The organism is Pseudomonas sp. J452 (assembly GCF_024666525.1).
Lineage (GTDB): Bacteria > Pseudomonadota > Gammaproteobacteria > Pseudomonadales > Pseudomonadaceae > Aquipseudomonas.
On sequence record NZ_CP088294.1, the window covers coordinates 3,119,275 to 3,230,826 of the forward strand.

Here is a 111,552-nt window from a genome sequence, read left to right on the forward strand (position 1 = left end):
GTCCGATTACGCGGCTTTCATGCAGGACGCCGCCGATGATCTGGGCCTGCAGTTGCACGTGCTGTATGGCGCGCGGGATACGCAAACCATCCTGGCCAATGCCCATGCGGTGCTGCAAGGCAAGGAGAAGCCTGACTACCTGGTCTTCGTCAACGAACAGTATGTGGGCCCGGAAATCCTCCGCCTGTATGCCGACAGCGGGATCAAACTGTTCGCCCTGCACAGCACCCTGACACCCGAGCAGCGAGCGCGTCTGGGTGGGCCGCGGGAAAAGTACCGCAACTGGATCGGCAGCCTGGTCACCAACGACGAGGAAGCCGGCTATCTGATGGCCAAGGCGCTGATCGAGCTGGATCCTCAGGGCGAGATGGTGGCTTTCTCCGGGGTCAAACAGACGCCGTCGGCAACCTTGCGTGAGGAGGGCTTGAAGCGGGCGCTGGCCGAGCATCCGCAGGTACGTCTGCGCCAGTTGCTGTATGGCGAATGGAAGGAACAGCGTGCCTATGAACAGGCCACGGCTCTATTGCCACGCTACCCGGATCTCCATCTGGTGTGGGCGGCCAATGACGAGATGGCCTTCGGGGTGATGCGAGCGGCTCGGGAGCAGGAGCGCAAGCTGCATTACAGCGCCCTGAATACCTCTGAACGGGTGTTGCAAGCACGGATGGATGGACGCATCGAGGTGCTGGCCGGCGGGCACACCATCCTTGGTGGCTGTGCCATGGTGCTGTTGCACGACCATGCGCACGGCCTGGATTTCGCCGAGCGCGGCGGCAAGGATCAGCAGGCAAGACTCTTGCGCCTGTTGGATCAGCACGAGGCGCAGAACCTGCTGGCGTATATGCGCAAGCCTGGTGAAGGGCTGGACTTCAAGAATTTCAGTGCCGAGGGTAATCCGCAGATGCGGCAGTACGCCTGCGCCATCGATGCCTTGCTGCGCTGAGTTCAGACTCCGGCGAAGTGCAGCACCAACTGCACCACACTGAAGATCACCAGCACGAAGATTGCGGTGAACAGCACGCCGAGGATCACGAAGTGGCTCGGCTTGCCGCGACTGAAGTCGCGGGCGCGGTGCTTGCCGCTCTGCACGCCAAAGGCTGCGGCCAGCACGCTTTGCAGCATCTGGCCGAAGGTCAGGGGTTTGTCGTTTTGCTCGTCGCTCATGGGCACCTCCTTTGCCACAGCGTAGCTGCAAGCCAGGTGGATGGCTCGGGGCTCAACTACAGATCGGCATCTAGCGCCTGCACGCGTTTGCGTTCCAGCTCGTCAAAACGGCTGGCCTGCAGTTCGCTCAGGGCGTTGTGCAGATCGGTCTGGCTGAGTCCGGCGGCACGCAGGCGGTCACGTTCGCTGGCGTAGTCGCTGAGGCGCTGCTGCCACTCGGCCTGTTGCTGATCCAGCTCGGCCAGGCGTTGAGCTGCTTCACTGCCCAGTGTCTGTTCGCGCAGCAGGCGGATTTCTTCGGCGCTGGCACCTTCGGCTTGCATGGCCTGGGTGGCGGCGTAGAGGTCGCCGTAGCGGGTGCTTTCGCTGCGTGCCAGGCGCACGTCTTCGGGTAATTGTGCCTCGAGTTCGCTCAGCGCCTGTTGCTGTTGGTTGTCGTTCAGTCCTTGCTGCTGGCTGAGTGCCAGGCGCTGCAGCATGTATTCGTCTTCGGCATTGTCGTTGGCGAAAAATACCGCGTACTCCTCGACCGAAAAGTATTGCTGGCGAAAGGCCTTGAGGGCGTCGAGGCGCTGGCGCAGGCTCTCGGGGTTCAGGTCGCCATTGCTCTGCGGTAAGTCTTTGAGGGCAATGCGGTAATCCACGTAGCGGCGCAAGAGATTACGTGCCTGCTCCAGGGCCGCTCCCTGGAGCTGCCCGGCCAGCTCGCGGTGGACGCGGATCAGTACCTTGTCGACGCCTTCTTCTTCCAGGCCGGCGAGATAGAACTCGAACAGATGCAGTAGGCTGGCTTCGATCTTCAGGTTGCCCTGTTCATCCAGCTGCAGCCGCACATCGTGATGGCTGCCCTGCAGGGAGGCGGGCAGGGGGCCGGGATCGCGCAGTTGGGCCAGGGGGGGCCTGTTGCAGTTGCTGATTGAGGGTGCTGGCCTGCTGGCTGCGCGCGTCAGTAGGGGTCGCGTTGCTGGGCGTGCTCTGGGCTTGAGCCGTAGGCGGTGTTGTCTCGCTGAGGAGCAGCGTGGTGCAAATGCCGAGTGCGCTGAAACCGGCGACGGCCAAGGCACTCAGGAGAAATCTGGTGGACATTGAGAGCTCCTGACAGCGGGCATGCACGGAGGGGAGCCGGCATGCCCGCCTACAACTTACAGGCCGAGATTTTTCAGGCGATTGGCCTGGTTCACGTAGAGGGTTTTCGGGTTGGTATCGAACAGCGACACCAGGCCATTGATGTGGTTGTTCGCGTCCAGGTGATTCATTATGTAGTTGTCCTTGATCACCTTGCCGAAGTGGCTGGAACAGCGTCCGGTCACCCCGTCGTTGGATTCGCTGATGGCCAGCGCAGTGGTGTTGAACAACGGGTCGGAGATGTCCAGCACGTTGGTCAGCTGCCAGGTACCGCTCCAGGAGTACATGCGCACGCTGTTGCCGGCAATGCTGGCGGTTTCCGGGCCTTCACCGCAGGAGGTGGTGGGGATACCGACCGGGAACTTGCTGTTGTTGGCAGCTGCGCCGGTCTTGTTGAACTCGGCGAGCATGGCGCGGATATCCGCCTGACTCTTCTTGTTGTTCGACAGCAGGTTGACCAAGTCGCCCACGGCGTTGGCGAACACATCGAAGGCCACACCCCGCAGGGTGCCGGCTGGCGCGATGCCGGTAGCCACGTCGGCCAGCGGCGAGCCCTTGTGTGGTGTGTGCAGAGTGGTGACCGAGGCCACCATGTCTGGCCGCGTGTTCATCACATAGCGCGCGGTGATGCCGCCCTGGCTGTGGCCGATCAGGTTGAACTTCTTCACGGTACCGCCGGAGGCTGCGCGGATCTGCTCAAGCTGGGCGATCAGGGCTTCGCCGCGCTTGGCCGAGCTGTCGAAGGCGTTGATTTTCGGCACATGGACCTTGGCACCTTCGGCCTGCAGGGCGCTGGGAATCTTGTACCAGTAGTCGATGCCGGCAATGGTGTCGAAGGCGAAGATGCCGGGCACCAGGACGATGGGGTTTTTGGTTTGTGCTGTAGTACCGGCGGTGGCGGTGAGGGTGGTGCAAAGGCTGGCGGCAGCCAGCGTCGAGACGAGCAGCTTTTTCATCGAGAGTACCTGTGTGGATCTGTTTTTGTTTTTGTTGTAGCCCCGCACACAGCAGCGGAGGTGGCGGTTATCAGACCACCGCAACGTCGGTACGGCTTGTAAGAACTGATGAAAGCCTGTGCATGGCGATAAAATAAATGTGATGCACGTCACGCTGGGGCGGCATCGGCTAGCCGAAAAATTCATCCCTGTGATAACCCTGCGCCGACAAAAACAACAGGAGCAGCGGCGATCAGCCGACTGCCAGGCGGGAATCTTCATGCTGCCAATCAACGCGCCGGTCCTGCTTTATCTGTGGGACAAACGCACCTTCCATCTCAGTCAGTTCCACCAGCCGCTGCAGCTTTCACAGGCTGCGGCAATGCTGCTATTCGGCCTGGATGGCCCGCTCTATCTGGAGTCCCAGGGTTGCTCGGTGGTGTGTCATAGCGCGCTGTTGCCGGCCGGCCTGGATTTGAGTGTGGATAGCCGCAGCTCGCGTGTGGCGATCTGTTATCTCGACGTTTTCGGCGAAGATTTCGCGCTGTTGGCGCCGCGCATGGCTTTCTGCCAGGCCAGTGTGTTGCATGGCCTGGATAGCGAGGCTGCCTGTATCCAGCGCTTCGACGAGCTGCACCGCAGCAGCGCATCGCCAGAGTTGCTCTACGCCTGGATGGACGAACTGATCAATCCGCAGCAGCAGGTGCCCGGCGGCTTCTCCCTCGATGCGCGCATCGTGCGTACCATCGAGCTGATCAAGGCCGATGTGTCGTGCAACCAGTCCATCGACTACCTGGCCGAGCAGGTTGGCCTGTCGGTGCCGCGCCTGACGCAATTGTTCCGCCAGAAGATCGGCATCCCGATTCGGCGCTACCGCCAGTGGCATCGCCTGTTCGTCACCTCGGTCGGCGTAGCGCGTGGCATGAGCCTGACCGAAGCAGCGGTGGCCGCCGGCTTCACCGATTCGGCGCACTTCAGCCACACCTTCCGCAGCATCATAGGGATGACTCCGTCTGCCGTGCTGGCGCATCCACAAGGTGTGCGTCTATTCGCCGGTTAATTCGGGATTGAGCGGCTGCCGGTGCTAGGGCAAGCTGCCAGCATTCATTGCACCGAGTCCGGCATGTTTGACAGTGACTTCCCCGATGACGCGCAGCAGAGCGAACGCACCCGCGAAATCATCCTGCGCTACCACCTGAGCTGGAAGCATCGCGACCTCGAAGCGGTGCTGGCGCTGTATCACCCGGACATCGAGTACAACGACTTCTTTCAGCAGCGCTGCATGCGCCTGGCCGAGCTGCGCGAGTACGTGCAGCACAACCTGCCGCGCCAGCCCGGCGAGGCGCTGGAGCATAGCGACCGTATCCGCATCGACGGCCACACCGCGTTCATCCAGTACCGCCTGTGCCTGCAGGGCAGCGATGGCCTGGTGTCATTTCGCAGCAGCGAGGCGATCACCGTGCGCGACGGGTTGATCTGGCTGATCAATGAGTACGCGACCTTGCTGCGCGAAGAGCGGGCTACCAGTGCGGGTAGTTCGGCACGCCCGGCGATCAGCCGCCTGGGGCTGTCGGCGCGCCAGCTTGGCCAGCTCGCACAGGATCTGCAGGAGTACTTCCAGCAGCACCGGCCGTTCCTCGACCCCGAGCTCAACCTGCAGCAGGTCGCCGCGGCCACCGGCTACAGCCGCAACCAGATTTCTCACCTGCTCAACCAGGTGCTCGGGCAGAGCTTCTACCGCTACGTCAACCAGGCGCGCCTGCAGCACCTGCTCGATGGCCTGGCGGCCGGCGGCGATTCGCGCCCGGTGGATGAACTGGCGTTCGCCGCCGGCTTCAATTCTCTGTCGGCTTTCTACAGCTGTTTTCGCCGGCATACCGGCCAGTCGCCCAAGGCCTACCTCAAGCAGATTTCCTTGCGGGCCCGCACGCACGACAAGCCCTGAGGCGACTGACTAGGCTCTGCGCATTCCCCCTTTGTGGAGCATGCAATGAGCGACTGGCGCACCCTCAGCCTGTGGATGGATCAGCTCGACGAGCCCCTCGAGCCACGGCCCGCGCTGGGCGCCGAACTGCAGGCCGACGTGGCGATCATCGGTGCCGGCTACACCGGGCTGTGGACCGCCTACTACCTCAAGCGCCAGGCGCCGCAGCTGCGCATCGTCATTCTCGAAGCCGAGACTGCTGGTTTCGGCGCCTCCGGGCGCAACGGCGGCTGGCTGATGGGCAACCTGCTCGGCGAAGATCGCCTGCTTGGCGACTTGCCGGCTGCGCAGCGCAAAGCCGCGTTCGACCTGCTGCATGGCATTCCCGATGAGGTCGGCGCGGTACTGCAGCGCGAAGGCATCGCCTGCGACTACCGCAAGAGCGGCGTGCTGTATTGCGCGGCGCGCTATCCGGAGCAGCAGGCCAGCCTGCGTGAGCAGCTGCAGAGCCTGCGCGCGCTGGGCCTGGGCGAGGAAGACTACCGCTGGCTGGAACCCGCCGAGCTGGCCACGCAACTGCGCATGGCCAACCCCTACGGCGCGCTGTTTACCCCGCACTGCGCGACCCTCCAGCCGGCCAAACTGGTGCGGGGCCTGGCCCGCTGCGTCGAGTCCCTGGGGGTGGAAATCTACGAGCAGAGCCGCGTGCTCGACTGGCAGCCGGGCCGGGTACGCAGCGAGCACGGCAGCGTGCGCGCCGACTGGATCGTGCCGGCGGTGGAAGGCTACGCCGCCAGCCTGCCACCGCTGGGGCGTTACCAACTGCCGGTGCAGAGCCTGCTGGTGGCCACCGAGCCGTTGTCGGCCGAAACCTGGGCGCAGATCGGCCTGGAGCGTGGTCAGGCCTTCAGCGAGGCCAGTCGCCAGGTCACCTACGGCCAGCGCACGGCCGATGATCGTCTGGTCTTCGGTGCCCGCGGTGGTTACCGCTTTGGCGGCCAGTTGCGCACGGATTTCAACCTGACCACGGACGAGCGTGAGCTGCGCCGCTACCTGTTTGGCGAACTGTTCCCGCAGTTGCGCGAGGTGCGCCTGAGCCATGCCTGGGGCGGCAACCTGGGCATGGCCCGCCGTTTTCATCCGCACATGCTGGCCGACCGGCGCAGCGGTATCGCCCTGTCCGGCGGCTACGGTGGCGAAGGGGTAGGGGCGAGCAATCTCGGTGGCCGCACCCTGGCCGCGCTGATTCTTGGCCAGGACAGCGAGCTAATCCGCCAGCCCTGGGTCATCAGCGATGGCCACCTGAGCCAGCTGTGCAGTTGGGAGCCGGAGCCGTGCCGCTGGCTGGGCTACAACGCCATCATCCAGAGCTTCGTGCATGAAGACCGGGTGCTGGCTGACCCACATAGCGCGCCCTGGCGCCGCCGCCTGGCGCAAAGCGTGGCGGGCTTCATGGAAAGTTTCATGCGTTAACGCAAAACCTTCGGAGAAAGTCATGAGCATCAGTCACTTCAAGAACACCGCCAGCCTGGCGCTGGAGGACTCCAACCCGGTAGCCGTGCCGCTCAGCGAGCCGATCGCAGTCACCTCGGTGACCAGCGTCGAGCGCAGCGACGGCGTGGAAACCGGCGTGTGGGAGTGCACACCGGGGCGTTGGCGCCGGCAGATCGTGCAGCAGGAGTTTTGCCACTTCATCGCCGGGCGCTGCACCTTCATCCCCGACGTTGGCGAGCCGATCGCGATCCAGGCCGGCGACGCCATCCTCTTTCCCGCCAATACCACCGGTATCTGGGATATCCAGGAAACCCTGCGCAAGAGCTATGTGCTGATTTTCTGAGCCCGCTGCCCATCCATCCTTGCCAACAAAAACAACTACCGAGGTAATTCCATGTTGAAGAAAATCCTCCCGCTGATGCTACTGGCATCGGTCAGCCAGGCCGCGGAGAGCGTGCGCATCTACAACTGGGCCGAATACATCGCCCCGGATACGCTGAAAAGTTTTGAGGCGGCCAGCGGCATCGCCACCCACTACGACGTCTACGACGGCAACGAAACCCTGGATGCCAAGCTGATGGCCGGGCGCTCCGGGTATGACGTGGTGTTCCCCTCGGACCACTTCATGGCCCGGCAGATCCAGGGCGGTGCGCTGAAGAAACTGGACAAGAGCCAGCTGCCCAACTGGCAGAACCTCAACCCGGTATTGCTGCAGGCGCTGCAGGTCAACGACCCGGGCAACCAGCATGGCTTTCCCTACCTGTGGGGCAGTACCGGCATCGGCTACAACGTCGACAAGGTCAAGGCGGTGCTCGGTGACGGCGTGGCGCTGGACTCCTGGGATCTGCTGTTCAAGCCGGAGAACATGGCCAAGCTCAGCCAATGCGGCGTGGCGGTACTCGACAACGGCCCGGAGCTGCTGCCGATCGCCCTGCATTACCTGGGGCTGCCGCACCACAGCCAGAATCTCGACGACTACAAGAAAGCCGAGAAACTGTTGCTGGAGATGCGCCAGAACGTGCGCTATTTCCACTCCTCCAAGTACATCAGCGAGCTGGCCAACGGCGATATCTGCCTGGTGGTGGGGTTCTCCGGCGATGTCATGCAGGCCGGCAGCCGCGCCAGCGAGGCCGGCAACGGGGTGAAGATCGAGTACGTGATTCCCAAGGAAGGCGCGCCCATGTGGTTTGACATGGTAGCCATGCCGGCCGACTCGCCAAACGAGGCAGCTGGTTACGCGTTCATGAACTACCTGCTGCAGCCTGAGGTGATGGCCGGCATCAGCAACCATGTGCACTATGCCAACGGCAATGCCAAGGCCGACGGCCTGGTCGACCCGGCGCTCAAGGCCGACAACAAGGTTTATCCCCCGGAAGCGGTGCTGAGCAAGCTGTACACCCTGCAGGCCATGCCGCTGAAGATCGACCGGGTGCGCACGCGCATCTGGAGCAAGGTCAAGAGCGGGACCTGAGGCGTCCAGGCGGCCGCTTCTGGGCCCATGAGCTTCTGGGCAGGCAGCAAAGCAAAAGGCCGGGGTAACCCGGCCTTTTGCTGGACGTTAAACCCTTACTGGCGGTCGATGCGGTACAGCGTGGTACTGCCACTGACCTCGTTGCCCACCACCAGCAGCGGTACGCCAGCCAGCGGGCTGCGCTCGGCGGGGATGACCATGACCCCTTCCGGGCCGAGGTCGCCGGCTTCGGCGGCAGGCGGCTTGGCGGTGGCATCGCGGTTGCTGACCAGCTCGACGAAACGCGGCGCCTTGGGGTTGCTCAGGTCGTAGACCATCACCGCGCTGATGCGCTCCAGGCCGATAAAGGCATAGGGCTTGCCCCACAGGGTGCTGACGGTCACGCCTTCCGGCTCCGGGCCTTTGTCGTCGCTGCGCCCGTCCGGGGTGTTTTCCTTGTGGTTGCTGTTGAACAGGGCGGGCAGGCGCTCGGCGCTGATCCGCTCGAAGTCCGCGCCACTGTCATACACGCGCGTGCCCTCGCTGCTCCAGATCGAGAAGGAGCGGGCGCCGAAGGCGTAGATGGCGTTGTAGGTGCCGGTCTGCGGGTCCAGGCCACTGGCCTTGCTCACGGTCAGGCGGCCGAGGTTGGCGTTTTGCTTGAGCGTGCCGGCGTCGGGGAAGACGGCCGGGTCGAGCAAGTAGGCGGTGCTGCCGACACGGACTTCCTCGCTGTAGCCACCATAGGCGCGGGCATCGCCCTCGTTAGCGGTGACCAGGTAGGTCTGCCCGCGCTGGCTGAAGCTGCTGATGGCGTCCGGCTGGTAGAGGCCGCGGATCGGCCAGTTGCGGATATTCACCGCAGAGTCCTTGTCGCTGGCGTCCAACTCGTTGCCGGCCAACTGGTGATCCTTGTAACCCAGGCCGTGTACCGCCTTGACCTGGGCGCGGCGCACGTCGATTTCGGCGATGGCATTGTTCTCCTGCAGGGTCACCCAGGCGCGCTTGCCGTCCTTGCTGATGGTGATGTATTCCGGCTCGAAGTCCTGGGCCACGCTGGCGTTGGGGCCGAACACGCGGATCGACGGGTCCAGCTGCTCGCGGCTGAACGCGCGGAAGTCGGCGGTGCGCACGTTGGCCTGGCTCAGGCGGCTGAGGCGCTTGGGCAGGTCGATGATGCTCACCGAGCCTTCCGGATCGACCAGGTAGTCGTCGCTCGGCTCGCCTTCGTTGGCCACCAGCACACGCTGGCCGTCGTGGCTGAAGGTCAGCATGTCGGGCAGGGCGCCGACCTGGACCCGGCCGCGGATCTGGCCATCGGCATCGAGGAACACCACCTGACCCGGTTCGGTCTTCACGCTGTTTTCCACGGCGGCGGCCACCAGGCCCTTGTGCACGGCCACGCTGTTGATCGAGCTGCCATAGGCCGACAGGTCGATATTGAACAGCAGCTTGGGCTGGGCCGGGTCGCGGATATCCAGGACATCGAGCTTGCCGCTGGCGGCGTTGACCACGAACAGGCGTTGGCTGCGCGCATCATGGGCGACGATTTCCGCCGCGCCCTGTTCGAACAGGCCGCTCTGGTAAGTGCCCAGCGGGCTGATCTTGAGTGTGTGCGGCGTGTTGCCAGCGATGGCCGGGGTGGCCAGCAGCGAGGCGAGGGTGAGGGCCGAGGCAAGGCGGGTAAGGCGCATGGGGCAGTCCTGGAGGCGAAAAGGGCTGCTCAGCATGTTGGCTGCAGATGTCGGCACAGTTAACGCCAGAAGAACCTTTTCTGACAGTTTTGTCGTCGTAACCGATTGCCTGTGGGCGGCAGCTTTTTCAGGGCCATCCCACTCGCCTGCCTTGCCAGGGTGTTGCCTCATTTACAGTGCGCCGTGTGCACCCATGACCCTGGGGGGTTAGAGGGCCTGCAGCGTCGCGTGGATCTCATCGAAGGCGGGGCGCTGCGCCGGCTGCTCGCTCAGGCAGCGGTCGCGCAGCTGGCTGAGGGCCGCCGGCAGCGCGGCGTCCCTGCAGCGCTCCAGCAGTTCTTCAAGCAGGCAGCCGAAGGCGCGCGCCTCCAGGCGTTGCAGTGCCTGAGCCTGGGTCCCCTGGAGGGGGAAGAACGAGGCCGCGCCAAAGTCGCTGAGCAGGCACTGGCCCTGTGAATCTGCCAGCAGATTGTGCGCGTACAGGTCGCCATGCAGGATGCCCTGGGCATGCAGGTGGGCCACGGCCGCGGCGGCGCCGCGAGCAATGCGCAGGGCTTCGGCGAGGCTGAAACGGCGCTCGGCCGGGTACTGGTCGCGGGTGCAGCTGGCCAGCGAGGGCGGGCCGGCCAGCACCTGATAACTCGGTTCGATCAGCTCCAGCAGCAGGCCCGCCGGTGCGCCAGGCTGCTCGGCCAGCGGGCCGGCCACGCGGATCAGGTTGGGGTGTGCGCCGGCAGCCAGGCAGGCGGCCATTTCGCTGTGGGGCAGGCCGTCGCTGGTCAGCGCGCCCTTGAACAGCTTGGCCGCCATCGCCTGGGGCGGCTGGCCGGGGCGCGACCACTGGGCGCGGTGGATCATGCCGCTGGCGCCCTGGCCGAGCAGTTCGCCGATATCCAGCTGCGCGCGCGCTATTGGCGGGTGCGGGTGGCGAGCCAGGGCCAGCGCCTCCTCGCGGTCGCTGAACGGGTTGCCGGCAAAGGCCAGCCAGCTCAGGCGCGGCAGCTGCAGCAGCCAGTCGGGCAGGCCGTCGAGGCGGTTGGCGGCGATGCGCAGCAGTTCCAGGTTATGGCAGGCGGCCAGGCTGTCCGGCAGGTCGGTGAGCTGGTTGCCGGCCAGCATCAGCTTTTGCAGGCGCGCGCAGTCGCCCAGCTCTTGCGGCAGCTGGCTGAGCTGGTTGTCGGTCAGGATCAGCCAGCGCAGGGCTTTGGGCAGTGCGGCGGCCGGCAGGTGACGCAGGCGGTTGGCCTTGAAGCCGACCATCTCCAGCTGCGGGCAGTCGCCGAGGACTTCTGGCAGCTCGCTGAAGGGGTTGTCCGAGCAGAATACGACCTTGAGCTTGTGCAGCCGTGGCAGGTCGGCGGGCAGGCTGGTGAGCTGGTTGGCGGAGAGGTTGAGCACTTCCAGGCTCTCGGCCAGGTCGAAGATTTCCCGGGGGAATTCGCGCAGCCCGGCGCACAGATCCAGGCGGGTGATGCCGGCCAGTTTGCCGCGGCGGAGTTGTTCGAGGGTGTGCATGCAGATCGGCAGATACGGCTGAAAAAGGCTGCAGAGGGTAGCATTTTGCCGAGTGTCAGGCAGCGCGGGCGCAGGACGGTGTCAGGCACTTTGGTGGACTTTGACCACCATGGGTAGACCACTGCGAGTAAGCCCCTGACCGCGGATGAGTTCGCTGTCACGAACACAGCCGGTAGCCCGGACTTCAGTCCGGGGCACGTCAGCCAGCTCCCGGACTGAAGTCCGGGCTACAGTGTGACGGCATGAAGCAGGTTCTCAGAGCCAGCGCCGCACGCGGCTGCGGTACTGCGCGTAGGGCTCGCCGAACTTGGCGTCCAGCGCGCGCTCTTCCGGGCCGATCTGCATGCGGTTGAGGTAGGCGACGAACAGCGGCAGGCCGAGCAGGCTCAGCGGGTTGCCAAGAAACAGCGCCCAGCTGCCCAGGCACAGGAGCATGCCCAGGTACATGGGGTTGCGGGTGAAGCGGTACACGCCGTTGCTGACGATGCTGCTGGTGGTGCTCGGACGGGTCGGGTTGATGGTGGTGCTGGCCTGATGAAAGGCCAGGACGCCGGCGCCCGCTACGCCCAGGCCGCCGGCTGCCAGCAGGGTGGACAGCAGCAGGCGCCCCGGCAGATTGAAACCCAGACTCGGCAGCAGATATGCCAGCAGCCACATGAGCAGGCCGCAGACAAACAGCACCAGCGGTGGCGGGATCTTCAGTTCGAGGGCGGACATGGGCACGGCTCCTGACGGGATGTGCGCCGATTGGTGCACGGCGTTGCCGCCGCTGGCAAGCCCAGGCGCCTTTTCAGTCCGCAGAATGGCGCTGTTGGCGTTTGCGCTCGACCAGTTCGGCAGCCCGCGCGCGCAACTGGCCGCAACCGCCGTCGATATCCTGGCCGGCGCTGTTGCGCACCTTGGTCAGCACGCCGCGGCTGTGCAGGTAGCGCACGATCTGCACAATGCGATCGCCGTCCGGGCGCTGGAATTCGTCGGCTTCCAGGCTGTTGTAGGGAATCAGGTTGAGCACCGCGTACTTGCCCTTGAACAGGCGCAGGATCTCGTCCATCTCCTCCTGGCTGTCGTTGATGCCTTTGAGCAGCGTCCACTGGTACTGGATCGGGTAGTCGACGGCGCGGGCGTAGGCCTCGCCCAGCTCCATCAGCTCCTCGGGGTCGATGCGCGGTGCGCGCGGCAGCAGTTGCTGGCGCAGTTCGGCATCGGTGGTGTGCAGCGACAGGGCCAGGGCCGGTTTGATCCGCTGTTGCGGCAGGCGCTCGAACACCCGCGGGTCGCCGACGGTGGAGAACACCAGGTTCTTGTGGCCGATGCCGCCTTCGCTGCCGAGCAGGTCGATGGCTTCCAGCACGTTGTCGAGGTTGTGCGCCGGCTCGCCCATGCCCATGAACACCACCTTCTTCACCGGGCGGAAGCGCCGCGCCAGGGCCACCTGGGCGACGATCTCGGCGCTGCCCACCTGGCGCAGCAGGCCGCTCTTGCCGGTCTGGCAGAACACGCAGCCGACCGCGCAACCGACCTGGCTGGATACGCACAGGCCGCCACGCGGCAGCAGCACGCTCTCGATCATCTGCCCGTCGCTGAGCTCCACCAGCAGGCGTGCCGAACCGTCGGCGCCGGGGTGTTCGGAGCGCAGGCGCACCAGGCTGTCGAGGTCATCGCCGAGCTGTGGCAGGCCGGCGCGCACCGAGAGCGGCAGGAAGTTCTCACTCTGCTGGCGGCGGGTGCCGGTGTTCAGCGGCTTGCCCTGCAGCCAGGCACGCACCACCCGGCCGCTATGGGCAGGCAGGGCACCGAGATCGGCGAGGCGTTGGTATATGTCGGGGATACGCATGGGGCGCGCATGCTACCACCGCGCGCGGTAGCGGCGAAGCGTGGCCGGCTCGGCGGGCGATGCCCGCCGAGCGCAGTCGCTTACTGGGGTTCGACGCTGATGGCCAGTGCCGAACTCAGGCGAATCACCACCTGGCGGTTCAGGTACTCGTCTTTGAGCTGCACGTCCGGGCGCACCTGCACGGTCTTGCGCGTGCCATCGGCGAATTCCAGGGTGGCGGTGCGCTGTTTGCTGTCGATGACCTTGACCACTGCAGTGACCTCGACGGTATCGGCCACCAGCATGCCCGGTTTGGAACCAGCCGGCGGCGCGGCAACCAGCCCGGCGGCGCCATCTTCACTGACGGCGCCCGGCTCACGCAGGAATACCACCTGTTCCACGGCGACGGTGGCATTGACCTTGTCGCCGACCTTCAACTGCGGAAAGTTGATCATCTCCGGCGGGGCCGTGAAGCTGCGCTGATGGCCCTGGGCATCCTCCAGGGTAAAGCTGCGCTGCTCATAATCGATGGCGCTGACCAGGGCGCTGATTTTCTCGACCTGAGTGCTCACGCCGCCGGGCACACCCTCGATGGTGACCTGGCTGGTGTCCACGTCGCGGGTCAGCGGCTCATCTTGTGCCTGGCTGGTGCAGGCGCTGAGCAGCGCAGCGCTGAGCAGCAAAAAACCAAGATTATTGATGGTGGGCATGGACATTCTCCTGATGGATCTTAGGGTTTGGTGTGGCGAATCTCGTAGAGGGCTTCTTCGCTGCGCATCGGTGTCAGGTGAATCGAGTAGCTTGGCGCAGGCTGGCCGATGACCATTTCATTCAGGTTGTACTGCACATTCAGCTTCAGGAATTTGATCTGTGCCGGGCTTAGGGTGACCTTCTGCTCGATATCGCGAGCCGGCCATTTGGCTGCCGGGCTCAGGCCGGTAATCCGCACACTGTGGGTTCCGGGCGCGAGTTCGAGATGCCGATACTGGTTGAACTTCAACGCACCGATGCTCTGGCCGTCGATGAACACTTCCGGGTAGTCGAAGCGCAGGGGTTGCATCAGCCCCGGATTGCTTGCTTCGGGACGATACAGGTAGAGCACGGCATTATCCGGATTGGAAGGGTGTACGGCCTGGAAGTAGGCGGGGCTGCTGCAGGCAGTGAGCAGCAAGGGCAGAAGCAGTATTAGCCGACGATGCATGCAGGGCATCCTTGTCCGGTGGCGAGTGCGTGACGATTGCCGACCGCAGGCGGCCGACCGGCTAAGGTTAGCTGACGATCCATCTGCGTGCCGGTAGCGCCTGTGCTATGGTGCGCGCCGGAAAAAGTGTGGGGACACACCGATGAAATACATACACCAGCGCGAACATCTCAACGAAGACGATATCGTCGTCATCGAGTGCTCGCAGCCCTGCAATATCCGCCTGATGAGCGATGCGAACTTTCGCAGCTTCAAGAATGGCGGGCGCCATGCCTACCACGGCGGCGCGTTCGACAAGTTCCCGGCGAAGATCACCGTGCCTAACAGTGGCTTCTGGAACATCACCATCGACACGGTAACCCGCCGCGCGATCAGCGTGACGCGCAAGCCGGCGCTGAAACACTCGATCAAGATCATCCGCCGCTCCAGCTCCAGCCTGAGCTGATTCGCCAACGTTAGTCGACGCTGGCGCGCTGCTGACCGTCGTTGCCCAGGCGATACTGGTTTTCGCCGCTGCGCTTGGCCTCGTACATCGCCAGGTCGGCGACATGGATGAGCCGGTCCATGCTCGGCGCGTGATCCGGGAATACCGCGATACCCAGGCTGGCGTCGATGCGCTGCGGCTGGTCGCCGTCGCCGAGCGGTAGCGCCAGCGCGCCGAAGATCTTCTCGCCGATGCTGCGGGCTTCTTCTTCGAGGGCGCGGCCGAGCGCCAGCCCTTCGAGGATGACGACGAACTCGTCGCCGCCAATCCGCGCCACGCTATCTGATTCACGCAGGGCGGTTTTCAGTCGTCGCGCCGTGCTGACCAGCACCTGGTCGCCAGCGGCATGGCCGTGGGCATCGTTGATCGCCTTGAAGTCGTTTAGGTCGATGAACACCAGAGCCACCCGAGTCGCATTGCGCCGCGCACGTTCCAGGGCATTGCTCAGGCGGTCCTCGAAGGCCAGGCGGTTGGGCAGGCCGGTCAGCGCATCGTGGTGTGCCAACTGGTGCATTTGGCTGGCCCAGGCCTTCTCCTCGGTGATGTCGCGGACCACGCCCATCATCTTTACCGCCACGCCCTGTTCGTTCTGCACCACGTTGCCGGTCTCGCGCAGCCAGTGCACGCTGCCGTCCGGCCAGACCACCCGGTATTCCTCGTCGTGGTTCTCGCCGGTCTCGATGCAACGCAGCTCGCCGGCACGCACCCGCTCACGATCATCCGGATGCAGACTGGCGCAGAACAGCTCGTAACTGGGCGTCACGGCGCCGACCGCATGGCCGAACATGGCGTAGATGGCTTCGGACCAGTACAGGCGATTGGTATCGACATCCCAGTCCCAGGTGCCGATACGGGCGAAGTACTGGCTGCGCTTGAAACGCTCGATATCTTCCATGGAACGTTCCGCTTCGCTGGCCGGCTGTAGCAGTACGAGGCTCTCTGCGGCCTCGCCGAGGCGGCAGACTTCCAGCGCGAGGCGGCTACCCGTGGCGCTGACTATCTGCAGGCGTTGCCCGGCGGCCAGGGGTTCGGTTTGCGCCAGCTGCGGCACCGCGTCCGTCAGGGGTAAGCCGAGCAACTCGCTGCCGGCCTTGCCCAGCAGGCCGGCGGCGGCCTGGTTGTGTTGACGGATATTCCCGTCGCGGCCGATCAGCAGTACGCCGTCGCTGAGTTTGTCGAATAACTGGTCGTGCAGTTCCAGCCGCTGCCGGGCCTGGCGTTCACGCTGCAGCAGGCGGATCAGCAGGGCTAGAGCGAGCAGGGCGGCGGCGAGGGCAAGAATGATCAAGGGCATTTGCTGGTTCAGGGCAGTTTGGGGGCCACTGGGGCGCGTGAGATGGCTGGCATTATGCCTGTACGGCTTATGCGTCTGGTTATGATTTTGTATCGGGTTGGTCAGCTTTTATGGGCCGTCAGGAAAGCTGCGCAGCCATTCGCTTGCCGCACCAGATGCCCTCAGAGTCGTTGCAGGAAGCGGACTATGGCCTTGTCGACGATCTGCGGGTGAGTGACCGGCCCCATGTGGCCCAGTTCCTCGAACTGGCGCCGCTCTGCATGGGGCAATACCGGCAGCAGCAATTCGGCCACGGCATGGGCCGCATCGGGCGAATGCTTGCCGAGCAGATAGAGCACCGGCATGTCGAGTTGGGCAAAGGCCGCCAGTGGTGTGGGCTCGGTCAATAGCGCATGGGCCCAGCGCCGCACATTGCGCGTGGAGGCGGCTATCGCCGGTTTGCGCTGTTCCGGCATGTGCGCCCAGCTGCCGGCGCCCATCCAGTAGTCGATAAAGCATTCGGCGGCGCGTTCCGGCTGGCCCTGGTCGAGGGCGCTGCTGGCTGCCGCCACGGTGGCGCGGATACCATCGGCACGGTTGGGCGGTGGCGTCTGCGCATCGATGAGGGCAAACAGGGTCGGCTCATACAGCACCAGGGCGCGCACCCGGCGCGGATGCTTGAGGGCGGCCAGCAGGGCGATGGCGGCACCGTAGGAGTGACCGATCAGGACGAAAGGGGAGCCGGCCCGGGCCAGTACCGGTTCGATGAACTCGACTTCGTCGCGCAGGCTGATGAGCCGATCCGACGACCAGTCCGGGCTTTTTCCCGAGCCGTAGGAGTCTGGTGCCAGAACATGGTGGGTAGGTGCCAGGCGCTCGCTCAGGTCGCGCCATTGGCTGGAGGTGCTGGCATTGGCGTGCAGGCAGACCACTGCCGGGCCATGCCCGGCTTCGAGCACGAAGGGCGCGTGGGGGGTTGGCATGGCGGCTTCCTGTGGCGGTGGACTGATGAAGGCAGCCTAGCAGTGATCACCACTGAGCCCCGATAACTGCTATGTCGGGGACAGCGCTGGTTCGCCGGCGCGAGTTCCTGCCTGCTGCAGTTGATGCGGCGCGCACAGAAAAATCGTTAGCCAGTTGGGAGTTTCCCGCTCGCCGGCTCGCTTTTCCGATGGCCTGCGGTCACTCTGTGGCTCTTTTCAGCCGTCGTCATTACAGGAGTACGACCATGAGCAGGATTTCACCGCTGGCGATTACCTTGGCTTTTGCACTCGCCGCGCCGGCTGCTTTCGCCGACGAAGCGGCAAGCGATTCGAGCACCATCAAGGACTCCGCCAAGGCGGCCGTGTCCACGGCAATCACCGCCGGCAAGAACCTGCTGGGCGGTGTGTCGGACGGCGTCACCGAAGGCCGTGTGGAGGCCCAGGGCGCCGATGGCTCGATCGTCGTCTCCAGCCTGGAGCAGCTCGATGGCCAGGTCAGCGTGCAGCTGCTCAAGGTCGAGGCCGTCGAAGATGGCAGCCTGAATGCCTTGCTGGGGTTCAAGAACACCACTGACAAACCGTTGCGCCTGATCAACCTGCGCATGACTGGCGCTTTGCTGGCCATCGACCAGGAGGGTTATTCCAGTGCGCCATTGCCGGGCCTGGTCAACCCGGACGACGTGACCATTCCAGCGCTGACCGGCGTGCGGCAGAAATTCGTCTTCGAGGGACCGGTCGAGGGCGTGCAGTCGATCCGTCTGTGGGGGCGCGATTTCGAGGTGAAGAAGTAACCCCGCCCATCCGGCAAGAAAAAGCCCGCATATGCGGGCTTTTTGCTTTCTGTGGCAAGGATTCAGCGCTTATTCACCGACAGGGCAATCAGCCGTGACACCACCAGCGCCAGGTACATGACCCCGGCGAATTCCTCGATCATCACCAGCGAGCGGGCCATGGGCGTTACCGGCACGATATCGCCCAGGCCGACGCCGGACAGGGTGGTGAAGCTGAGGAACAACAGCTCCATCCAGGTGCGCGCCGCCTGTGGCTCGAACATCGCCGTGAAGCTGCCGGGCAGCAGCAGTTGGCAGAAGGTGAACAGGTGGGCGAAGGCCCAGGCCAGCAGGGTAAAGGTCGCGCCGACCGCGTATAGCTCATCGGTGGTGGCGTGCTGGTCGGCGGTCATGTAGGCGATCAGGCTGGCGGCGGCATAGAAGTAGAAGGCGGCTTCCAGAATGGCGATCAACCATTCCAATACGGGGCTGGGCATCAGGATGTTGATCGACGACAGCGCCAGTACCAGCAGGGCCAGCAGCACGGCGACCCAGGTCTGGGTCGGGCTGCGCTTGACCACATGCAGGGCCATGCCCAGCACCACCAGGCCGAAGGCACCGAACAGCGCTCGGCCGAGCGCGGTGGCTTCCATCCAGGGGTAGAGCAACACGCCGAGCAGCTGCACGAACAGCAGGCCGGCAGAGGGATGAAGGCGGATATAGGTAATGGGCGACATGGGCTTCCTGCGTTGTCTCGGGGTAAAAGGCTGTTGGCATTATGTCCGGATGTGGTGCCCGGTGTGCTGGCGGATGGTGTCGGCAGCGGTCAGCGTGGCGCTCGCTCGGCCTCGCCGATGTTGATCCGACCGGCCCCGGCCACCCGGCGGCCATGGGGCGTATCGGCCAGACGCAGGGTGACGCGGAACTCCGTCCAGTCGATGCCGCGCAGCTGCACATGGTCTGGCGCGGGGCCGCACTGGGCCAGGGTGAAGCCCTGATCGGGCGAGTCCTGGGCGTCGAGGAGGAGGTCGACGCCCCAGCCCATTTCGGCATCGATAGCGCGGCCGCGCGCCTGTTCGGCGGCATAGGCCGCGGCGAGCTCGGCACTGGCCAGCGGTTGTTCCCGCAGCCACTGCGTCACGTCCCGCTCCGGCGTCTCGACGATCAGCGCCAGGTACTGGTTCATGAAGGCCACGGCCAGCTCCGCGTCTTCGCCGCAGTCGGCGAAGGCGGGGCTGGCCAGCAGGGCGAGGCCGAACAGGGGATTACGCAGCAGTTGTGCGCGCGAGTGGGGCGTGGCCATGAGATCCCTCTGCTGGCTGGTGGTGGGCGCGCAGCTTAGCCGAATCGGCAACATCCCGCAGCCGGGCCTGATCAGGCCTGCGGCTGCACGCTTGGCCCAGGCACGGCGCGGCGCAGCGGGTGCAGCAGCAAGCCGAGGGTGTCCTGTTCCGCCGGCGCTTGTGGCGCGATTACGCCGACCCGTTTGGGAGCACCATGGCGGCGGTAGGTGCCGAACAGCTGATCCCAGAGTGGCAGGGCGGTGCCGAAGTTGAGGGCTTCGTCCACCTTGACGCTGTGATGCCAGCGGTGCAGCTCGGCGCTGCCGATCAGGTAGTTCAGCCAACCCAGGGTGCCGCGGCTGTTGGCATGGGTGGCGAAGGACTGGGTCTGGCTGAACAGCCCGGCCAGGGCGATGGCCAGCGGATCGAAGCCCAGCAGCCAGAGCGGCAGCACATGCACGCTCTTGCGCAGCAGCAGATCCAGCGGGTGGGTGGTGAAGTTGTTGGTCACATTCAGCGCGCTGGGTCGATGGTGGACGAAATGCACGCGCCACAACCAGCCGCCGCGGTGCTTGAGGCGGTGCAGCCAGTAGTCGCCGAATTCACCGAGCAGGGCCGCGGCCGGCACCGCCAGCCACAGTGGTAGTGCGGCGGCGGGGCCGGCGCCGTGCGCGTTGAGGTGCATGACCAGGCCACGGATCAACAGATCGGCCAGCGCGTCGGCGCCCAGCAGGGCGATGGCGAACAGGGCGTCGCGGCGGCGATCCACGGGTTGTGCGCGCCAGTCTTCGCGGTAGGGCCAGCGCCATTCGCAGAAGGCGAACCAGGTCAGCACCAGCATCAGACCGCCGAGCAGCAGCGGCATGCTGCCCCAGTTCAGTTGCAGCGCCAGCGCAGCCCAGCCGGCCGCCAGCAGCAGGGCGCCTAGGTGGGCCCAGTTCAGTTGGGTGAGCGTGTTCATGCGGCTGTCATTCGTTATGCGATGGTGCTAGTTTTCGCCTCCCGTCCTGCGGCTGCATTAACCTGGGTTTATGACCGACACCTCTCTGTACGATTGCCTGGCCTGCGCGCCGCACCTGCTCGGTCAACTCGACCGGCATCCGCAGTTGGCCGCGCGCTGGCAGACCCTGCCACGCCGCGAGTACGCGGTCGGCCAGCCCTTGCTTATGGCCGGCCAGACGGTCGAGCGGGTCTGGTTTGTCGCTAGTGGCCTGGTGCGGGTGGCGCACCTCTCGGCGCAGGGCGTCGAACGCAATGCCGCCTTCCATGCCGAAGGCAGCTGGGTCGGCTGGGGCACGCCGCCCTTCGCCACGACCAGCCCGGTGGATATCTTCGCCCTGGAGCCGACCCAGGTGCTGGAGCTGAGCTATGCCGAGCTGCGCCTGTGGCAGGCCGAACTGCCGCTGGTGCAGGAACTGCTCAGCGACGCCATTCGCGCCGTGCTGGCCCGTAGTGCCCAGCGCGAGGCCGAGCTCCTGCTGCTGGATGCCGAGGCGCGTTATCGGGCCTTCCTCGAGCAGCGTGGCGAGCTGGCCGAGCGCATCCCGCTGCATCATGTGGCGAGCTACCTGGGCATCACCAATGTGGCGTTGTCGCGCATTCGCGCGCGGATGGGGTTGGTGCGCGGGCGTCGCTGACAGCTCGTGATGCAGCGAACGGGATGGCTGCCAGGGGGCGTGTGTGGCTAATGCCGATCAGTAAAGCGTTTGACTCCAGGACATCCGAGCCTCTGTAGGAGCCAGCTTGCTGGCGATCAGCGGAGCCAAAACATCGCCAGCAAGCTGGCTCCTACAAAAAGCGCTCTCTGCCTGATACAGGAAAGGGACTGATCGGCATTAGGGGTGTGTGGCCGTTTTTAACGCGGTATCGGCAGCGCAGGTCGTTATTCAACAGCCGGTTAGCCAAGCAGTTGGCGTACCTGTTCGATGGCTTGAGCCTCGCGCTGCAGCCAGTCGCCGCCGACTTCCGTCCAGGGGCGGGCATGCCGCCGCAGCCAATCGCGGCAATCCTGGTAAAAGCGTTGGCGGTCGGCCAGTTGCGGCTGGCAGCGCTGTCCGTCGTCGTGCCAGTCCACGCCCTGCGGCGAGAGCAGCAGGTGCAGGTCGTAATGGCGTTGCAGCAGCTCTGTTTCGAGCCAGTCCGGGCAGGCGCCGAACAGGGTGCTGCTCCACAGCATATTGCTCAGCAGGTGGGTGTCGAGGATCAGCAGTTCGGGCGCTCGGATGCGGGCGGCATCCTCCCAGGCCAGCTGGCCACGGGCGATGGCCGGAATATCCGCCAGACGGGTGTCGCGGCGCTCCTGCTCGATGAAATGGCGCACGTATTCGCCGACCACCAGGCCGCCGAAGCGTTGCTGCAGACGCTCGGTAAGGAAGGTCTTGCCACTGGACTCGGGGCCGGTGAGCACCACCACCTTCATGCCGGCTGCACCCGCGAGGCCCGCCATTCGCGCAGGCCGAGCACGGCCAGGGCGGTGAATACGGCATACAGGGCGGCCGTCAGCCAGTAACCCTGGAAGGCAAAGAAGCCGACATAGAGCACGTCGACCACTATCCACAGCACCCAGCACTGCCAGCGTTTGAGCGCCATCCACAACTGGGCGAGCAGGCTGAAGGCGGTGAGCAGGGCATCCGGCCAGGGGTAGATGGCTTCGGTGAAGCTCTGCATGGTCAGCCCCAGCAGCAGACCAATCAGCAGCGCCACACCTGCGCCGATCAATATCTCGTTGCGGCCCGCTGCGCTGACCGGTCGTTTGCCGCTTGCGTCCACGTCCTGGCGCCATACCCACCAGCCGTACAGCTGCATGGCGGCGAATACCCCGTGCAGCAGCACCAGAGAGTACAGGCGAGCATCGAAGAAGAACCAGGCGTAGAGCAGCACCATCACCAGGCCGATAGGCCAGCACAGTGGGTTCTGCCGCACGGTCAGCCAGACAGAGGTGATGCCGAGGGCGGAGGCGATGAGTTCGAGAGGAGACACTAAGTTACTCGTTAGCGCTATAGCTATAAGCGAGTGTGCCGTCGTTTCCTTTTTCTAGAACCTCGAATTTGACGCCTTTGATAACGAAGCTATTGCCGTTGGCTAAGTTATGGTTGTATTCGACTTGTCCTATTGTTTCGCTACCGCTTATGTTGGAAATCGAGAAGCGAAGGACTTTGTTGTTTTCTTTGTCTAGCCCCAGATATTGGAGCTTCCATGAGGGGGAGTTAAAGCTGTAGCCGTCGGGCTGTAATGCTGTCGAGTCGCTAGGGCTGGAAAGTGGCCAGGTTCTGCTCTTTTTCATTCCTGCAAATTGTGCGACTGCTTTTACCGGGTTGATGGCACCGTTCCTCATGACGAGGGCTAGTTGCAGATGGTAGTTGTCGTTGACTAAATATGTTTCCCCGGTTTTGGCGTTATTAAAACGGGCTATCCAGATGGATTGCGCTGGTATTGCAGGTAGTCCGGATATTTGGATCTCTTTTTGAACTCTATAGGTTTTTAGGCATGGGCATATATAGTGGATATATGCAGTGTCGCCCATGCTGATTTTCCCATGTCCGTCGGTTTCTACCGATGTAACACTTGCATTGGTTAGTGGGTGTTTTGCACAGCCACCTATCAGTGCGGTCAGTAATAACCCGGCTAGTAGACCTATTAACTTCACTTTGCCCACCTTCATGTATTTAGGGTCAGGCGCTAGGCGCCGATCTCCATAGTGGAGGGGCACACAGATGTATATCGCTGTGCTCACCCCATGCTACGGCTCAGTGGCTTTCCTCAGTTGTCATACCCCAGATTCGGCGCCAACCAACGCTCGCTCACCGCCAGCTCCTGACCTTTGCGCGCCGTATAGCTGTCCACCTGGTCCTTGTCGACCTTGCCCACCGCGAAGTACTGCGCCTCGGGGTGGGCGAAGTACCAGCCGCTGACGGCGGCGGCGGGGAACATGGCGTAGTGTTCTGTGAGGAACACGCCACTGTGGCCGGCTTGGTTGAACTCGGCCGCGGGGTCGAGCAGGGTGAACAGAGTCTTTTTCTCGGTGTGGTCCGGGCAGGCCGGGTAGCCGGGGGCCGGGCGGATGCCCTTGTAGGCTTCCTTGATCAGCTCCTCGTTGCTCAGCTGCTCGTCCTGGGCATAACCCCAGTAATTCTTGCGCACCTGTTCGTGTAGCCACTCGGCGCAGGCTTCGGCCAGGCGGTCGGCCAGGGCTTTGACCATGATCGAGTTGTAGTCGTCGCCGGCGTCCTGGTAGGCCTTGGCCACTTCCTCGGCGCCGATGCCGGCGGTGGTGATGAAACCGCCGACATAGTCAGTCACGCCGCTGTCCTTGGGTGCGACGAAGTCGGCCAGGGCCAGATTCGGTTTGCCGTCCGGCTTGATGGTCTGCTGGCGCAGGTGATGCAGCTTGGCCAGCTGTTGGCCGTCGTCGCCGTAGACTTCGATGTCATCGTGGTCGACCTGGTTGGCCGGCCAGAAACCGAACACCGCGCGGGCGCTGATCAGCTTCTCGTCGATCAGCTTTTTCAGCATCGCCTGGGCATCTTCAAACAGCGCGGTGGCGGCTTCGCCGACCACTTCATCGGTGAGGATGCGCGGGTACTTGCCGGCCAGGTCCCAGGAGATGAAGAACGGCGTCCAGTCGATGTATTCGGCCAGGGTCGCCAGGTCGATATCGTCCAGCACCTTCACCCCGGTGAAGCTCGGCTTGCTGGCCTGGTAGCTGCTCCAGTCGAACTTCGGCTTGTTGGCCACGGCGGCGGCGTAGGGCAGGCGCTCGGTGCGCGAGCTGCGTGCGGCGGTGCGTTCGCGCACTTCCACGTATTCGGCGCGGGTACGTTCGACGAAGCCGGCTTTCAGCTCCTTGGAGAGCAGCTGGGTGGCCACGCCGACCGCGCGCGAGGCGTCGGTGACGTAGACCACGGCGTCGTTCTGGTACTTGGGCTCGATCTTCACCGCGGTGTGGGCTTTCGAGGTGGTGGCGCCACCGATCATCAGCGGCAGGCTGAAGCCCTGGCGCTGCATTTCGCGGGCGACATGCACCATCTCGTCCAGCGACGGGGTGATCAGGCCGGACAGGCCAATGATGTCGCACTTCTCGGCGATGGCCGTCTGCAGGATCTTCTCCGCCGGCACCATTACGCCCAGGTCGACGATGTCGTAGCCGTTACAGCCGAGCACCACGCCGACGATGTTCTTGCCGATGTCGTGCACGTCGCCCTTCACGGTGGCCATGAGGATCTTGCCCTTGGCTTCCGGCTTATCGCCTTTCTCGGCTTCGATAAAGGGGATCAGGTGGGCCACGGCCTGCTTCATCACGCGGGCGGATTTGACCACCTGGGGCAGGAACATCTTGCCGGCGCCGAACAGGTCGCCGACCACGTTCATCCCGCTCATCAGCGGGCCTTCGATCACTTCGATGGGGCGCGCGCACTGCTGGCGGCACTCCTCGGTGTCTTCGACGATAAAGGCGGTGATGCCTTTGACCAGCGCGTGTTCCAGGCGCTTGCCAACCGGCAGGGCGCGCCACTCCTCGGTTTCGGCTTCCTTGACGCTGCCGTCGCCACGGTAGTTGTCGGCGATGGCCAGCAGGGCCTCGGTGCCGCCTTCGTGGCGGTTAAGCACCACGTCCTCGACCTTCTCGCGCAGGTCCTTGGGAATCTCGTCGTAGATTTCCAGCTGGCCGGCGTTGACGATGCCCATGGTCAGGCCGTTCTGGATCGCGTGGTAGAGGAACACCGAGTGGATCGCCTCGCGCACCGGGTTGTTGCCACGGAAGGAGAACGACACGTTGGAAACGCCGCCGCTCGATAGGGCGTAGGGCAGGTGGTCGCGGATATAGGCGCAGGCTTCGATGAAGTCCACGGCGTAGTTGTTGTGTTCTTCGATGCCGGTGGCGACGGCGAAAATGTTCGGGTCGAAGATGATGTCTTCCGGCGGGAAGCCCACTTCATTGACCAGGATGTCGTAGCTGCGCTGGCAGATCTCGCGCTTGCGCGCGGCGGTGTCGGCCTGGCCGACTTCGTCGAAGGCCATCACCACCACGGCGGCGCCGTAGCGCTTGCACAGTTTGGCGTGGTGCTTGAACTGCTCGACGCCTTCCTTCATGGAGATCGAGTTGACGATGCCCTTGCCCTGGATGCACTTGAGGCCGGCCTCGATCACTTCCCACTTGGAGGAGTCGATCATGATCGGCACGCGCGAGATGTCCGGTTCACCGGCGATCAGGTTGAGGAACTTGACCATGGCCGCCTGGGAATCGAGCATCCCTTCGTCCATGTTGATGTCGATCACCTGGGCGCCGGCTTCCACCTGCTGCAGGGCGACTTCCAAGGCCTCGGTGTAGTTTTCCTCGCGGATCAGCCGGGCGAATTTGGCCGAGCCGGTGATGTTGGTGCGCTCGCCGACGTTCACAAATAGCGAGTTGCGGTCGATGGTGAACGGCTCCAGGCCGGACAGGCGGCAGGCCTTGGGGATGTCCGGAATGGCGCGCGGCTTGTATTTGCTGACTGCCTCGGCAATCGCCTGGATGTGCGGCGGGGTGGTGCCGCAGCAACCGCCAATGATGTTCAAGAAGCCGGAGGCGGCGAACTCTTCGACCACGGCGGCCATCTCGGCCGGGGTCTCGTCGTATTCACCGAAGGCGTTGGGCAGGCCGGCGTTGGGGTGGGCGGACACATGCGTGCCGGCCTTGGTCGACAGCTCTTCCAGGTACGGGCGCAGGTCCTTGGCGCCGAGGGCGCAGTTCAGGCCTACGGAAATCGGGTTGGCGTGCGCTACCGAGTTCCAGAAGGCCTCGGTGGTCTGCCCGGACAGGGTGCGGCCGGAGGCGTCGGTGATGGTGCCGGAGATCATGATCGGCAGTTCGACGTTGTCGTCTTCGAACACCTGCTGCACGGCGAAGATCGCCGCCTTGGCGTTGAGGGTGTCGAAGATGGTCTCGATCAGAATCAGGTCGGCGCCGCCCTCGATCAAGCCGCGGGTGGCCTCGACGTAGTTTTCCACCAGTTCGTCGAAGGTGACGTTGCGGTAGCCGGGGTCGTTGACGTCCGGGGAAATCGAGCAGGTACGGCTGGTTGGGCCGAGTACGCCGGCGACGAAGCGCGGCTTGTTCGGGGTTTCCAGGGTCTTGGCATCGGCCACTTCACGGGCCAGGCGCGCACCTTCGACGTTCAGCTCATACACCAGCGACTCCATGCCGTAGTCGGCCTGGGACACCTGGGTGGCGTTGAAGGTGTTGGTTTCCAGGATGTCGGCGCCGGCATCCAGGTAAGCCTTCTCGATGGCCTGGATCACGTCCGGGCGGCTGAGCAGCAGCAGGTCGTTGTTGCCCTTCACGTCGCTCGGCCAGTCGGCGAAGCGTGCGCCACGGTAGTCCTCTTCCTCCAGCTTGTAGCTCTGGATCATGGTACCCATGCCGCCATCGAGGATCAGGATGCGTTCTTTCAGAGCTTGCTGAAGGGCCTGGAGACGGGCGCTGCGATCGGACATGGGGAGCTACCTGGAGAGAGCGGAAACAAAGGCGGCGATGATAGCAAAGCTGCAAGGTTTTTCCGCATGTTGAGCATTCTCATGAATTTCGCTCATGTTCAAGGCTCTCTTTGCCGGGCTGGTGGCGCTAGCAGGCTGTTGAGAAACGTTGGCGAGGCAGCCAGCGCAAGGCGCTACGTCTATGCGCACCGCGGGATTTGCACAGATTGGCGGAATGTCTGGCGCTAGAGAAGGCGCGCAGAGCTATGAGATTTTGTGCGCCATTTGGCATGAGTTGGGTAAGTACGGGAGCGGGCAAACAGCAGCGATACATTCCCTAGACTTAAAGGGCATAAAGAATACCGCCGTCAGTATTTCTGGACGCCACACTATAGAATGCGCGCCGCTAGAACAAAGGCACCCACAGGAAAGCTCCAGATGACAGCCCAACTCAACGTCGGATTAAGCCCCGAGCAGTTGCATGCATCCCAACAGTACAGGGCTGACATAGAAGGCCTCAGAGCTATTGCAGTTCTGGCTGTCGTGGCTTTCCATGCCTTCCCGTTCTGGCTGCCTGGTGGGTTTGCTGGCGTTGATGTGTTTTTTGTTATCTCCGGATTTCTGATCGGCAGCATCATTATCTCCAAGCTGGACGATCAGAGTTTTAGCTTCATCGATTTCTACTCGCGCCGCATCAAGCGAATTTTCCCAGCCCTGGCTCTGGTCATGTCCTTCAGCTTGGTGTGCGGCTGGTTTGTGCTCTTACCCAACGAATACAAGCAGCTCGGGAAGCATATAGCCGCCGGCTCAGGCTTTGCCGCCAACTGGGCGCTATGGAGTGAGTCAGGTTATTTCGATACCGCTGCCGATCTCAAACCAATGCTGCATCTTTGGTCTCTTGGGATTGAGGAACAGTTCTATCTTGCTTGGCCGCTTATCCTTTGGGCCGCCTGGAAGCTGCGCCTAAACCTGCTGACCATAACGCTGGGACTTACTGCGGCATCCTTTTGCCTAAATATCGACATGATCAGAAAGGACGAGGTCGCGACATTCTATCTGCCCTTCACAAGGGCATGGGAGCTAATGGCCGGCAGCCTTCTCGCCTGGATATGCATCTACAAACATACGGAGTTGCAGCGCTTCATCTGCAATTTAGCAATGGCGGGTGGTGACCCCGCACATCATGGTGCAGCAGCCACCGCCGCCTCAGCGCTTGGCCTACTGATGATCGGCCTGCCATTCCTAGTGCTGGACAAGAATTCAGAGTTCCCTGGATGGACAGCTTCCTTCTCCGTTGCCGGAACCATTCTGGTGATCGCTGCTGGGCAGTCCTCTTGGATTAATCGCGTGCTTCTGGGTAGCAAGATAGCGGTGTTTTTCGGGTTGATCAGTTTCCCTCTTTACTTGTGGCATTGGCCGCTGCTTGCTTTTGCTAGGATCATGGAGGATGGAAATGCCAGTCGCGAGATCAGAGCCGCAGCGGTCGTAAGCAGCATTATCCTGGCATATGCCACGATGAAGCTGATCGAGAACAATCTGCGATTCCGTAAACACTGGAGCGTTCCAGTCAGTTTGCTGTTAATTATGGCTTTGATCGGCGCCGCTGGAGCGTACATCTATACGAATGGCGGGATTCCAAGTAGGACTACCGAATTCAATCAGCGACTTGATCAATTCAAGGGCACTGCCCCTGAGTTTGTGGTCAGCAAGCAATGCCTCGAAAAGCACCCTCTTGCAAAGAGCTGCATGGAAAGCCCAGACCGAAAAACTGACGTCATGATCATTGGCGATAGCCATGCTAGGCGTCTGTTCCCTGGCCTGGCCTCGATCTACGAGAAGCAAGGTCGAGGCATATTGGCGCTTGGAGGCTCTGGCTGCCCTCCATTCATTGACATTGAAAGCGGACAGCGCTCAAGCCAGCCGAGATGCGCCCCACTCATGAAGCACGCCTTTGACCTGGCGCTCCAGGCAGAGATCAAAACAGTGTTCCTAGCGAGTAGAGGCCCAATGTATCTGACCGGGAGCGGATTCGGCAGCACGCCAGATGCTGACTGGAAATTTGTACTGACCAAACCAAGCAACAAGGAGCTGCGCGACCCTAAAAAGCTTTTTGAGATAGGGATGCGTGACACCGTGGCATTGCTTACCAAAGCAGGAAAGAAAGTAGTCTTCGTCATCGACAACCCTGAGCTTGGTTTCCATCCAATGGAATGCCTCGATCTTACCAGGCCCGTTCGCATGACAGAGGCCAAAGTAATCAGACCCTGCGCAATCGAACGGTCGTCATTCGATGCCAGGGTCAAGGACTATCTGGCTATTGTTCATAGTGTTCTCAAAGAGTTCCCACAGGTTAAGGTTCTTGATCTTCCCAAGGCTTTCTGCGACGAGAATTATTGCTACGCAGAGCATGACGGAAAGATGATTTATCAAGACGGCGATCATCTTTCAGTGTACGGCTCTCACCTTGCTGCCGCGGCATTCGTGAAGCAGTTTCGAAAAACTGTTGTGGCTCAATGACTCTGGACACCCCGATGGGGCGTTTAGCTTTGCCCAGCAATAAGATGTTTACGAGACCAGAAGATCACTCAGTACAGATTTCAAACGCGAAGCAGCAGGCCTGGTTCTGGATCTAGTCTATTGAATACCCGAGGCCTCCACGAAACCTGGGGCGATTCGGCAGCCGTTTTCAGTGGCCTGATAGAATCGTCATTCACACACAGGGCTGGGTTTATGTCGCGCCAGGGATTTGCAATTTTCTTCCTCGGTTTCATCTTGTCCGGCCTCGCCGGCGCCAGCGAAGCGGTTTCCTACAGCCGCGACATCCAGCCCATCCTCACGCAAAAGTGTGTGGCCTGCCACGCCTGCTATGACGCGCCCTGCCAGCTCAACCTGGGCAGTGGCGAGGGCGTGCTGCGCGGGGCCAGCAAGCTGCCAGTGTATGACGGCGGGCGAACTAAGGCTCAAGCCACTACGCGCCTGTATTTCGATGCCCAGGGTGAGGCGGCCTGGCGCGCTAAGGGCTTCGAGTCGGTGCTGAACCCACAAAATGGCCAGGCAGCGCTGATGGCGCGCATGCTGGAGCTGGGGCGCAGCAATCCGCCGGTGCCGAATGCCAAGCTGCCGGCCGAGCTGGATATCTCCATCGCCCGCGACAATCAGTGCCCGCTGCCGGGTGAATTCGATGCCTACCAGAAACAGTTCGCCCACGCCGGTATGCCGTTCGCTGTGGCCGGCCTCAGCGACGCCGAATACGCCATGCTGCAGCAATGGCTGAAACAGGGCGCGCCGGTGGATGAGCAGGCGCTGCAACCTTCGGCTGCCGAACAGCAGCAGATCGCCGAGTGGGAAGGGTTGTTGAATGCACCAGGCGCGCGCGAGGCGCTGGTCGGGCGTTGGCTGTTCGAGCATCTGTTCCTCGCCCACCTGTACTTCGAGGGCGGCGAGCCGGGGCATTTTTTCCAGCTGGTGCGTTCGCGCACGCCCAGCGGCCAGCCGATCGATGCAATCGCCACCCGGCGGCCCAACGAAGACCCGGGCACCCAGGTGTATTACCGCCTGTGGCCGATCCAGGGTGTGATCGTGCACAAGACCCACATCACCTATCCGCTCAGCGCGAAGAAGCTGGCGCGGGTCAACGAGCTGTTTTACGGCACGGACTGGACCACCGATGCGGTGCCCGGCTACGGCGCCCAACGCCGGGAAAACCCCTTCGAGACCTTCGCCGCCATCCCGCCGCAGGCGCGCTACCAGTTCATGCTGGATAACGCCGAGTACTTCGTGCGCACCTTTATCCGCGGCCCGGTGTGCCGTGGGCAGATCGCCACCGACGTGATCCGCGACAACTTCTGGGCGCTGTTCCAGGCGCCGGAGCGTGACCTCTATCTGACCGATGCCGCCTATCGTTCCGAAGCCACGCCGCTGCTGGCCATGCCCGGGCAGTTCGACGAGATCGGCGATCTACCGGGGGTATGGCGCAGTTATCGCAACAAGCGCAACCAGTACGAGGACCTGCGCCAGCAGGCCTATGCCGATGCGCCGGCACCCAGCTGGTCGAGCATCTGGGCCGGCAACGACAACGCCTTGCTGTCGATCTTCCGCCAGTACGACAGCGCTTCGGTGCGCAAAGGTCTGATTGGTGAGATTCCGCAGACCCTGTGGTTGATGGATTACCCGCTGTTCGAGCGCACCTACTACCAACTAGTGGTCAACTTCGACGTGTTCGGCAATGTCTCGCACCAGGCGCAGACCCGGCTGTACTTCGACCTGATCCGTAACGGTGCCGAACTGAACTTCCTGCGCCTGCTACCGGCCGAGTCGCGCCAGACCTATCTGGATGACTGGTACCAGAGCAGCGGCAAGCTGAAGATGTGGCTGACCTATGTGAATGCCGATCTGCATACCCCGACCGCCCTCAAGCTCGAGGGTCGCGACCCCAAGCGCGGGTTTGCCCAGGCTTTGCTGGAACGCTACGCGGATATCAATGCGCGGCCCGACCCGCTCAATCGCTGCACTACGGCCGAGTGCTACCGCCCGGGTTTGCCCACTGAGCTGGAGGATGCCGAACAGGCACTCAGCCGTTTGCCTGGCAAACCGGCGGCAGGGCTCAAGGTGATCGACCAGTTGCCGGAAGCCAGCCTGCTGCGCGTCGAACTGGCCGATGGCCGGCGCGAGATCTACAGCCTGCTGCGCAACCGTGCGCACAGCAACGTGGCCTTTATCGCCGGTGAATCGCTGCGCTATCAGCCGGGGCTGGACACCCTGACGGTCTATCCGGGGGTGCTGACCAGCTACCCGAACTTCCTGTTCAATGTGCCGGCCAGTCAGGTGCCTGAGTTTGTCAGCAGCCTGGAGCAGGTGCGCGATCCCAACGCGTTCGGCAAACTGGTCGAGCGCTGGGGCATTCGTCGCAGCCATCCCGAGTTCTGGCGTTATTTCCACGATCTGTCGGCCTATATCCGCGAAACCGAGCCGGTCGAGGCGGGCGTGCTGGACATGAATCGCTACCAGAATCTGTGACAGGGCCCGTCGGTGAGCGTGTTCATCGGCGGGCTGGGAATTATTCCTACTAAATTGGTAGGACTTTATCCGTGAAGCCGACTGGCGTACACTGCGCCCATGTTTGCGAGGAGTTGCCATGAGCGCCATCACCATTACCGACGCGGCCCACGATTACCTGGCTGATCTGCTGAGCAAGCAGACCACTCCGGGCATCGGCATCCGTGTGTTCATCACCCAGCCGGGTACCCAGTACGCGGAAACCTGCATCGCCTACTGCAAGCCGGGCGAGCAGAAGCCGGAAGACACCGCCTTGGGCCTGGCCAGCTTCACCGCCTGGATCGACGCGGTCAGTGAGCCGTTCCTCGAAGACGCCGTGGTCGACTACGCCACCGACCGCATGGGCGGCCAGCTGACCATCAAGGCGCCGAACGCCAAAGTACCGATGGTCAACGAAGACAGCCCGATCAACGAGCGCATCAACTACTACCTGCAGACCGAGATCAATCCGGGCCTGGCCAGCCACGGCGGCCAGGTCAGCCTGGTCGATGTGGTCGATGAGGGTATTGCTGTGCTCAAGTTTGGCGGTGGTTGCCAGGGCTGCGGCCAGGCCGACCTGACCCTCAAGGAAGGCATCGAGAAGACCCTGCTCGAGCGCATCCCGGAGCTGAAAGGCGTGCGTGACGTGACCGACCACAGTAATCGCGAGAACGCCTATTACTGATAGGCGCGGTTGAGTTCCAACAAGGCGACTTCGGTCGCCTTGTGCGTTTCTGCTGCAGTCGTTTGCATACAAAATGTCGTCTAGTCGACAAAGTAATGGCACATTGCTATGGCGTGCGCGGAGAAAAAATGTTTCCTTATGCCGCGCATTTTGTATGGCCATCGCCGGACTTCTGGCATGGCTGAAGCGATGACCCGGGGCGATCAGCGCAGCCCGTCATTTCGCGTGCTAGTCACGAGGGAAGGAAATGCCAACGTTCTCCCTACTGGTCTGCGACGACTCCAACATGGCGCGCAAGCAGCTGCTGCGTGCATTACCTGCCGACTGGCCGGTGACCGTCAGCCAGGCCAGCCACGGCCAGGAAGCGCTGGAGCTGCTGCGCACGCAGCATTTCGATCTGCTCCTGCTCGACCTGACCATGCCGGTGCTGGACGGCTACGGCGTGCTCACGGCGATCCGCGCCGAAGGCCTGCAATGCCCGGTGATCGTGATTTCCGGCGACGTGCAGGACGAGGCGCTGCGCCGGGTTACCGAGCTGGGCGCGCTGGCCTTCCTGAAAAAGCCGGCTGAGCCCGCGCTGCTGCAAGAGACCCTGCAGCGCCTGGGGCTGCTGGCGGCGACTGGCGGGGCCCCGGTGTCGGCCAGCCTCAGCGAGCCCCAGGTGACTTTCCGCGATGCCTTCCGCGAGGTAATCAACGTCGCCATGGGCCGCGCCGCTGCACTGCTGGCTCGGGTGCTGGGGGTGTTCGTGCAGTTGCCGGTGCCCAACGTCAACATCCTCGAGGTCGGCGAGTTGCACATGGCGCTGATCGATGCCCAGCAGGGTGATCGTCTGACGGCGGTGTGTCAGGGCTATATTGGCGGTGGCATCTGCGGTGAGGCGCTACTGTTGTTCCATGACTCGGAAGTGGCCGACATGGCCAGGCTGATGCAGCGCCAGGAACATGACTACCAGCCGATGGAAATGCTCCTGGACATGTCCAGCGTGGTGATCGGCGCCTGCCTGAGTGGCATCGCCGAGCAGATCAACGTGAAGTTTTCCCAGGGCCACCCACAGATACTCGGCGAACATGCCTCGATCGACGAGTTGATCCGCCTCAATCAACAGCGCTGGCGCAAGACCCTGGCAGTCGAGGTCAGCTACAGCATCGAGGGGCACGACATCCACTTCGACCTGTTGCTACTGTTTACCGAGGACTCGGTACCGCTGCTGACCCACAAACTCGCTTACCTGATGGGATGATCTAAGACATGGCTGGCATGGATCTCAACGAGTTTCACTGGTTGCTGGCCATCGTGCAGAGCATCGACGTCGGCGTGGTGGTGCTGGATCGCGAGTACCGCGTGGAGGTGTGGAACAGCTTCATGGAGAACCGCTCCGGCCGCACGGCCCACGATGCGGTGCAGAAGTCCTTCTTCAGCCTGTTTCCCGAGGTCGAGGAGCCATGGTTCCGCCACAAGGTGGAAAGCGTGGTGACCCTCGGCACGCCGGCATTCACCATCTGGGAGCAGCGACCCTACCTGGTGCGGTTCAAGAACTACCAGCCGATCACCGGCCAGGAAGAGTTCATGTACCAGAACACCACCATCCTGCCGCTGCAGGCCACCAACAGCGTGGTCGAGCATGTCTGCCTGATCATCTACGACGTCACCAATGTCGCGGTGAACAAGCACCAGTTGCAGTCGGCCAACGGCCAGCTCAAGCACCTGTCGCGCACCGACCGCCTGACCGGGCTGAACAACCGCGGGCACTGGGAAGAAGAACTCAAGCGCGAGTACTCGCGTCATCGCCGCTACGGCAGCACGGCGGCGCTGGTGATGTTCGATATCGACCACTTCAAGAAGGTCAACGACACCTATGGTCACCAGGCGGGTGACAAGGTGATCCAGGCGGTTGCCGACGTGGTACGCAAGGAAGCGCGCGATACCGATATCGCCGGGCGTTACGGCGGCGAGGAGTTCGTCATTCTCCTGCCGGACGTCGACAGCGCCGGCGCGCGCCTGTTTGCCGAGCGCTTGCGGCAGAAGACCGAGGCGCTACAGGTCGACTATGACGGCCAGCTGATTCCCTTCACCATCAGCCTGGGCGTCGCCGACCTGGCGCAGAGCAGCAACGACCACCAGCAACTGATCGAGTGGGCCGACCATGCGCTGTACCAGTCCAAGCGCAATGGGCGTAATCAGGTGAGCGTGCACGGCGCCTGAGATGCTCCTACCCGGTTAGGTCTGCATCGCTGTTCGGCTTGCCGGTCTGCGCAAGGCCAGCAGGGCTAGCGCCAGCAATGGCAGGATGGCCAGGTTGACCGGGTTCCAGCCGATGCCGCTGATCAGCGCGCCGGAGGCGAACGAGGCGAGCGCCGCCATCGTGCCATTCCCCAACTCCATCAGCCCCTGGGCCTGGCCACGTTCGGCCGGCGTGTGACCGGTGCCGAGCAAGGTGGTACCCGCCACCAGCATCAGGTTCCAGCCCATACCCAGCAGGCAGGAGGAGACCAGGAAGTGCACCTGTGCCTGGCCGCTCAGGGCAATGCCGGCGCTGAGGCTGACCAGGGTGATGCCGAGCAGCGCCACGCGGCGGCTGCCGAGGCGATCTACCAGGGGGCCGGCGATGAAGGCCGGCAGGAACATGCCGAGCAGGTGCCACTGGATCACCTGGGCGCTGGCTTCCAGTGACAGGCCGCAGAAACTCATGGCCAGCGGCGTGGCATTCATCACCAGATACATCAGGCCGTGGCCGATGGCGGTGGTCGCCATCGCCGCGCGCACCGGGCTCCGGCTCAGCAGTTGGCGCAGCGCCTGCCAGCCGCCATTGGCCGGGGCCGGTAAGCGCCCTTCACGCAGACTGGCGAGCAGCAGCGCGGCGGTCACGGCCAGCACAGCCAGCACCAGGTAGGCACCGACAAAGGGCGTACTCAAAAGATGGCGCGACCACAGCGTCAAGCTCGGTGCGAGCAGGGCGGCGCATACGCCACCGCCGACCACCCAGGCGGTCGCCCGGCCCTGGTGTGCCGTGTCCACTGCCTCCAGCGCGACGAAGCGGTAGTACATCGCCGAGGCCTGGTAGACGCCAATCGGCAGCGCGCCCAGGCAGAACAGCAGAAAGTCCGCCTGCCACACGCCCAGTGCGCTGAGCAGTCCGCCCGCTGCACCGGCGCCGGCACCGAGCATCAACCCCGGCCGCCGCCCGTGACGCTGCATGAACAGCGACAGCGGCTGGGTAGCCAGCAGATTACCCAGCACCAGCAGGGCCAGCGGCAGGGTGGCCAGCGCATTGCTGGGTGCCAGCTGCAGGCCGACCAGGGCGGTGAGGGTGATGCCGATCATCGCGCAGCTCCAGTACAAGGCCTGGGCGATGAACAGTTTCAGCAGGGTGGGGTTACGCAGAAGCAGCATGGTGAAATCCTCAGGCGCAGCCGCCTGGCTTGTGGAAGCGTGTGCTGGAGGGTGGGTTGGCAGCCAGCTTGGTGGCGGGGCGAATCGGTCGGCGCAGCAGCTCGCCGCCGCAGTTGGGGCAGTGGCCGTGCAGGCGCTGTTCGGTGCAGTCGCGACAGAAAGTACATTCGAACGAGCAGATCATGGCGTCCGGCGAGTCGGGCGGCAGGTCGTGGTCGCAGCATTCGCAGCCGGGGCGTAGTTGCAGCATGCTTATCTCTCCTGATCAGGCAAAACGTTCGGCATAGTCCTGGGGGCTGACCGCCAGGTGTTTGTGAAAGGTGCGGCGCAGGTTTTCCGGGTGGTTGAAGCCGGTCAGGCGCGCCACCGTGCTGATCGAGGCGCCGCTGTCCTGCAGCAGCGCGCGCGCCGCCTCCAGGCGTAAGCGTTCCACGTAGCGACCGGGGCCCATACCCAGTTCCTGGACGAACAGGCGCGACAGGCTGCGGCTGGACAGGTTGGCCTGGCTGGCCAGGGCTTCTAGCGACAGATCGGCTGAGAGGTTCTGCGCCATCCACTCGAGCAGGCCGAGCAGGCGCGGCGTGCGGTTGGCCTGTGGGGTGAGCAGGGCGCTGAACTGCGCCTGGCCGCCGGGGCGGCGCAGAAACATCACCAGGCGCCGCGCCACGGCCAGGGCCAGCGGGCGACCGAGATCGGCCTCGACCAGGGCCAGGGCCAGATCGATGCCGGCGGTGACCCCGGCCGAGGTGAAGATATGGGCTTCGCCATCGCGACCGCTGGGGTCGTAGGTATGCAGGCGATTGCCGTCGATCTCGATCTGCGGATAAGCGCGCAAGGCTTCGACATCCGCCCAGTGGGTGGTCGCCCGGCGTCCATCGAGCAGGCCGGCGGCCGCCAGGATCAGGGCGCCGGAGCACACAGAGCCGAGGCGGCGCACTTTGGGTTCGGCTGCTCTTAGCCACGCCAGCAGCGCTGAGTTCTGGCACTGCGCCCCTTCGCCGAGGCCGCCGGGAATCAGCAGGGTATCCAGCTCGGCCGGGTCGCTGTCGCGCCAGGCCTGCTCGGCAACCAGCTGGAAACCCGCCGAGGTGGCGACGGGGCCGGGTTGTTCGGCCAGTACCAGCAGACGGTAAGTGCTTGGCAGGCCCTGGCGTTGCCGCTCGACATTGGCCGAAGCGAATACCTGCAGCGGGCCGGTTACATCCAGGCTCATGAAATCCGGGTAGATCAGGCCGGCAATGGTGCGTAGCGGGTCCATGGGCGACTCTCGCAAGAAGATGAGCGCAGTCTGCGCTCGGCCCTACTTGGCGACAATGACAATAAACCCACAGATCTTGCCAGGTCTCAGCTTTCGCCGAGGAAGCGCCCCTGGATAAGGTCTCGCTGTACCCGCAGCGGCTGGCTGGGGAAGTTAGGCGCATCTTCTGCGCTGTTGGCCATGCCGGACAGGTGCACCCGCATGCCGCCCGCAGGGAGCAGCTCCAAGGCGTCGATGTCATCGATGGAGCGGAAGCTCTTGCCGCCGATCCACACCACGTCGAGAAACTGGTAGTGCTCCTTGCCGTCGCGCCCCTGGCCGCGCTGGAAGGCTGCCAGATACTGCAAGTGGCCATTGCCGCCCCCGTAGCCTTCCACGGTAAACACGGCGAACGCCTGAGAGTCTGGCTGCTGTGGATCCGCCAAACGATACAGGCTGGCTTCCGGATAGCCACTGCTGTAACCGTCGCCGAGCAGTTCAACCAGACGTTCGATCTGTGCGGCTAGGGCCTCGGAGGGCGCATCGGCGTGTGCGAATAGGGAAGGTGTCGATAACAGGAGACAGAGCAACAGATGGCGCAGGCGTGGCATGGGTCCCTCCAGAGTGGCCGTTGCGGGAGGGCAGCTTAGCGGATTGCAAGGGGGGGCGTGGAAAAGCGAAGCCCCCTCGCCTTGCGGCAGAGGGGGCTTCGGGGTGGCGGCAGGCCGGGTAGAGCGGAGTCTTACTCCGGCATGCTCCACGGCTCGAGGGCGAAGCCCTGGCTGCTCAGCTGCTCGCGCGACTGGATCAGTACATCGGCCAGTTGCGCCGGGTCACGGTAAATGTTGCTGGTGAGACGAGCCTGGCCGACGCGGGTGTTGGTGCGGTCAATCACGGTCAGGTTGATGAGTTCACCGCTGCCATCCTGCTGGGTCCAGGCGACACACTGGAACGGCTGGAAGGCGCGGCCGGCAATCAAAAGTGCTTCGTTGACGCGGAGCATGGTGTTCATGGGTCTGTTTCTCCAGAGGCTGCCCAATATGCGATCTGGCCGACGAAAGCGCTTATTGCCGTGGCCTGTGCATTGTTGATGGCGAAACCTGACTGGAAAGTCACATGCTGGCGTAAAAACATAGAAATATGTCGCATGTTCCCGTTTTCAGACGCTTTTGCCCAAGACTAGCGAGGAACATGGAACATCGGCGGATTCTGTTTATCCTAAGCAGGCAACCCCATCACACAGGAGTGTTTCCATGGGCTCTATCTTGAGCGGTCTTCTCAGTCTCGTCATTCTGGTTCTGGATATCTGGGTGATCATCAATGTGGTGAAAAGCAACGCGGAAACCACGATGAAAGTGGTCTGGGTGCTGCTGATCGTCTTCCTCCCCGTGCTCGGCCTGATCATCTGGGCCCTGGCCGGGCCGCGTGGCAACGTTCGTCTATAAACCCCTCAGGCTTCTGAACCCTGTCCTTCCTGTCGGCGTCTACCGCAGGAAGGCGTTCTCACACATCCACTTGCAGCCTGGCGGTGGAGCCACCCCGGTTATGCACTTACAATGCGCGCCTTTTCATGGGCGGGTGACGGAACCTGTCCAAAGCCTGCTGCGCGTCGGCCATACTGCGTTGAAATCGAGCTCAGAAAGCGGCTTGCCGCTAATGAGCTTTAGCTCGACCCGAAGGGCGAGTGAAACGAGTCATGCTCATTTAGCACTCGTAAACTGCGCTTCTTCGCTCGATTTCGCCTTGTCTGGCTCTAGCTCGCATGCCTTTGCACAGGTTCTCAGTCCGTCCGCATCCACCACTTCGACGGGGGACTACCCATGAGCGACTACCAGGAAACTCTCTACGACGGCTATGGCCAGCGTTTTCGCATGGACAAGCTGCTGCATGAGGTACGCACCGAACACCAGCATCTGGTGATTTTCGAGAACGCCCGCATGGGCCGGGTGATGGCCCTGGACGGGGTGATCCAGACCACCGAGGCCGACGAGTTCATCTACCACGAAATGCTCACCCACGTACCGATCCTCGCCCACGGTAGCGCCAAGCGCGTGCTGATCATCGGCGGCGGTGACGGCGGCATGCTGCGCGAAGTGTGCAAGCACCGCAGCGTGGAGAGCATCACCATGGTCGAGATCGACGGCACCGTGGTCGAGATGTGCAAGGAATTCCTGCCCAACCACAGCTGCGGCGCCTATGAAGATCCGCGCCTGAATCTGGTGATCGACGACGGCATGAACTTCGTCGCGACGACCGAAGACAAGTTCGACGTGATCATCTCCGACTCCACCGACCCGATCGGCCCGGGCGAGGTGCTGTTCTCCGAGAACTTCTACCAGGCCTGCCGGCGCTGCCTGAACGACGGCGGCATCCTGGTCACGCAGAACGGCACACCGTTCATGCAGCTGTCCGAAGTGCAGAACACCGCCAGCCGCATGGATGGCCTGTTCGCCGACTGGCATTTCTACATGGCAGCGGTGCCCACCTATATCGGTGGCAGCATGACCTTCGCCTGGGGCTCCACCGACGCCGAGTACCGCAAGCTGCCACTGGAAACCCTGCGCCAGCGCTTTGCCGGCAGCAGCATCGTGACGCGCTACTACAACCCGGAAATCCATCAGGGCGCCTTCGCCCTGCCGCAGTACGTGCTGCAGGCCGTGAACAAGCCGAGCAACGACTGAACGTCAGCAGTACCGGCAGGGTGGAATTGGTCGGCGTGTTTCTGGACGTTGGCGTTATGTACCGCCATGCTTAACCTAACTGCTCAAGAGAGAAGCGGCATGGCGAGCCTGCGCGTATTGATTCTGCTGGTGCTTGGCGGCCTGTCCTGCGCAGTTGCTGCCGCGGAGGAAGATTGGCCGCGGCTCAGACTCTGTTATGAGCTGGGCGGCCTGCCGCCCTACACCAGCCCGCCGGCCGAGGCGTCGGTAGAGCAGCCGGGGTTGATTATCGAGCTGATCCAGCAGGCCGCCTACCAGGCCAAGTTACGTTTGGATCTGCACCAGCAACCCTGGAAGCGCTGTTTGCATGAGGTACGGCAGGGCGACAGCGATGGTCTGTTCATTGCCGTTTGGCAGGCGGATCGCGATGCCTGGGGGCGTTACCCCGGTCGCGATCCTCAGCGCCAGATCCCGATCGATGTCAATCAGCGCCTGTGGCGTGTCGAGTACCCGATCATCGTGCGCCCTGGCAGCGCACTGCAGTGGGATGGTCAGCGCTTTTCCGGGGTTCGCCATGGCGTTGGTGCGCCGCTGGGCTATGCCACCAGTCAGCGTCTGCGTGAGCTAGGCGTGCTCGCCAGCGAGTCGTTGGGGCAAGCCGCGGCGCTCAGAATGGTCGCGGCGGGGCGCCTGGATGGCTATGTGCTGGAACGCGAGATCGCCCTGGAGCTGATCGAGCGCCTGCAACTGCAGGGGCAACTGATGTTCCTGCCCCAGTCGCTGCTGGATACCGACTGGTACCTGCCGCTGTCGCATCAGTTCTACAGCGCTAATCCTGAGTTGGCAGAGGGCTTCTGGCGAGCCGTGGCCGAGCAGCGCCAACAGCTCGGCGCTGATCTGAGCAGGCGCTATCTGCGCCAGCCGCTGCCCTGAACCAAAGAGCCCGCCATGCGGCGGGCTCTTCTTCGATCGGTATCTGCCTTATTGCTGCGAAGCGACTCGCTGATGCAGTTGCTGCGACAGCTGTTCCAGGCGCTCCCCTAATCCCACTAGTGACTCCTGGGCGTTGAGCAGTTCGGCGCTGGCCTGGCGTTGGCGCAGGCTGGCTTCGCGCTGGGCGGCGCTGTTGTCGCGCACCTGGGCCAACTGGCGGTGGGCCTGGTCGAGGGCCTGGCTGTGCTGAAGGATGGCGCCGGACAGGTTGGCGGTCAGGGCGGCGTTTTCGCTGAGCGCCTCACCGACACTGCAGACTTGATCGGCACCGGTGTTGACGATCTGCTCGGACTGGCCGAGCACGTTCTGCACCGTGTCGGCCGTCTGGTTGCTGCGTTGCGACAGGCTGCGCACTTCATCGGCAACCACGGCAAAGCCGCGTCCGTGTTCACCGGCGCGGGCTGCCTCGATGGCTGCGTTGAGCGCCAGCAGGTTGGTCTGCTGGGCGATGGCGCTGATCATCTGCATGGATTCGGCGATGCGCTGGTTGCTCTGCTGAATGGCCTGCATGCTCTGCTGGGCGTCCTGCATACGCTGGGCGCAGGTGGTGACCTGGCCGCTGCTGTGCTGGGTGTCCTGGCTCAGCTGCTGCATCTGCGCAGTGCTGTCGGCAAGGTTTTCCAGCACCTGATGCACGGCCAGGTCAAGCTGGTGCATGGCGTCGGACTGTTGTTGCACGTCGCCGTCGATGCTCTGGCAGCGCAGGCGCATGCTGTCCAGGGTCTGGTACAGCTGCACGGAGAGCTGGCGCAGGTCGGCGGCGCCGTGACGTACTTCATCGAGCAGGGCTGCCAGCTGCTGGCTGCCGAGGGTGGCGGCCTTGCCCACGCGCTCGGCCTCGTCGAGGTTCTGCTGGGCGCCGTCCAAGGCCTGTTGGCGCACCTTGGAGCTGTACCACTGGGCCAGCCACATGGTCAGCACCGGCAGCATGTAGCCCGAGTACTCGTTGAGCATGGCGTCACGCGGGCTCAACTCGAAGTTCGGCGGTTCGACGCCACTGCGCTGCAGGCGAATCAGCCAGAACACGAACACCATCTGGCACAGGGCCCAGAAGGCCGCAGTGCGCCCGCCGAGCAACAGGTAGGCGAAGCCGATCACCACCAGTGGCCAGAAGATATGTGCCGAGTGCAGGCCGCCCAGCTGGTAGATGAGGATCATGGTGTAGCTGCTGATCAGCGCCATGGCCAAGTTGGCCACGCCACGCGCCGGCAGCCAGGCGTTACGCAGGAGCAGCAACCCCAGCGGCATGCCGATGATCAGCAGGAAGGAGCCCTGCATCAGCGCATCGTTACCCAGGCGGCCCCATTTGATCCCGCTGTACAGGCCGATGACCAGGCCGCAGAAGGCGAAGAAGGCCAGCATGCGGCTGAGCAGCTCGTCGCTGGGGCTGAGTTTGGTCTGCGGCATAAAGCTCGCTAAAAGGCCCTGTTGCATGGGGGGCTCCGTTCGTGTGGGTTGCCGACACTATCGGCCGCTGACACCCGCAACTTGAGGGTGATGCGGGTGTGCGGCGCACAGTTCGGGTGGTTCGAGTGATGGCACATGGCCTGCGTCGAGAGTACAGCGCCAAGGCCTTGGCGGCGACCGATTGGCGACGAAGCACGCCTTCAACCTTGAGCGCGCAACTCAGTAACCACGCGGCTTTACACGATGCTGCCGAGCGTCTGGCCGAAAAGCCTGCAGGAAAGGCGCAATCGGCATCTGCTCTACAGCGCTTATATCCGGCGGCGGCACTCCGGGAATCAGCGACTCATGCCAGCCGCTGACTGGCCCTCAGTCAGGCGTCTCGCAGGGCTGCAGGCGTGTCGGTTTGCTTTGCAGGATGCTCTCCAGGCGCGCCATGTCCGAGACCTCCGAAGGGGTGGTGTCGGTCATGTAGTGGGAGATCCTCAGCTGCGCACTCCCCTCGGCGCTGCAGAAACCGGCCGGCAACGACGATGGCACCTGGAGCAAGGCGAAGGCCTGCTGCTGATTGCTGAAACAGAACCAGGGCAGACGCTCGTCGTCGGCACTGCGCGGGATCTTTGCGGCGCTGCTGCCTTGCGGGTAGAAGCACAGGCCGTGGTTGAACTCGTCCTCGGCGAAAAACTGGAACTGGCCGGAAACCGTCAGGGTGCCGCTGTAATGGCTCTGGAAGCCTTCCTGACGCTGCAGCTGCAGGCCGTCGGCACTGGCCAAGGTGCAGGCGCCGAGGAGGGCGAATAGAAGAATGCTGCGCATGGGGCTTCCTTGCTGAAGAGCTGATCCTTTTGAGGGGGCTGAACCTAACAGGCGCGTATGGAGGCTGTCAGTCCGTTCGACAAAAAATTCACGGGTCATTGCGCAGCATGGCCAATAGTCGTCCCGCGTGCCTTGGCCCGGCTGCTCGCTTTACCGTGGCCATCGTCAGCGGCTCGAAGATCCTGGTGCAGCCCAAGGGCCTGGCGCCGCGCCTGTACGACTACCAGCTGGGTGCCGGAGCCAGGGTCGATCTGCTCACCGACAACCCGGCCCAAGCCGAGCTGCAGCAGCGCCTGGAGGCGTTCCTCCAGGTCGCTACCCAGAGCCTGCTGGACAACAGCGCCGGGGTGCGTGACAGCAAACCTGAGTGAAGGTTGTCGCCGCACTGGCGTGTGCCTGTGCAGCTAGGTCACGTACGAGTAATGCGTGCCCTACGGAAATGCCGTCCCAACCATGCGCCGAGGCGCTACTGCTTCCCGCCAGCAGTGGTTGGAACGGCGCGTAGGTAGACGCTTAGCGACGCACCTGCTTGAGCGTCTCGGCAATCATGAAGGCCAGTTCCAGCGACTGGTCGGCGTTCATCCGCGGGTCGCAGTGGGTGTGGTAGCGGTCCGACAGGCCGGCCTCGGTGATCGGCCGCGCGCCGCCGATGCATTCGGTGACGTTCTGTCCGGTCATCTCGATATGGATGCCGCCGGCGTAGGTGCCCTCGGCCTGATGCACGGCGAAGAACTGCTTCACCTCGGAGAGGATCTGCGCGAAGTCGCGGGTCTTGTAGCCGCTGCTGGCTTTTATGGTGTTGCCGTGCATGGGGTCGGAGCTCCACAGCACCTGCTTGCCTTCGCCCTGCACCTTGCGCAGCAGACGCGGGAAGTGCGCTTCGACCTTGTCGGCGCCCATGCGTACGATCAGGTTGAGGCGGCCGGGGTCGTTGTCCGGGTTGAGGATGTCGATCAGGCGGATCAGCTCGTCCGGGTCCATGCTCGGGCCAACCTTGACCCCGATCGGGTTGCCGACGCCGCGCAGGAATTCGACATGGGCGCCGTCCAGCTGGCGGGTGCGGTCGCCGATCCACAGCATGTGCGCGGAGCAGTCGTACCAGCCGCCGGTGAGGCTGTCCTTGCGCACGAAGGCCTGTTCGTAGCCGAGCAGCAGGGCTTCGTGGGCGGTGAAGAAGTTGGTCTCGCGCACCTGGGCGGCGCCGTCCATGCCGCAGGCGCGCATGAAGGCCAGGGTTTCGTCGATGCGGTCGGCCAGCTGGCTGTACTTCTCGCCCAGCGCCGAATTAGCGATGAAATCGAGGTTCCACTGGTGCACCTGGTGCAGGTCGGCGAAGCCGCCCTGGGCGAAGGCGCGCAGCAGGTTGAGGCTGGCGGTGGCCTGGTGGTAGGCCTGCAGCAGGCGCTCCGGGTCCGGTACACGGCTTTTCTCGTCGAAGTCGATGCCATTGACGATGTCGCCACGGTAGGCCGGCAGGGTCACGCCATCGATGGTTTCGTCATTGGCCGAGCGCGGCTTGGCGAACTGCCCGGCCATGCGCCCGACTTTGACCACCGGACAGCCGGCGGCGAAGGTCATGACAATGGCCATCTGCAGCAGCACCTTGAAGGTGTCGCGGATCTTCAGGGTGGAGAATTCGGCGAAGCTTTCCGCGCAGTCGCCACCCTGCAGGAGAAAGGCCCGACCCTGGGTGACCTCGGCAAACTGGCGACGCAGCTCGCGCGCCTCGCCGGCGAAGACCAGCGGCGGATAGCCGGCCAGGGTCTGCTCGACACGTTGCAGGTGGGCGAGGTCAGGGTAGGCGGGTTGTTGCTGGATCGGCTTGCTTCTCCAGCTTTCGGGGCTCCAGGCGTGCGACATCGGACTTCTCGGTTAGCGGCTATTCAGGCGGACTGGCATGGTAACCGATCAGCCATGGCCGGCAAGCCGATAGGCACGATAGACGCGCTGCATGAGAGCGGGCAGCGGCAGCGATGCGCTGGTTCTAGAACCCCTGATACGGGCAAGGGGCGCGCTATTAGAAATTGATCTGTAACAACCCTGTCAGGCCGTTCTCCTGCGTATCGCTGCCGAACTGGCCGTTGTAGGCCAGGCTCAGGCTGGCAGTCGGGGTCAGGGCCGCTTCCAGTCCCAGGCTGACGAGTGTGGTGTCCTCGGCCAGTGCTACGCCGGGTATCGCGAAGGTACCGGTGGGGGCGAATGCCATGCTGTTGGACGGTTCGAGGTCGCCGAAGGTGTGGCGCCAGCCCAGCCCGCCCTTGACCTTCATCGGCATGTCGCGGATGGCGAAGGTGTAGCTGGGGCGTATGCCCAGGGTGCTGAATGTTATGTCCTGGTCATTGTCGTCCACGCGCAGGGCCGCAGGGCCACCGTGCTCGGTAAACCCCTCGGTACTGACCTTGACCCATGCAAGGTCGGCGTAGGGCTCCAGCAGCGCGGCTCCCAGGCTGACCTTGTAGCTGACGCCGGCGAAGACCTGGCCGGTGCTGGCCGAATAGTCTGCGCTAGGGGAGTCACTGAAGCCGCTGAAGCGCACGCTCCGTTGGCTGTCGATCTCGCTGACCGTGTAGGTGGTGCCGGCCTTGAGCGACCAGGCGCCGAGTTGCGTACCGGCATAGGTGCCGAGGCTGTAGTTGTCGCTGGTGGACGAGCCGTGCGAAGCGTCCACGTCCGAGCGCGTGTAGCCGCCGATGAGGCCCAGGGTTGTGCTGTCCGTAATGCGCGAGTCGATGCCGAAGAAGGTGCCGGCGGTGTCATCCACCAAGTCACCTTGCTTCCTGCGCGCGCCGACACCTTGCAGCCACGCGCTCGGGTGTGGGTCGAGTTGCACCCAGGCGGTCAAGCGAGGGGCCAGTTGCAGCGTGCCGAGCGAGGTCAGCAGGGGCGTGAGCGGCTCATCCTGTTGCGCAGCGAGACGCTCGTTGACTGCGTCCCGCACGAAGTGGCTGCTCTCCAGCAACAGGGTCTGCTGCGATGGATAGATCTGCCCGGACAACTGGTCGAGGGCGTCGCGGATTTCGCTCACCGTGGGCAGTAGAACGATCGCGCCGAGGATCGGGTTGTCCGGCGGCAATTCGTCCACGGCCCCGCCTGTCGACTCTTGTGGCGGGGTGATCGCGATAGGGTGTTCGGGCGTACCCTCGCCGGGTGGTACGCCGACTATTGGAGGTTCTGGGGTGCCCCCGATTGGAACCTCGTTACGAGTGACGAGGTAGTAGACGTTGTTCGCGTCGTAGGTAAGGCTGATATTTGACAGTGGCAGGCTGCGGGTCGGGTAGATGAACGTGCCGTTGACGCCGCCGTCGGCGGTGAGGATTGCATAAGGCTGGTTCACCACCGGGATAAAGTCATGGAGTACGGTGCTGGCGCCGGCATTGTTCAGCGTGGCGATCCCGCTGGCGTGGATCAGGTCGGGCGCGCCGCTGGAATTGAAGTCGACAACGTAACTTGCCGTGGGTGTGGTGGTCAGGTTGCCGGCAATGCTGAGGGTGCCGCTGCTGTCGCGGGCAGCGCCTGGTGAAACGCTACCGCCGACGGTGCTTTGCGGCAGCGTGCCGGTACCGCCGAGAAATGTTGCTGGAGTGGTGGTTAGCTGGCTGGAAGCGGTGATCGAGCTATTGACGAACAGGGAGCCGCTGTTCAGCTCGGTAGTTCCGGTATAGCTGTTGGTTCCGCTCAGGAATAACGCCCCGTCGCCCCTCTGGGTCAGACTGCCGGATCCGCCGATCTCGCCGTTGAGGATGAAATTGCTGCCGCTTGCCTGGGTGAACGATGTATCACCAAGCAGGATCACTGAGCGGTTGCTCGCGAAACTCTGCTGGGTGTGCAGGGTGCCGTTACCTATGCTCAGTGAGCTGCTCCGGGCGCCGAGGCTGCTGTCGGCGTCGATGGAGAGTGTGCCGGCGTTGATGCGGGTGCCACCGGTGTAAGCGTTGTCGCCGTTCAGCACCAGCGTTCCGCTGCCGCTCTGGGTCAGGCTGCCGGTGCCGCTGAGCACGCCGTTCAGGGTGAAGTCGGTGCCAGCTGCCTGGGTGAACCCGGCATCGCCGGTCAGGCTGACCAGGCGGTTGCTCGCGAAGGTTTGCTGGGTGTGCAGGGTGGCGTTTCGGATGCTCAGATGGGCGCTCGAGGCACCGAGGCTGCTGTCGGCGTCGATGGATAGAGTGCCGGCGTTGATGCGGGTGCCACCGGTGTAAGTGTTGGCGCCGTTCAGAACCAGCGTCCCGTCGCCGTTTTGGGTCAGGCTACCGGTGCCGCGTATCAAGCCGTTCAGGGTGAAGTCGGTACCGGCTGCCTGGGTGAATTCTGCATCACCGTTCAGGGTGACCAGGCGGTTGCTCGCAAAACTCTGCAGGGTGTGCAGCCTGCCGTTGCCGATGGTCAAGGTGCCGCTTGAGGCGCCGAGGTTGCTGTCCGCGCTGATGGTGAGCCTACCGGCGTTGAGGCGGGTGCCGCCGGTGTACGTGTTGTCTCCGCTCAGGGTAACGAAGCCGCCGCCACTGCCGTCACCGTTGAGATTCAGGCTGCCGGTGCCGCCGATCACGCCGTTCAGGGTGAAGCGGGTACCGAGCGCCTGAGTGAGCGAAGCGTTGCCGGTCAGGGTCACCGCGCGGTTGGTGGCGAAGGTTGTCTTGGTGTTCAGGGTGCCGTTGCCGAGGGTCAAAGGCCCGCTCAGGGCGCCGAGGTTGGCATCCACGTCGACCGAAAGGGTGCCGCTATTGACCGTGGTGCCGCCGGTGTAGGTGTTAGTTCCGTACAGGGCCAGCGTCCCGTCGACGCCATTCTTGATGACGCCGCTGCTGCCGCCGAGGTTGTTGCTGATGGCGATCAGTTCGGGCGAGTCGATGACCAGGCCGGCGCCGGCGAAGACCACGGGCGCGCCGACTATGACGTAGTCCTGACCGTTGGGTTGGAACAGCCAGGATGAGGGATTGACCGGGGCCGCCACCAGAACACTGTTGGTGCCGCCATTGCCGAATAAAGCATCCTCGCCCGGACTGTCGGGCACCTCTGCCGGCGTCCAGGACCCTGAGCAGTTGTAACAATCAGACCCCGTCCAGTAGAACGTCAGGGCGAATGCCGACGAAGCCTGCGTCAGGCCGATCACGAGGAGCAGGGGCGGGAGATTTCGCGTCATGGTCCACTCCTCTGGAACAGGGCGGTCGCTTGCGTCATGCACGTCGCAGTCAGTCGCCTGTCAGTCGAATCGCTCTCTACACGGGGCAGCAGGAGCAGGGAGAAGGTTAGTCAAAGTCTCCCAGGCGCGACGGGCTTTTTCGCCAGCTACGGCCTCTGCAAGGCGGGCAGCTGGCCCGCGAGGAAGCGCCCGAAGCCCTGCTGCCTGCCCAGTTCCGCTGGGAACTCGGCGCCACGCCGGTAGGCGATGCGGCCGTTGATCAGGGTGGCATCGACCGCCGCGTCGTTGCGCTTGACCACGCGCTCCAGGCCGATCACCTCCATGGGTGCTTCATGCATCTCGTCCAGCTCGTCGGTCAGCCCGGCCGGGTTGACGATCACCACATCGGCGCGGTCGCCGACGCGGATGGTGCCGGCATCCACGCCGATGAAGTCGGCCAGCTCGCCGCTCAGGCGGTGCACGGCGCGACCCATGTCCATGAACGGGGTGCCGGCCAGTTCCGCGTCGCGCACGTACTTGAGGAAGCGCAGCGGGAAGTTGTACTGGGCAATCGAGCGCAGGTGCGCGCCGGAGTCGGCGAAGCCGGGCTGGGTCCAGGGACTGGAGAGCAGCTTGTGCATCACCGGCAGGCGCTGGTTGCCGTAGCAGGTGGTCCACTTCAGCGCCTCGCGGTACTGGCAGGCCAGCTCGAAGTAGGCATCCACCGGGTCCAGGCCACGGGCGGCGCCGAGTTGCTTGAAGTTCTGGCCGACCATGCTGGCGTCCGGGCACTCGGTCACCCAACAGTCGGAGAAGTCGCGGTGCCACAGGCCCTTGGTGAGGATGGCCTTGACCTGCTTCTTGAACAGGGCGCGGAACTCCGGCTCCAGCACCTTGGCGTACAGCTGGTCCGGGTCCTTGATATTGCGCAGGATCTCGCCGGCGCCGAACTCCTCGAAGGCGTTCACGTTGAGCCCTTCCAGGCGCAGGGTGAAGGGCGCCGGCAAGGTCTGCCAGCGGAAGTGGCCGAGCAGCACGCGGTTGGCCAGCCAGCCGGAGAGGCGGGTGAAGCGGTGCAGCAGCGGCTGCGACTTGAGGTCCAGGGCGGTGAGCATCGAACACTTCAGTGGCTTTCTGAACCAGCCGTGGGCCTGGTAGAGGAAGGCGAACACGTTGACCTTGGTCACCGCGTCCGGCGCGCCCTGCAGCACCGCGCCGCGCCGACGGAGCACGGCGAACAGGCGGGAGAACTCGCTCCAGCTGGCGAAGGTCGAGGGCAACGGGCTGGACCAGGCGCGGTCGCCGTCCATTTTGTCGAGCTTGGTGGTCATCACCGACAGGCCGATGCAGCCGACGTCCAGTGCCTCTTCCAGCAGCTGTTCCATGCGCTGCAGCTCGGCTTCGCTGGGCTTGATCTTGCTGGTGGCGCGCTCCAGGCCGAGCACCGCCACGCGCAATTCGGAGTGGCCGAGGAAGGAGCTGACGTTCGGCCCCAGCGGATGCTCGTCGTAGAAGGCGCGGTAGCCGGCGGCGTCGCGCCAGGTCTTCTTCTCCTGCAGGATAGGCAGCACGTATTCGCGCGGCACCGCCTCGACGCGGGTGAACAGGTCCGAGCAATCCTCGGCATCGGCCAGCACCATGCTGATCGAGCAGGAGCCGATGGTCACGCTGGTCACGCCGTGGCGCACCGATTCCTTCAGCGCCGGCGCGGCGATCACTTCGGCATCGTAGTGCGAGTGGATTTCCAGGAAGCCGGGAGTGACCCACTTGCCAGCGGCGTCGAACACATCGGGGCAGCCGTTCTCAATCAGCGGGCTGAGGCTGACGGTGTCGATGCGCCCGGCCTTGATGCCGAGATGGCGCAGGCGACCAGGGGCTCCAGTGCCGTCAAAGTACAGACCGTTCTTGATGATGATGTCGTAGCTCATACGAGGCTCCAGGGCGCCAGCAGCAGGGTGCCGGTGACCAGTAACAGGATGTAGATGGCGATGCGGAAGTGGCGCTCGTCGAAGCGCCGATGCAGGCGCTCGCCGGCCCACAGGCCGACCAGCAGCAGCGGGGCATAGACCAGCACCTGCGGCAGCGCCGGCAGCAGGCGGCCGTCGACGAGGAAGGCTGCGGTCAGCAGGCTGTTGAGGGTGAACCAGACGCTGACCAGGGTGGCGCGAAAGCGCGCCTTGTCCAGGCTGGTGCCGGCCAGGCCGAACACCAGCAGCGGCCCGCCGGAGGCGAACAGGCCGTGGCTGAGGCCGGCACCGAGGGTCAGCAGGCGGGTCAGCCACTGCGGGCGCACCGGCAGCGCGGCAGCATGGCGCAGGCGCCACAGCTCGCGCCCGGCGAACCAGAGGATCAGCACGCCGAAACCGCGCTTGAGCAGCGCCTCGTCCAGATACGGCAGCAGCAGGTAGCCGAGCAGCGTGCCGAGCAGCATGCCGGGCAGGATGGTGCCGAGCAGCAGCGGGCGGTCGATCTGCGCGCGGTGGCGCCAGACCAGGTAGCCGGTCATGCCGATATTCAGTGGTACCAGCACCGGCAGCAGCTGGTCGATCGGCAGCAGCAATGCACCGAGTGATAAGGCGATCACGATGCTGCCGAAACCGGTGACGGCTTCCAGGGTGTAGGCCAGCAGGATGAAGGCGCCGAGGGCGTAGGGGGTGAAAGCCATCAGTCCATCTCCGCGGCGAAGCGCTGGCTCATCTGCCGGTAGTACAGTGCCGGTGCCACGCGCCAGAGCAGGCTGGCCAGCCAGCTGCCGCGATCGGGAAACAGGCGTTGCTGGCCGGCAGCCAGGCCCTTGAGGATTTCCTCGGCCATCCAGTCGGCGCCGCGCACCCGGCCTATGGTCGAGCGCGCATGGCCGGCCGGCTGGCCGTCGCCGCCGAGGGCGTTGCGGTCGATCGGGGTGTCGAGAAAGCTCGGGTAGACCATCAGCAGCTGGATGCCGTCGCGGGCGATTTCCGCGCGCAGCACCTCGAAGGCCTGGGCCAGGGCGCTTTTCGCCGCGCAGTAGCCGGCGCGGCCGAGCACCGGCATCCAGCCGGCCATGGAGCCGATGGCGGCCACCTGGCCGCGACTCTCGCGCAGCAGCGGCAGGGCGGCCAGGGTCAACTCCAGCGGCGCGTGGTAGTCCACCGCCATGACCCGGCGAAACACCGCCGGGTCGGTGCGAGTGGTTGGCGAGCGGTGGGTGATGCCGGCGTTGTTGAGCAGCAGGTCGAGGCGGCCAAATACGGTTTGGCAGGCGTCGAGCAGTTGGCGGTGCAGCTCGGGATCGGTGATGTCGCCGGACAGGCCTTCCACTCGCTCACCGCCCAGTTCGGCGACTCGTGCGGCCAGGCCGACGGCGTCGATATCGGTGAGCAGCAGGCTGTCGCCACGGGCGTGGCAGGCCTTGGCCAGCTCCCAGCCGAGGCCGCTGGCGGCGCCGGTGATCAGCGCTACGCGCATCATTGCACTCCTTCGCCAAGCACGGCGGCAGGCTGGCCCGCCGGTGGGCGGCGGGCCCAGAACAGTGCCAGCACCAGCCCCGCCAGCAGTTGCCAGCAACCCCAGAAGGCGGCGATCAGCAACATGCCGCCGGCCTGTGGGAAGAAGGTGAAGATCAGCGCCATGCCCAGGGCCGAGTTATGGATGCCGGTTTCCAGGGTCACCGCGCGCACGTCGGCCTCCGGCAGGCGCCACAGGCGTGCGCAGAGGTAGCCGAGTAGCAGGGCCATGCCGTTGAGCGTGACCACCAGCCAGAAGAACAGGTGGAAGTGTTCGATGAACTGTTCGAAGTTCTTGGCGAAGGCACCGCCGACGAAGGCCAGCATCACCAGCAGGGAGAAGTTGCGCAGCGGTTTCTCCATTCGGCGTGCAAGCTGTGGGCGGCGCTTGCCGAGCAGCATGCCGGCGATCATCGGCAGCACCAGGACCAGCACGACCATGGCCAGCAGTTCGACCGGGTCGACACTGATCTCGGTGAGCAGCGCCCGGGTGTTGGGGTTGAGCCCGGCGTACAGGGCGAAGTTGAGCGGGGTGAAGATCCCCGCAGTGATGCTCGATACCGCGGTGACGCTGGCCGACACGGCGACGTTGCCACGGCCCAGCCAGGTCATGATGTTGGAGAAGGTGCCGCTCGGGCAGGTGGCGACCAGGATCATGCCCAGGGCCAGGCTCGGGTCGATCGGCAGCAGGGTGGTCAGCAGGCAGGTGCTGGCCGGCAGCAGCACGAATTGCACGAACAGGCCGATCAGCGGCGCCTTGGGCGTGCGCAGGATGCGCTTGAAGTCATCGGCGCGCAGCTCCAGGGATACGCCGAACATCATCAGGGCGATGATGGCGTTCAGCGCGATCATTGCGCTGGGGGAAAACTCAAGATTGACGGCAGGCATCGAGGCTTTCCTTTGGCGAAGTCGGGGTCAGGTGCTGTTTGAGTTCGGCGATATGGGCCTTGAGCGCGGCGCGGTAGCTGTCCTTGTGTACGTAGTAGGCCATGCGTTCCAGCTGCAGGTAGGCGTAGCCGCCGTCCAGGCGCTGAGCGAAGCGTTGCTGTACCTGCTCATGGAAACGCGCGGCCGAGGCATGGCCGTCGAGTTGCTGGCGGATCACCAGGGCGACCAGCTCGGCCTGTTCAGCGCGGCCCTGCCAGCCGAGGCCGGAGGCCTCGATCATGCCGAGCATGAACAGGTCGCGGTGCAGCGGGTGGAACACGTTGAGGTACAGCTGCGGCGCGCCGGCGTCCTGGGGCCAGTTCAGCTCGGCGCGGTCGATAAAGGGATAGTCGAGCTTGTAGCCGGTGGCCTGGAGGATCAGGTCGTAGTCGGCGCTCTCGCCATTGGCGAAAGTCACGCTATGGCCGCTGACCGCTTGGATATCGCCGCGCGGCTGGATATCGCCATGGCCGATATGGTGCAGCACCAGCGAGTTCATCACCGGGTGCGACTCGTACAGGCGGTAGTCCGGATCGGGCAGGCCGTACTGCGAAGGCTTGCCGAGCAGGGCACGCACCAGCAGGCCGTCGACCAGTTGCTTGAGCCGGCGCGGCAGCTTGACTGCGCCGCCGAAGGTATCGGTGGGCTTGCCGAGGATGAACTTGGGCAGGAAGTGGTAGCCGCGGCGCACCGACAGGTCGACCGAGGCGGCGCGGTGCACGGCATCCACGGCGATATCGCAGGCCGAGTTGCCGCAGCCGACCACCAGCACGCGCTTGCCGGCGAAGATGTCCGCCGACTTGTAGGCCGAGGAGTGCAGCAGCTCGCCGGCGAATGAACTGGGCAGGGCCGGCTGGTTGGGCTGGTGCAGGGTACCGTTGGCGATCAGCACGCCGTCGAACTGCCATTCGCGCTGCACACCGGCGCATTCGCTGACCAGGCGCCAACCCTGGTCGAGGCGTTCCAGCTTGAGCACACGGGTATTGAACTGGTAGTGCTGGCGTAGGCCGAAGTGCTCGGCGTAGTCGCGAAAATACTGACCGATCTGCTGGTGTCGCGGATAGTGCGGCACTGCGGCGGGCATGGGGAATTCATCGAAGGCGGTGGTGCCCTTGGATGAGATCAGGTGCGCCGACTCGTACATGGTGCTGTGCGGGTTGCTGATATCCCACAGGCCGCCGACATCGCTGTGCAGCTCGAAGCCGACGAAGGGGATAGCATGGCGTTGTAGCTGACGGGCAGCCGCCAGCCCCATGGGGCCGGCTCCGATAATGGCGTGCATGCAAGGTGTCTCGATTGTCTTTCTAGTGTTATTCCGTAAGCATATGCACCCTCGCGTAGGCCGTAACGGCTCAATCAGGACCTTTACTGGTTAATTCAAGACCATGAGCACCACGCCTTCCGTCACCGTGCATTACGCCCAGGCCATTCTGCAGGCCGCCGAGCGCCTGGCCTTGCCGCTGCCGGCCGAGTTGCGCGCACTGGGTGGCGAGGCACGCATTCCCCTGGCGCGCCAGGACGCCCTGTGGGAGGCCTTCTGTAGCGCCTCCAGTGATGCGTTGATCGGGTTGCGCCTGGGCTGTGCCCTGCAGGTCGGTCATCTGGATATGGTCGGCGCCCTGCTGATGAGTTGTGAAACGGTCGGCGAGGCGCTGGAAGCCCTGCTCGAGTACTACCCGATCGTTGGCGAGGGCGGCGAGTTCAGCCTGCAGCGGGCTCCCGGGCAAGTACGCCTGGTCTACCAGCCGCATTACCAGGTACGCCGCGAAGAGCGGGTCGAGGCGGTGCTGGCCAGCCTGCTGCACATGACGCGCTGGATCGCCGGCAACAAGCTGGGCCCGTTACAACTGAATTTCAGCCACGCCGCCCGTGGCGAGCTCGCCAGCTATGCCGGGCTGCTGGATTGCCCGTTGCAGTTCGAGGCCGCGGACAATGCGCTGCTGTTTGCCGAGGCCGACCTGCAGGTGCCGCTGATCCAGGCCAATGCCCTGATGCGCGAGCACCTGCGCGGCCTCGCCGACAGCCTGCTCGAACGCCTGGGTACGCAGAGCCTGGCGGTGCGCGTGCAGCAGTTGCTGCGCCAGCATCCGCGCTGGGGCAAGGAGCGCATCGCCGAACAGCTGGCACTCAGCGGGCGCCACCTCAACCGCAAGCTGGCCGAGGAGGGCAGCAGCTTCAAGCTACTGCGCGAGCAGGTGCTGTTTGCCATGGCCGAGCGGCTGCTGCGTGAGTCATTGCGCCTGGCCGATGTCGCCGAGCGTCTCGGCTTTTCCGATGAGAGTGCGTTCGCCAAGGCTTTCCGCCGCTGGAGCAGCATGACACCAGGGCAGTTTCGTCAGGGGCAGAGTGAATGAGTGATTTGCGCGAAGAACGGGTATTGGCCGAAGTGCAGGACCAGTTCGGTCTGGTCCGCGTGCTGGAAGTCGGCGACTACCGCTTCCTCGAATTCGGCGATGCCATCGAGCAGAGCTGTGTGTTCACCCGCGACCCGAAGTGGCTGGAGTACGACTACACCCGCGCCATGTTCCTCGGTGCGCTGTGCCATGAACAGCCGGAAACCGCGCTGTTTCTCGGCTTGGGCGCGGGCAACCTGACCCAGGCCTGCCTCAGCTTTATCGAGCTGGACGACGTCGAGGTGATCGAGCTGCGCCCGGACGTGCCGCGCCTGGCCATGCAGTACCTCGGCCTGGCCGACGACCCGCGCCTGACCATCCGTATCGGCGATGCCCTGGAGCTGCTCGACAGCGCCGAGTCGGCCGACCTGATCTTCCTCGACCTGTACACCGACACCGGGCCGGCGGTCGGCCACCTGGCCTGGAAGTTCCTGGAAAACTGCCAGGCCAAGCTCAACCCGGGCGGCTGGCTGGTGATCAACCAGTGGGGCACCGACGACGGCAAGCCGCTCGGTGCGGCGTTGTTGCGTGGTCTCTATCACCGCCATTACTGGGAAATTCCGGTGAAGGAGGGCAACGTCATCCTGCTGGTGCCGGCCGATTTGGAGCAGGAGCTGCAGCCCGAATTGCTCTCGGCCCGCGCCGCCGAGCTGGCGCCCCGTCTGGGCTACTCGCTGCAGCCCTTGATCGACGTGCTGCGTCCGGCCAGTTGAGGTCGGTGCGAGGGAGTTTCTACTTCTCCACTTAGTTCTCCTGACTTAGGGTGCCGCTGCGGCTCAACGGCCTTTGAACTCGCCGGGGCGGCGCTCAAGCATGGCGCGTACGCCTTCCTGGGCATCTTCGCTGGCCATCAGCGCGGTAACCAGCGGATGCAGGTTGGCAATCGCTGCCGCTTCACCCTCTTGCACGGCCTGGCGCGCTGAAGCCAGGGTGGCGCGTACGCCCAGCGGCGCCTGGGCGGCGATGCGTTCGGCGAGCGCCAGGGCGCCGGGCAGCAGATCCTCGGGGCTGAACACTTCCTGTACCAGGCCCAGGCGATAGGCTTCCGCGGCATCGAAGGGGTCGCCGGTCAGCAGCCAGCGCATGGCATTGCCCCAGCCAGCGGCCTGGTGCATGCGCAGGGTGGCGCCACCGAAGGGCAGGATGCCGCGCTGCACCTCCATCTGGGCGAAGCGGGTATCGCTGGAGCACAGATTGATATCGGAGGCCAGCATCAGCTCGATGCCGATGGTGTAGCAGTAGCCGCGGGCGGCAACGATCACCGGCTTGCTGACCCGTGGGCCGCCGAATACGCCCCAGGGGTCGCAGCCACCGGCGGGAATATGCCAGCCGGCGGCAAAGGTGGACGCCACTTTGGCCAGATCGAGGCCAGCGGTGAAGTGCTCGCCATGGGCGAACACCAGGGCCACGCGCGCTTCCTCATCGCGCTCGAATTCGCCATAAGCCAGGCAGAGCTGATTGAGCATGTCGAGGTCGAAGGCGTTGCGCTTGTCGCTGCGGTTGAGTCCGATCAGCATTATCTGGCCACGTTTCTCGCGGCTGATGCGGTCGGTCGTCGGCTCGGCCATGGGGTGGCTCCAGGTTCGCTAGGGGAGTTCCCTTTATAGTCAGCCCGCCGGCGGTCGTGCAAACGCATTGCCCGCCTGAATGGCAGGCTATGATCTGCAAGACGCGCGCCGCTTCTGTAAAAAATCTGCCACGTGGACAGCTTTTCCTGTATGATTCGCGCCCGGCCAAACTTGGCCGTCGTTCAGGTAGTAAAACTCACGAAGCGCTTGCTTCGGCAGCTTGTCCGCATAGCGGACTATCCTTGACGCTTTATTCATTTAGTTTTCGCAAATCCCCGCCTACACGGCTGCCAGGGTGACCTTCGGGTCCTACATGGCATGTGCAGCTTTGGAACTTGGGTCTTTGCGGATGCACCTAGAGGCAGACCCATGACCCAGGAAGTAACCGGCACTTTCGCCGAACTCGGCCTTCATCCTTCTATTCTCGCTGCGCTGACCGCGGTGGGTTACGAAGAGCCGTCCCCGATTCAATCCCAGGCGATCCCGGTGATCCTCGCCGGCCACGACATGATCGGCCAGGCGCAGACTGGTACCGGCAAGACCGCAGCGTTCGCCCTGCCGATCCTGTCGAAGATCGACCCGGCCAAGCGTGAACTGCAGGCGCTGATCCTCGCGCCGACCCGTGAGCTGGCCCTGCAGGTGGCCACCGCGTTTGAAACCTACTCCAAGCAGATGCCCGGCCTGAGCGTGGTTGCCGTTTACGGCGGCGCGCCGATGGGCCCGCAGCTCAAGGCCATCCGCATGGGTGCCCAGGTCATCGTCGCCACCCCGGGTCGTCTGGTTGACCACCTGAGCCGCAACGACCAGCTGCTGTCGACCATCAGCCACCTGGTGCTGGACGAAGCCGACGAAATGCTCAAGCTCGGCTTCATGGATGACCTGGAAGTGATCTTCCAGGCCATGCCGGCCAGCCGCCAGAGCGTGCTGTTCTCCGCGACCCTGCCGGCCTCGATCCGCACCATCGCCGAGAAGCACCTGCGCGAGCCGAAGCACATCAAGATCGCCGCCAAGACCCAGACCGTCTCGCTGATCGAGCAGGCGCACCTGATGGTGCATGCCGACCAGAAGGTCCAGGCCGTTTCGCGCCTGCTGGAAGTCGAGGAATTCGACGCCCTGATCGCCTTCGTGCGCACCAAACAAGCCACCCTGGACCTGGCCTCTGCGCTGGAAGCCAAGGGCTACAAGGTTGCCGCGCTGAACGGTGACATCGCGCAGAACCAGCGCGAGCGCGTCATCGAGTCGCTGAAAGACGGCCGTCTGGACATCGTGGTCGCCACCGACGTAGCTGCCCGTGGTATCGACGTACCGCGCATCACCCACGTCCTCAACGTCGACATGCCGTACGACCCGGAGTCCTACGTGCACCGTATCGGCCGTACCGGCCGTGCCGGTCGCGTTGGCCGTGCGCTGCTGCTGGTGACTCCGCGTGAGCGCCGCATGCTGCAGGTGATCGAGCGTGTAACCGGGCAGAAAGTTGCCGAAGTGCGCCTGCCGAATGCCCAGCAGGTGCTGGACGCGCGCATCAAGAAGTTGACCAACAGCCTGGCGCCGCTGGTGGCCGATGCCGAAGCCAGCCATGGCGAACTGCTCGACCGTCTGGTTGCCGATATCGGTTGCACCCCGCGTGCCCTGGCCGCAGCCCTGCTGCGCAAGGCCACCAATGGCCAGTCGCTGAACCTGGCCGACGTCGAGCGCGAGCAGCCGCTGGTGCCGACCGTCAGCGCCCCGCGCGAGCGTCGCGAGCGTGATGGCGAGCGCAGCAGCGGTGGCGATTTCGCCCCGCGTGAACGTCGTGCTCCGGTGCCGCTGACCGAAGGCCGTGCCCGTTGCCGTACCGCCCTGGGCACTCGCGACGGCATCGCCGCGAAGAACCTGCTCGGCGCGATCCTCAATGAGGGTGGTCTGGCCCGCGAAGCCATCGGTCGCATCCAGATCCGCGAGACCTTCAGCCTGATCGAACTGCCGGAAGAAGGTCTCGACCGTCTGCTCGGCAAGCTCAAGGACACCCGCGTTGCCGGCAAGGCCCTGAAGCTGCGTCGTTATCGCGAGGATTGATCCCCTGGGATCGAACCAAAGCTGAATGAAAAGCCCCGCCAAGTGCGGGGTTTTTTATTTCGGGTGATTGGCTGTAAACGCCCGTAGATCTGGGCTATTCGGGCAGCAGATACTTGCGGTCGGCAATATGGTATTTGCGGTTGATCGCCATGTACTCGCGGCTGAGGAAGAATGTTTCCAGTGCCTGCTGAAGTTGCTGTGCATCGGCCTCGGCGGTCTGTTTGCTGACGGCCATCCAGATATCGGCATCGAAGAATTTGTGACCACGCCGCAGCTTGATCTTGGGCAGATGATTGCTGAGGGAATACTCGCGAGCGACGTAGTGGGCGGTGACGCTGTGTGCCGACCAGACCTTGATGCGTCCCGCCAGCAAGCGCCGCAGTGCGATGACTTCACTTTCCGAGTCCTCGACCAGGTAGGCATCCGTTCCAAGAATGCGGCGCACCTCGCGGGTTTGCGGGCCGCCGGCCAAGCCCCCGATAGAGCCGGCATGGCGAACTTGTTCGAGGCTGTCGATGGATGTTTCTGGATCGATGGCCCAGGCGTAGCAGGGCTCACGCAGGATCAATGCTAACCAGCGGTACTGTGTTTCACGTTCAGCCGTGCGGATCAACGGGAACAGCACCACATTGGGTTCCTGCAGGGCATATTGCTGGGCGCGCCGCCAGGGGATCATGCCGACTTCGATCTTTTCCAGCAGGTGAGCCTGGCGCATGGCGCCAATGAATATTTCGCCAAAGTAACCCTGCATTTCCTTGCGCGCAGGGTCGACCGACACCGAGAACGGCGGCATGTTCAAGGTCAGGGCACGAAACTCGCTACTCAGCTCGGCAGTCGCCGACGGGCTGAGTAGCAGTCCGCAGAGGAGTGCAATGGTATGGCGCATAAAGGCGGCCAAAAGGAGGGGTGGCTGCATGGCTCAACTCATCGGTTTCTGCTCAGTGTAGAAGTCTGTCCGGCCTGCGACTAACAAAGCTGAGGTGCCCTGGCTATCGACTGGCGTGGGAGCTTGCCGAGCAACGCCGCTGTTGTGAGCGGAAACTGTCTATGGCCTGGCGAGAGCCTCATCCCGTCAGGGCTTGAGGCAAAGTCATTGCTGCTGGTGTGATTCGATTTGCAAGGCCAGGTTGGGCATTCCCGTGGGTATGCGCCTGGCTGAGTTCATCAAGTATGTTTGGCCGTTGCTGTTGTTTCGCTACTTCTTGCGCAGCGGCATCTGGCGCACCTTTGCCGAGAACTACATGAGTCCCGAGCAGGTCGATGGGGTGGGCGTCACCGTGCTGGAGGTGTTGTTACTGCCTGTCAGCGCTTAATGTGTTTTCAGGCGAAGCTGTAGATATCCATGCCCAGTGCGCCATAGGTGAAGCCGCTGTGCTCGACCTTGAAGACGCTGCCGGCGCCGCGGGCGAAGTACAGTGGTAGCAGGTGTTCGTCGCTCGGATGATTGCGCCGGGCCTGCGGGGCCTGCTGGCGGTAGTCGTGCAGGGCGGCCTCGTCACCAGCCTGCAGCTTCTGCACCATCCAGTCGCGGAACTCCAGGGCCCAGGGCGTGATGGTCTGCGGGCCGGCGCGCCAGTCCAGTTCGCCGAGGTTGTGGGTGATGCTGCCGGAACCGATCAGCAGTACGCCCTGTTCGCGCAGGCTGGCCAGGGCGCGGCCGACGCGGGTCTGCAGTTGCGGGCCGGCATGGCTGGGCAGGGACAGTTGCAGCACCGGGATATCTGCTTCGGGATACATCAGTGACAGCGGTACCCAGGCGCCATGGTCGCGCGGGCGCTGTTCGTCCAGGCGCGCCGCAAGGCCGGAGTCGGCCAACAGCTGCTGGGCTTGCTGGGCCAGTTCAGGCGAGCCGGGTGCCGGGTACTGCACGGCGTACAGCGGCGCGGGGAAGCCGCCGAAGTCGTGCCAGGTGCGCGGTTGGGCGGCGCTGCCGAGCAGCAGCTCGTCGCTTTCCCAGTGGGCGGAAACCACCAGAATGGCGCGCGGTCTGGGCAGCTCGGCCGCCAGGCGGGCGAGGGCGGGGCCGCTGGCGCCTGGTTCGAGGGCCAGCATGGGCGAACCATGGGAGATAAACAGACTGGGCAGCACGCTGAAGTCCTCCTGAGAGCCTATCCAAAGGCTGCTGCGCGTCGGCCATGCGTCGTTAAAAACAGGCTCGGACAGCCGCTTGCGGCTAACGCGCTTTAGCGCGACCCGAAGGGCGAGTGAAACGAGTCATGCTCATTTACCATTCGTAAACTGCGCTTCCTCGCCTGTTTTTGCCTAGCCTGGCTCTAGCTCGCGAGCCTTTGAACAGGCTCTGAGTGAGGCTGATCATTGATCAAACGAGGCCGGGCTTCAAACGGGAAAAGCTGGGGTTTCTTATCGGTTGAATCGATTGGATCGTGGAAAAGACCAGGGCAGCCGTAGCTGCCCTTGGTCGTGTTGCCGTGCAATCAACCGCGCTGGCGCAGGGCCTGGATGCGCTGTTCCAGCGGCGGGTGGCTCATCAGCAGACCAGCCAGGCCGTTCTTCAGGCCGCCGTTGATGCCGAAGGCAGTCATGCTGCTGGGCATTGCCACCGGGATGCCCTGTTCGGCACGCAGGCGCTCCAGGGCGCCGATCATCGAGCCGGTACCGGCCAGGCGGGCGCCGGCTTCGTCGGCCTTGAACTCACGTTTGCGCGAGAACCACATGACGATGATGCTGGCCAGTATCCCCAGAACAAGCTCGGCGAAGATGGTTGCGACGAAGTAGCCGATGCCCGGGCCGTCTTCGTTCTTCAAGATCACCTTGTCGACGAAGTTGCCGAAGATGCGCGCGAAGAACATCACGAAGGTGTTCACCACGCCCTGGATCAGCGCCAGGGTGACCATGTCGCCGTTGGCCACGTGGCCGATTTCGTGGGCCAGTACGGCTTTCACTTCATCCGGCGAGAAGCGTTCGAGCAGGCCCTGGCTGACGGCGACCAGGGCGTCGTTCTTGTTCCAGCCGGTGGCGAAGGCGTTGGACTCATGGGCAGGGAAGATGCCGACTTCCGGCATCTTGATCCCGGCATCGCGGGCCAGCTCTTCCACGGTCTGCAGCAGCCACTGTTCGTGGCGGGTGCGCGGCTGGGTGATGATCTGGGTGCCGGTGCTCATCTTCGCCATCCACTTGGAGATGAACAGCGAGACCAGCGAGCCGGCGAAGCCGAACACGGCGCAGAAGACCAGCAGGCTGCCGTAGTTCTGACCGGTGAAGCGATCGACCCCCAGCAGTTTGAGGGTGACACTGGCAATCGCCAGTACCGCCAGGTTGGTGGCCAGGAACAAGACAATACGCATCATGGTGTGAAGCTACTCCTCGGAGCGAGAAAACATCAGGTTATGCCGGCTATATAGGGGCGTGGGGCAGGCATCTTCAACCCGGTGACTATTTCAAACTGTGTCCCGGGCCGGGTTTAGAGCGCTTTCGAACAGCAGGCGGGTGAGGCGGGCGACTTTTTCGCTGTTGTGCAGCGACAGTGCTTCACGCAGTTGCCAGGCCAGGGTGGCCTGCACGCGACGCACCGCCGGTGGTGGCGGGTTGTCGCCAGCGGGCAGGGCATGCGGCAGGCCGCGGCTCAGGCGCAGGAAGCCCTTTTCGCTGAGCACGGCCTGATCCAGGGCGTCGTAGCCGATGGTCGAGTCGTAACGCAGGTAGCCTTCCTCGGCCAGCCACAGCAAGGCGCCCAGGCAGCTCTGGTGGCGTTTGCTGGGCAGGCCGAATTCGTCCGGCTCCTCGCGGCCGATCAGGTCTTCCACATACAGCGCGATTTTGCGCGGAAAGGCCTGATAGAGTAGGAGCATGCCGGCGGCGGCATCCTTGTAGAACTCGTCGATCTGCAGATCCATGGCCGTCCCCGTGCCGCGCTTACTGACGGTAGGACTTGAGGAAGCTGCCGATGCGCCCGATGGCCTGCTCCAGGTCATCCACGCGCGGCAGGGTGACCACGCGGAAGTGATCCGGCCACGGCCAGTTGAAGGCGGTGCCCTGGACGATCAGCAGCTTCTCCGACAGCAGCAGATCGAGGACGAATTTCTCGTCGTTGTGGATCGGGCAGACCTTGGGGTCGATCTTGGGGAAGGCGTACAACGCGCCCATCGGCTTGACGCAGCTGACCCCGGGGATGTCGTTGAGCAGTTCCCAGGTACGGTTGCGCTGCTCCAGCAGGCGGCCTTGTGGCAGTACCAGGTCGTTGATGCTCTGGTAGCCGCCCAGTGCGGTCTGGATCGCATGCTGGCTCGGCACGTTGGCGCACAGGCGCATGTTGGCCAGGATGTCGATGCCCTCGATGTAGCTCTGCGCCTTGTGCTTGGGCCCGGAAATGGCCACCCAGCCGGAGCGGAAGCCGGCCACCCGGTAGGACTTGGACAGGCCGTTGAAGGTCAGGCACAGCACGTCCGGGGCCAGCGAGGCGGTGCAGATGTGCACGGCGTCGTCATACAGAATCTTGTCGTAGATCTCGTCGGAGAACAGCACCAGATTGTGCTGGCGGGCCAGCTCGACGATTTCCAGCAGCACTTCGCGCGAGTACACGGCGCCGGTCGGGTTGTTCGGGTTGATCAGCACCAGAGCCTTGGTGTTCGGCGTGATCTTGGCGCGCATGTCGGCGATATCGGGGAACCAGCCGGCCTGCTCGTCGCACAGGTAATGCACCGGCTTGCCGCCGGAGAGCGCCACGGCAGCAGTCCACAGCGGGTAATCCGGTGCCGGGATCAGCACTTCGTCGCCGTTGTTGAGCAGCGCCTGCATGGCCATCACGATCAGCTCGGAAACGCCGTTACCGAGGTAGATGTCTTCGATGCCGACGCCTTCCACCTGCTTCTGCTGGTAGTACTGCATTACCGCCTTGCGCGCGCTGAACAGGCCTTTGGAGTCGCTGTAGCCCTGGGCGGTGGGCAGGTTGCGGATCACGTCCTGGAGGATTTCCTCCGGGGCTTCGAAACCGAACGGCGCCGGGTTGCCGATATTCAGCTTGAGGATGCGATGGCCTTCCTCTTCCAGGCGCTTGGCGTGCTTGAGCACTGGGCCGCGAATGTCATAGCAGACGTTGGCGAGCTTGTTCGATTTGCTGACCTGCATGATCCAGATTTCCCGGGAGAAAGCACCGCGATGGCGGCGGGTGGCATTGATCCTGCGCCTTGGCAGGTTGTAACGCTGCTGCCAGACTGGCGTCCAAAGAGGCACGCATGATACGTGCGGCCCGATGCCCGGAAAAGGTACAGGTCGGGCTTTTTTCTGCCACTGAGGTGTACCCCATGGAAAAGATCGAAAAACCCCTGGAAGCCTGGCGCGACGAGCTTTCCGACGAGCAGTTCCACGTCTGCCGGCTGGGCGGCACCGAGCGTGCCTTCACTGGGGAATACCACGACAGCAAGGTGCCCGGCATCTATCACTGTGCCTGCTGCGGCGAGGCATTGTTCGATTCGGCTGCCAAGTACGACTCCGGCAGCGGCTGGCCCAGCTATTTCCAGCCGGTCAATGGCGAGGCTGTCGCCGAGAAGGCCGACTTCAGCCACGGCATGCACCGTATCGAGGTCAAGTGTGCCAAGTGCGATGCCCACCTGGGCCATGTCTTCCCGGATGGACCGCGGCCGACCGGGATGCGCTATTGCATCAATTCGCTGTCGTTGAAGCTGGTGCCGCGCGAGTAGCGCGCGTGGCTGGAAAATAAGGCTCGCTGATTGGCGGGCCTTATTTTACAGCAATTGAATTGTGTGCAATTCAATTGCTCACTATATTGTCCAGGTTCCCAACCCATTCGGAGTGCCACCCATGAGCGACAAGCTGCTTGATATCCCGGTTACTACCATCAAAGGCGAGCAGAAGACCCTCGCCGACTTCGGTGGCAAGGCCGTGCTGGTGGTCAATACCGCCAGCAAGTGCGGTTTCACCCCGCAGTACAAGGGCCTGGAAAACGTCTGGCAGCAGTACAAGGACAAGGGTCTGGTGGTGCTGGGCTTCCCCTGCAACCAGTTCGGCAAGCAGGAGCCGGGTGACGAGGGCGCGATTTCCGAGTTCTGCGAACTGAACTTCGGCGTCAGCTTCCCGCTGTTCAAGAAGATCGATGTCAATGGCAGCGACGCCCATCCGCTGTTCGTGCAGCTGAAACAGCGCGCTCCGGGCCTGCTCGGCAGCCAGGGCATCAAATGGAACTTCACCAAGTTTCTGATTGGCGCCGATGGCCAGGTGGTCAAGCGTTTCGCCCCGACCACCAAGCCGGAAGACCTCAGTGCCGAGATCGAAGCCCTGTTGCAATGACTCCACTGGATGATGCCGAGGCGCAGCTGCAGCTGGACAACCAGCTGTGCTTCAAGCTGTACGCTGCCTCGCGCGCCGTTACCCGCGCCTACAAGCCGATGCTCGATGAGCTCGGCCTGACCTACCCGCAGTACCTGGCCATGCTGGTGTTGTGGGAGTGGCAGGCTGCGCCACCCGAGCAGCCGACGGTCAAGGCCCTGGGTGAGCGCCTGCTGCTCGATTCCGGCACGTTGACGCCACTGCTCAAGCGTCTGGAGCAGCTCGGCCTGGTGCTGCGCCAGCGCTCGCCGCAAGACGAGCGTGAAGTGCACCTGCGCCTGAGCGAGGCGGGTGTGGCGCTGCGTCAGCGCGTGTTGCCGCTGAAGGGGCGTTTGCTGTGTGACAGTGGTTTGGATCTGGCTGAACTGGATGGCCTGCAGCACAGTCTCGGCGGCTTGCTGCAGCGGCTCACGGTGTCGTCGTGAGTGGCAGCCAGTTGTCCAGCAGGGTGGCCAGGTCTTCGCGGCGGAAGGGTTTGGCCAGGTAGTCGTTCATCCCGGCTGCCTGGCAGCGCTCGCGCTCATCGGGCAGGGCGTTGGCAGTCAGGGCGATGATCGGCAGGTTTGGCCAGCGACCGTTCTGGCGAATGCGCCGGGTCGCCTCGTAGCCATCCATCACCGGCATGTTGCAGTCCATCAGCACCAGATCGACCGAGTTTTTTTCCAGGTAGCTGAGGGCTTCGCCACCATGACCGGTGACTGCCACCTCGCAACCCAGCTTGGCCAGCATGCCTTTGGCCACCAGCTGGTTCACCGGATTGTCCTCTACCAGCAGTACGCGGGCCTGGCGCAGCTTGTTGGGCTGCACCACGGGCGTGCTGACGTTGCTGCCCTGGCGTGGTTGCAGTAGGCGCTGCAGGCTTTGCTGCAGGGTGGCGCGAGCCAGCGGGCGGGCCAGTTGCTCGAATGGTGCCAGCGCACTGGTCTGTTCGCTGGAAAGGAAACCGCCGTAGGCCGAGACCAGTAGCAGTGGGGCGTTGCTGCTCTGGTGCAGCTCGACCAAACGCTCGGCGCTGTCGCTGATCAGCAGGTCGGCCTGCTGGCCACCCAGGCTGGCGTCGCTGTCCAGGCGTCGATAACTCAGTCCCCAGTTACCCAGCCAGCTGCCCAGCAGCTCGGCCAGGCCACTGTTGGCCTGGCAGAAGGCGATGACCCGTCCGGACAGGGCGGGCCACTGCTGCGCCGGGGTATGGCTGGGCAGCGGTAGTTCGGCGCAGAACTGGCTGCCGAAGCCCTCCTGCGAATTCAGGCTCAGCTGGCCCTGCATGGCTTCGCACAGGCGCCGGGTCAGGGCCAGGCCCAGGCCGGTGCCGCCATACTGGCGGGTGATGCCGACGCCGGCCTGGGTGAAGGGCTGAAAGATGCGCGACTGGGCTTCCTGGGCGATGCCGATCCCGGTATCGCTGACCAGGATGCGTACGCCGCCAGCGCTGGGTACGACGCGCACATCGACGCGGCCATAGCGGGTGAACTTGAGGGCGTTGGACAGCAGGTTGCTGACGATCTGGCGGACCCGGGTCGGATCGCCCAGCACCTGGGTTGGCAGGCGCGGGTCGAGCAGGCACGTCAGCTCGACATTGGGGCCGGCGTTCTGCGACAGCAGGCTGGCGGTGTCTTCGACCAGGCTGCCGAGGTCGAACGGGATGTGCTCCAGCTCCAGCTGGCCGGCCTCGAACTTGGACAGGTCGAGGATGTCGTTGAGCAGTTCCACCAGTACCTTGCCCGAGTCGTGGGCGATCGACAGCTGCTGACGCTGCTCGACATTCAGCGGCCCGTCCAGAGACAGGGCAAGCATGCCGAGCAGGCCATTCAGCGGCGTGCGGATTTCGTGGCTCATGTTGGCGAGGAAGGCGGCGCGGGCCTGGGCCATGTCCAGGGCGGTGCGGCGCGCCTCTTCCAGTTCGCTGTTGGACAGGGTCAGGCGGGCATTGGTGGCTTTGAGTTCGGCAGTGCGCGCGGAAACGATGTTTTCCAGCTCGGCCAGGTACTGGGTCAGGCGGTCCTCGGCTTCGCGGCGCTGGTCGATTTCCTCGTGGATGTTGGCCAGCTGCTGGTTGGTGACTGCCACCAGGGTGCCGATCTCGTCCTCTTCATGGCCGCTCGGGCAGGGCACGGGGGTGAAGTCGCGGCGCGGGTCGCGCTCGCTGAGGGCGCGAATCACGCCGACCAGGGGCTTGGTCAGCATGGCGTAGAACAGCACCAGCAGAATCAGCGACAGCAGCAGGCTGCGCACGAAGCCGGTGAGCAGGGTGAGCACGGCGCGGCGCAGGAAGTCACTGCCGAAGGCGAAGGTGTCGACTTCCAGGCGCAGCATGCCGAGGGCTTCCTGCGGGGCGTGGCTGACGAACAGGTGGTCGACGAACTGACGGCGTTCGTCGAACAGGAAATCACTGAAGATCCGGTAGTCGCTCTGGCTGGGCGCGCGTTCCACCGAGGCGAGGATCATGCCGCTGTTGTCGATGATCTCCGCGCGCATCACCGCCGGTGAACGCAACAGGCCGAGTACCAGCTCCTGGGCCAGTTCGGCGTCGATGTTGTAGGCAATGCGCGCAGCCGGGTTGTGGCTGATTTCCAGCAGTGAGTTGATTTCCAGGTCGATGGCGGCGTCTTCGCTGGCATAATCCAGGCCGACCTGAATCAGGCTGAGCAGGGTTCCGAGGATAAACGCCACCAGCACCGTGATACTGGCCTGTTTGAACGACAGGCGGTGGGTGAGTGAGATATCCATGGAGGGCAGGGCGGTTCCTGAGTTCGTGCGCCAGCCAAGCATAGCCCATCACACCTGACTGTCGGCAGGTGTGCTTTTGAGGAGTGAGTCGTGGATGCCCGCTTGAATAGCTTTCTACAGCGTGCCGAGGAGGTGCTGGAGCGCCTCGACCCGCTGTTGCCGGTGCGTCGTGTGGCACTGGACTGGAATGTAACTGTTGCTGCGCGCTGGTTTCGCGAGGGGCAGGGCGGCTACCTGCAGCCGTTGCAGGTCAGCCTGGACCTGAGTCTGGCCGATCTGGTCGGTATCGATGTGCAGCGCGAGCAGCTGGCGCGCAATACCCGTCAGTTCGTCAGCGGCCTGCCGGCCAACCACGTGCTGCTGTGGGGCGCGCGGGGTACTGGCAAGTCGTCGCTGGTGCGGGCGCTACTGGCCGAATATGCCAAGGGCGGGCTGCGCCTGATCGAGATCGAGCGCGACTACCTGGCGGATTTGCCGCGGGTGGTCGAGCAACTGGCCGGGCTGCCGCAGCGTTTCGTGTTGTTCTGTGACGACCTGTCGTTCGAAGCCGGCGAAGGCGATTACCGGGTCTTGAAAAGCGTGCTGGATGGCTCGCTGGAGCGGGCTCCGGACAACGTGCTGCTATACGCCACCTCCAACCGCCGCCATCTGGTGCCGGAGAAGGAAAGCGACAACGACAACTGGCAGCGCGTCGAGGGCGAACTGCACCCCAGTGAGGCGGTGGAGGACAAGATCGCCCTGTCCGACCGCTTTGGCCTGTGGCTGTCCTTCTATCCCTTTACCCAGGAGCATTTCCTTGCCGTGGTGCGCCACTGGATCGAGGTGCTGGTTGCCCAGGCAGGCCTGCAATGGCAGTGGAGTCACGAGCTGGAAATCCTGGCCATCCGCTGGGCGTTGGGGCGTGGCAACCGCAATGGCCGCTGTGCCTACCAGTTCGCTCGTAGCTGGGTCGGCCAGCAGTTGCTGGAGAGTGCGCAATGATCGATTTGGCCGAGATCGGCCAGGGGCAGTCAGGCTACGCCTTGCTGGCTGCTCAATTAAGCGCTTTGCGCCCCTCTCCCTAACCCTCCACAAGTGGGAGAGGGGACTGTCCGTGTTGTCTGGAAGTCATTATTCCGCTGTATGGCTGCTGCATTAGCTGCAATGAGAAACGTCGCTTTCCAGCGTTGTAGCCCGGATGCAATCCGGGAGCGGAGCTGCCTGTTTCCCGGATTGCATCCGGGCTACGACTGAGGCGTCGCCGGATGCTGAGCGGGCAAAGAAAAACGCCGCGGCTGTGCGAAGCAGGCGCGGCGTTTTCTTAAGGGAACAGCGTTCCGGTAATGCCGGGCTGTTCTTGGACTGCTATTCAGTCGTAGATGTTCTTCTTCTTCCAGTCGTCTTCGCCGAGCGACTGCAGGCCATCGGTCAACTCGCTGTGCTCGTTCGGCGCAGGCTTGGCCTTTTCCAGGACCATGTCGTTGGCGCGGGCCAGCTGTTGCTCCAGCTGTTGCAGCTGGCTCTGGTAGCGAACCGGGTCGGGTTGCTTGCGCAGGTACTGCACGCCGCGCTCGTAGGCCAGGCGTGCCTGGCCAGGCTGGCCTTGCTGCAGGGATTGCTGGCCAAGGTTGGTGAAGAACTCGTAATGCAGCTGCACGAGGATATGACGAATCTCGCCGAGCCAGCGCTTGGCATCGTTGGCCGGTAGTGCGCCATCCTGCGCCGCGCGGGTGATCTGACTATGGAAGTTCTCCAGAAGGAAGCGCACGTCCTTGGCTTTTACTTCAGTCAGGATGGGTTGCGGGGCATTGCGTACGGGGATGTCTTCGCCCTTGGCGACCATGTCGCGCAGTTCGGCAATGCGGTTGCGCAGGGCGGAGTTCTGTTTATCGAGTGGTAGCAGGCGGTCGCTGAATTGCAGTTCCAGGCGCGACAGCAGCAGTTTGAGTGCCGGGGTCATCAACTGACCAGGCATGTTGTCGGAGACATCGCGACTACGCCGCACGCGATCATTGAGATCGGCCTTGAGTCGGGCCTTCTCCAGCTTGCTGCTCTCCACCATATGATTGATGTAGCCGATGGCGATGAGTAGCACGATGACGCCAACAACCAAGGCGGTGATGAGAAGTGGGGACACCGATGAATCTCCCGAACGCTTGTTTTTCTCCCGAGTGTAGTGCGTTAGCCAATATGCTCATAGCGCTATATCAGTTTCGACACTGAACTCATTGATTTGAAAAAAGTTTTGATTGAGGGTTGACGACCTCAAAGAGCATCCCTAGAATGCGCGCCACTCCCAACGCAGAAGCGGAAACGCAGAGCGAAAGGAGCCGGAAAGCTGTTGTAAGCTCCGGGCCACGTCCCCTTCGTCTAGTGGCCTAGGACACCGCCCTTTCACGGCGGTAACAGGGGTTCGAGTCCCCTAGGGGACGCCATATTTGCGGGAATAGCTCAGTTGGTAGAGCACGACCTTGCCAAGGTCGGGGTCGCGAGTTCGAGTCTCGTTTCCCGCTCCAAATAAACAAAAACGCCGCTCAATCGAGCGGCGTTTTTGTTTGCGCGTAATTCAGCACCATGAAAAAGGCCCGCCGGTCATGCCGTGCGGGCCTTTTCCGTTGGCGCCCCGGATGAACCGGGGCAGGGCTATCAGTGCTTGGGGCTTTCCGGCGGCAGGGCCAGCAGCTGCTTTTCCTGGGTCCAGTCGAAGGGCTGGCCATTGGCCTCGGCTTCGTAGCGACGCTCGTCGAGGTTCTGGTACAGCTCGATTTCCTCGTCCGGCATGAAGTGCAGGCAGTCGCCACCGAAGAACCACAGCAGGTCGCGCGGCACCAGGTGGGCGATCTGCGGGTAGCGGTGGAAGATCTGGCTGATCAGGTCCTGGCCCAGGTACAGGCTGTTCTCCGGGTCTTTCGGCAGTTCCACCAGCAGTTCGTCATAGCGCTCGAGGAACAGGCCGTGGGTATCGTCTTCCACCAGTTCGGCTTCACCCAGGGCAACCAGGATGCCGCGCAGGTGGGCGAGCAGGGCGAGGTGGTGGTCGAGGTGGGAGGCAGCCATGGCAATGATCCTGATTGAAAACGAGCGCGGCAGTATAGGGCGCCAGGCGCCTGCTGTCCCGGCTTGCTGGTGAGCACTCTTCTATATAGGCAGCGGTTGTCGGGCCGACATGGCGACAAGGCCGGTGAGCTTGGCCGGATCGCCGCTTTCGCCGGGCCGATGCGCCGATAGACTGGGAGCGACTCCAGGGAGCGTGCCATGCAGTCCTACCTTCAAGCCGGTCAGTTCATCGATAGCGAGCATCCATTGGTGGTCGAATTCGCCGAGGCCTGGTGCGGTACCAGCCTTGATCCGCGCGAGCAGGCGATCAGCCTGTACTACGCGGTGCGTGACCAGATCCGCTACAACCCCTACAGCTTCAGTCGCGATCCCGAAACCCTGAAAGCCAGCCATGCGCTGGTCGCCGGCGAATCCTACTGCGTGCCCAAGGCGCTGCTGCTGGCGGCCTGCGCCCGGCATTGCGGCATCCCGGCCCGCATCGGTCTGGCCGATGTGCGCAATCACCTGTCCAGCCCGCGCCTGCTGCAGATCCTGCGTAGCGAAATATTCGCCATGCATGGCTACACCGAACTGCTGCTCGACGGGCGCTGGGTCAAGGCCACGCCGGCGTTCAACCTGGCCCTGTGCAAGGTGTTCAAGGTGGCGCCGCTGGAGTTCGATGGACGCACGGACAGTGTGTTCCACCCATTCAATCAGCAGGGCGAGCGCTACATGGAATACCTGGCCGATCACGGCCAGTTCGACGACCTGCCGGAGACGCTGTTCTTCAGCCATCTGCAGCACTGCTACCCGCACCTGTTCGCCGCCGATTCGGCGTTTCTCCGTGGCGATTTGCAGGCCGAAGTGGCCGCCATGCAGGCCATCGATAGTTAACATCAGCATTCGCGACTTTTTTCTTGTGCCCAGGCTGGGTAGGGTGCAACTCCTGCAAGCTCCGAAGGCTCCGCTAACCTGAAACATCAGGTTGCAAACGTCGCGGCGCGCCCCTATCTAAGTCGTTCATTTCGCTGAGTACCTAGCCCTCATGAGTTCCGCTCTGTCCATCCGGCAGCTGACCAAGACCTACGGCAATGGCTTCCAGGCCCTCAAGGGCATCGATCTGGAAGTGGCCGAAGGCGACTTCTTCGCCTTGCTCGGCCCCAATGGCGCCGGCAAGTCCACCACCATCGGCATTCTTTCCACCCTGGTGAACAAGAGCGGCGGCACGGTCGAGGTGTTCGGTCACGACCTCGATCGCGACCCTTCCGGCCTCAAGCGCTGCCTGGGCGTGGTGCCGCAGGAATTCAACTTCAGCCAGTTCGAGAAGGTCTTCGACATCGTCGTGACCCAGGCTGGCTACTACGGCATCCCGCTGAAAGTGGCCAAGGAACGCGCCGAGCAGTACCTCAACCAGCTCGGCCTGTGGGACAAGCACGACGTGCCCGCACGCATGCTCTCTGGCGGCATGAAGCGCCGCCTGATGATTGCCCGCGCGCTGGTCCACGAGCCGCGCCTGCTGATTCTCGACGAGCCCACCGCCGGGGTGGACATCGAGTTGCGCCGCTCGATGTGGAGTTTCCTCAGCGAGCTGAACCAGAAGGGCATCACCATCATCCTCACCACCCACTACCTGGAGGAGGCCGAGCAGCTCTGTCGCCACATCGGCATCATCGACCACGGCAGCATCGTCGAGAACACCAGCATGAAGGCGCTGCTCAAGACCCTGCACGTGGAGACCTTCCTCCTCGACCTCAAGGAGGCGCAACTGGTGGCGCCGCAACTGCTGGGCTACCCGGCGACCCTGGTCGACCCGCACACCCTGGAAGTACAGGTGGAAAAAGACCTCGGCATCACCGAGCTGTTCCGCCAGCTGGCGGCGCAGAAGGTCGAGGTACTGAGCCTGCGCAACAAGAGCAATCGCCTGGAGGAACTGTTCGTTTCCCTGGTGGAGAAGAATCTGGCCAAGGTGGCGAAATGAGTCCCGAACTGCGTTCCAACCTGATCGCCCTGCAGACCATCGTCGTCCGCGAGGTGCGCCGCTTCACCCGTATCTGGGCGCAGACCCTGCTGCCGCCGGCGATCACCATGGCCCTGTACTTCGTCATCTTCGGCCGGCTGATCGGCAGCCAGGTCGGCGATGTCGGCCAGTACAGCTACATGGAGTTCATCGTGCCGGGGCTGATCATGATGTCGGTGATCACCAACTCCTACAGCAACGTGGTGTCGAGCTTCTTCAGCAGCAAGTTCCAGCGCAATATCGAGGAGCTGCTGGTGTCGCCGGTGTCGCCGCACACCATCCTCATCGGCTATGTCGTGGGCGGCATGCTGCGTGGCCTGGCGGTGGCCTTTATCGTCACCCTGCTGTCGCTGTTCTTCACCGACCTGCAGGTGCACCACCTGGGCGTGACCGTGCTGGTGATCATCCTCACCGCGATCACCTTCGCCCTCGGCGGTTTCATCAACGCGGTGTACGCGCGCAACTTCGACGACATCTCGATCATCCCGACCTTCGTGCTGACGCCGCTGACCTACCTGGGCGGGGTGTTCTACTCGATCAGCCTGCTGCCGCCGTTCTGGCAGACGGTGTCGCTGGCCAACCCCATCCTGCACATGGTCAATGCCTTCCGCTACGGCATCCTCGGCGTCTCCGACATCAATATCGGCGTCGCCATCGGCATGATGGTGCTGGCCAGCAGCGTGCTCTACATCGTCTGCATTCGCCTGTTGCAGAGCGGCCGGGGCATGCGTCAGTAGTATATGAAGTAACACTTTCGGCGGTCGGCAGCTGGCGCAACCGCCGTTAGACTCGACCGCCTGGACAACAAGAGGTCGATCGATGTCTTCCCGCCGCCACGCCTTGCTGCTCACCTGTGTTATCGCCTGCAGTCCGCTCCCCGCACTGGCCGAGCAGGCACCGCTGGTGGAAGTGGTGCAACCCGAGCGGACGCTGGTGCGCGATGAGCTGATCACTTTCGGTTCGCTGCGCTCCGACGAGTCGACCGTGATCCGCCCCGAGCTGGGCGGGCGCCTGGCGGCCGTGCATTTCCGCGAGGGCGAGGCGGTCAAGGCCGGCGAGCTGCTGGTCAGCCTGGACGATGCCATCGCTCGTGCCGAGCTGGCCCAGGCCCAGGCCAATCTCGATCTGGCGGAAAAGAGCTTCCAGCGCACCCAGCTGCTGTTCAAGCGCGGCGCCAGCAACGCCCAGGCCCAGGACGAGGCGCAATCCCAGCAGCAGGCCGCCCGTGCCAGCCTGGCCCTGGCCCAGGCGCGTCTGGACAAGACGCAGATCCGCGCGCCCTATGACGGTGTGCTCGGCCTGCGCCAGGTCAGCGTCGGTGACTACCTGAGCGCCGGCCAGGACCTGGTCAACCTGGAGGTGCTCGACCCGCTCAAGGTGGATTTCCGCATCCCGCAGAAGGCGGTCAGCCAGGTGCGTCTCGGCCAGGCCATCGAGCTGAGCCTGGATGCCTACCCCGGCGAGCGCTTCAAGGGCACGATCACCGCCCTCAACCCGCGCCTGGACGAAGTGGGCCGCAGCCAGGCCATCCGCGCCCGGGTCGACAATCAGGACCAGCGCCTCAAGCCCGGCCAGTTCGTCAAGGTCTCGGTGATCCTCGCCGAGCGCCCGCAGGCCCTGCTGATTCCCGAGGAAGCGGTGATGCCCATGGGCCAGCTGCTGTTCGTCAACCTGGTGGTAGACGGCAAGGTCGAGCGCCGGCAGATCCGCATAGGCCAGCGCCTGCGCGGCAAGGCCGAGGTGGTGGAAGGCCTGCAGGGTGACGAGACGCTGATCAGCGCCGGCTGGCAGAAAGTCGCGCCGGGCCGCGAGGTACGCACGGTCAAGCGCGGGGAGGGCGTATGACCCTCTCGGATATCTGCATCCGCCGGCCGGTGTTCGCCACCGTGCTGTCACTGATCATCGTCCTGCTCGGCCTGATGGCCTACCAGCGCCTGGCCGTGCGCGAGTACCCGAACATCGACGTGCCGATCGTCACGGTCAACGTCATCTACCCCGGCGCCAGTCCGGAGATCATGGAATCCCAGGTCGCCCAGCCGATCGAGGATGTGCTGTCCGGCATCGAGGGCCTGGATTTCGTCAGCTCCATCAGCCGCTCGGAAAACACCCAGATCACCGCGCAGTTCCGCCTCGGCAGCAACTCCGACGAGGCCGCCAACGACGTGCGTGACCGCCTCGGCCGGGTGCGCAGCCTGCTGCCGGACGAGATCGACGAACCGCTGGTGCAGAAGGTCGAGGCCGACGCCCAGCCGGTGATCTGGCTGGCGTTCTACAGCGAGCGCTTCTCCGCCATGGAGATCACCGATGTGCTGGAGCGGGTGGTGCAGGACCGCCTGCAGAGCATTCCCGGCGTCTCCGAAGTGCAGATCCGTGGCGCGCGCACCTTCGCCATGCGCATCTGGCTCGACCCGGAGAAGCTGGCCGCCCACGACCTCACCGTGCAGGACGTGGAAGATGCCCTGCGCCGGCAGAACGTGGAGATTCCGGCCGGGCGCATCGAGTCGGTGCAGCGCGAGTTTTCCGTGCTCTCGGAAACCGACCTGAAAACCCCGGACGACTTCAACAAGATCATCCTCGACGATTCGCGCGGCTACCTGCTGCGCTTGTCCGATGTCGGCCATGCCGAAATCGGCGCCGCCGACGAGCGCACCGTGGTGCGTTTCAACGGCAAGCCGGCGGTGTCCATGGGCCTGGTCAAGCAGGCCACGGCCAACCCGCTGGAGATTTCCGATGGCCTCAACGAGGCCATGCCCGAGGTGCGCAAGCTGCTGCCAGAAGGCATGCAGATGGCGGTGGCCAACGACAACTCGCTGTTCATCCGCGAGTCGATCAGCAACGTCTACACCACCATCTGGGAAGCGGTGCTGCTGGTCATCCTGATCATCTTCCTGTTCCTCCGCTCGCTGCGCGCCACTCTGATTCCGCTGGTGACCATCCCGGTGTCGCTGATCGGTGCCTGCGCGCTGATGATGCTGATGGGTTTCACCCTCAATACCCTGACCCTGCTGGCCATGGTCCTGGCCATCGGCCTGGTGGTGGACGATGCCATCGTCGTGCTGGAGAACATCCACCGGCATATCGAGCAGGGCATGAAGCCGATGCAGGCAGCCTTCGTCGGCAGCCGCGAAATCGCCTTCGCGGTGATCGCCATGACCCTGACCCTGGCCGCCGTGTACGCGCCGATCGGCTTCATGCAGGGCACCTCCGGCAAGCTGTTCACCGAGTTTGCCTGGACCCTGGCCGGCGCCGTGCTGGTGTCCGGCTTCGTCGCCCTGACCCTGTCGCCGATGATGTGCGGCCACTTGCTCAAGGCCCATCAGCCGCAGCAGCAACACAGCCGCGTCTACAACCTGATCGAAGGCTTCTTGCATAACCTCACCTACAGCTACCGCCACGGCCTGGAACGGGTGCTGCGCGCCTGGTGGCTGGTGGTTGCGCTGCTGCTGGGCATCCTGTTGCTGTGCGCCTGGCTGTTCGGCAGCCTGCGCAGCGAGCTGGCGCCGACCGAAGACACCGGCACCATCGTCGGCTCGATCAACGGCCCGGACGGTGCCACGGTCGGCTACACCAGCCGCTACGCCAAGCAACTGGAAGCCGCCTACGACGCGGTGCCGGAAACTAACCGCTACATGGTCATCGTCGGCTTCCCCACGGTGGCCCAGGGCCTGTCGTTCATGAAGCTGGAGGACTGGGACAAACGTGAGCGCAGCCAGTTCGAGATCCGTGACGAACTGCTGCCCAAGCTGCAGGACATCCCCGGCGTGCGCGCTTTCCCGATCAACCGCCCGCCGCTGGGGCAGAGCGCGCGTAACCAGCCGGTCAACTTCGTCATTCGCTCCTCGCTGGAGTACGCCGAGCTGCAGCAGTACGTCGACCAGCTGCTGGCCGAAGTGCGCGGTTATCCGGGGCTGGAGAGCCTGGACACCGACCTCAAGCTGAACACCCCGCAGCTCAAAGTTACGGTCAACCGCGAGCAGGCGGTGGCGGTGGGCACCGACGTGGCCACCATCGGCCGCAGCATGGAGAGCCTGTTCGGCAGCCGCCAGGTAACGCGCTTCAAGCAGAACGGCGAGCAGTACGACGTGCTGGTGCAGCTGCAGGGTGTGGATCGCAGCAACCCCGAGGACCTCAACCGCGTCTACGTGCGCGGGCGCAATGACAACATGGTGCAGCTGTCCAACCTGATCGAAGTACGCGAGACCGTGGCGCCGCGCGAGCTCAACCACTTCAACCAGCTGCGCGCGGTGACGGTGACCGCCAACGTCGGCTCCGGCTACACCCTCGGCGAGGCACTCGATCACCTGGAAGAGAAGGCCCGGGCGATCTTCCCGCCCGAGACCCAGTTCGATTACACCGGCACCTCGCGCGACTTCAAGGACTCCAGCAGCGGCGTGGCGCTGATCTTCGTACTGGCGCTGGTGTTCATCTACTTGGTGCTGGCGGCGCAGTTCGAGAGCTTCCTTGATCCGCTGATCATCCTGCTCAGCGTGCCGCTGTCGATGGCCGGCGCCTTGCTGGCGCTCAAGCTGTTCGGCGGCACGTTGAACATCTACTCGCAGGTCGGCCTGGTGACCCTGATCGGCCTGATCACCAAACACGGCATCCTCATCGTCGAATTCGCCAACCACCTGCTGCGCGAGGGCAGGGCGCTACACGAGGCGGTGATGGAAGCAGCGGTGCAGCGCCTGCGGCCGATCCTGATGACCACCGGCGCCATGGTGCTCGGCTCGCTGCCGCTGGCCATCGCCACGGGCGCTGGCGCCGAGAGCCGCCAGCAGATCGGCATGGTCATCGTCGGCGGCCTGCTGGTGGGCACCTTCTTCACCCTGTTCGTGGTGCCGACGCTGTACAGCTTGCTGCGGCGCTGGAAGCCGCTTGAGGTGGGGCAGGGTGAGGTGGGGTTGGCTTAGGGTGTTTGCGGGCTGGGCGGTCGGTAGCTGCCGGCCATATAGCGGCTACTCTGCCCGGTATATAAATCTGTCCCCTCTTCCCGGCAGAATAGTCTACGAACAGCATTGATAAATTGAGCTCATGAGATTCTATCCAGATGGTCCCGCTATACCGGATATCCTCTTAGAACGCTGCGATGCTGGTCGCGTTGTGTTTTTGTGCGGTGCCGGAGTTTCGTTGCCATCTGGGATGCCGACTTTTGTCGGCCTCACCCAATACGTCATAGAGTTCTATGACCCGCCAGCCGACTCAGAAATCATGGCCGCATTTCGGCCGTGGCTGGACGGTCAATCTGCAGCGAATGTCCCTCTCGACCAAATCTTCAACCTACTTCACCTTGAATACGGCAAGGCTGAAGTTAACGCTCTGGTCACAGAGCGGCTGAGTGCTCCCTTAGAAACTAACGATTTTGGACGTGAGCACGACCTAATCAAGCGAATTTCTTCGAGCCAAAACGGCGTGCCGCAGATTGTCACGACGAACTTCGACCGATTGTTCGAGGCCGGGCAGGGTGGGGAACATTTGGTCCGGCACGTACCGCCTGCTTTTCCAGATCTGAATTTCGGATCGAAAATAGAGGGGATTACATATCTACACGGGCGGCTGGTGGAAGCCGCCTCTGAAAGTCATCCCTACGTTCTGAGCAGCGCGGACTTCGGACGCGCCTACCTTTCAGAAGGATGGGCCACTAACTTTATCAGGCATCTCCTCGAACGATATACCGTCGTTTTGGTGGGCTATCAGGCGGAAGACCCACCAATCAAATACCTGCTTCAAGGCCTCAACCATGACGGTCAGTATGATCGATCTAGGCTCTATGCCTTTGATCGTGGGCTTCCAGAGGAGATCGAAGCCAAGTGGCGAGACCGAGGCGTCACAGCCATAGCCTATTCCAATCATCCAGACTTATGGAGGAGCCTGGAGGCCTGGGCAGACCGGGCCGATGATCCTCGCAGATGGCGTACATCCATAATTGCTAAAAGCCAGCAGGACCCGAAGAATCTGGCGCCTTATGAGCGTGGCCAGATTGCACATGTCCTGCGCACAGTGCAGGGGGCGAGATTGCTCTCGGAGGCTGATCCAGCACCTCATCCGGAATGGGTGTGTGTAATGGATGCGAATGTCCGGTCAGCCAAACAGAGCCGCAGCTATGGCGACGATGCAGAAGTTTTCGACCCCAAGGCCGCATATGGACTTGATGACGATCTAATGGAGGTCTCTGAGGATGATCGAAGGCAGGGTGTCAGCAACGACGATCTCCTTGCCTGGCGTGATGAAGACGATAATCCGCATGATTTTCATCGGTTGGGTGGCCGACAGACGGAAGGCTTCGAGACGATCCCGAAAAGGCTCGGGCATCTCATAACTTGGGTCAGAAAGTCACTTGATAGCCCTGTGCTCGCGTGGTGGGCCATCCGGCAGAACGGGCTTCATCCACGATTGCTACATGAAATTGAATGGCAGATAGAAAATGGGAAGGATCTTCACAAGCGTGCTCGACACACTTGGCGTCTGATCCTTGAGCACCACCGAGACCCTCGTAATCGTCAGTTGTATGGCGACTGGTTCAGCCTGAAAAAGATGATAGCGGTAGAGGGTTGGGCCCCCGGTGTCCTTCGCGAATTCAGGCGAGTCGCTCTGCCCCGAGTCGATATCAGGCCACCATTTGGTTTAGCGCAATCCAAACCACCATCTGCAAATTGGGAGGAAGTTCGCTTTAGTGACCTTGGTCAGTTCGAGGTCAAGTTCCTTGACCGGCATAACGAGGGCCTGGAAGTCCCTGACGAGGTATTGCCGGCGGTAATCAGCATCCTGCAAGAACAGCTAACTATTGCCTGCGGTCTTCTTGCTGATCTCGAACCAGTTTACGTTCAGACTCCAACGTGCTACCCGGACCGCGAGGTTGTCGGTAGAGAACGCATCACCGAAGACGCAGAGGTCATGACTTGGTTCATCCAGCTCTTTGACCGAATGGCTGGACTTAGGCCAGATCTGGCGAATGCCTATTCAACGAGTTGGCCCGAAACTGATCGGTTTTTCTTCCGGAAACTAAAGCTTTACGCGTTCAACAAGGCAGAGATTTTCGAGGCCGACTATGTCGCCAGCGCGATCTTGTCCTTTGATCAAGAGACCTTTTGGTGTCGCGATGCGATCCGAGAACTTCTTTTCCTATTGGCGGATCGGTGGAGGGATTTCTCTCAGGAGAGCCGAGATAAACTCACCGACCGAATCCTCTCAGGCCCTGATCAGCTTTCCCATTGGACTGACGACGAACTCCATGAGCTGCGGGATAAGTTCGCCGCCCGATACGCAAGGTATCTCGAACTGCATGATTGTGAGCTGACGGAAGATCGCAGGAAGCGACTTGCCGAGATGATCAGAGGTATTCCTGAATGGGGCGACGATTGGGCGACCTCGACGGTGACTAAATGGGGCTCTCAAGGAGGCTGGGTTCGCACGGACGAAACGCCTGGCGAGCTTATGAACCTCCCTGTAAGCCAGGTCATAGCCACGGCGAAAGGAGATATTAAACGCGATTTAGGAAGCCTCACCGAGAGGCGCCCCTTTACTGGTTTAGTAAAAGCCAATCCGCGCAAAGCATTGTCTGCACTGACGATTGCAGGAAGGACTGGCGACTATCCAGAGGCGTTCTGGTCGTCGATGATCAGTGAACTTCCTGCCGACATTACACCCAGGCTGAGACGGGTGTTCCTGAATCGAGTAGTGCGACTTCCACATGCGCTAATCGCCAAACTGCGCCATACCTTAGGCCGATGGCTCGAACAGAATTTGGTCGCGGTCCTTGAATTTGATGATGCTCTCGGTTGGGCGATCTACGATCACATCGTCGATGGCATCCTGAGTGGAGGGGCAGATGCGGCGAAGAGCGGGCTTGGCGAAGTCCGCCAAGGTGGACAAGTTATTCAACGGTCCCGACGTACACTCGATCACGCAATCAACGGCCCCGTTGGCATGTGTGCTGAGGTACTTTTTCATGCAGTGCCTGGAAAGACGCAGGAGGCCGGGTCGCTCATCCCAGAGCACATCAAGTTTCGTATCGAGCGCCTCTTTGCGGCGCCAGGTGAGGGTGCAGATCATGCCGTGTCGATAGTGAGCAGAAAGCTGAACTGGCTCATGTTCGTTGATCCTGTCTGGACTGAGGAGTGTCTTATTCCAATGTTGGAATTTGATCATCCAGCTTCGGAGCCTGCGTGGAACGGGTTTCTTCATAGTGAGCGGGTGCCATGGCAGCCACTGGCCGCAATCATCAAACCGTTGCTGCTTGGACTCTTTCCGTGGGTCGAGAGGTTTTCTTGGAATCAGGACTTCTCAAACGTAGCCGCCCAATGGCTGGGCTTCATGCGGGTGTTTCATTCAAATGAGCAGGGCGGTCTCTCACGAGTTGAAATGCGTTCGGTTTTACGAGCGATGTCTGATGAAACTCGTAATCGGTTCATTTTCTGGCTGGGTCTAGTTGGAAAGGAAAACGAGAGTGGCTGGGCCAAACACGTCATCCCCTTAATCGATGAGGACTGGCCGAGAGAGCGCCGATACAGAACCTCGGCATCGGTGAGGGCGTGGATCGGCTTGCTGGATGACACGGGTGATAGTTTCCCGGTCGTATACGAGGCGGTGAAGAGGTTCGTGGTCCCGGTGGAGGCAAATGATCATCCGTTCTACCGGTTCACCCGAGAGATCCATGATGGAAAGCCGATTACCGTTATGTTCCCCGAAACGACGCTGGACTTAATGAACAGAGCTACACCTCATGCCCTTACTCGCCTGCCATATCAGTTAGCGAAGGTGCTAGCACTGATTGCGGAAACCGAACCGCATCTGACATCAGATCCACGTTATTTACGTCTTATAGATCTTGTTGAGCGAAGCTAGATTTTGGGCTTTATGACCGGCACACCCAGTGAATCATCTAAGACGCTCTAGATACTCAATGGCCGCTCTCTGCCCCCTTGCCCCGACCGCTTGGGGTCGTTTTGAAGTCAAGAGACGATACGTTCAGGCTGTGCTACCGGCGCATGCGCGCACTTACTATCGAAAGCGCACCACGCATCAGCCCTTCAGCGCCTCGTTTGCTTGAGCAAGCAGTTCGCTGATCCACCCGACCTGCTGCGTTAGTGCTTGCACTTGCTCCTCGGGCACGGCCTGCCGCGCTTGGGCGAAGTGGGTGAGGGTGCGCTGCTTCAGGCGCAACAGGCGTTGCCACTTGGCCAGAAATGCCGAGCTGCGTTGCTGTAATTGCAGTGGGCCGAAGTACAGCTCCTGGGCGCTATACAGCACCGGCCCGTTGCGTTCGGCGACGATGATTTCGTAGTTGAAGCGGTTTTCCCGCAGCACTTCCTCGCCGAGGATGCGGTAGCCATTGTCCATCAGCCATTGGCGCAGGGGTTGCTCGCCGCCGTTGGGCTGCAGGATCAGGCGCTCCTCGCCGCTCAGGCGTGCCTGGTCGCGGTCGAGGATGTCGCGGATCGTCTCGCCGCCCATACCGCAGAGGCTGATCGCGGTGATGCCGTCTGCTGGTTCGATCGCGGCCAGGCCATTGGCCAGGCGTACGCTGATGCGCTGGCTCAGGCCATTCTCGCGCACGCTGCGTTGCGCCGCGTGAAACGGCGTCACCGCCACCTCGCCGGCCACCGCCGCCGCGATCACGCCACGCTTCATCAAGGCTACGAGCAGGTAGCCGTGATCCGAGCCGATATCGGCCAACCGCGCACCGGCCGGCACATGCGCGGCCACGCGTTCCAGGCGTTCGGACAATCTCTGTTCGTTCAACTGCTGCCTCTTTTCACCACGGTCGTCCGGCACGTTGGGCCGGAACGGCGGGCGATTTTGTCGAGCAACTGCGTGCCTGGCAAATCCCGGCGACCAGCGCCATGGCGCGGCCTGCGCTGATGGCTCCTGGGCGGCCCACAGCGCTCCCGCTAATTCTGGCCGTCACCTGCCGTTGGTCACACCGGTTTGCCGGCACGGCAGGAGGGACTATGCCTAAAGGACGCATCGTCTGCAGGGAGGCTCCGTCATGACCGCGCGCTTGCTGGTTCCATTGTTTCTGCTGTTCTCCTTTCTTTCCGGTTGCACTCTGGATCGCTCGGTTATCGCCGCCATGCCGGGCGGCAGCCTGATTGCCACACCCGCTCTGGCCTGTGCCGGCGATACCGTGACCATTGCCTGGGATACCCAGCGTCCACGCAGCCCGAGCTTCTGCGCTATCGCCAACGGCAATACCCCGGCGCTACAGAGCTGTCGCATCAGTGCCGACTGCACGGCTGGGGCGATATGCCTGGATGGCTTCTGCAATGGTTGTGCGGCCATCAGCGACTCGGCGCGCCGTATGAGCGAGTGCGCGGCGCCAAGCAACTTGGGCTGCGAGCCCAACCTCAATGCCCGCATCCAGATCACCCCCGAGCCCGAGCCGCCACTGGCCGATGCCAGCGATATCGTCCAGCACCGTGGCGAGCGCACTTTCGTGATCCGCGAGACCAGCAATATCGCCTTGCGTAGTGAAGTGATCGATGTCGAGGGCCAGCGTGCCGGGGTCGCCAGCGCCATCGGGCGCATCGATCTGGATACGCGGGCCGAGGTGATCCCCATCGATCTCCGGCGCATCGCCGCCAATGCCTACGAATGCCTGGGTGGCACCCGCACCTGGGGCGGCACGCGCCTGGAGGAGCTGTTCACCCGGGCTTCGCCCAATATGCATCTGCTCAGCATCCACAACCCCAATGGCTTCGCCGTGGTCGGCAATCTCAATGGCAACCCGTTGCGCCTGGCGGCCCGTGAGACTGTCAGCCTGAACCTGCCTTTGGTTGGGCCGATCCAGGCGCAGCCTGATCCCGACTTCCTGCGTACCCTGCCGCCGGTGCAGTGCACCGCCAGCCATGTCAGTGGCAGCTTGCCCAGCGCGCCGCTGCGGCTAACGGCGGGTTGTGTGTTGCCTTAACCGGCTAGGTTGGGAACTCCAGGATAAAGCGCGTCCAGCCCTCGGCCGACTCGCAGCGGATGGCCCCGCCGTGGGCGCGGACGATGGAGCGGGTGATGGCCAGACCAAGGCCGGCGTGTTCGGCATTGCCTTCGCGGCGGGCCGGGTCGGCGCGGTAGAAGCGGTCGAACAGGCGCTCGCGCAATGCGGCGGGAATCTCCGGGCCCTGGTTGGCCACTTCGATGCGTACGGTGGCGCCCGAGCTTGCAGTGTTCAGGTGCAGCTCGCCGCCGCTGGGGGTGAAGCGCAGGGCGTTGGCGATCAGGTTGCTCAGGGCGCGGCGCAGCAGGCCGCGGTCGGCGCTGAGCGCGGCCTGGCCGGTGACCCGCAGGGTGACTCCGGCATCCTCGGCCAGCGGGGTGAAGTACTCGGCCAGGGCGGCCAGCTCGACGCCCAGTTCCAGGCTTTCCCGCTGGGTCTGCAACAGGCCGTGCTCGGCCTTGGCCAGCAGCAGCATGTCGCCGACCATCTGCGCCAGGTGTTGCAGCTCCTCCAGGTTGGAGTGCAGCGCTTCCTGGTAGTCCTCCAGCGGGCGGGGCTGGCTGAGGATCACCTGGGTCTGGGTCAGCAGGTTGGACAGCGGCGTGCGCAGCTCGTGGGCGATATCGGCGGAGAACGCGGAGAGGCGGGCGAAGGCATCTTCCAGGCGCGCCAGCATGGCGTTGAAGGCCTGCGCCAGTTCGCCCAGTTCGGCGGGCAGGCCCTGGGTCGGCAGGCGGGTGGTCAGCGAGCTGGCGCCAACCTGCTGCGCCACTGCGGTCATGTTGCGCAGCGGGCGCAGGCCACGCCGCGCCACCCAGGCGCCGAGCAGGGCGGTGGCCAGGGCCGAGAGGCCGACGCAGAGCCAGATCAGCCGCTGCATCTGCTGCAGGAAATGCTGGTGGTGGGTGATATCCAGCAGCAGGCTCAGGCGCAGGCCGTTGGACAAAGGCTTTTCCATCACCCGGTAGTCGGTATCGCCGTTGCGCCAGCGTCGCAGCGCCTGCATGGAAATCGATAGTTTCTCGAGTTGCGGCAGGCTGCTGAACCACACCTGGCCGTCGCGGGTTTCGACGCGCAGGGCCAGTTCCGGGTGGCGTTGCAGTTCCTGCAGCACGGCGGGGCGGCGGCTGGCCAGGGCGCCGGGGGTGTCGGCGCCCTGCAGGATGTCGGCGAACACGGCCAGTTTGCCTTGCAGCAGTTGCCGGTCCAGGTCGATGAAGTGCCGGGCGCTGGCCTGGCTGAACAGGCTGCCGGCGATCAGCGCCACCGCCGCGGCGCAGGCGGCGAACAGCAGGGCCAGGCGATTGGCGAGCGACATCAGCGGCGCGCCTCCAGCACATAGCCCATGCCGCGCACGGTGTGGATCAGCGGCTGGGCGAAGCCGTCGTCGACCTTGGCGCGCAGGCGGCGGATGGCCACTTCGATGACATTGGTGTCGCTGTCGAAGTTCATGTCCCACACCTGCGAGGCGATCAGCGACTTGGGCAGCACTTCGCCCTGGCGGCGCAGCAGCAGTTCGAGCAGGGCGAATTCCTTGGCGGTCAGTTCGATGCGCTGGCCGGCGCGTTCGGCGCGGCGGCGCAGCAGGTCGAGGGACAGGTCGGCCAGTTGCAGCTGGGTGTCCTGCGCCACGCCGTTGCTGCGCCGTAGCAGGGTGCGCACGCGGGCCAGCAGTTCGGTGAAGGCGAAGGGCTTGACCAGGTAATCGTCGGCGCCGGCTTCCAGGCCACGCACGCGGTCCTCGACTGCGTCCCTGGCAGTAAGGAACAGCACCGGGGTTTCCAGGCCGGCGCCGCGCACGCTACGGAGGATCTGCCAGCCGTCGCGGCCGGGCAGCATCACGTCGAGAATCAGCAGGTCATGCTCGCCGGACAGCGCCAGCAATTCGCCGCTGCTGCCGTCGGTGGCCAGTTCGACACTGAAACCGGCCTCGGCGAGGCCCTGGCGCAGGTACTGGCCGGTCTTGGGTTCGTCTTCGACTATCAGCAGTTTCATTCGGGGCTCGCAGCTTGGGGCTCGTGCGGGGTGGATGCCGGCTTTATACGCCAGGCGAGGGCGGCAATGGGCAAAGCTGACAAAGTTGTAATCTTCGCGTCAGCTTAGCGCCAGTTGCCAGCGCCTAGAGTGGGGCATCGTCCATCCATGGAGCCTCACTCATGTCCGCTCGTATTCTTCTGCCGCTGCTCTTCGCCATCAGCCTGCCGGCCTTGGCCGACCAGGGGCATTTCGCGTTCGGCAAGCCGGCGAAAGCGGCCGAAGCCGACCGCACCGTCACCATCACTCTGGGCGATATGTACTACGAGCCGGCCAGCGTGCAGATCAAGGCTGGCGAGACCGTGCGCTTCGTGCTGAAGAACGACGGCGCGTTGCTGCACGAGTTCAGCCTGGGCGATGCGGCGATGCATGCCGAGCACCAGAAGCACATGCTGATGATGCAGCAGATGGGCATGCTCACCCCGACCGGCATGCAGCACGATATGAGCAAGATGGACCATAGCCAGCACGACATGAGCGGCATGGACCACGGCAAGATGGCCCATGACGACCCCAATACGGTGATGCTCGAACCGGGGCAGAGCGCCGAGCTGACTTGGACCTTCAGCCAGAGCACCGGCCTGGAGTTCGCCTGCAATATCCCCGGCCACTACCAGGCGGGCATGGTCGGTAATGTCGAGGTGCAGCCGTGAAGCGTCTGCTACTCGCCGCCGGTCTGCTGGGCCTGAGCCTGGCCGCCCAGGCCGGTCGCTACGAACTGGTGATCGACGAGGGCCAGGTGCGCTTCAGTGACGGCGTGCGTCCGGCGCTGACCGTCAACGGCCAGAGCCCGGCACCGGAACTGCGTTTCCAGGAAGGCGAGGCGGTGGAAATCGCCGTCACCAACAAACTGGATCGCATGACCGCGCTGCACTGGCACGGCATCCTGCTGCCCTATACCCAGGACGGCGTGCCGGGCATCAGCTTCCCCGGCATCCAGCCGGGTGAGACCTTCACCTACCGCTTTACGGTCAACCAGTCCGGCACTTACTGGTACCACGCCCATGCCGACTTCCAGGAACAGGAGGGCATCTACGGGCCGCTGATCATCGAGCCCAAGGGCCGTGAGCCGTACCGCTACGACCGCGAGTACACGGTGCTGCTGTTCGACTGGCAGGACGAGAAGCCGGAGCGCACCCTGGCCAACCTGAAGAGGCAGGCCGACTACTACAACGACCAGCAGCCGACCCTCGGCGACCTGCTGCGCGACGCCAAACGCGACGGCTGGAGCGCGGCGCTCAAGGATCGCTGGGACTGGGGCAACATGCGCATGGCCAAGACCGACATCGCCGATGTCAGCGGCTTCCGCTTCCTGGTCAATGGCCGCGATGCCGAGCAGAACTGGACCGCGCTGTTCAAGCCGGGCGAGCGGGTGCGCCTGCGCATCATCAACGGCTCGGGCATGAGCTACTTCGACCTGCGCATCCCCGGCCTGGCGATGACCGTGGTGCAGGCCGACGGCAACGATGTGCAGCCGGTGACTGTCGACCAGCTGCGCATCGCCGTGGCGGAGACCTACGACGTGATCGTCCAGCCCAAGGAGGGCAAGGCCTATACCCTGTTCGCCGAATCCATGGACCGCCGTGGCTATGCCCGCGCCACCCTGGCTCCACGGGTCGGCATGCAGGCCGAGGTGCCCGAGTTGCGTGCCCCGCGCCTGCTGAGCATGGCCGACATGGGCATGGCTCACGCCGGGATGGATCATGGCTCGATGGGCGGTGACGAGATGGCTGGCATGGACCATTCGGCCATGGCAGGAATGGATCACTCCCAGATGGCGGGGATGGATCACTCGCAGATGACCGGCATGGACCATGGCGCGATGAATCATGCGGCCATGGCCCAGGCCAACAACCCGGACTACGCCGCGGGCAGTGGCATTGCCCCCGAGCCGGTGGATGGCGGGCGCGTGCTGGTCTATGGCGACCTCAAGGCCATGCGCCCGGTCGACGGCTACCGGGCGCCGGACCGCACCGTCGAGCTGCAGCTGACCGGCAACATGGAACGCTACTTCTGGTCGTTCAACGGGGTGAAGTACTCCGAGGCCGAGCCGATCCGCCTGAAGTACGGCGAGCGCGTGCGCTTTCGCTTCGTCAACCAGACCATGATGAACCACCCCATGCACCTGCACGGCATGTGGATGCAGCTGGACAAGGGCAACGGCCAGTTCAACCCGCTCAAGCACGTGGTCAACGTGGCGCCGGGGCAGACCCTGGAAGTGGACGTGCCGGCCGATGCCATGGGCGAGTGGGCCTTCCATTGCCACCTGATCTACCACATGGGCAGCGGCATGTTCCGCAAGGTCGTGGTCGAGGCGGCAGACGGCAGTACCCAGCCGTTCTACAGCGAGCAACCGGCGGCCAAGGAGAGCGAACATGCGCATCATTAATCTGCTGCCGGCCCTGCTGCTGGCCACCCCGGCGCTGGCCATGGAACCGCACATGGACGCCATGCCGGTAGCCAAGCTGGCCGTGGATCACCTGGAACAGCGCTTCGATGGCGACGACCAGGCGCTGGCCTGGGAGCTGGAGGCCACCTACGGCAACGACCTGCACAAGGCAGTACTGAAAAGCAGCGGCGAGCGTGCCGACGGCGGGCCGACCGAGTCCAGCGAGACCCAGTTGCTGTATCGGCGCATGGCCAGCGAGTTCTTCGACTGGCAGGCCGGCGTGCGTCATGACGACCAGCCGGGGCCGGCGCGCAGCTATGCCGTGCTTGGGGTGAAAGGCCTGGCGCCGCAGTGGATCGAGCTGGACGCCAACCTGTTCGTCAGCGAGCGCGGCGACCCGTCGCTGCGCGTCGAGGCCGAGTACGAGCTGCTGCTGACCCAGCGCTGGGTGCTGGAGCCCAAGCTGGAATACGACCTGGCGCTGGCCGACGATCGCGACCTGGGCGTTGGCGCCGGTGGCAGCACCCTAGAGGCCGGGCTGCGCCTGAATTACCGGGTCAGCCCGCAATTCTCGCCCTATGTTGGCTATGTCTGGGAGAAGACCTACGGCCGCAGTGGCGACTGGCTGCGCGACGAAGGCGAGCATGACGAGGAGGGCGCCTGGGTGCTGGGGCTGAAGTTCTGGTTGTGAATCACCCTCTCCCACTTGTGGGAGAGGGGTCGGGGGAGAGGGCGGTGGGCAATTCACCCTCTCCCCAGCCCTCTCCCGTGAACGGGAGAGGGGGCGGCCAGCCTGTAGCCCGGATGCAATCCGGGGACGAAATGGCCGGATTCCCGGATTGCATCCGGGCTACGGGGGCTGCGCGCCAAGCGCGAGCATGCCGATGGGTGGGCTTGGGTGCTGGGGTTGAAGTTCTGGTGTGAGTCACCCCTCTCCCGCTTGTGGGAGAGGGGGCGGGGGAGAGGGCTGTGGGCAACTCAGCCTCTCCCCAGCCTGTAGCCCGGATGCAATCCCGGGCGGAGTGGCCTGCTTCCCGGATTGCATCCGGGCTACGGGTGACGAGAGGGCTTCGGGCATGGGGTACAATGCCCGCCGTTTTCCGCTTCCAGGCCCTCGCCATGCAACATCCCGCCGAACACTCGCCGCTGGGCAAGTCCAGCGAATACCTGTCCAGCTACAGCCCCGAGCTGCTGTTCCCGATTCCGCGCGCCACCAAGTGGGCCGAATTGGGGCTGACGGCCAGCACCTTGCCTTACCAAGGCGTGGACTACTGGAACTGCTACGAGCTGTCCTGGCTGCTGCCTTCCGGCAAGCCGGTGGTGGCCATCGGCGAGTTCGCCATCCCGGCCGACTCGCCGAATATCATCGAGTCCAAGTCGTTCAAGCTCTACCTCAACTCGCTGAACCAGAGCACCTATGCCAGCCAGGCCGAGGTCGAGCAGGTGCTGGCACGCGACCTGTCGGCCTGCGCCGGGGCGCCGGTGGCGGTGCGGGTGCGCAGCCTGGATGCGGTGGCCGCCGAGGGCGTGGCCGTGCTGCCGGGACGCTGCGTCGACGAGCTGGAAATTGCGGTCAGCGACTACGCCCATCCGCGTCCCGAGCTGCTGCGCTGCGCGGCGGGCGAGATCGTCGAGGAAACCCTCTACAGCCACCTGCTCAAATCCAACTGCCCGGTCACCGGCCAGCCCGACTGGGGCACCCTGGTGGTCGAGTACCGCGGCCCGCGCCTGGACGCCGCCAGCCTGCTGGCCTACGTGGTGAGCTTCCGCCAGCACCAGGACTTCCACGAGCAGTGCGTGGAGCGGGTGTTCCTCGACCTGCAGCGCCTGCTGCAGCCGCAGCGGTTGACCGTATATGCACGCTACGTGCGCCGCGGCGGGCTGGATATCAACCCGTACCGCAGCACGGCGCCGATCAGCCCGGACAATCGGCGGTTGGTACGTCAGTAAGTAAAAGCCGCTGTTCACTAAAGGAAAACGCCGCTTTCCTCCTCCTGGAAAGCGGCGTTTTTCCTTGCGGTAAATGCAGCGGCCAGGCAACGGGAGAATGACTTTCTGGCAACACGGACAGTCCCCTCTCCCACTTGTGAGGGTTAGGGAGAGGGGAGCAAAGCGCTTAGGGTTGTAGCCCGGATGCAATCCGGGGAGGGTGCTCAGATCCCCATATTGGCCAGGCTCTGCAGGATATTGCGCAGGGTGCCGGCCAGGGTCGGGTGCTGACTTTCGAAGCGCTCCACGGCCAGGTTGACCCCATCGACCAGGCTGGCATCCGGCGCGCTGGCCAGCTCCTTGGCCAGTTTCAGGTCGATCTCCTGCATCAGTTCGAGCAGGGCGGCGCGGTCGTTCACGTCCAGCGGAATATCGGTGGCGAGCTCGTCGCGCAGTTGCTGGAGATGTTGCTGCAGGCGTTCGGGCATGGTTTCTCTCCTTCAAGACAGCAAAGTGGACCCTCACTCGACGGCAAAGGTTCGTCCTTTTGCTTGAAGGTTAATCCAGCTCGCGCGCTCTTGCCTGATCGGGATCAATTGCGCTCAGGGTTTTTCGCCTTTGTGCCGGCGCATGGCCAGATCCTGCAGGCAGGCCGGCACTTCACTCGGGTGGTCGATCACCGAGTGCGCGCCGAGGCGATAGAGCTGCAGGGTCGCCTCGACCCGCAGCTTCTCGCGCTCACTGCTCGACAAGGCCTGCCAGTCGCCCAGGGCCAGGCCGCACAGCGAGCCACAGGTGGCCAGGGCGATGCACCACAGTCCGGCATTGAGTCCGGCCTGCAACAGGCGCGGTTCGCTGGCGATCAGCACGCAGCCGTGCAGTTTATCGACCTGCAACCCGCTGAGGGCCAGCCAGATGCTGTCCGGTGCCGGCCAGGGGCGGGCTTGGCCGCGCTGCCCGGCTGCGAGCCAGGCAGGCAGTGCGGAGGCCAGGCGGGCGCTGGCGGCCGGCGGTAACTCGTCGAGCCAGGCAGCTGGCAGCTGCTGTTGTTGTACTTGAGCAAGCAGTTCGCTGACGCCCGGTAGGCATTCCGCATGCTCGGCGGCGCTGGCCAGCAAGGCGGCGTCCTCCAGCGGGCCGGCTGTGTGGGCGAGGGCAACCGGCAAGGTGCGGGCGCCGAAGTCCACCAGGCAGCCGGAGAGGCCGAACAGCAGGGCATTGAAAGCGGGGGCAGCGTTGGGGCTGGACATGACGTGGATTCCCGAGATTCACGGGGCAGGCTAATCCACGCCGATGACGTTTCAGTGACGCCGAGGTTTCAGCCTCTCAGGCGCCCATCACGCTACGCAGGCTGTCAGGCACCGGCACCGAGGCGTTGCTGGCATGGTCGATCCAGACCAGCTTGCAATGGCCTTCGCCGTAGCAGTTGTGCGGATCTTCGCGGGTGCTCAGGCGATGCTCGACCACCAGGCTGCTGCGCCCGACCGCGCCGGCGTACAGTTCGATCACCACGGTAGCCGGATGCACCACCGGCTTGAGGTAGGTGTGCAGGGTCTGCAGGACGACTGGCCCCTGCGGTGCGTGGTCGATGGCAATGCCGGCGAGGGCGAACCACTCCACCCGCGCTTCCTGCACATATTCGAGATAGACGGTGTTGTTGACGTGGCCGTAGTTGTCCATATCGCCCCAGCGAACCGGGATATGGGCGGTGTGCAGAAGGCGTTTTTCCGTCATGCGTTCGTCCGCTATGCTGCTGCCTTAAGAGGCCGGGCTGTTTATACTGCGCGACCTGATGGGCTGGCCGTGGGCCGCCACACTACTGTTGCCATGGAGAGACTGCAAATGCGTATGGCTGCTGCAAGCTGGATCGAACGTCTGGGTCGTTTGTGTGCCTGTGCCACCCTGGTGCTGGTTCCGGCACTGGCGCAGGCCTCTGAAGACGATCCGTGGGAATCCTTCAATCGTCCGATGTTCAGTTTCAATGACACTCTCGATACCTACGCGCTGAAGCCGTTGGCGCAGGGTTATCAGACCGTGACCCCGCAATTTCTCGAGGATGGTGTGCACAACGTCTTCGGCAATATCGGCGATGTCGGCAACCTGGCCAACAACCTGCTGCAGGGCAAGGTGCATGATGCGGGCGTGGATACCGGCCGCCTGATCTTCAACACCACCTTCGGCGTGCTGGGCTTCTTCGACGTGGCCACCAAGATGGGCCTGCAGCGCAGCGACGAAGACTTCGGCCAGACCCTGGGTGCCTGGGGCCTGAACAGTGGCCCGTACCTGGTGCTGCCGTTCATGGGGCCGAGCAGCGTGCGGGATGCCGGGGCGAAGATTCCGGACAGCTACCTGGGCATGTACCCCTACATCGACCATGTACCGACCCGCAACGTCACCCGTGGGGTGAATGTGATCGACAGCCGTGCCAGCCTGCTCGAGGCCGAGAAGATGGTCAGTGGTGACAAGTACATCTTCATTCGTAACGCCTACCTGCAGAATCGCGAATTCCGCGTGCAGGATGGCGAAGTGGTCGACGATTTTTGATCGGCGGCAGATAAACGAAAAAGGCGGCCTAGGCCGCCTTTTTCATGTCCAGATGTAACTCAGGTCATCGACAGGATGGCCAGTCCGATGGATTGGCGCCCATCGCCCAGGTCGATGATGCGCATTACTTCGCTTTCGGCATTGAGTCCCTGCAGCTCGTTGTGGTCGGAGGCGATATGCACCTTGACCTTCTGGCCCATGGTCACGCTGCATTCTGCTTCCAGTTGCATGCCGGTGCTCGACAGGTCGAGGCACAGGGCGGGTATGGCGCGGCCATCAATGTGCAAAGTGACTGGGGCTTCCAGTCGCATGCGGATGAAGTCACGTTTCTCGCTGTAGGCACGATCGCTTTGGCTCATGGACCCTGTCCTCTTGTTTTATTGGGTACTCCCGCGGGTCGTTATAACCCCCGCGGATTTGAGGTGTAAAGTCGCCTGGCGACAATCGGCAGCGGCTTGAATCGACTGCAGGATGGGAGTACCGTCTGCGCCGTGAAATGATCGTGTGCGGAAGCCTCCGAACACCAATCGTCAACTCCCTCTCCGGCGTCGTTTGCCTGGATACTGCATGCACAATCCCAGCGCCAAGCTGCTGATTATCGATGATGACGAGGTGGTTCGTGCCAGCCTCGCCGCCTACCTTGAAGACAGCGGTTTCACTGTCCTGCAGGCTGCCAATGGCTTGCAGGGGCTGGAAGTCTTCGAGCTGCAGCGCCCCGATGTGGTCATCTGCGATCTGCGCATGCCGCAGGTCGATGGTCTGGAGCTGATCCGCCGGATCAACGTGCTCAATACCGAAGTGCCGGTGATCGTGGTCTCCGGTGCCGGGGTGATGAGCGATGCCGTCGAGGCCCTGCGCCTGGGCGCCGCCGACTACCTGATCAAGCCCCTGGAAGACCTCGCCGTCCTCGAGCACTCGGTGCGCCGCGCACTCGACCGTACCCACCTGCGTCTGGAAAACCAGCGCTACCGCGAGAAGCTGGAAACCGCCAACCGCGAGCTGCAAGCCAGCCTGCACCTGCTGCAGGAAGACCAGAACGCCGGGCGCCAGGTGCAGATGAACATGCTGCCGCTGACCCCTTGGCGGGTCGACGGGCTGGAGTTCGCCCACCAGATCATTCCGTCGCTGTACCTGTCCGGCGACTTCGTCGACTACTTCCGGGTCGATGAACGGCGCATAGCCTTCTATTTGGCCGACGTATCCGGCCACGGCGCTTCCTCGGCCTTCGTCACCGTGCTGTTGAAGTTCATGACCACTCGTCTGTTGTACGAGTCGCGCCGCGGTGGTTTGCTGCCCGAATTCAAGCCTTCCGATGTGCTCGGCCATATCAATCGGGGTCTGATCAACTGCAAGTTGGGCAAGCACGTGACCATGCTCGGCGGGGTGATCGATGAGCAGAGCGGCAAGCTGACCTACAGCATTGGCGGGCACCTGCCGCTGCCGGTGTTGTTCAGCGAAGGTCACGCCCACTACCTGGAAGGCCGCGGCCTGCCGGTAGGTTTGTTCAATGAGGCGGTCTACACCGACCTGCAAATGGACCTGCCCAAGTCCTTCAGCCTGACCCTGCTGTCCGACGGCATTCTGGATCTTTTGCCCGGCGATACACTCAAAGAGAAGGAAGCCATATTGCCGCAGCTGATAAGCTCGGCCGGCGGTACGCTCGATGGCCTGCGTCAGGTCCTTGGGCTGGCCAATCTGGGCGAGATGCCCGATGATATCGCCTTGCTGGTGTTGAGCAGGAACCTTGCATGAATCCTGGGAATAGCCCCGGTAGAATCCAGTTTGCCGAGCAGGACGGTACCTTCGTTCTGAAGTTCATCGGTGAAGTGCGCCTGACCTTGTGCTCGGCGCTGGACTCCACAATCGAAAAAATCTTCACGGCGCTGAATTTTTCGGCGATCGTCATCGATCTGACGGAAACCCGTAGCATCGATAGCACCACGCTTGGCCTGCTGGCCAAGCTCTCGATCCTATCGCGGCAGAAGATCGGCCTCTTGCCGACCGTGGTCACCACCCACGCGGACATCACCCGGCTGCTGCAGTCGATGGGCTTCGATCAGGTGTTCAATATCGTCAACCAGCCGATCCCTTGCCCGGAGTGCCTGGATGACCTGCCGTCGCAGGATCATTCGGAAGCAGTGGTCAAGGCCAAGGTGCTGGAAGCGCACCGCATCCTCATGGGCCTCAACGACTCCAATCGCGAGGCGTTCCATGATCTGGTGAGCGCGCTGGAACGCAGCTAGCAGGCAGTTGAAAAACTACCTGCGTTGCCATCGCTGCGTTAAAAACACGCTAAAAATGCTCATTTACAGCTCGTAAACTGCGCTTCTTCGCCGTTTTGACCAGCCGGAGGCTGTTACTAACGTTGCGCCTTGCGCTGGCTACCTCGCCTACGTTTTTCAACAGCCTGCTAGGCCGGCCAGGAATAAAAAAGGGCGATACCCGCCAAGGTATCGCCCTTTTTCTTTGCCCGGGAATCAGGCCCGCGCGGCGAGCAGCGCCTCGAGTTTTTCCTGGTCACGGGCGAACAGGCGAATGCCCTCGGCCAGTTTCTCGGTGGCCATGGCGTCTTCGTTGAGGGCCCAGCGGAAGCTGCTCTCGTCCAGGCTCTGGCGGGCTTCACCGCTGCCGGCATTGAGCAGACGCGGCAGCTCGCCCTGGTCATCGCTCAGTTGCTGCAGCAGGTCCGGGCTGATGGTCAGACGGTCGCAGCCGGCCAGCTGTTCGATCTGGCCGAGGTTGCGGAAGCTGGCGCCCATCACCACGGTTTTATAGCCGTTGGCCTTGTAGTACTGGTAGATGCGCGCCACCGACTGCACGCCCGGATCTTCGGCGCCGACGAAGTCGCGGCCCTCGGCCTTCTTGTACCAGTCGTAGATGCGCCCGACGAAGGGCGAGATGAGGAATACCCCGGCCTCGGCGCAGGCCACCGCCTGGGCGAAGGAGAACAGCAGGGTCAGGTTGCATTGGATGCCGGCCTTTTCCAGCTGCTCGGCGGCGCGGATGCCTTCCCAGGTGGAGGCAATCTTGATCAGCACGCGCTCGCGGCCGATGCCGGCCTGGTCATACAGGCCGATGATGCGCTCGGCGCGGCGCAGGGTGGCCTGGGTGTCGAAGGACAGGCGCGCGTCCACCTCGGTGGAGATGCGCCCGGGAATCACCTTGAGGATTTCCTGGCCGACGGCCACGCCGAAGCGATCGCAGGCCAGGCCCAGATCGCCTTGGCAGCCCGCTACAGCCTCATCCAGCAGGTGGGCGTAGCGCGGCAGCGCGGCGGCCTTGAGCAACAGGGACGGGTTGGTGGTGGCGTCCACCGGCTTGAGCCGGCTGATCGCGTCGAGGTCGCCGGTGTCGGCGACCACGGTGGTGTACAGCTTGAGTTGATCCAGCTTGGAAGTCATGACGAAACCCTGTCGTTACAAGTGGCATGACCTTACCCGAGCGGCGAGTGCCGCTCAACGGTCTGGCTTGCAGGTTTCAGCGACCGGCGAGCAGTTCGCCGGCCTGATCGAGCAGGGCCAGTGGGTCCTTGACCTTGTGCACGTCCACCGAAAGCAGCTGGCGGAAGCGTCGTGCGCCGGGGAAACCCTGGGCCAGGCCCAGCACATGGCGGGTGATGTGGTGCATCACGCCGCCGCCGGCAATGTGCTGCTCGATATACGGACGCATGCGCGCCAGCGCCTCGGCGCGGCTGATCACTGGGCCTGGCTGGCCGAACAGCAACTGGTCGACCTGAGCCAGCAGGTAGGGGTTGTGATAGGCCTCGCGGCCAAGCATCACGCCGTCGAAAGTCTGCAGATGCTGCTGGCATTCCTCCAGGGTCTTGATCCCGCCGTTGAGGATGATCTCCAGCGCCGGGAAGTCCTGCTTGAGCTGCGCGGCGACCTCGTAGCGCAGCGGCGGCACTTCGCGGTTTTCCTTGGGTGACAGGCCTTCGAGAATGGCGATGCGCGCGTGCACGGTGAAGCTGGTGCAGCCGGCATCACGCACCGTGCCGACGAAGTCGCACAGCTCGGCATAGCTGTCGCGGCCGTTGATGCCGATCCGGTGCTTGATCGTGACCGGGATGGACACCGCGTCCTGCATGGCCTTGACGCAGTCGGCCACCAGCTGCGGATGGCCCATCAGGCAGGCGCCGATCATATTGTTCTGCACCCGGTCGCTGGGGCAGCCGACGTTCAGGTTGACCTCGTCGTAGCCATGCTGCTCGGCCAGCTTGGCGCAGGCCGCCAGCTCCGTCGGGTTGCTGCCGCCCAGCTGTAGGGCCAGCGGGTGCTCGCAGTTGTTGTAACGCAAAAAGCGCTCGGCCTCGCCATGCAGCAGGGCGCCGGTGGTGACCATCTCGGTGTACAGCAGGGCTTGGCTGGACAGCTGGCGCAGGAAGAAGCGGCAGTGACGGTCAGTCCAATCCATCATCGGCGCAACGGAGAAGCGGCGGGAGGGCTCGGCGCGTTGCGACACCGACGAGGTGGGGCTGTTGGGCATAACGGAACCAGAGAAAATGCGAATAAAGGCTGCAGCTGCACGCCTGGAGCGAGCGCTGTGCATGCTCTAGTTTACCCCAGCCATCTATTGGTGGTTGCGATTGGCGTGGTTGGCTGGTCCTGGCCACTCCTGCGAGGTCATACGCTGGCAATGAAAAACGGCGCCAACAGGCGCCGTTTTCGTTGCGTCCGATCAGATGCCGAACTTGTCACGCAGGGTGTAGTACCAGGCGCCGATGGCGCTGAATGGCACCTGGAACAGGCGACCACCCGGGAACGGGTAGTGCGGCAGGTCGGCGAAGGCGTCGAAGCGCTCGGCCTGGCCGCGCAGGGCCTCGGCCAGCACCTTGCCGGCCAGGTGGGTGTAGGTCACGCCGTGACCGCTGCAACCCTGCGAGTAATAGATGTTGTCGCCGATCCGGCCGACCTGCGGCAGGCGCGACAGGGTCAGCAGGAAGTTGCCGGTCCAGGCGTAGTCGATCTTCACGTCTTTGAGCTGCGGGAAGGCCTTGAGCATCTTCGGACGGATGATCGCCTCGATGTTCGCCGGATCGCGGGCACCGTAGACCACGCCGCCGCCGAAGATCAGGCGCTTGTCGCTGGTCAGGCGGTAGTAGTCGAGCAGGTAGTTGCAGTCTTCGACACAGTAGTCCTGCGGCAGCAGGCTCTTGGCCACGTCAGCGGCCAGCGGTTCGGTGGTGATGACCTGAGTGCCGCATGGCATCGACTTGGCCGACAGCTCCGGCAGCAGGTTGCCCAGATAGGCGTTGCCGGCAACCACCACGAACTTGGCTTTGACGCGGCCGTTCGGGGTGTGCACCACCGGGTTGGCGCCACGCTCGACGCGGATGGCTGGCGATTGTTCATGGATTACGCCGCCCAGCGACTCGACCGCAGCCGCTTCACCGAGGGCCAGGTTGAGCGGGTGGATATGGCCGCCACTCATGTCGAGCATGCCGCCCACGTAGCTGTCGCTGGCGACCACTTCGCGGATGCGCTTGGCGTCCATCAGTTCCAGCTGGGTGTGGCCGTAGCGCTCCCACAGTTTCTTCTGCGACTCCAGGTGCTTCATGTGCTTGGGCGTGTTGGCAGCGAACACGCCACCGTCCTTCAGGTCGCACTGGATGTTGTACTTGGCGATGCGCTCACGAATGATGCGGCCGCCTTCGAAAGCCATTTGCCCGAGCAGCTGTGCTTGCTTGGGGCCGACAGTGCGTTCGATCACGTCGATATCGCGGCTGTAGCTGTTGACGATCTGCCCGCCGTTACGCCCGGACGCGCCGAAGCCGACCTTGGCCGCTTCCAGTACGGTCACCTTGAAGCCGTTCTCCAGCAGGAACAGCGCAGTCGACAGACCGGTGTAGCCAGCGCCGATGATGCACACATCGGTTTCCGTCTCGCCTTGCAGTTCTGGGCGTGCAGGAACCGGATTGGCGGAGGCGGCGTAGTAGGACTGGGGGTAGGGGGTGTGCGTCATATTGGAACCTTTGTTCTTTATTTTTTACGAATGAGGCGATGCTACTCGACTTGAAAATGCCCGGCTAGCCTCTGTGCAAAATTTTTAACGCTTAGCTGTATAACAAAATAGTCACTTTTTCAGCCACTTAGCGAAAAAGGTGTTGACAGTCATGCGCTTATCCGTAAAATGCGCGGCCATTGCAGGCACATAGCTCAGTTGGTTAGAGCACCACCTTGACATGGTGGGGGTCGTTGGTTCGAGTCCAATTGTGCCTACCAAATCCGAAAGGGGTCGTTTATACGACCCCTTTTTTATTGGCTGCTTGTCAGGGCTGCGGCTTTCTGAAAGCATCCGCGCTCTTACTTCCAGTGACTCTGGTTCGGTTCAGGTTGGCCCGCAAGGCTCCTGCCATCGTTAGGCAGGTATACCGCCGAATCGCTTCCTGGCTCATCCCAACCCACGTGACCTTTGGTAGGGGTCACCACTAGGAGAGGAGGCGCCATGCCCATCATTACTCTTCCCGACGGCAGTCAGCGTTCGTTCGATCATCCGGTGTCCGTGCTTGAGGTCGCCCAGTCCATTGGTGCCGGCCTGGCCAAGGCCACCCTGGCCGGCAAGGTCAATGGCAAGCAGGTGGACGCCTGCGATGTGATCGACAGCGATGTCACCCTGCAAATCATCACGCCGAAAGACGAAGAGGGGCTGGAGATCATCCGCCACTCCTGCGCGCACCTGGTTGGCCATGCGGTCAAGCAGCTGTACCCGGATGCCAAGATGGTGATCGGGCCGGTCATCGAAGAAGGCTTCTATTACGACATCGCCATCGGTCGGCCTTTCACGCCGGAAGACATGGCGGCCATCGAGAAGCGCATGGCCGAGCTGATCGACAGGGACTACGACGTCATCAAGAAGATGACTCCGCGCGCCGAAGTCATCGAGCTGTTCCAGGCCCGTGGCGAGGAATACAAGCTGCGCCTGATCGAGGACATGCCGGACGAGCAGGCCATGGGCCTGTACTTCCACGAAGAATACGTCGACATGTGCCGTGGCCCGCACGTGCCGAACACGCGCTTTCTCAAGTCTTTCAAACTGACCAAGATTTCTGGTGCCTACTGGCGCGGCGACTCGAAGAACGAGCAGCTGCAGCGCGTGTATGGCACGGCCTGGGCGGACAAGAAGCAGCTGGCGGCCTATATCCAGCGCATCGAGGAAGCCGAGAAGCGCGATCACCGTCGCATCGGCAAGCAGCTGGACCTGTTCCACCTGCAGGAAGAAGCACCGGGCATGGTGTTCTGGCACCCGAACGGCTGGACCGTCTATCAGGTGCTGGAGCAGTACATGCGCCAGGTGCAGCGCGAGCACGGCTACGTCGAGGTGCGCACCCCGCAGGTAGTCGATCGTATTCTCTGGGAGCGTTCGGGGCACTGGTCCAACTACGCCGAGAACATGTTCACCACCAACTCGGAAAACCGCGACTATGCGGTGAAACCGATGAACTGCCCGTGCCATGTGCAGATCTTCAATCAGGGCCTGAAGTCCTACCGCGACCTGCCGCTGCGCATGGCCGAGTTCGGTGCCTGCCACCGTAACGAGCCGTCTGGCGCGCTGCACGGCATCATGCGTGTGCGTGGCTTCACTCAGGACGATGCCCACATCTTCTGCACCGAAGATCAGGTGAAAAAGGAGGCAGCCGACTTCATCAAGCTGACTCTGCAGGTGTATTCCGACTTCGGTTTCTCCGATATCGCGATGAAACTGTCGACCCGCCCGGCCAAGCGCGTGGGATCCGACGAGCTGTGGGATCGCGCCGAAACGGCCCTGGCCGATGCGCTGAACGAGTCGGGTCTGGAGTGGGAATACCAGCCGGGCGAGGGTGCGTTCTACGGTCCGAAGATCGAGTTCACCCTGAAGGATTGCCTCGGTCGTAACTGGCAGTGCGGTACCCTGCAGTACGATCCGAACCTGCCGGAGCGCCTGGATGCCAGCTATATCGCCGAAGATAACAACCGTAAGCGTCCGGTGATGTTACACCGTGCGATCCTCGGTTCCTTCGAGCGCTTCATCGGCATGCTGATCGAAAACTATGCTGGCGCCTTCCCGGCCTGGCTGGCGCCGACTCAGGCCGTGGTGATGAATATCACCGACAAGCAGGCCGATTTTGCCCTCGAAGTCGAAAAAACGCTCAATGAAAGCGGATTTCGTGCCAAGTCTGACTTGAGAAACGAGAAGATCGGCTTTAAAATCCGCGAGCATACTTTGCTCAAGGTTCCCTATCTCTTGGTTATTGGAGATCGGGAGGTTGAGACACGATCCGTTGCTGTGCGCACCCGCGAAGGCGTCGACCTGGGCTCCATGCCCCTCGAGCAATTCGCCGATCAGCTCAAGCAAGCGGTTTCCCGGCGTTCGCGCCAAGATTCGGAGTAATCATTATTAAGCGTGAAATGAGACAAGATAAACGAGCTGCACCTAAAGCACCGATCAACGAGAATATCTCGGCCCGCGAGGTTCGGTTAATTGGTGCTGATGGCGAGCAGATTGGCATCGTCTCGATTGATGAAGCGTTGCGAGTGGCTGATGAGGCCAAACTCGATCTGGTCGAAATTTCTGCCGACGCGGTTCCGCCGGTTTGCCGAGTGATGGACTACGGCAAGTCGATCTTCGAGAAGAAGAAGCAGGTTGCCGCGGCGAAGAAGAACCAGAAGCAGATTCAGGTTAAAGAAATCAAGTTTCGTCCAGGGACGGAAGAAGGGGATTACCAGGTAAAACTACGCAACCTGGTACGTTTCCTTAGTGATGGGGATAAGGCCAAGGTATCGCTTCGATTCCGCGGTCGAGAGATGGCCCACCAGGAGCTGGGCATGGAGCTGTTGAAGCGGGTTGAAAATGACCTGCTTGAATACGGCGCCGTTGAGCAGCATCCAAAGATGGAAGGACGCCAACTGATCATGGTCATCGCCCCCAAAAAGAAGAAGTAACCACCAGGGCACGGCAGGCCTTGCGGTTATGTTTATCAACTGAATGCGGAGTATCCGAACATGCCAAAGATGAAAACTAAGAGTGGTGCAGCCAAGCGTTTTCTCAAAACCGCTACTGGCTTCAAGCACAAGCACGCTTTCAAGAGTCACATCCTGACCAAGATGTCCACTAAGCGTAAGCGTCACCTGCGCGGTAGCACCATGGTGCATCCGTCCGACGTTGCAAAAGTGGCGCGCATGCTGCGCGTTCGTTAATCGGTCAAGATAGAGGAAATTACTCATGGCTCGTGTTAAGCGTGGCGTTATCGCTCGTGCTCGTCACAAAAAAATCCTGAAACTCGCTAAAGGCTACTACGGCGCTCGTTCGCGCGTGTTCCGTGTTGCCAAGCAGGCTGTGATCAAGGCAGGCCAATACGCCTACCGCGACCGCCGTCAGCGGAAGCGTCAGTTCCGCGCTCTGTGGATCGCTCGTATCAACGCTGGTGCTCGTGTTAACGGTCTGTCCTACAGCCGTTTCATCGCTGGCCTGAAAAAAGCGTCCATCGAGATCGACCGCAAGGTTCTGGCCGATCTGGCAGTGAACGAAAAAGCGGCGTTTGCTGCGATTGTCGAGAAAGCTAAGGCCGTTCTGGCTTAAGTCCCCGACAATCACCGGGTTCGCCCGGTGCCAACGTCACCAATAGGGGAAGAGCCTTCAAGCTCTTCCCCTATTTTGTATCTGGAGTCCGTACATGGAAAACCTGGATGCATTGGTCTCGCAAGCGCTTGAGGCCGTGCAACACACCGAAGACGTCAACGCCCTGGAGCAGCTCCGGGTTCACTATCTTGGCAAGAAAGGCGAGCTGACCGCCCTGATGCAGACCCTCGGCAAGCTTTCCGCCGAAGAGCGTCCACAGGCCGGTGCCCTGATCAATGCTGCCAAGAACCAGGTTCAGGACGCCCTCAACGCCCGCAAATCCGTGCTTGAGCAGGCTGCGCTGAGCGCCAAGCTCGCCGCCGAAAAAATCGACGTAACCCTGCCTGGCCGCGGTCAGGCCTCTGGTGGTCTGCATCCGGTGACTCGCACGCTGGAGCGTGTCGAACAGTTCTTCACCCATATCGGCTACAACGTGGCCGAGGGTCCGGAAGTCGAAGACGACTACCACAACTTCGAAGCGCTCAACATCCCTGGCCACCATCCGGCGCGGGCGATGCATGACACCTTCTATTTCAACGCCAACATGCTGCTGCGTACCCATACCTCGCCGGTACAGGTGCGCACCATGGAATCGCAGCAGCCGCCGATCCGTATCGTCTGCCCCGGCCGCGTCTATCGCTGCGACTCCGATATCACCCACTCGCCGATGTTCCATCAGGTCGAAGGTCTGCTGATCGACGAGGGCATCAGCTTTGCCGACCTCAAGGGCACTATCGAGGAGTTCCTCCGGGTGTTCTTCGAGAAGCCCCTGGGTGTGCGTTTCCGCCCGTCCTTCTTCCCGTTCACCGAGCCGTCGGCGGAAGTCGACATGCAGTGCGTGATGTGCAGCGGCAACGGTTGCCGCGTGTGCAAACAGACCGGTTGGCTGGAAGTCATGGGTTGCGGCATGGTGCATCCGAACGTACTGCGCATGTCCGGCATCGACCCGGAAAAATACCAGGGCTTCGCCTTCGGCATGGGCGTCGAGCGCCTGGCCATGCTGCGTTACGGCGTCAATGACTTGCGCCTGTTCTTCGATAACGACCTGCGGTTCCTGGCGCAATTCCGCTAGGCCACATGACCCGTTTCGAATGCGTTCAGGAGAACAGACAGTATGAAATTCAGTGAACAGTGGCTGCGCAGCTGGGTCAATCCGGTGGTCTCGCGTGACGAGCTGGTGGCCCGCCTGTCCATGGTTGGCCTCGAAGTAGACAGCGTTACCCCGGCTGCCGGCGAGTTCAGCGGCATCGTGATTGGCGAAATCCTCAGCACCGAGCAGCATCCGGATGCCGACAAGCTGCGCGTGTGCCAGGTCAGCAATGGCAGCGAGAGCTTCCAGGTAGTCTGCGGTGCGCCGAATGCGCGCCCAGGCATCAAGATTCCATTCGCCATGATCGGCGCCGAGCTGCCGGGCGACTTCAAGATCAAGAAGGCCAAGCTGCGCGGCGTCGAATCCAACGGCATGCTCTGCTCGGCTTCCGAGCTGCAGATCAACGACGACAACAGCGGCCTGATGGAGCTGGCGGCTGATGCGCCGGTCGGCGGCAACATCCGTGATTACCTTGGTCTGGATGACGCCAGCATCGAGCTGGGCCTGACGCCTAACCGTGGTGACTGCCTGTCCCTGGCTGGTCTGGCCCGTGAAGTGGGGGCGATCTACGCCGCTCAGGTTGCTCCGGTGGTCATTGCCCCGGTTGCTCCGGTGCATGACGAAGTGCGTCCGGTTGAAGTGCTGGCGCCCAAGGCCTGCCCGCGCTACCTGGGTCGTGTCATCCGCAATGTCGACCTGTCCAAGCCGACTCCGCTGTGGATGGTCGAGCGCCTGCGCCGTTCCGATATCCGCAGCATTGATGCGGCGGTGGATATCACCAACTACGTGATGCTCGAGCTGGGTCAGCCGATGCACGCCTTCGATCTCGCCGAGATCAATGGCGGCATCCGTGTGCGCATGGCGGAAGAGGGCGAGAAGCTGGTTCTGCTGGATGGCCAGGAAGTCAGCCTGCGTGCTGATACTCTGGTGATCGCCGACCATCAGCGCGCCCTGGCCATCGCCGGCGTGATGGGTGGCGAGCACAGTGGCGTGAGCGCCAAGACCCGCGATCTGTTCCTCGAAAGCGCGTTTTTCGACACCATCGCCCTGGCCGGCAAGGCCCGTTCCTATGGCCTGCACACCGACTCCTCGCACCGCTTCGAGCGTGGCGTGGATTCGCAGCTGGCGCGCCAGGCCATCGAGCGCGCTACGGCGCTGTTGCTGGAAATCGTCGGTGGCGAGGCCGGTCCGGTCATCGAAGCCGTGAGCCAGGCCGATCTGCCACAGGTCGCGCCGATCACCCTGCGTGCCGAGCGCATCGACCAGATGCTGGGCCTGCAGATGGATGCCGCGGAAGTCGAGCGTCTGCTCATTGCCCTGGGGCTGAGCGTATCGGCACAAGGCGCAGGCGTCTGGCAGGTCGGCGTGCCCAGCCATCGGTTCGATATCAGCCTGGAAGTGGACCTGATCGAAGAGCTGGGTCGCCTGTATGGCTACAACCGTCTGCCGGTGCGCTACCCGCAGGCGCGTCTGGCGCCGCAGGCCAAGAGCGAAGCGCGCGCCGAGCTGGCGACCCTGCGTCGTCTGCTGGTGGCGCGTGGTTATCAGGAAGCGATCACCTATAGCTTCATTGATCCCAAGCTGTTCGCCCTGTTCAATCCGGGTGTCGAGCCACTGCAACTGGCCAATCCGATCTCCGCCGATATGGCCGCCATGCGCTCCTCGCTGTGGCCGGGCCTGGTCAAGGCGCTGCAACACAACCTCAATCGTCAGCAATCGCGCGTGCGTCTGTTCGAAAGCGGTCTGCGCTTCGTCGGTCAGCTCGAAGGGCTGAAGCAGGAAGCCATGCTAGCCGGTGTGCTTACTGGCAGCCGCTTGCCGGAAGGTTGGGCGCATGGTCGTGACGATGTCGATTTCTACGATCTGAAGGCCGATGTCGAGGCGCTGCTGGGTTCCGCAGGTTCGTCGCTGGAGTTCAGTTTCGCGCCTGGCGAGCATGCTGCGCTGCATCCGGGGCAGACCGCGCGCATCGAGCGTGATGGCCGCCTGGTTGGCTTCATCGGTGCGCTGCATCCGGAGCTGGCCAAGACTTTGGGCATCGATCAGCCAGTCTATCTGTTCGAGCTGGTGCTGGCCGAAGTTGCCCAGGGGCGCATGCCGAAGTTCAGCGAACTGTCGCGCTTCCCCGAGGTGCGTCGTGACCTGGCTTTGCTGGCCGATCGTGAGCTACCGGCCGAGTCGGTACTGGCCTGTATCCGCGAAGCGGCGGGCGAGTACCTGACGGATCTCAGGCTGTTTGACGTGTATCACGGTAAAGGTATTGATCCGCATAGAAAAAGCCTGGCCGTCGGCTTGACCTGGCAGCATCCATCGCGCACTCTTAATGACGATGAGGTGAATACCACAACGCAAAATATCCTCACCTCGCTGGAAGAAAGGTTCAACGCCACGTTAAGGAAGTAGCGTATGGGGGCTCTGACGAAAGCTGAGATGGCGGAACGTCTGTATGAAGAGCTTGGCCTGAATAAACGGGAAGCCAAGGAACTGGTCGAACTGTTTTTTGAAGAGATCCGCCACGCGCTGGAGGATAACGAGCAGGTCAAGCTGTCCGGTTTCGGCAACTTTGACCTGCGCGACAAGCGCCAGCGTCCGGGTCGCAATCCAAAAACAGGCGAAGAAATCCCAATCACGGCTCGCCGTGTTGTCACCTTTCGTCCCGGCCAGAAACTGAAGGCCAGAGTTGAGGCATATGCTGGAACCAAGTCATAACGACGAGCTGCCGCCCATCCCTGGCAAACGCTACTTCACCATCGGTGAGGTAAGTGATCTGTGCGCGGTAAAGCCGCATGTGCTGCGTTACTGGGAGCAGGAATTTCCCCAGCTCAACCCGGTCAAGCGCCGTGGAAACCGTCGTTATTATCAGCGCCAGGATGTGCTGATGATTCGGCAAATCCGCGCCTTGTTGTATGACCAGGGCTTCACCATCGGCGGTGCGCGTCAGCGCTTGTCGGGCGATGAAGCCAAGGATGATACGACCCAGTACAAGCAGATGATCCGGCAGATGATCGTCGAGCTGGAAGATGTCTTGCAGGTCTTGCGTAAATAACCTGCTCAAGAAAAAGCTTCCAGAATTCAAAAGCTTATTGTAAGATCCGTCCGCTTTCGAAATTCGGGAGCAGCTGTAAAAGTCGGGGCGTAGCGCAGCCCGGTAGCGCACTTGCATGGGGTGCAAGGGGTCGAGTGTTCGAATCACTCCGTCCCGACCAAATAACTCCACGACTTAGGCCAGTTCAGAGATGAGCTGGCCTTTTTCGTTTCAGGGACTTTTGCGGGACTTTTCATCCTGCCTTCCTCCTCAGTATCGTCAGCGCCGGTCCTCGCGAGTCCGTCGCCGATATCTTGTTGGCCTCATCGATCAGTTTTCCCAGCTCCGCCGCCGAGTAGTGACTGGTGATGCTGCCGTTCTTGTGGCCCAGCAGGGCCCGTCTGTCTTCCTCGGTTACACCGGCTGCCCGGAGTCTTCTCCCGAAGGTGTGCTTCAGGTCGTGGATGCGGATCGAGGCAAACCCCTTCGGTGCCGGTCGCAGGAAGCGTTCCTGGTACTTCTTCGCCGCCCGAATCCGGGCCTTCTTCCAGGCGCTATCGTTCATCCGATGAACCGGTGTCGCCTTGCCGTTCCTGTCGGGCATCCCATACGGGAATACCCAGACCGGATCCAGGCCACGCTGTCCCTCGATGACCGATTTGGCCACCGCGTTCAGCACGACCAGCCGTTCCTCTCCGTTCTTCACACCCGATCCTTTGTCCCTGCCTCCAAAATCCGAAGGAATCAGGAACACGCTAGTGTCGAGCTCTGGCACCGGGATCTCCCAGTCCCACCTCAGCTTGACCACTTCTTGCTCCCGGGAGCCGCAGTTGACCTTGTAAAGCGCCATTCGGCGCAGGTGGTCTGGCAGTTCCGAGAACAGCAGCGATTGCTCTTCCCACGAAAGCGGATAGGGCGTTCGCCTCGATCGCTTCTCGTCCAGCTTGCTGATCATCGGTACCGTGTCCAGCCAGGGCCGTTTCTCTTCGTCACGCCATTTCCGGGCGCATAGGTTGAGAATGCGGATGACCTTCTCCAGGGCGATGTTCACCGTCCTTGGGGTTACACCAGGCTTCACCTTGCCGGTCGATGTCCTGCTCGGCTTCAGCTTGTCCCTGATGTACGGGGCAAGCGACTCGTCATCGACGTGCGTGAGCGGTAGGTCGCCGATGTAGGGATCCAACTGCTCGAGGTAGATGGCGGCCAGACCGATCGACGGCATGTCCTTATACTCCATCAGGTAGCGGGTCGCGGCTTCGCGCCAGCTCCTGACTCGGCGAATACCGTAGACCTTCTCCTGTCGGAGCTTCTCGAGCCGGTGTATCAGGTACTGTTCTGCTTCCTCCCGGTTGCTTGTGCCAGTGCTTTCTTGAAGTCGCTGACCTCTGACGACCTTGTCGACGTGCCAGATTCCGTTTCTCTCGTAGAGGCCAGTGATGGTTTTTCGCGCCATGGTTTTTCTCCTTGGCGCTCGCTGCGGAATCGATCTTGTCCCTGGGCACCATTCTTTTCAATAACCGTTCGTTCGATGTAGTCATCTGCCCAGGCGTCCAGCTCCTCGCGATCAAAGCCGATGCCTTGCCGGCCTATGCGAAATTCGCGGACATAGGGACGTACGGTCTTGTTGAACTCATCCCTGCACATCCCAAGATAAGCGGGAGCCGCCCCGGCCCGGATAACGCGTGGTGGGCAAGAAAGTCGGTTGGGCAGGGGTTTCCTGCTGGCGTCTGACATGGCATCTGCCTCCTGGCATGAGGGTGTCATGTTCAAGACAGACCAATTGAAGGGGCAACCCGCTGTGGCGGGTTGCTGCATGTTCAGGCGAAGGTGCAGCCAAGAGCGGCCAGGCGATGCGGGAGGTGACGAATCTTGACGATGAGCGACAGGAGGATAGTGGGTGAATTCAGTTCTGCTAGATGCCACTGATCGCGAGGATCCGCCTGGGCAGGTGTCCCGGGAGGCACTCTACGATGAGGTGTGGCGTCATCCGATGATCAGGGTGGCGGAGCGCTATGGGGTTTCGTCGAGTTTCATGGCGAGGGTCTGCACCTCCATGAACGTGCCGCGCCCGCCGCGCGGCCACTGGACCAAGCTCGAGCATGGCAAGCCAAGTCCCCAGGTACCCTTGCCTGACGCACGCCCGGGAGACCATTTGATATGGCGAAGAGGCGATGCCCCGGGGCCGGCCAGGTATCCGCTTCCCAAACCGCCGGAGTGCCAGGTTGCCCGTCCGCGGCCACGTATTTCTCGCTCAGCCCGCCATACCCTGGTCAGCGGTGTACGAGACCTTTTTACCAAGGGAAAGGTAATCGACAGCGGCTACCTGAAGCCGTCGCAGAGGCGCCTGGTGGATGTAGTTGTCTCGGAGCCGATGCTCGACGATGCGCTGGATACGGCCAATGCCCTTTTCCTCAGGCTGGAAGTTGCTGGTTACCGGGTCATGCTGGCGCCGAGCGATCGTACCTATTCCCGCGCTCCCGTGGAGGAAAGGGAAAAGCCTGGAAAGACGGTTAATAATCGTTATCCGAGCCTTTGGCATCCCTCCAAGGCGACTGTTGTCTTCGTGGGCTCCGTCGCTATCGGCCTGACCCTTTTCGAGATGACCGAGGAGCTGGAGGCGCGGTACGTCGATGGGGAGTATATCCCTCTTGGCAAGCTGCCGGCTGCCGAGCGACGTCGTCCGATGCCCAGTTGGAGCTGGACCACGCAGAAGCATTTCGCTACCGGACGGCTGTGTCTTCAGGCATTCAGTCCGTACCCAGTCGCAGATTGGGTGCAGCGCTGGCCAGAGGCCAAGGTGCGCGAACTTCGGGGGCAACTGGACGAAATAGTCGACTACCTGGCAAAGGCGGCTACCGCTATTGCTGGCCTAGTCGAGGAGGGTGAGCGCCAGGCTGAGATCCGAAGGCGGGAATGGGAGGAAGAGCGGCGGCGACTGGAGGAGCGGTGGGAGCGGGAGCGCCAGGAAAAAGCTAGGGCCGAAGCCCGGCAAGAGCTGCTTGATGCCATTCGTGCCTGGGATGACGTGCGGCGGATACAAGCATTCTTCCGCGAGGCCGAGGACGAAGCCTTGTCGAGAACAAGCGAGGAGAGGGAGGTATTGCTGGAGCGCCTGGCCATTGCCACGGAGCTTGTTGGGAAGATGGATACGCTTGGCGTGTTGATGAAATGGCGAGGACCAGAAGAGCGGTGAGGCAGAAGTGCAGGCTGGCTTTGATTCTCGAGCATGGCTGCTCTAATCCGCTTTGATTTTTCCATAGGTTACGTATACGTTACATTTAATCTAATTTGTTACGTATACAGAACATGGATTATTCCCTTATCACGAGGCGCCTTGGCGAGCAGATCCGGCAGCGCCGCCTGAATCGCGGTCTAACACAGGCCAAGCTGGCTGCCTTTGCAGGCATCACCCGGCAGAAGGTCATCGCCATCGAGAGGGGAGACTTGACGGTGGGTATGACGGCCTATGCGCGACTACTGGGAGCCCTGGGCTGTGAGTTCGCGCTGGTGCCTGCGGCCATGCCGACGTTGGACGAAATTCAGGGAGTGTTTGACTGATGGCTACCGTGCTGCAGCTTTCAACGTCAGAGGGTTATAGCGGGAAGATCCTCAGCAGTTCCAGGGATTAGCGGACAGTAGACCAGTAAATAAATCTGCCTTTTTACCCGTGCTCTATTTCTGTCAAAAATAAAACTCTTAAATAAAATGATTACACATCACAAGCCATTAAATGCAATGAGCTATGCCATAGCTCTAATTTAGATAAGCTAAGATCAAGCAAGAGCCTGATCACCTACCCCCTAGCCGCATCAGACTTGTGAGTATCATCCGCGAAAAAGCTTTTTAAGTGGACATCCAAGTCAAATCCTTTTGCCCCTATGCTTGATATTGCCTTCATATCCTCTGGAGAGCTGATTTCAGAAACGCAATAATACGCATCTATAGATATTCGCTTGAGTTGACTCTTATATCTCTCCAACCAAGCAAGCTTTCCAGAAAAAAACACCACTTTCTCAGAAAGATACATTCTCGCAAAAACAGAAGGCATGAATTCTTTCTTGTCGAAGGCAACTACTGGATTGCCTATCGAAAGAAGAATAGGTTTTTCTTTTCGCGGCGATGACGATACTTTTTTTATGGATTCGTAAATTCCGGATGGTAGAACGCAGCCGCAAATTAGACCTTTTGCCGAAAGTTCAAGTGCGAGTTTTTTTTCAAAGGCTGTCCCTCCCAGCAAAATACTCCGCCTCTCGATGACGCAAAAATCAACAAATTTCCGTATAGCATTTATTTCGCTAGAGCCAGGCGTGCTGCTGCACACCATTGAATAATCGTATCCAATTTTTTTTTGCTGCTTTGGATAGTAATAAACGTTTTTCTTAGTATAGCTGCGTAATTTTTCCGGGTATGAGTCTGACTCATATTTAACAACCCCAGCCCCCACCGAGCCAAGCAGTTGCTCATAGTCTGGCTCTGAAGCCTTGACATCGCCCGCCTTCACTGAGTCGAAAGGTTCAAAGACGTATATATGCGCAGGAGAGTTTTTTAGCTTCTCAGCAATCATGGATCGGACCCTGCCCCAGTCCAAACCACCATGGCCACAGCCTAAGGCCGGGAGAGTTACTATTTTCCCACTTTTATCTTCAAGATACTTAGAAAGCCATTCCAACCCATCATCGATATAATGATATTCAGATGGTTTTTTCCAATGCTTTTTAGTCGGGAAATTTATGATCTCGATGTCTTTTGAGATCATATCCTTTTGCAACCAAACGGAGGGCAGTCCGGGGCGAATGATGCCCAAGCGACACTTCTCAGCATAATCATCAAACATTTCAGGAAATCTTTTCTTAAATGCGAGTGCCACACCTGCGCCCATCACACCAACACAGTTGACTGTATTGATCATGATGTCCGCATCAAAATCGAAAAAATCTCCAGTAACAAACTCTATCATTAGTTGCCACCTTGCAATTTTTGGAGTGACTCAGCTCTGAGGTTGTCTATTCCAGCAGAGACTTGCATCAGCCAAAACTGATTTATTGCACCAATATCAGCCTTGCTCAAAGCCACCAACATATTGATATCTTCAGGGCAAGTAATTATATCGAACAACTGACTTTTGTTCCGGCCTTTAGCAACGATCTCACCCAGTAGGTCGTCATAGATCACCAGGGTTATAATTTTTCGAACTATATCTGGCGGCAGAATGGGCAAATCCTCTGTCAGAATTCTCTTCAACATGGGCAGGGATTTTTTGGGGTGTTCCCCGTCTGCCTTATTCATAAAGCTATTGGGCCAGCGTGTTTTCGGCCCTTTGCCTATGTCATGAAGATAAGCAGAAAGCTCCAAAACTTCACGATGGATAGGATCCAACTGATTATATTCAGGTGAGTTCAGCACCAGCCCCGCAACGCGTCGAGAATGAGCGCCAACATCTTCGTTATGCGGCCCGTAGTTAGCACCTAGACCATCGATATCCTCTAACTCTCTGATGGCCGATAAGTTAGCGCGAATAGCATGCAAGGCGTCACTTAGGGTCCGGAATTTCGGCATCACCTGACGCTGAAAAGAGATTACATGAGAAACAGCTTCATCCACAAAGCGCTTCAGAAAAAAAGGCCCTGTAACCAAA

The 111,552-nt window shown here is 62.7% G+C and carries 104 protein-coding genes, 4 tRNA genes and 1 pseudogene (2 of these 109 cut by a window edge); 55 read left to right on the forward strand and 54 right to left on the reverse strand.

The annotated features are described in order from the left end of the window. Window positions 1-943: the 3' portion of an ABC transporter substrate-binding protein gene (locus LRS11_RS14125; RefSeq protein WP_260493578.1), read on the forward strand. Its footprint begins 113 nt before the window's first position; the window shows 943 of its 1,056 coding nt (coding positions 114-1,056); its start codon lies beyond the left edge, outside the window; it ends in the stop codon at window positions 941-943. A gap of 2 nt (window positions 944-945) precedes the next feature. Here LRS11_RS14125 and LRS11_RS14130 read toward each other — a convergent pair whose 3' ends face one another. The 3 genes from LRS11_RS14130 to LRS11_RS14140 all read right to left on the reverse strand — a co-directional run bounded on the left by LRS11_RS14130 (window position 946) and on the right by LRS11_RS14140 (window position 3,245). After that, window positions 946-1,164 (reverse strand): DUF2970 domain-containing protein, encoded by a 219-nt coding sequence (locus LRS11_RS14130; RefSeq protein WP_260493579.1) that lies wholly within the window; start codon window positions 1,162-1,164, stop codon window positions 946-948. A 56-nt stretch (window positions 1,165-1,220) separates the two neighbouring features. Next, window positions 1,221-1,997: a lipase secretion chaperone gene (locus tag LRS11_RS14135; protein WP_260493580.1), complete on the reverse strand. Its 777-nt coding sequence runs from the start codon at window positions 1,995-1,997 to the stop codon at window positions 1,221-1,223. A 309-nt stretch (window positions 1,998-2,306) separates the two neighbouring features. Beyond that, the gene (locus tag LRS11_RS14140) at window positions 2,307-3,245 is read right to left on the reverse strand and encodes a lipase family alpha/beta hydrolase (protein ID WP_260493581.1); all 939 of its coding nucleotides are present in this window, start codon (window positions 3,243-3,245) and stop codon (window positions 2,307-2,309) included. Window positions 3,246-3,504: 259 nt separating this feature from the next. On the opposite strand from LRS11_RS14140, the gene LRS11_RS14145 reads away from it, so the two are divergent. The 5 genes from LRS11_RS14145 to LRS11_RS14165 all read left to right on the forward strand — a co-directional run bounded on the left by LRS11_RS14145 (window position 3,505) and on the right by LRS11_RS14165 (window position 8,113). Next, window positions 3,505-4,284, forward strand: coding sequence for a helix-turn-helix domain-containing protein (locus LRS11_RS14145; RefSeq protein ID WP_260493582.1), 780 nt, complete (start codon window positions 3,505-3,507; stop codon window positions 4,282-4,284). Between the two features lie 63 nt (window positions 4,285-4,347). Then, on the forward strand, window positions 4,348-5,169 hold the full coding sequence (locus tag LRS11_RS14150; protein WP_260493583.1) for a nuclear transport factor 2 family protein: 822 nt from the start codon (window positions 4,348-4,350) through the stop codon (window positions 5,167-5,169). 45 nt (window positions 5,170-5,214) lie between these two features. After that, window positions 5,215-6,621 (forward strand): NAD(P)/FAD-dependent oxidoreductase, encoded by a 1,407-nt coding sequence (locus LRS11_RS14155; protein WP_260493584.1) that lies wholly within the window; start codon window positions 5,215-5,217, stop codon window positions 6,619-6,621. 22 nt (window positions 6,622-6,643) lie between these two features. Beyond that, window positions 6,644-6,985, forward strand: a complete 342-nt coding sequence (locus LRS11_RS14160) for a cupin domain-containing protein (protein WP_260493585.1) — start codon at window positions 6,644-6,646, stop codon at window positions 6,983-6,985. Between the two features lie 51 nt (window positions 6,986-7,036). After that, window positions 7,037-8,113: a polyamine ABC transporter substrate-binding protein gene (locus tag LRS11_RS14165; protein ID WP_260493586.1), complete on the forward strand. Its 1,077-nt coding sequence runs from the start codon at window positions 7,037-7,039 to the stop codon at window positions 8,111-8,113. A gap of 95 nt (window positions 8,114-8,208) precedes the next feature. On the opposite strand, the gene LRS11_RS14170 is transcribed toward LRS11_RS14165, so the two are convergent. The 6 genes from LRS11_RS14170 to LRS11_RS14195 all read right to left on the reverse strand — a co-directional run bounded on the left by LRS11_RS14170 (window position 8,209) and on the right by LRS11_RS14195 (window position 14,315). Next, a complete protein-coding gene (locus LRS11_RS14170; protein WP_260493587.1) occupies window positions 8,209-9,786 on the reverse strand; it encodes a choice-of-anchor I family protein in 1,578 nt (525 codons plus the stop codon). A 207-nt stretch (window positions 9,787-9,993) separates the two neighbouring features. Beyond that, entirely contained in the window at window positions 9,994-11,301 is a 1,308-nt protein-coding gene (locus LRS11_RS14175) for a leucine-rich repeat-containing protein kinase family protein (protein WP_260493588.1), read from the reverse strand. A gap of 255 nt (window positions 11,302-11,556) precedes the next feature. Further along, complete coding sequence (locus LRS11_RS14180) at window positions 11,557-12,018, reverse strand: isoprenylcysteine carboxylmethyltransferase family protein (protein ID WP_260493589.1); 462 nt, start codon at window positions 12,016-12,018, stop codon at window positions 11,557-11,559. A gap of 73 nt (window positions 12,019-12,091) precedes the next feature. After that, window positions 12,092-13,135: an RNA methyltransferase gene (locus tag LRS11_RS14185; protein WP_260493590.1), complete on the reverse strand. Its 1,044-nt coding sequence runs from the start codon at window positions 13,133-13,135 to the stop codon at window positions 12,092-12,094. Between the two features lie 80 nt (window positions 13,136-13,215). Continuing rightward, window positions 13,216-13,824 (reverse strand): hypothetical protein, encoded by a 609-nt coding sequence (locus LRS11_RS14190; protein ID WP_260493591.1) that lies wholly within the window; start codon window positions 13,822-13,824, stop codon window positions 13,216-13,218. Window positions 13,825-13,844: 20 nt separating this feature from the next. Then, window positions 13,845-14,315, reverse strand: a complete 471-nt coding sequence (locus LRS11_RS14195; RefSeq protein WP_260493592.1) for a DUF2846 domain-containing protein — start codon at window positions 14,313-14,315, stop codon at window positions 13,845-13,847. Between the two features lie 142 nt (window positions 14,316-14,457). Here LRS11_RS14195 and LRS11_RS14200 point away from each other — a divergent pair, with 142 nt between their 5' ends. Continuing rightward, window positions 14,458-14,760 (forward strand): DUF1883 domain-containing protein, encoded by a 303-nt coding sequence (locus tag LRS11_RS14200; RefSeq protein WP_173205684.1) that lies wholly within the window; start codon window positions 14,458-14,460, stop codon window positions 14,758-14,760. Window positions 14,761-14,770: 10 nt separating this feature from the next. On the opposite strand, the gene LRS11_RS14205 is transcribed toward LRS11_RS14200, so the two are convergent. Together LRS11_RS14205 and LRS11_RS14210 are read right to left on the reverse strand one after the other, a co-directional pair. Continuing rightward, on the reverse strand, window positions 14,771-16,093 hold the full coding sequence (locus LRS11_RS14205; protein ID WP_260493593.1) for a sensor domain-containing diguanylate cyclase: 1,323 nt from the start codon (window positions 16,091-16,093) through the stop codon (window positions 14,771-14,773). A 161-nt stretch (window positions 16,094-16,254) separates the two neighbouring features. Then, complete coding sequence (locus LRS11_RS14210; RefSeq protein WP_260493594.1) at window positions 16,255-17,055, reverse strand: alpha/beta fold hydrolase; 801 nt, start codon at window positions 17,053-17,055, stop codon at window positions 16,255-16,257. Between the two features lie 245 nt (window positions 17,056-17,300). Here LRS11_RS14210 and LRS11_RS14215 point away from each other — a divergent pair, with 245 nt between their 5' ends. After that, the gene (locus LRS11_RS14215) at window positions 17,301-17,846 is read left to right on the forward strand and encodes a hypothetical protein (RefSeq protein ID WP_260493595.1); all 546 of its coding nucleotides are present in this window, start codon (window positions 17,301-17,303) and stop codon (window positions 17,844-17,846) included. Between the two features lie 62 nt (window positions 17,847-17,908). On the opposite strand, the gene LRS11_RS14220 is transcribed toward LRS11_RS14215, so the two are convergent. The 3 genes from LRS11_RS14220 to LRS11_RS14230 all read right to left on the reverse strand — a co-directional run bounded on the left by LRS11_RS14220 (window position 17,909) and on the right by LRS11_RS14230 (window position 20,069). Beyond that, entirely contained in the window at window positions 17,909-18,562 is a 654-nt protein-coding gene (locus LRS11_RS14220) for a potassium channel family protein (protein WP_260493596.1), read from the reverse strand. Between the two features lie 89 nt (window positions 18,563-18,651). Next, window positions 18,652-19,128, reverse strand: coding sequence for a hypothetical protein (locus tag LRS11_RS14225; protein ID WP_260493597.1), 477 nt, complete (start codon window positions 19,126-19,128; stop codon window positions 18,652-18,654). A gap of 71 nt (window positions 19,129-19,199) precedes the next feature. Continuing rightward, a complete protein-coding gene (locus LRS11_RS14230) occupies window positions 19,200-20,069 on the reverse strand; it encodes a sterol desaturase family protein (protein WP_260493598.1) in 870 nt (289 codons plus the stop codon). Between the two features lie 70 nt (window positions 20,070-20,139). Between LRS11_RS14230 and LRS11_RS14235 the strand changes: the two genes are divergently transcribed. Then, on the forward strand, window positions 20,140-20,745 hold the full coding sequence (locus LRS11_RS14235) for a Crp/Fnr family transcriptional regulator (RefSeq protein ID WP_260493599.1): 606 nt from the start codon (window positions 20,140-20,142) through the stop codon (window positions 20,743-20,745). 260 nt (window positions 20,746-21,005) lie between these two features. Here the strand turns inward: LRS11_RS14235 and LRS11_RS14240 are convergent, their stop codons facing one another. The 4 genes from LRS11_RS14240 to metH all read right to left on the reverse strand — a co-directional run bounded on the left by LRS11_RS14240 (window position 21,006) and on the right by metH (window position 26,578). Beyond that, on the reverse strand, window positions 21,006-21,527 hold the full coding sequence (locus LRS11_RS14240; RefSeq protein ID WP_260496926.1) for an AAA family ATPase: 522 nt from the start codon (window positions 21,525-21,527) through the stop codon (window positions 21,006-21,008). Beyond that, window positions 21,524-22,087, reverse strand: coding sequence for a nicotinamide riboside transporter PnuC (gene pnuC, locus LRS11_RS14245; RefSeq protein ID WP_260493600.1), 564 nt, complete (start codon window positions 22,085-22,087; stop codon window positions 21,524-21,526). The genes LRS11_RS14240 and pnuC overlap by 4 nt, the downstream gene beginning before the upstream one ends. Window positions 22,088-22,091: 4 nt before the next feature. After that, window positions 22,092-22,769 (reverse strand): hypothetical protein, encoded by a 678-nt coding sequence (locus tag LRS11_RS14250; protein ID WP_260493601.1) that lies wholly within the window; start codon window positions 22,767-22,769, stop codon window positions 22,092-22,094. A 98-nt stretch (window positions 22,770-22,867) separates the two neighbouring features. Further along, window positions 22,868-26,578 carry a methionine synthase gene (gene metH / locus LRS11_RS14255; protein WP_260493602.1) on the reverse strand — a complete coding sequence of 1,237 codons (3,711 nt, stop codon included), beginning with the start codon at window positions 26,576-26,578 and terminating at the stop codon, window positions 22,868-22,870. Between the two features lie 417 nt (window positions 26,579-26,995). Here metH and LRS11_RS14260 point away from each other — a divergent pair, with 417 nt between their 5' ends. The 5 genes from LRS11_RS14260 to LRS11_RS14280 all read left to right on the forward strand — a co-directional run bounded on the left by LRS11_RS14260 (window position 26,996) and on the right by LRS11_RS14280 (window position 34,481). Then, on the forward strand, window positions 26,996-29,074 hold the full coding sequence (locus LRS11_RS14260; protein WP_260493603.1) for an acyltransferase family protein: 2,079 nt from the start codon (window positions 26,996-26,998) through the stop codon (window positions 29,072-29,074). A gap of 213 nt (window positions 29,075-29,287) precedes the next feature. Further along, complete coding sequence (locus tag LRS11_RS14265) at window positions 29,288-31,573, forward strand: fatty acid cis/trans isomerase (protein ID WP_260493604.1); 2,286 nt, start codon at window positions 29,288-29,290, stop codon at window positions 31,571-31,573. Between the two features lie 118 nt (window positions 31,574-31,691). Next, complete coding sequence (nfuA, locus tag LRS11_RS14270; protein WP_260493605.1) at window positions 31,692-32,276, forward strand: Fe-S biogenesis protein NfuA; 585 nt, start codon at window positions 31,692-31,694, stop codon at window positions 32,274-32,276. Between the two features lie 247 nt (window positions 32,277-32,523). Beyond that, entirely contained in the window at window positions 32,524-33,519 is a 996-nt protein-coding gene (locus LRS11_RS14275; RefSeq protein ID WP_260493606.1) for a response regulator, read from the forward strand. A gap of 8 nt (window positions 33,520-33,527) precedes the next feature. After that, window positions 33,528-34,481, forward strand: coding sequence for a diguanylate cyclase (locus LRS11_RS14280; RefSeq protein WP_260493607.1), 954 nt, complete (start codon window positions 33,528-33,530; stop codon window positions 34,479-34,481). 15 nt (window positions 34,482-34,496) lie between these two features. Here LRS11_RS14280 and LRS11_RS14285 read toward each other — a convergent pair whose 3' ends face one another. The 5 genes from LRS11_RS14285 to LRS11_RS14305 all read right to left on the reverse strand — a co-directional run bounded on the left by LRS11_RS14285 (window position 34,497) and on the right by LRS11_RS14305 (window position 37,918). After that, the gene (locus LRS11_RS14285) at window positions 34,497-35,666 is read right to left on the reverse strand and encodes an MFS transporter (protein ID WP_260496927.1); all 1,170 of its coding nucleotides are present in this window, start codon (window positions 35,664-35,666) and stop codon (window positions 34,497-34,499) included. 13 nt (window positions 35,667-35,679) lie between these two features. After that, window positions 35,680-35,919, reverse strand: a complete 240-nt coding sequence (locus LRS11_RS14290) for a DUF1272 domain-containing protein (protein WP_260493608.1) — start codon at window positions 35,917-35,919, stop codon at window positions 35,680-35,682. Between the two features lie 15 nt (window positions 35,920-35,934). Next, window positions 35,935-36,927 (reverse strand): GlxA family transcriptional regulator, encoded by a 993-nt coding sequence (locus tag LRS11_RS14295; RefSeq protein WP_260493609.1) that lies wholly within the window; start codon window positions 36,925-36,927, stop codon window positions 35,935-35,937. Between the two features lie 86 nt (window positions 36,928-37,013). Continuing rightward, window positions 37,014-37,517 (reverse strand): hypothetical protein, encoded by a 504-nt coding sequence (locus LRS11_RS14300; RefSeq protein ID WP_260493610.1) that lies wholly within the window; start codon window positions 37,515-37,517, stop codon window positions 37,014-37,016. Window positions 37,518-37,648: 131 nt separating this feature from the next. Continuing rightward, window positions 37,649-37,918, reverse strand: a complete 270-nt coding sequence (locus LRS11_RS14305; protein ID WP_260493611.1) for a hypothetical protein — start codon at window positions 37,916-37,918, stop codon at window positions 37,649-37,651. Between the two features lie 241 nt (window positions 37,919-38,159). On the opposite strand from LRS11_RS14305, the gene LRS11_RS14310 reads away from it, so the two are divergent. The 3 genes from LRS11_RS14310 (at window position 38,160) to LRS11_RS14320 (ending at window position 40,499) form a co-directional block, all read left to right on the forward strand. Next, window positions 38,160-38,351 carry a PLDc N-terminal domain-containing protein gene (locus tag LRS11_RS14310; RefSeq protein ID WP_260493612.1) on the forward strand — a complete coding sequence of 64 codons (192 nt, stop codon included), beginning with the start codon at window positions 38,160-38,162 and terminating at the stop codon, window positions 38,349-38,351. A gap of 375 nt (window positions 38,352-38,726) precedes the next feature. Continuing rightward, window positions 38,727-39,587, forward strand: coding sequence for a polyamine aminopropyltransferase (speE, locus tag LRS11_RS14315; protein ID WP_260493613.1), 861 nt, complete (start codon window positions 38,727-38,729; stop codon window positions 39,585-39,587). 99 nt (window positions 39,588-39,686) lie between these two features. Continuing rightward, entirely contained in the window at window positions 39,687-40,499 is an 813-nt protein-coding gene (locus LRS11_RS14320; RefSeq protein ID WP_260493614.1) for a substrate-binding periplasmic protein, read from the forward strand. Between the two features lie 48 nt (window positions 40,500-40,547). On the opposite strand, the gene LRS11_RS14325 is transcribed toward LRS11_RS14320, so the two are convergent. Both LRS11_RS14325 and LRS11_RS14330 read right to left on the reverse strand, forming a co-directional pair. Next, the gene (locus tag LRS11_RS14325; protein ID WP_409519735.1) at window positions 40,548-41,993 is read right to left on the reverse strand and encodes a methyl-accepting chemotaxis protein; all 1,446 of its coding nucleotides are present in this window, start codon (window positions 41,991-41,993) and stop codon (window positions 40,548-40,550) included. Between the two features lie 339 nt (window positions 41,994-42,332). Further along, entirely contained in the window at window positions 42,333-42,779 is a 447-nt protein-coding gene (locus LRS11_RS14330; protein WP_260493616.1) for a hypothetical protein, read from the reverse strand. Window positions 42,780-42,886: 107 nt separating this feature from the next. Between LRS11_RS14330 and LRS11_RS14335 the strand changes: the two genes are divergently transcribed. Next, on the forward strand, window positions 42,887-43,150 hold the full coding sequence (locus LRS11_RS14335) for a hypothetical protein (protein WP_260493617.1): 264 nt from the start codon (window positions 42,887-42,889) through the stop codon (window positions 43,148-43,150). Between the two features lie 142 nt (window positions 43,151-43,292). Here LRS11_RS14335 and LRS11_RS14340 read toward each other — a convergent pair whose 3' ends face one another. The 7 genes from LRS11_RS14340 to LRS11_RS14370 form a co-directional block, all read right to left on the reverse strand. Further along, window positions 43,293-44,639 carry a class II 3-deoxy-7-phosphoheptulonate synthase gene (locus LRS11_RS14340; RefSeq protein ID WP_260493618.1) on the reverse strand — a complete coding sequence of 449 codons (1,347 nt, stop codon included), beginning with the start codon at window positions 44,637-44,639 and terminating at the stop codon, window positions 43,293-43,295. A 157-nt stretch (window positions 44,640-44,796) separates the two neighbouring features. Further along, entirely contained in the window at window positions 44,797-47,787 is a 2,991-nt protein-coding gene (locus tag LRS11_RS14345) for an autotransporter domain-containing protein (RefSeq protein WP_260493619.1), read from the reverse strand. A gap of 275 nt (window positions 47,788-48,062) precedes the next feature. After that, on the reverse strand, window positions 48,063-49,823 hold the full coding sequence (locus LRS11_RS14350) for an N-acyl-D-amino-acid deacylase family protein (protein ID WP_260493620.1): 1,761 nt from the start codon (window positions 49,821-49,823) through the stop codon (window positions 48,063-48,065). Continuing rightward, window positions 49,820-50,560: a sulfite exporter TauE/SafE family protein gene (locus LRS11_RS14355; protein WP_260493621.1), complete on the reverse strand. Its 741-nt coding sequence runs from the start codon at window positions 50,558-50,560 to the stop codon at window positions 49,820-49,822. Before LRS11_RS14355 ends, LRS11_RS14350 begins: the two co-directional genes overlap by 4 nt. Next, window positions 50,560-51,342 (reverse strand): SDR family NAD(P)-dependent oxidoreductase, encoded by a 783-nt coding sequence (locus LRS11_RS14360; protein WP_260493622.1) that lies wholly within the window; start codon window positions 51,340-51,342, stop codon window positions 50,560-50,562. Before LRS11_RS14360 ends, LRS11_RS14355 begins: the two co-directional genes overlap by 1 nt. After that, entirely contained in the window at window positions 51,342-52,268 is a 927-nt protein-coding gene (locus LRS11_RS14365) for a bile acid:sodium symporter family protein (RefSeq protein WP_260493623.1), read from the reverse strand. The genes LRS11_RS14360 and LRS11_RS14365 overlap by 1 nt, the downstream gene beginning before the upstream one ends. After that, window positions 52,249-53,589 carry an NAD(P)/FAD-dependent oxidoreductase gene (locus LRS11_RS14370; RefSeq protein ID WP_260493624.1) on the reverse strand — a complete coding sequence of 447 codons (1,341 nt, stop codon included), beginning with the start codon at window positions 53,587-53,589 and terminating at the stop codon, window positions 52,249-52,251. Before LRS11_RS14370 ends, LRS11_RS14365 begins: the two co-directional genes overlap by 20 nt. Window positions 53,590-53,692: 103 nt before the next feature. On the opposite strand from LRS11_RS14370, the gene LRS11_RS14375 reads away from it, so the two are divergent. Both LRS11_RS14375 and LRS11_RS14380 read left to right on the forward strand, forming a co-directional pair. After that, window positions 53,693-54,661 carry an AraC family transcriptional regulator gene (locus LRS11_RS14375; RefSeq protein ID WP_260493625.1) on the forward strand — a complete coding sequence of 323 codons (969 nt, stop codon included), beginning with the start codon at window positions 53,693-53,695 and terminating at the stop codon, window positions 54,659-54,661. Then, window positions 54,658-55,413: a spermidine synthase gene (locus LRS11_RS14380; protein WP_260493626.1), complete on the forward strand. Its 756-nt coding sequence runs from the start codon at window positions 54,658-54,660 to the stop codon at window positions 55,411-55,413. Before LRS11_RS14375 ends, LRS11_RS14380 begins: the two co-directional genes overlap by 4 nt. 63 nt (window positions 55,414-55,476) lie before the next feature. Here the strand turns inward: LRS11_RS14380 and LRS11_RS14385 are convergent, their stop codons facing one another. Further along, window positions 55,477-56,268, reverse strand: a complete 792-nt coding sequence (locus LRS11_RS14385; protein ID WP_260493627.1) for a crotonase/enoyl-CoA hydratase family protein — start codon at window positions 56,266-56,268, stop codon at window positions 55,477-55,479. Between the two features lie 335 nt (window positions 56,269-56,603). Between LRS11_RS14385 and LRS11_RS14390 the strand changes: the two are divergent. After that, window positions 56,604-58,323, forward strand: a pseudogene (locus tag LRS11_RS14390) (DEAD/DEAH box helicase). 94 nt (window positions 58,324-58,417) lie between these two features. Here the strand turns inward: LRS11_RS14390 and LRS11_RS14395 are convergent. Further along, a complete protein-coding gene (locus tag LRS11_RS14395; protein WP_260493628.1) occupies window positions 58,418-59,116 on the reverse strand; it encodes a hypothetical protein in 699 nt (232 codons plus the stop codon). 346 nt (window positions 59,117-59,462) lie between these two features. Here LRS11_RS14395 and LRS11_RS14400 point away from each other — a divergent pair, with 346 nt between their 5' ends. After that, on the forward strand, window positions 59,463-59,636 hold the full coding sequence (locus LRS11_RS14400) for a hypothetical protein (protein WP_260493629.1): 174 nt from the start codon (window positions 59,463-59,465) through the stop codon (window positions 59,634-59,636). A 7-nt stretch (window positions 59,637-59,643) separates the two neighbouring features. Here the strand turns inward: LRS11_RS14400 and LRS11_RS14405 are convergent, their stop codons facing one another. The 4 genes from LRS11_RS14405 to LRS11_RS14420 form a co-directional block, all read right to left on the reverse strand. Beyond that, a complete protein-coding gene (locus tag LRS11_RS14405) occupies window positions 59,644-60,411 on the reverse strand; it encodes a class III extradiol ring-cleavage dioxygenase (protein ID WP_260493630.1) in 768 nt (255 codons plus the stop codon). Between the two features lie 347 nt (window positions 60,412-60,758). After that, on the reverse strand, window positions 60,759-61,631 hold the full coding sequence (htpX, locus tag LRS11_RS14410; protein ID WP_260493631.1) for a protease HtpX: 873 nt from the start codon (window positions 61,629-61,631) through the stop codon (window positions 60,759-60,761). A gap of 90 nt (window positions 61,632-61,721) precedes the next feature. After that, window positions 61,722-62,177, reverse strand: a complete 456-nt coding sequence (locus LRS11_RS14415; RefSeq protein WP_173207302.1) for a hypothetical protein — start codon at window positions 62,175-62,177, stop codon at window positions 61,722-61,724. Between the two features lie 19 nt (window positions 62,178-62,196). Then, complete coding sequence (locus tag LRS11_RS14420) at window positions 62,197-63,408, reverse strand: pyridoxal phosphate-dependent aminotransferase (protein ID WP_260493632.1); 1,212 nt, start codon at window positions 63,406-63,408, stop codon at window positions 62,197-62,199. 176 nt (window positions 63,409-63,584) lie between these two features. Here LRS11_RS14420 and msrB point away from each other — a divergent pair, with 176 nt between their 5' ends. The 3 genes from msrB (at window position 63,585) to LRS11_RS14435 (ending at window position 65,051) form a co-directional block, all read left to right on the forward strand. Beyond that, window positions 63,585-63,980 carry a peptide-methionine (R)-S-oxide reductase MsrB gene (gene msrB / locus LRS11_RS14425; protein ID WP_260493633.1) on the forward strand — a complete coding sequence of 132 codons (396 nt, stop codon included), beginning with the start codon at window positions 63,585-63,587 and terminating at the stop codon, window positions 63,978-63,980. 121 nt (window positions 63,981-64,101) lie between these two features. After that, window positions 64,102-64,587: a glutathione peroxidase gene (locus LRS11_RS14430; RefSeq protein ID WP_173207296.1), complete on the forward strand. Its 486-nt coding sequence runs from the start codon at window positions 64,102-64,104 to the stop codon at window positions 64,585-64,587. Then, window positions 64,584-65,051 carry a MarR family winged helix-turn-helix transcriptional regulator gene (locus tag LRS11_RS14435; protein WP_260493634.1) on the forward strand — a complete coding sequence of 156 codons (468 nt, stop codon included), beginning with the start codon at window positions 64,584-64,586 and terminating at the stop codon, window positions 65,049-65,051. The genes LRS11_RS14430 and LRS11_RS14435 overlap by 4 nt, the downstream gene beginning before the upstream one ends. On the opposite strand, the gene LRS11_RS14440 is transcribed toward LRS11_RS14435, so the two are convergent. Continuing rightward, a complete protein-coding gene (locus LRS11_RS14440; RefSeq protein WP_409519736.1) occupies window positions 65,035-67,395 on the reverse strand; it encodes a response regulator in 2,361 nt (786 codons plus the stop codon). The genes LRS11_RS14435 and LRS11_RS14440 overlap by 17 nt on opposite strands. A 48-nt stretch (window positions 67,396-67,443) precedes the next feature. On the opposite strand from LRS11_RS14440, the gene LRS11_RS14445 reads away from it, so the two are divergent. Next, a complete protein-coding gene (locus LRS11_RS14445; protein ID WP_260493636.1) occupies window positions 67,444-68,334 on the forward strand; it encodes an ATP-binding protein in 891 nt (296 codons plus the stop codon). Window positions 68,335-68,701: 367 nt separating this feature from the next. Here the strand turns inward: LRS11_RS14445 and LRS11_RS14450 are convergent, their stop codons facing one another. Next, the gene (locus tag LRS11_RS14450) at window positions 68,702-69,469 is read right to left on the reverse strand and encodes a hypothetical protein (protein WP_260493637.1); all 768 of its coding nucleotides are present in this window, start codon (window positions 69,467-69,469) and stop codon (window positions 68,702-68,704) included. A gap of 222 nt (window positions 69,470-69,691) precedes the next feature. Between LRS11_RS14450 and LRS11_RS14455 the strand changes: the two genes are divergently transcribed. Then, a tRNA-Glu gene (locus tag LRS11_RS14455) sits at window positions 69,692-69,767 on the forward strand. Between the two features lie 5 nt (window positions 69,768-69,772). Then, a tRNA-Gly gene (locus tag LRS11_RS14460) sits at window positions 69,773-69,848 on the forward strand. Between the two features lie 130 nt (window positions 69,849-69,978). Here LRS11_RS14460 and LRS11_RS14465 read toward each other — a convergent pair. Next, window positions 69,979-70,389 carry a PA2817 family protein gene (locus LRS11_RS14465; protein ID WP_160081178.1) on the reverse strand — a complete coding sequence of 137 codons (411 nt, stop codon included), beginning with the start codon at window positions 70,387-70,389 and terminating at the stop codon, window positions 69,979-69,981. Window positions 70,390-70,587: 198 nt separating this feature from the next. Here LRS11_RS14465 and LRS11_RS14470 point away from each other — a divergent pair, with 198 nt between their 5' ends. The 6 genes from LRS11_RS14470 (at window position 70,588) to LRS11_RS14495 (ending at window position 81,226) form a co-directional block, all read left to right on the forward strand. Further along, the gene (locus tag LRS11_RS14470) at window positions 70,588-71,262 is read left to right on the forward strand and encodes a transglutaminase-like domain-containing protein (protein ID WP_260493638.1); all 675 of its coding nucleotides are present in this window, start codon (window positions 70,588-70,590) and stop codon (window positions 71,260-71,262) included. Window positions 71,263-71,413: 151 nt separating this feature from the next. Then, window positions 71,414-72,346 carry an ABC transporter ATP-binding protein gene (locus tag LRS11_RS14475; RefSeq protein WP_260493639.1) on the forward strand — a complete coding sequence of 311 codons (933 nt, stop codon included), beginning with the start codon at window positions 71,414-71,416 and terminating at the stop codon, window positions 72,344-72,346. Next, complete coding sequence (locus LRS11_RS14480) at window positions 72,343-73,122, forward strand: ABC transporter permease (RefSeq protein WP_260493640.1); 780 nt, start codon at window positions 72,343-72,345, stop codon at window positions 73,120-73,122. The genes LRS11_RS14475 and LRS11_RS14480 overlap by 4 nt, the downstream gene beginning before the upstream one ends. An 82-nt stretch (window positions 73,123-73,204) precedes the next feature. Next, window positions 73,205-74,230: an efflux RND transporter periplasmic adaptor subunit gene (locus LRS11_RS14485; RefSeq protein ID WP_260493641.1), complete on the forward strand. Its 1,026-nt coding sequence runs from the start codon at window positions 73,205-73,207 to the stop codon at window positions 74,228-74,230. Beyond that, the gene (locus LRS11_RS14490; RefSeq protein ID WP_260493642.1) at window positions 74,227-77,295 is read left to right on the forward strand and encodes an efflux RND transporter permease subunit; all 3,069 of its coding nucleotides are present in this window, start codon (window positions 74,227-74,229) and stop codon (window positions 77,293-77,295) included. Before LRS11_RS14485 ends, LRS11_RS14490 begins: the two co-directional genes overlap by 4 nt. A 121-nt stretch (window positions 77,296-77,416) precedes the next feature. Further along, window positions 77,417-81,226, forward strand: a complete 3,810-nt coding sequence (locus tag LRS11_RS14495) for an SIR2 family protein (RefSeq protein ID WP_260493643.1) — start codon at window positions 77,417-77,419, stop codon at window positions 81,224-81,226. A 177-nt stretch (window positions 81,227-81,403) separates the two neighbouring features. Here LRS11_RS14495 and LRS11_RS14500 read toward each other — a convergent pair whose 3' ends face one another. Further along, window positions 81,404-82,123 (reverse strand): tRNA (adenine(22)-N(1))-methyltransferase, encoded by a 720-nt coding sequence (locus tag LRS11_RS14500; RefSeq protein WP_312026973.1) that lies wholly within the window; start codon window positions 82,121-82,123, stop codon window positions 81,404-81,406. A 247-nt stretch (window positions 82,124-82,370) separates the two neighbouring features. On the opposite strand from LRS11_RS14500, the gene LRS11_RS14505 reads away from it, so the two are divergent. Beyond that, entirely contained in the window at window positions 82,371-83,291 is a 921-nt protein-coding gene (locus LRS11_RS14505) for a hypothetical protein (RefSeq protein ID WP_260493645.1), read from the forward strand. Window positions 83,292-83,295: 4 nt separating this feature from the next. Here LRS11_RS14505 and LRS11_RS14510 read toward each other — a convergent pair whose 3' ends face one another. Both LRS11_RS14510 and LRS11_RS14515 read right to left on the reverse strand, forming a co-directional pair. Further along, window positions 83,296-84,630, reverse strand: coding sequence for a heavy metal sensor histidine kinase (locus LRS11_RS14510; RefSeq protein WP_260493646.1), 1,335 nt, complete (start codon window positions 84,628-84,630; stop codon window positions 83,296-83,298). Then, window positions 84,630-85,307 (reverse strand): heavy metal response regulator transcription factor, encoded by a 678-nt coding sequence (locus LRS11_RS14515; protein WP_173207250.1) that lies wholly within the window; start codon window positions 85,305-85,307, stop codon window positions 84,630-84,632. The genes LRS11_RS14510 and LRS11_RS14515 overlap by 1 nt, the downstream gene beginning before the upstream one ends. 161 nt (window positions 85,308-85,468) lie before the next feature. Here LRS11_RS14515 and LRS11_RS14520 point away from each other — a divergent pair, with 161 nt between their 5' ends. From LRS11_RS14520 to queF, 4 genes are all read left to right on the forward strand, one after another. Beyond that, a complete protein-coding gene (locus tag LRS11_RS14520; RefSeq protein WP_260493647.1) occupies window positions 85,469-85,999 on the forward strand; it encodes a cupredoxin family protein in 531 nt (176 codons plus the stop codon). Beyond that, window positions 85,996-87,735, forward strand: coding sequence for a copper resistance system multicopper oxidase (locus LRS11_RS14525; RefSeq protein ID WP_260493648.1), 1,740 nt, complete (start codon window positions 85,996-85,998; stop codon window positions 87,733-87,735). Before LRS11_RS14520 ends, LRS11_RS14525 begins: the two co-directional genes overlap by 4 nt. Then, window positions 87,722-88,426: a copper resistance protein B gene (locus tag LRS11_RS14530; protein WP_260493649.1), complete on the forward strand. Its 705-nt coding sequence runs from the start codon at window positions 87,722-87,724 to the stop codon at window positions 88,424-88,426. Before LRS11_RS14525 ends, LRS11_RS14530 begins: the two co-directional genes overlap by 14 nt. A 428-nt stretch (window positions 88,427-88,854) precedes the next feature. After that, on the forward strand, window positions 88,855-89,685 hold the full coding sequence (gene queF, locus LRS11_RS14535) for an NADPH-dependent 7-cyano-7-deazaguanine reductase QueF (protein WP_260496928.1): 831 nt from the start codon (window positions 88,855-88,857) through the stop codon (window positions 89,683-89,685). 203 nt (window positions 89,686-89,888) lie between these two features. Here queF and LRS11_RS14540 read toward each other — a convergent pair whose 3' ends face one another. From LRS11_RS14540 to LRS11_RS14550, 3 genes are all read right to left on the reverse strand, one after another. After that, window positions 89,889-90,152, reverse strand: a complete 264-nt coding sequence (locus LRS11_RS14540) for a DUF4404 family protein (protein ID WP_182834950.1) — start codon at window positions 90,150-90,152, stop codon at window positions 89,889-89,891. A gap of 114 nt (window positions 90,153-90,266) precedes the next feature. Further along, window positions 90,267-90,914, reverse strand: a complete 648-nt coding sequence (locus tag LRS11_RS14545; RefSeq protein WP_260493650.1) for an HAD family phosphatase — start codon at window positions 90,912-90,914, stop codon at window positions 90,267-90,269. A gap of 76 nt (window positions 90,915-90,990) precedes the next feature. Beyond that, a complete protein-coding gene (locus tag LRS11_RS14550; protein ID WP_260493651.1) occupies window positions 90,991-91,398 on the reverse strand; it encodes a thioesterase family protein in 408 nt (135 codons plus the stop codon). A gap of 108 nt (window positions 91,399-91,506) precedes the next feature. Here LRS11_RS14550 and LRS11_RS14555 point away from each other — a divergent pair, with 108 nt between their 5' ends. Continuing rightward, window positions 91,507-92,208 carry a VacJ family lipoprotein gene (locus tag LRS11_RS14555; RefSeq protein WP_260493652.1) on the forward strand — a complete coding sequence of 234 codons (702 nt, stop codon included), beginning with the start codon at window positions 91,507-91,509 and terminating at the stop codon, window positions 92,206-92,208. Between the two features lie 59 nt (window positions 92,209-92,267). On the opposite strand, the gene LRS11_RS14560 is transcribed toward LRS11_RS14555, so the two are convergent. After that, window positions 92,268-92,567: a PilZ domain-containing protein gene (locus LRS11_RS14560; RefSeq protein WP_260493653.1), complete on the reverse strand. Its 300-nt coding sequence runs from the start codon at window positions 92,565-92,567 to the stop codon at window positions 92,268-92,270. 208 nt (window positions 92,568-92,775) lie between these two features. On the opposite strand from LRS11_RS14560, the gene rssB reads away from it, so the two are divergent. After that, window positions 92,776-93,960 (forward strand): two-component system response regulator RssB, encoded by a 1,185-nt coding sequence (rssB, locus tag LRS11_RS14565; RefSeq protein WP_260493654.1) that lies wholly within the window; start codon window positions 92,776-92,778, stop codon window positions 93,958-93,960. Continuing rightward, window positions 93,957-94,451 carry an anti-sigma factor antagonist RssC gene (rssC, locus tag LRS11_RS14570; protein ID WP_182834956.1) on the forward strand — a complete coding sequence of 165 codons (495 nt, stop codon included), beginning with the start codon at window positions 93,957-93,959 and terminating at the stop codon, window positions 94,449-94,451. The genes rssB and rssC overlap by 4 nt, the downstream gene beginning before the upstream one ends. Before the next feature lie 234 nt (window positions 94,452-94,685). Here rssC and tal read toward each other — a convergent pair whose 3' ends face one another. The 3 genes from tal to LRS11_RS14585 form a co-directional block, all read right to left on the reverse strand. Further along, window positions 94,686-95,609 carry a transaldolase gene (gene tal, locus LRS11_RS14575; RefSeq protein WP_260493655.1) on the reverse strand — a complete coding sequence of 308 codons (924 nt, stop codon included), beginning with the start codon at window positions 95,607-95,609 and terminating at the stop codon, window positions 94,686-94,688. 76 nt (window positions 95,610-95,685) lie between these two features. Beyond that, complete coding sequence (gene dusA / locus LRS11_RS14580) at window positions 95,686-96,693, reverse strand: tRNA dihydrouridine(20/20a) synthase DusA (RefSeq protein ID WP_260493656.1); 1,008 nt, start codon at window positions 96,691-96,693, stop codon at window positions 95,686-95,688. 192 nt (window positions 96,694-96,885) lie between these two features. Then, window positions 96,886-98,169 carry an FAD-binding oxidoreductase gene (locus tag LRS11_RS14585; RefSeq protein ID WP_260493657.1) on the reverse strand — a complete coding sequence of 428 codons (1,284 nt, stop codon included), beginning with the start codon at window positions 98,167-98,169 and terminating at the stop codon, window positions 96,886-96,888. Window positions 98,170-98,352: 183 nt separating this feature from the next. Here LRS11_RS14585 and LRS11_RS14590 point away from each other — a divergent pair. The 10 genes from LRS11_RS14590 (at window position 98,353) to LRS11_RS14635 (ending at window position 106,098) form a co-directional block, all read left to right on the forward strand. Beyond that, a tRNA-Val gene (locus LRS11_RS14590) sits at window positions 98,353-98,429 on the forward strand. 223 nt (window positions 98,430-98,652) lie between these two features. After that, a complete protein-coding gene (thrS, locus tag LRS11_RS14595; protein WP_260493658.1) occupies window positions 98,653-100,575 on the forward strand; it encodes a threonine--tRNA ligase in 1,923 nt (640 codons plus the stop codon). Continuing rightward, window positions 100,575-101,126, forward strand: a complete 552-nt coding sequence (gene infC / locus LRS11_RS14600; RefSeq protein ID WP_173211658.1) for a translation initiation factor IF-3 — start codon at window positions 100,575-100,577, stop codon at window positions 101,124-101,126. Before thrS ends, infC begins: the two co-directional genes overlap by 1 nt. A 60-nt stretch (window positions 101,127-101,186) precedes the next feature. Continuing rightward, window positions 101,187-101,381 carry a 50S ribosomal protein L35 gene (gene rpmI / locus LRS11_RS14605; protein ID WP_042552869.1) on the forward strand — a complete coding sequence of 65 codons (195 nt, stop codon included), beginning with the start codon at window positions 101,187-101,189 and terminating at the stop codon, window positions 101,379-101,381. Between the two features lie 25 nt (window positions 101,382-101,406). Continuing rightward, complete coding sequence (rplT, locus tag LRS11_RS14610) at window positions 101,407-101,763, forward strand: 50S ribosomal protein L20 (RefSeq protein WP_160080018.1); 357 nt, start codon at window positions 101,407-101,409, stop codon at window positions 101,761-101,763. A gap of 94 nt (window positions 101,764-101,857) precedes the next feature. Then, a complete protein-coding gene (gene pheS, locus LRS11_RS14615; protein ID WP_260493659.1) occupies window positions 101,858-102,874 on the forward strand; it encodes a phenylalanine--tRNA ligase subunit alpha in 1,017 nt (338 codons plus the stop codon). A gap of 42 nt (window positions 102,875-102,916) precedes the next feature. Next, window positions 102,917-105,295 (forward strand): phenylalanine--tRNA ligase subunit beta, encoded by a 2,379-nt coding sequence (gene pheT, locus LRS11_RS14620; protein ID WP_260493660.1) that lies wholly within the window; start codon window positions 102,917-102,919, stop codon window positions 105,293-105,295. 3 nt (window positions 105,296-105,298) lie between these two features. Continuing rightward, window positions 105,299-105,601, forward strand: coding sequence for an integration host factor subunit alpha (gene ihfA / locus LRS11_RS14625; RefSeq protein ID WP_002553164.1), 303 nt, complete (start codon window positions 105,299-105,301; stop codon window positions 105,599-105,601). Then, the gene (locus LRS11_RS14630) at window positions 105,582-105,938 is read left to right on the forward strand and encodes a MerR family transcriptional regulator (protein ID WP_160491379.1); all 357 of its coding nucleotides are present in this window, start codon (window positions 105,582-105,584) and stop codon (window positions 105,936-105,938) included. Before ihfA ends, LRS11_RS14630 begins: the two co-directional genes overlap by 20 nt. A gap of 83 nt (window positions 105,939-106,021) precedes the next feature. Further along, window positions 106,022-106,098 (forward strand) — tRNA-Pro (locus LRS11_RS14635). A gap of 72 nt (window positions 106,099-106,170) precedes the next feature. Here LRS11_RS14635 and LRS11_RS14640 read toward each other — a convergent pair. Next, a complete protein-coding gene (locus tag LRS11_RS14640) occupies window positions 106,171-107,370 on the reverse strand; it encodes a tyrosine-type recombinase/integrase (protein ID WP_192210245.1) in 1,200 nt (399 codons plus the stop codon). A gap of 35 nt (window positions 107,371-107,405) precedes the next feature. Between LRS11_RS14640 and LRS11_RS22360 the strand changes: the two genes are divergently transcribed. The 3 genes from LRS11_RS22360 to LRS11_RS14655 all read left to right on the forward strand — a co-directional run bounded on the left by LRS11_RS22360 (window position 107,406) and on the right by LRS11_RS14655 (window position 109,475). Further along, window positions 107,406-107,648: a hypothetical protein gene (locus LRS11_RS22360; protein WP_192210247.1), complete on the forward strand. Its 243-nt coding sequence runs from the start codon at window positions 107,406-107,408 to the stop codon at window positions 107,646-107,648. A gap of 166 nt (window positions 107,649-107,814) precedes the next feature. After that, window positions 107,815-109,110 (forward strand): hypothetical protein, encoded by a 1,296-nt coding sequence (locus tag LRS11_RS14650; protein ID WP_260493661.1) that lies wholly within the window; start codon window positions 107,815-107,817, stop codon window positions 109,108-109,110. A 113-nt stretch (window positions 109,111-109,223) separates the two neighbouring features. Continuing rightward, window positions 109,224-109,475 carry a helix-turn-helix transcriptional regulator gene (locus LRS11_RS14655; protein ID WP_260493662.1) on the forward strand — a complete coding sequence of 84 codons (252 nt, stop codon included), beginning with the start codon at window positions 109,224-109,226 and terminating at the stop codon, window positions 109,473-109,475. A 235-nt stretch (window positions 109,476-109,710) separates the two neighbouring features. Here the strand turns inward: LRS11_RS14655 and LRS11_RS14660 are convergent, their stop codons facing one another. Both LRS11_RS14660 and LRS11_RS14665 read right to left on the reverse strand, forming a co-directional pair. Then, entirely contained in the window at window positions 109,711-110,874 is a 1,164-nt protein-coding gene (locus LRS11_RS14660) for a macro domain-containing protein (protein WP_260493663.1), read from the reverse strand. After that, window positions 110,874-111,552: the 3' portion of a DarT ssDNA thymidine ADP-ribosyltransferase family protein gene (locus LRS11_RS14665; protein WP_260493664.1), read on the reverse strand. Its footprint extends 665 nt past the window's final position; the window shows 679 of its 1,344 coding nt (coding positions 666-1,344); its start codon lies beyond the right edge, outside the window; it ends in the stop codon at window positions 110,874-110,876. The genes LRS11_RS14660 and LRS11_RS14665 overlap by 1 nt, the downstream gene beginning before the upstream one ends.

What these genes read in the sequence shown, in the direction of transcription:
- LRS11_RS14240 (WP_260496926.1), bottom strand. Translation starts at nt 21,527, where the DNA reads ATGAAGGTGGTGGTGCTCACCGGCCCCGAGTCCAGTGGCAAGACCTTC.
- LRS11_RS14290 (WP_260493608.1), bottom strand. Translation starts at nt 35,919, where the DNA reads ATGCTGCAACTACGCCCCGGCTGCGAATGCTGCGACCACGACCTGCCG.
- pheS (WP_260493659.1), top strand. Translation starts at nt 101,858, where the DNA reads ATGGAAAACCTGGATGCATTGGTCTCGCAAGCGCTTGAGGCCGTGCAA.
- LRS11_RS14510 (WP_260493646.1), bottom strand. Translation starts at nt 84,630, where the DNA reads ATGTCGCTCGCCAATCGCCTGGCCCTGCTGTTCGCCGCCTGCGCCGCG.
- LRS11_RS14490 (WP_260493642.1), top strand. Translation starts at nt 74,227, where the DNA reads ATGACCCTCTCGGATATCTGCATCCGCCGGCCGGTGTTCGCCACCGTG.
- LRS11_RS14215 (WP_260493595.1), top strand. Translation starts at nt 17,301, where the DNA reads ATGAGCAGGATTTCACCGCTGGCGATTACCTTGGCTTTTGCACTCGCC.
- LRS11_RS14140 (WP_260493581.1), bottom strand. Translation starts at nt 3,245, where the DNA reads ATGAAAAAGCTGCTCGTCTCGACGCTGGCTGCCGCCAGCCTTTGCACC.
- LRS11_RS14485 (WP_260493641.1), top strand. Translation starts at nt 73,205, where the DNA reads ATGTCTTCCCGCCGCCACGCCTTGCTGCTCACCTGTGTTATCGCCTGC.
- LRS11_RS14385 (WP_260493627.1), bottom strand. Translation starts at nt 56,268, where the DNA reads ATGGCCGAGCCGACGACCGACCGCATCAGCCGCGAGAAACGTGGCCAG.
- LRS11_RS14355 (WP_260493621.1), bottom strand. Translation starts at nt 50,560, where the DNA reads ATGGCTTTCACCCCCTACGCCCTCGGCGCCTTCATCCTGCTGGCCTAC.
- LRS11_RS14470 (WP_260493638.1), top strand. Translation starts at nt 70,588, where the DNA reads ATGCAGTCCTACCTTCAAGCCGGTCAGTTCATCGATAGCGAGCATCCA.
- LRS11_RS14275 (WP_260493606.1), top strand. Translation starts at nt 32,524, where the DNA reads ATGCCAACGTTCTCCCTACTGGTCTGCGACGACTCCAACATGGCGCGC.
- LRS11_RS14175 (WP_260493588.1), bottom strand. Translation starts at nt 11,301, where the DNA reads ATGCACACCCTCGAACAACTCCGCCGCGGCAAACTGGCCGGCATCACC.
- LRS11_RS14370 (WP_260493624.1), bottom strand. Translation starts at nt 53,589, where the DNA reads ATGCACGCCATTATCGGAGCCGGCCCCATGGGGCTGGCGGCTGCCCGT.
- LRS11_RS14560 (WP_260493653.1), bottom strand. Translation starts at nt 92,567, where the DNA reads ATGAGCCAAAGCGATCGTGCCTACAGCGAGAAACGTGACTTCATCCGC.
- LRS11_RS14325 (WP_409519735.1), bottom strand. Translation starts at nt 41,993, where the DNA reads ATGCAACAGGGCCTTTTAGCGAGCTTTATGCCGCAGACCAAACTCAGC.
- ihfA (WP_002553164.1), top strand. Translation starts at nt 105,299, where the DNA reads ATGGGGGCTCTGACGAAAGCTGAGATGGCGGAACGTCTGTATGAAGAG.
- rssB (WP_260493654.1), top strand. Translation starts at nt 92,776, where the DNA reads ATGCACAATCCCAGCGCCAAGCTGCTGATTATCGATGATGACGAGGTG.
- LRS11_RS14130 (WP_260493579.1), bottom strand. Translation starts at nt 1,164, where the DNA reads ATGAGCGACGAGCAAAACGACAAACCCCTGACCTTCGGCCAGATGCTG.
- LRS11_RS14160 (WP_260493585.1), top strand. Translation starts at nt 6,644, where the DNA reads ATGAGCATCAGTCACTTCAAGAACACCGCCAGCCTGGCGCTGGAGGAC.
- metH (WP_260493602.1), bottom strand. Translation starts at nt 26,578, where the DNA reads ATGTCCGATCGCAGCGCCCGTCTCCAGGCCCTTCAGCAAGCTCTGAAA.
- LRS11_RS14520 (WP_260493647.1), top strand. Translation starts at nt 85,469, where the DNA reads ATGTCCGCTCGTATTCTTCTGCCGCTGCTCTTCGCCATCAGCCTGCCG.
- LRS11_RS14415 (WP_173207302.1), bottom strand. Translation starts at nt 62,177, where the DNA reads ATGGATCTGCAGATCGACGAGTTCTACAAGGATGCCGCCGCCGGCATG.
- LRS11_RS14440 (WP_409519736.1), bottom strand. Translation starts at nt 67,395, where the DNA reads ATGCTTGGCTGGCGCACGAACTCAGGAACCGCCCTGCCCTCCATGGAT.
- LRS11_RS14170 (WP_260493587.1), bottom strand. Translation starts at nt 9,786, where the DNA reads ATGCGCCTTACCCGCCTTGCCTCGGCCCTCACCCTCGCCTCGCTGCTG.
- LRS11_RS14480 (WP_260493640.1), top strand. Translation starts at nt 72,343, where the DNA reads ATGAGTCCCGAACTGCGTTCCAACCTGATCGCCCTGCAGACCATCGTC.
- LRS11_RS14630 (WP_160491379.1), top strand. Translation starts at nt 105,582, where the DNA reads ATGCTGGAACCAAGTCATAACGACGAGCTGCCGCCCATCCCTGGCAAA.
- LRS11_RS14350 (WP_260493620.1), bottom strand. Translation starts at nt 49,823, where the DNA reads ATGAGCTACGACATCATCATCAAGAACGGTCTGTACTTTGACGGCACT.
- htpX (WP_260493631.1), bottom strand. Translation starts at nt 61,631, where the DNA reads ATGATGCGTATTGTCTTGTTCCTGGCCACCAACCTGGCGGTACTGGCG.
- LRS11_RS14430 (WP_173207296.1), top strand. Translation starts at nt 64,102, where the DNA reads ATGAGCGACAAGCTGCTTGATATCCCGGTTACTACCATCAAAGGCGAG.
- LRS11_RS14295 (WP_260493609.1), bottom strand. Translation starts at nt 36,927, where the DNA reads ATGGACCCGCTACGCACCATTGCCGGCCTGATCTACCCGGATTTCATG.
- tal (WP_260493655.1), bottom strand. Translation starts at nt 95,609, where the DNA reads ATGACTTCCAAGCTGGATCAACTCAAGCTGTACACCACCGTGGTCGCC.
- LRS11_RS14540 (WP_182834950.1), bottom strand. Translation starts at nt 90,152, where the DNA reads ATGCCCGAACGCCTGCAGCAACATCTCCAGCAACTGCGCGACGAGCTC.
- LRS11_RS14335 (WP_260493617.1), top strand. Translation starts at nt 42,887, where the DNA reads ATGGCCAATAGTCGTCCCGCGTGCCTTGGCCCGGCTGCTCGCTTTACC.
- LRS11_RS14640 (WP_192210245.1), bottom strand. Translation starts at nt 107,370, where the DNA reads ATGGCGCGAAAAACCATCACTGGCCTCTACGAGAGAAACGGAATCTGG.
- LRS11_RS14660 (WP_260493663.1), bottom strand. Translation starts at nt 110,874, where the DNA reads ATGATAGAGTTTGTTACTGGAGATTTTTTCGATTTTGATGCGGACATC.
- LRS11_RS14180 (WP_260493589.1), bottom strand. Translation starts at nt 12,018, where the DNA reads ATGTCCGCCCTCGAACTGAAGATCCCGCCACCGCTGGTGCTGTTTGTC.
- LRS11_RS14395 (WP_260493628.1), bottom strand. Translation starts at nt 59,116, where the DNA reads ATGCCGCCGTTCTCGGTGTCGGTCGACCCTGCGCGCAAGGAAATGCAG.
- LRS11_RS14220 (WP_260493596.1), bottom strand. Translation starts at nt 18,562, where the DNA reads ATGTCGCCCATTACCTATATCCGCCTTCATCCCTCTGCCGGCCTGCTG.
- LRS11_RS14190 (WP_260493591.1), bottom strand. Translation starts at nt 13,824, where the DNA reads ATGCCCACCATCAATAATCTTGGTTTTTTGCTGCTCAGCGCTGCGCTG.
- rpmI (WP_042552869.1), top strand. Translation starts at nt 101,187, where the DNA reads ATGCCAAAGATGAAAACTAAGAGTGGTGCAGCCAAGCGTTTTCTCAAA.
- LRS11_RS14435 (WP_260493634.1), top strand. Translation starts at nt 64,584, where the DNA reads ATGACTCCACTGGATGATGCCGAGGCGCAGCTGCAGCTGGACAACCAG.
- LRS11_RS14320 (WP_260493614.1), top strand. Translation starts at nt 39,687, where the DNA reads ATGGCGAGCCTGCGCGTATTGATTCTGCTGGTGCTTGGCGGCCTGTCC.
- LRS11_RS14235 (WP_260493599.1), top strand. Translation starts at nt 20,140, where the DNA reads ATGACCGACACCTCTCTGTACGATTGCCTGGCCTGCGCGCCGCACCTG.
- dusA (WP_260493656.1), bottom strand. Translation starts at nt 96,693, where the DNA reads ATGCCCAACAGCCCCACCTCGTCGGTGTCGCAACGCGCCGAGCCCTCC.
- LRS11_RS14145 (WP_260493582.1), top strand. Translation starts at nt 3,505, where the DNA reads ATGCTGCCAATCAACGCGCCGGTCCTGCTTTATCTGTGGGACAAACGC.
- LRS11_RS14155 (WP_260493584.1), top strand. Translation starts at nt 5,215, where the DNA reads ATGAGCGACTGGCGCACCCTCAGCCTGTGGATGGATCAGCTCGACGAG.
- rplT (WP_160080018.1), top strand. Translation starts at nt 101,407, where the DNA reads ATGGCTCGTGTTAAGCGTGGCGTTATCGCTCGTGCTCGTCACAAAAAA.
- LRS11_RS14230 (WP_260493598.1), bottom strand. Translation starts at nt 20,069, where the DNA reads ATGAACACGCTCACCCAACTGAACTGGGCCCACCTAGGCGCCCTGCTG.
- LRS11_RS14280 (WP_260493607.1), top strand. Translation starts at nt 33,528, where the DNA reads ATGGCTGGCATGGATCTCAACGAGTTTCACTGGTTGCTGGCCATCGTG.
- queF (WP_260496928.1), top strand. Translation starts at nt 88,855, where the DNA reads ATGCAACATCCCGCCGAACACTCGCCGCTGGGCAAGTCCAGCGAATAC.
- LRS11_RS14265 (WP_260493604.1), top strand. Translation starts at nt 29,288, where the DNA reads ATGTCGCGCCAGGGATTTGCAATTTTCTTCCTCGGTTTCATCTTGTCC.
- LRS11_RS14340 (WP_260493618.1), bottom strand. Translation starts at nt 44,639, where the DNA reads ATGTCGCACGCCTGGAGCCCCGAAAGCTGGAGAAGCAAGCCGATCCAG.
- LRS11_RS14505 (WP_260493645.1), top strand. Translation starts at nt 82,371, where the DNA reads ATGACCGCGCGCTTGCTGGTTCCATTGTTTCTGCTGTTCTCCTTTCTT.
- LRS11_RS14495 (WP_260493643.1), top strand. Translation starts at nt 77,417, where the DNA reads ATGAGATTCTATCCAGATGGTCCCGCTATACCGGATATCCTCTTAGAA.
- LRS11_RS14530 (WP_260493649.1), top strand. Translation starts at nt 87,722, where the DNA reads ATGCGCATCATTAATCTGCTGCCGGCCCTGCTGCTGGCCACCCCGGCG.
- LRS11_RS14205 (WP_260493593.1), bottom strand. Translation starts at nt 16,093, where the DNA reads ATGCCCTTGATCATTCTTGCCCTCGCCGCCGCCCTGCTCGCTCTAGCC.
- LRS11_RS14585 (WP_260493657.1), bottom strand. Translation starts at nt 98,169, where the DNA reads ATGACGCACACCCCCTACCCCCAGTCCTACTACGCCGCCTCCGCCAAT.
- LRS11_RS14655 (WP_260493662.1), top strand. Translation starts at nt 109,224, where the DNA reads ATGGATTATTCCCTTATCACGAGGCGCCTTGGCGAGCAGATCCGGCAG.
- rssC (WP_182834956.1), top strand. Translation starts at nt 93,957, where the DNA reads ATGAATCCTGGGAATAGCCCCGGTAGAATCCAGTTTGCCGAGCAGGAC.
- LRS11_RS14365 (WP_260493623.1), bottom strand. Translation starts at nt 52,268, where the DNA reads ATGCCTGCCGTCAATCTTGAGTTTTCCCCCAGCGCAATGATCGCGCTG.
- LRS11_RS14475 (WP_260493639.1), top strand. Translation starts at nt 71,414, where the DNA reads ATGAGTTCCGCTCTGTCCATCCGGCAGCTGACCAAGACCTACGGCAAT.
- LRS11_RS14545 (WP_260493650.1), bottom strand. Translation starts at nt 90,914, where the DNA reads ATGTCCAGCCCCAACGCTGCCCCCGCTTTCAATGCCCTGCTGTTCGGC.
- LRS11_RS14555 (WP_260493652.1), top strand. Translation starts at nt 91,507, where the DNA reads ATGCGTATGGCTGCTGCAAGCTGGATCGAACGTCTGGGTCGTTTGTGT.
- LRS11_RS14300 (WP_260493610.1), bottom strand. Translation starts at nt 37,517, where the DNA reads ATGCCACGCCTGCGCCATCTGTTGCTCTGTCTCCTGTTATCGACACCT.
- LRS11_RS14195 (WP_260493592.1), bottom strand. Translation starts at nt 14,315, where the DNA reads ATGCATCGTCGGCTAATACTGCTTCTGCCCTTGCTGCTCACTGCCTGC.
- nfuA (WP_260493605.1), top strand. Translation starts at nt 31,692, where the DNA reads ATGAGCGCCATCACCATTACCGACGCGGCCCACGATTACCTGGCTGAT.
- LRS11_RS14465 (WP_160081178.1), bottom strand. Translation starts at nt 70,389, where the DNA reads ATGGCTGCCTCCCACCTCGACCACCACCTCGCCCTGCTCGCCCACCTG.
- LRS11_RS14380 (WP_260493626.1), top strand. Translation starts at nt 54,658, where the DNA reads ATGAGTGATTTGCGCGAAGAACGGGTATTGGCCGAAGTGCAGGACCAG.
- LRS11_RS14375 (WP_260493625.1), top strand. Translation starts at nt 53,693, where the DNA reads ATGAGCACCACGCCTTCCGTCACCGTGCATTACGCCCAGGCCATTCTG.
- speE (WP_260493613.1), top strand. Translation starts at nt 38,727, where the DNA reads ATGAGCGACTACCAGGAAACTCTCTACGACGGCTATGGCCAGCGTTTT.
- LRS11_RS14360 (WP_260493622.1), bottom strand. Translation starts at nt 51,342, where the DNA reads ATGCGCGTAGCGCTGATCACCGGCGCCGCCAGCGGCCTCGGCTGGGAG.
- LRS11_RS14185 (WP_260493590.1), bottom strand. Translation starts at nt 13,135, where the DNA reads ATGCGTATCCCCGACATATACCAACGCCTCGCCGATCTCGGTGCCCTG.
- pheT (WP_260493660.1), top strand. Translation starts at nt 102,917, where the DNA reads ATGAAATTCAGTGAACAGTGGCTGCGCAGCTGGGTCAATCCGGTGGTC.
- LRS11_RS14225 (WP_260493597.1), bottom strand. Translation starts at nt 19,128, where the DNA reads ATGGCCACGCCCCACTCGCGCGCACAACTGCTGCGTAATCCCCTGTTC.
- LRS11_RS14165 (WP_260493586.1), top strand. Translation starts at nt 7,037, where the DNA reads ATGTTGAAGAAAATCCTCCCGCTGATGCTACTGGCATCGGTCAGCCAG.
- LRS11_RS14310 (WP_260493612.1), top strand. Translation starts at nt 38,160, where the DNA reads ATGGGCTCTATCTTGAGCGGTCTTCTCAGTCTCGTCATTCTGGTTCTG.
- LRS11_RS14550 (WP_260493651.1), bottom strand. Translation starts at nt 91,398, where the DNA reads ATGACGGAAAAACGCCTTCTGCACACCGCCCATATCCCGGTTCGCTGG.
- LRS11_RS14515 (WP_173207250.1), bottom strand. Translation starts at nt 85,307, where the DNA reads ATGAAACTGCTGATAGTCGAAGACGAACCCAAGACCGGCCAGTACCTG.
- LRS11_RS14200 (WP_173205684.1), top strand. Translation starts at nt 14,458, where the DNA reads ATGAAATACATACACCAGCGCGAACATCTCAACGAAGACGATATCGTC.
- LRS11_RS14250 (WP_260493601.1), bottom strand. Translation starts at nt 22,769, where the DNA reads ATGAAGGTGGGCAAAGTGAAGTTAATAGGTCTACTAGCCGGGTTATTA.
- LRS11_RS14150 (WP_260493583.1), top strand. Translation starts at nt 4,348, where the DNA reads ATGTTTGACAGTGACTTCCCCGATGACGCGCAGCAGAGCGAACGCACC.
- thrS (WP_260493658.1), top strand. Translation starts at nt 98,653, where the DNA reads ATGCCCATCATTACTCTTCCCGACGGCAGTCAGCGTTCGTTCGATCAT.
- LRS11_RS14305 (WP_260493611.1), bottom strand. Translation starts at nt 37,918, where the DNA reads ATGAACACCATGCTCCGCGTCAACGAAGCACTTTTGATTGCCGGCCGC.
- msrB (WP_260493633.1), top strand. Translation starts at nt 63,585, where the DNA reads ATGGAAAAGATCGAAAAACCCCTGGAAGCCTGGCGCGACGAGCTTTCC.
- LRS11_RS14210 (WP_260493594.1), bottom strand. Translation starts at nt 17,055, where the DNA reads ATGCCAACCCCCCACGCGCCCTTCGTGCTCGAAGCCGGGCATGGCCCG.
- LRS11_RS14420 (WP_260493632.1), bottom strand. Translation starts at nt 63,408, where the DNA reads ATGCAGGTCAGCAAATCGAACAAGCTCGCCAACGTCTGCTATGACATT.
- LRS11_RS14330 (WP_260493616.1), bottom strand. Translation starts at nt 42,779, where the DNA reads ATGCGCAGCATTCTTCTATTCGCCCTCCTCGGCGCCTGCACCTTGGCC.
- LRS11_RS14260 (WP_260493603.1), top strand. Translation starts at nt 26,996, where the DNA reads ATGACAGCCCAACTCAACGTCGGATTAAGCCCCGAGCAGTTGCATGCA.